Here is a 113683-nt window from a genome sequence, read left to right on the forward strand (position 1 = left end):
GGACGTCCAGCTCCGACTCCGGTTCCGGTCCCGTCTGGTGCTCGGGCTCGGGCTCGGGGCGTTCGGGACGCTCCGAGCGCTGTTCGAACAGTTCGCGCTCCCTGCGGACCCGTTCCTCGGCCTCGACGACGGCAGCGGGCGGTTCGAGGAGCCGGGCGAAGGGCAGCGCGATGACCCGGGCGCCCCCCGGGCCGACGTCCGTACGCCGCTGAGGGCGGCGGATTCCACGCGCGTCACCCTGGCCCTGTGCGTAGGCGTCGGCGACACGCTTCTCGTACTCGCGGCGTATGCGCGGGAGTTCGTCCGACACCGCCTCGGCCCAGCCGGAGGTGAAGGCGGACGTCTCCCGCCGGTCGACCTCGGCCCTGGGGATCACGACGAGTTCCTCGCTGGCGTATCCGTGGACGTGGACGAGCTCAGAGAGGCGTGCGAAGAGATGGGGCAGATCGGGCTGGGAAGCGAACCAGTCGACGACCCGCTCCCGCCGGTTGGTGCCCGGCTCCGTGTCCATGCGTCAGTGCTGCCTTCCAGCCCCCAGGGTCCCCCCGCGCACCCCCGCGCGCCCCTCGCTCCCCGAAGCGGTCGGATCCAGGGAGCGCGTCCTCCAGATTACCCCGGTCGAACACAAGCTCCCGTTCCGGAGCCAACCTCGCCTGGGAGTGGGACAGAAGACACGCCGTCAGACGTTTCCCGCTCGACAAACTCGAACAGGTGTTCCACACTTTGTTCGCACAGCAGTTCGAACGTGGTGCCCCCGCCTTCACTCCGCGGCGCCGCCACGCACGCACGGGCAAGCAACCGGAAGGCAGGCGTCCATGACCCAGCAGGCCGAGGCACCGCGACCGCACATCCCGCTCCAAGACCGCCTGGGCCGGCTTCTCGACGGACCCGTCGCCCTCGACAAGAGAGCGCTGCTCGGCAGCCTGTACGCCGAGGTCAGCCGCTGCGAGACCCTCGCGTACGCGGCGGGCTGGCACGACGCCCTCGCGACGGTCCGACGCGGCTCCCGCCGGGACGACGACGCCTGACCCGACCACCGCCCGCCTCTCCCCTACGCACAAGCCCCTGCCGAGGCTCTTCGCCGGCAGGGGCTTTTCAGTGCTTGGCCGTCACCGGCCGGAAGCGGAGTAATCCATGGCAGAACCAACGAACAAGGAGATCTTCGACAAGGTCGCCGATCTCCGGTCCTACCTCACGAAGGTGGACGAACACAAGCTGGTCACGGACGGGCATCTGAAGGCACAGCTGCCGAAGGACTTCATCGCGAAGTTCGACGAGATGCACCAGGAGCTCAAGAAAGAGCCGTGGACGGAGTACCTCGAGGGCATGGGGCTGGACGGCTTCGCCGCGGCACTCGAAAAGCGCTTCGAGAAAAACGCTGACTGGATGAACTGGCTCGCAGCGGCCGTCGTGGGCCTCGCCGTCCCCGCGATCGGGGTCATGCTGGCTGCCCAACTGGTGAACATCTCGCGGAAGTTGCAGACGCTCGGCAACCCCGACCGCCCCGTCATCACCGGAAACGGGAGCGGCGGGTTCATGCGGCAGCACATCGACGACATCAACGCGCGTGAGGACCGGGTCTTCAATGGCGGCAGCGGGATCGCCGACATCCCCAGGGACGCGAACTTCGATCCCCTGCGCGAACAGATCGAACGACTGACCCCGAAGCTGGCGGCGTTCAACGAGGCCGCCGGCCCGTTCAACACCAACTTCCGCAATCTGCCGAAGGAAAGCCAGCTCAACAAGGCCGCCGCCGGCATCGAGAAGGTGAGCAAGGCCGCGTCGGAGGCCAAGCCCACCGACATCAAGGCCGTCGCCAGAGCGACGAACAAACTCGCCAACGCCCAGCGGAACTTCGACCCGAAAAAGCTGCCCAAGGCCCGGGGCCTGGCGTCGTCCGCCGCGGCCGCCGAGCGGCTCGCCAAGGCGGGCGACGACGTCGCGACGGCGTTCACCAACCTCAAGAACAAGGCCGAGGAGACCGCCCGGGTCCTGGCCGCCGGCTGATCCCCACCCCACCACGAAAGGAGGTACACCCATGAGTCTCGTCAGTTCCATGAAGAAGGCGTCCGACTCCCTGCGCACCCTCAAGACGCAGGCATCCGGCGCCGCGACCTCGGTCAAGAAGGTCGGCGACTCCGGCAAGTCGGCGTCCGGACAGCTCAAGAACCTCAAGAGCAACGCCCAGGGCTCCAGCAGCCGGCTCAAGAACCTCAAGACCGCCTCGGACCAGGCCGAGCGGGCCATGAAGAAGGCCGGAAGCACCGCTCAGTCGGCCGGCGGCAAGCTCGCCAAGTACGAGTCGGGCGCGGGCAAGGCCGCCAAGGGCCAGGACAAGCTCAATACGTCCATGAAGGGCAACATCCTCGCCCGTCTGCTCGAACTCTTCATGCCGCTCATCGAGACGATCGTCGAGATGGCGGCTCGCTCGAAGACGATGCAGACGGTCATGAAGAAGGCGTTCAGCGCCATCAAGACCGTGATCAGCTCCGTCATGAAGGCCGTCGGGCCGATCATGAAGAAGGCCGGCTCCCTGATCAAGACAGTCTGGAACGGCATCAAGAAGGCCATCTCCACCGTCGTCAAGGCCGTCGCCACCATCATCAAGACCTACGTGAAGATCTGGAAGACGGTCATCACCACGGTCATGAAGGCGATCAAGACCGTCATCAGCGCGGTCTGGAAGGGCATCAAGGCCGTCATCACCCCGGTGGTCAACTGGATCAAGTCCGCGATCCCGAACGCCTTCCGGGCCGTCAAGGACAAGATGTCGTCCATCTGGAACGGCCTCAAGGACATCGCGTCCCGGGCGTTCAACGGCATCAAGGACGGCGTGAAGTCCCCGATCAACGCGGTCATCAGCCTGATCAACCGGATGATCGGCGCCCTGAACAGGGTCAAGGTCAGCGTCCCCGGCTGGGTGCCGATCGTCGGCGGCAAGACCTTCGGCGTCAACCTGCCCACCATCCCCATGCTCGCCACCGGTGGTGTCGTCATGCCCCGCGCCGGCGGTGTCCCGGCGATCCTCGCCGAGGCCGGCGAGGCCGAGGCCGTCCTCCCGCTCTCCAAGCTGGACCGGCTGCTCGCCCTCACCGCCCGCCGGGCCCGTATGGCCCAGGCCGCCCAGGGCGTCGGCGGCCACGGCGCCGGGCTGCACATCGAGCACTACCACGCGGCCAAGGGCAGTGATCCGCACTCGACCGCGAAGGCCCTCATGTACCTGGTGAAGGCGCGCGGATGAGTGCCGTAGCCGCCATGCCGAACCCCTTCGCCGGGGTCGCCCCCGTGATGACCTCCCTGAAGCAGGGCCTCGGTCAGGCGGGCGACTCGCTGCGACGGTTCGGGCAGGACGTCCGGCGGGCGGCCGTCGGCGTCGACAGGTTCGCCGCCGGCCTGCGTACCGCGGGCACCACCGTACGGAGCCTCGGCCAGGGCGCCGCCGGGGCGGCGGCCTCCGTCGGCAGGATCCGCCGGTCCACCGCGCCCACGGGCATCCGGCGGATCGGCACCGCGGCGGGCAGGGCCCGAACGGCCACCGCCAGGATCGCCACCGGAGCCGGGGCGATCCTCGGCATCCTCCTGCCGCTGCTGCCCGTCTCCGATGTCGTCGCCGGTCTGATGGGCACCTTCGGCACCGTCATGACCATCGCCTCCATCGCCATGACAGGCGTCAACGTCGCCATGCGGGCCAACCCGCTCGGCTTCCTCGTCGGCCTGATCGTGCCCATCGCGGCGTACCTGATCGAGCTGGCCGTCAACTCCAGGACCGGGCAGCGGATCATCAAGCAGGTCTTCGCCCAGGTGCTCAAGGGCTTCCAGGCGGTCTGGACGTTCCTCCAGCCGATCATGAAGCTCCTCGGCAAGGCCGTGGGCACCTACGTCACGGCGTATCTGACCCTGTTCAGGACCGCGCTCAGGATCGTCGGCTCCGCGATCGGCGGGATCTCGAAGATCCGCTCCGCCGTCTCGTCCGCGTCGAACGCGCTGCGCGGCATCGCCTCCCGCACCATCGGCGGCATCAAGGGCGCCGTCAAGCCGGTCATCCGCTGGGTCACCGACAAGGTGCCCGGGTTCTTCCGCACCGCCAAGGACGCGGTGGGCAGGGCCCTGCGCGGCATCGGCAACCTCGTCAAGGGCGGGCTGAGCACCGTGCTCGGTGTCGTCAAGGGACCGATCAACGGTCTGATCGCCTTCGCCAACTGGATCATCGACGGTCTCAACGAACTCAGCTTCGAGATCCCGCTCACCGGCAAGAAGTTCGGCGTCGACCTCGACAAGATCCCGATGCTCGCCGAGGGCGGCATCGTCTTCCCCGGCTCCGCGGACGACTACCGCATCGACTCGCTCGCCCAGCTGGAGAACCGCCGCGTCCCGGCCCTCACCGAGGCGCCCCGACGGCCGCACCGCATACGGGACTTCCACGAGACGCCCGGCGCCGGACCCCGGTCGACCGCCGAGGACCTGCTCTTCCTGGCGACCGCCCACTCCTGACACCCATCCGAAGTGAGGTGACGGCCCCATGGCCGAGACCACGACCGCATACGCCGGAAACACCTACACCGCCGACCTCGCGCCCGGCTCGCTGATCACCCAGGACGGGCAGATCCAGTGGGCCGGGCTCCTCATCGGTCCCGACACCCCGTTCACCGTCGACCGGTCCGGCCTGACGGGCTGGGAGGACCTGCCGGAGTACGACTCCTCCGACGCCGAACGCCCCACCTCGCACGGTGCCTGGCCGGGTTCCCGGTACGCCAAGCCGCGCAAGGTCGGCGGGACGATCGTGCTGGCGCCGGAGTACAAGGCGGCGCCCGAGGCCATCCGCGCCCTGCGGCAGGCCCTCGCCCTGCTCGACGAGGAGCGCTGGCTGACCGTCCAGCTCCACGGAGAGCTGCTCGCCGTACGCGCGCGCATCGCCCAGCGCGTGGTCCCCGCCGACCAGGGCTTCGCCACCCAGGGCACGTCCAAGATGTCCATCCAGTGGCTTGCGGCCGATCCGCGCCGCTACGTCGTCAACGAGCAGGTCGTCACCACCACTCCCCCGCAGCCCGAGTCCGGTCTCACCTGGCCGCTGACCTGGCCGCTCAACTGGGGCCGGGCGACGAGCACCGGCGACGCCGTCGCCGAGAACACCGGCTCGGCGCCGACCCATCCGGTGATCGTCTTCCGCGGCCCGTGCTCCATGCCGACCGTCACGGAGCGGGTCAGCCGGCGCCGGCTGCGCTACGCGATCGACCTGGCCGCCGGCGACGAGCTCACCGTCGACACCGCGGCCGGCACGGTCACGCTCAACAACACCGCCTCCCGCCGGCACACGGCCATGGCGGACTCCACTCCGGAGGAGCTCTTCGTCCTGGAACCGGGCCGCACCGAGCTGTCCTTCCGGCCGGACGGGGCGAGCGCCGACGCGCTGATGACAGTCCGCTGGCGCAGCGCCGAATGGTGATCCGCACGACACCGGCGCCCCCACCGATGCCCACGAACCCACTGAAGAGGTGACCCATGACCGTACGTGCCGCATGGCTGCAACCCACCGGCCAGACCCGCGAGGACACCCGCCTCACCCTCGCCGCCCTGCTCACCCCCAGCGGCCAGACCCCCGAGGAGACGCCGCTGCGCTCCCGGCCGGGCATCGTGCCGGGCGGCTTCGTCCTGACCGGGACCTCGCCCATGCAGTGCACGATCGGCACCGGTCGCGCGATCGTGCAGGGCAAGGACACCGACCAGGGCGCCTACCTTGTCGCCGTCACGACACCGGAGACGCTCACCGTCCCCGACGGCGACCCGCAGTACGGCCGGATCGACCTGGTCGAACTGGCCGTCGTCGACAACGACTACGACAACACCGGCGTCACGGAGGCCGTCGTACGCCTGGTCAAGGGCACCCCCTCGGCCACCCCCGCCGCCCCGCCGAGCGGCCCGGGCAGCACGATCCCGCTGTACACGGTCTCGGTGCCGGCCGGCACCTCGGCCGGCACGGGCGGCATCCTGTGGACCACCTCCGCCGTCACCTCCCAGCACTGGCCGGTCGTCGCCCTCGGCGGCATCATGCCGACCAGCGGCTTCAAGGGCGCGTACGTCGGCCAGTACCGGGACGCCTCCGGGCTGCTCCAGCGCTGGGACGGCACGACCTGGGTCTCCTACCCGAAGCCGATCGGCGGCATCGCTCCCAACGGCACGCTGGCGACGGGGAGTTACACCGGCCAGTACCGGGACAACGCCGGAGTCCTGCAGCGCTGGGACGGCACGGCCTGGCAGTACGTCGAAGGCAGGGCGACGGTCCTGTTCAGCGTCTCGCAGACGAGCCAGCAGAGCATCGGCACCAACACATGGACCACGCTCACCTTCCAGAGCATCGACGTCGACGACGCGGCGGGCTGGAACGGCTCCACCACCTACACCGCGCCCCGCGCCGGCTGGTACCGGATCTCCGGCCACTGCGTCTTCTCCGGCGAGTCGGCGGCCGGCATGCGCGGCGCACGGGTCCTGGTCAACGGCGTCGGCGTACCGCGCTGCACCTGGCTGACCCCGGCCGGCGACGGCGCGGTGGTGGTCGGCGGCCAGGGCCTGATCAAGCTCACCGCGGGCAGCACCGTCCAACTCGCGGCCTACAACACCCACACCGCGGCGGTGAAGACCCTCGGCGGCTCGGGCTACGCCGGCAACCTCTCCGCCGAGTGGATCAAGTCCTGACCCCCAACTCCCCAACTTCGATCGGAGAAACCCCATGAACCTGCGGAGCAGCTGGGTCGCCGAGACCGGCCAGACCCGTGAGAACACCCGCCTCAACCAGGTCGGCGCGACCACCCCGGTCAACCCCGTCCAGGTCCGCTCCGGCATCCTGCCGGGCTCCTACGACGGCCGGTACCGGCTCTCCGGCTTCTGGATGTTCGGCTCCGCCGCCATGTCGGCGACCGTCTCCGAGGGCCGGGCCCTCATCCAGGGCGAGATCTCCCAGGGCGTGTACCCGGTGGCGCTGCCCGCCGCCGAGACGATCACCTTCGCCGCGGGCGACGCCCAGTACGGCCGTGTCGACCTGGTCGTCGCCAAGGTCTACGACAACCTGTACGACTCCTCGGGGCGCAACGAGGCGAAGATCGAGATCATCCAGGGCGTCCCCGGCCCGACCCCCAAGGCCCCGGCCATCCCGCCGCGGAGCCTGGCGCTGTACGAGGTGACGGTGGTCGCGGGCGCCAGCGCGGGCAACGGCGGCATCAACTGGAACACCTCCCTGAAGGACCTGCGCATCCCGGTCGTCTCCCTCGGCGGCATCCTCCCCGTCGAGGGAGCGGTCTTCCCCGGTGCGTACCCGGGCCAGTACCAGGACTCCGGCGGCGCGCTCCAGCGCTGGGACGGCGGCGCGTGGGTGCCGTACCCGTCGGCGCTCGGCGGCATCATCCCGAACAGCGCGTCCACGCTGCCTGCCACGTACACGGGCCAGTACCGGGACTCCACGGGCGGCCAGCTCCAGCGCTGGAACGGCTCGGCGTGGGTCCCCGCGGTGCCCGGCCCGTTCTTCACCGGCTCCAACGACTCCGGGTGGACGCAGTCGACCACGTACACGGCAGCGTTGACGGACACGACGAGCACCCCGCTCGACGTGGACTTCGTCGCCGGTCCGTCGGGGGCCGTGCTGATCACCTACGGCGCGCGGATGCATGCCGAGTCCGCCACTCCGACCACGGTCGCCATGAGCTTCCGGCTGACCAAGGGCACCGCGCCGGCCATGGAACCGAACGACGAGATGGCCGTGCTCTGCACCGGCTCCACTCCGGCGTCGATGTCGTCCACGACGCGCATCTACGGCATGACGCCCGGAGCCACCTACACGCTGACGGCCATGTTCAAGGTCGGCAACAGCGCCGTGAAGGGCCACTTCGACAACACCTTCCTCCGCGTCGACAACCAGGCCTGACCACCCCCCAGGAGACTTCCCATGGTTCTTCGCAACGGCTGGCTCGCCCCCGCCGGGCAGACCCGCCTCGACACGCGCCACACCGCCCTCGGCGCCACCACCCCCGCCGGCCCGTTCGCCTCCCGGTCGGGCATCCTCCCCGGCACGTACGACGGCAAGTACCGCGTCGGCGGCCTGTGGATGAGCTCCAACGGACCGATGTCGGCCACGGTCTACCACGGCCGGGCCGTCATCCAGGGCCCGGAGGCCCAGGGCGCGTATCCCGTCGCTCTCGACGCGGACACCGTCATCACCTTCGCCGACGGCGACCCGCTCAACCCGCGTGTCGACCTCGTCGTGCTGCGGGTGTACGACGACCAGTTCGACGGCTCGACCAGGAGCGAAGCCGCCCTGGAGATCGTCCGGGGCACCCCTGCCGCCACTCCGGTGGCGCCGAACGCACCCGCGCTCTCGCTGACGCTGTTCTCGGTCCGCGTCCCGGCCGGAACCTCCGCGGGCACGGGCGGCATCCCCTGGACCACCACCGGAACGGTCACCGACCTGCGCGTCACGGTCGCCGGTGTCGGCGGCATCCTGCCCGTCTACAACAACGGCGCCGAGCCCGGCGCGTACCCGGGCCAGTACCAGGACAACGACAACGCGCACTTCCTCCAGCGCTGGAACGGCACGGCCTGGGTCGCGTACCCGAAGGAGATCGGCGGCATCGCCCCCAGCGGCTCGCTGTCCACCGGCAGCTACGCGGGACAGTTCCGCGAGAACAACGGGGTCCTCCAGCGCTGGAACGGCACCACGTGGACGGCCTACCAGCCGCCGGTCGAGGTGGAGAGCGCCGCCGGCGGGTTGACCGCGCCGGCCGGCTGGTCGGTGTCGCAATTCGCCGGCCGCAAGACGAAGGGCGGTCTGTGCACCATCACGGCCGTCGTCACTCGCAGCGGTGGCACCCTCACCTCGGACTCTCAGGGCAACATCCCCGACGAGCCGCTGTGCACTCTCCCCGTCGGCTGGCGCCCGGCCATCACCGTCGAGGCCCCGGCCTCCGACGGGTACGCCTCCGGCGGTGCCGTCATCAGCTACAACGGGCAGATCGACCTGCGTACCTGGTTCCCCAACGCGCAGCTGATCGCAGGCCGCAGCGTCCGCGTCAGCGCCACCTACATTCTTCTGTGAGGCCCTCGATGGCACTCGACACGCCCTACCGGGCGATCTTCTGCGACCTGCTGACCGACCAGACCATCGACATCCTGCCGCTGCAGGACGTCCAGTTCGACGACTACATCGGCAGGGCCGGCTCGCTGTCCGGCACCGTACCCATCCCGGACAAGGCCATCGCCGAGCGCGTCCGCCAGGTCGAGGAGGGCCGCACCGCGGTCTACCTCGAGCGCGGCGGGGACCTGTGGTGGGGCGGCATCATCTGGACGAGCACCCTGCAGAGCAGCGAGCGCGGGGTGCTGACCCTGGCCCTCCAGGCCGCCACCTTCGACTCGTACGCGACCCGGCGCCGCATCCGCGAAGCGATCAGGTTCACGACGCCGACCGACCAGCTGGAGATCGCCCGCACTCTCTGGAACCACCTCCAGAAGACCGACGACGGCAACATCCGGGTCAAGGTCGGCGAGGAGACCTCGTCCGTCAAGCGGACCGCGGCCTGGCGCGACGGCGACGAGACCGTCTACTCGGAGGCGCTCGCACAGCTCGCCACCCTGGAGAACGGATTCGAGCAGCAGATCATGGTCTTCCGGGACCCCGTCACCGGCGAGCGCGTCCGGCAGCTGCGGCTCGGCTCCCCCAAGATCCGTACCGGTGCCACCGATCTCGTCTTCGACCGTCCCGGCACCATCCTGTCGTACTCCTTCCCGCGCGACGCGACCCGCGGCGGCACCACCTCCGTGGCCCGCGGCGCGTCCGTCAACAACAACGCCGCCGCAGAGTCCCGGCCGCTGTACTCCAAGCCCCCGGCCGTCGCCCAGGACCTGCTCGACGGGGGCTGGCCGCGGATCGACCTCTCCTCGGACCACAACGAGATCACCAGCGAGGCGGCGCTGAACTCGCTGGCCGCCGCGAACCTCGCCCAGGTGCGCGGCGCCGTGGTGATCCCGGAGATAAGGATCCGCCTCGGCGAGGTCGTCCCGCCGGCGCTCCTGGGCCGCTCCGCACGGATCCGGATCACCGACGAGTGGCACCCCCAGGGCCTCGACGCCCGCTACCGGATCATCGGCGTCAAGGTCACTCCGCCGCAGCGGGGCCGCCCCGACACCGCAGAGCTCTACCTAGAGGAGGCCTGATGCCTCAGCTGCCCGAGGACATCATCGACCGGCTGACCCAGATGGAACGCCGGATCCAGGCGCTGTCCACCGCGGTCAACACCCGTCCCGCGCTCAACGAGATCACCAACGGCGCGCTCACCGTGAAGCTGCCCAACGAGACCGCCGTCCTCCAGGTCGGCAAGTGGGGCACGGGCGAGAACGACAAGGAGTACGGGCTCACGATCCGCCGCCAGACCGGCGAGCGGGCCCTGGCCCTGTACAACGGCAACGGCTCCGACACCGCCAAACAGGTGCTGCGCCTGTTCGACGCCTACGAGCACGAGCTCTTCTCGGACGACATCGTCTCCGGCGGCCTCGCCCGGCCCTGGCTCCCGATGCTGCCGCCGCAGGACCTGGGCTCGATCAACTGGTCGCAGACCACGTCCACGACGTGGAGCACCATCGCCCGGTCACTCAACCCGATCTGGCAGCCGCTGATGCGGCTGGGCGTGTACACACGCTTCTCCTCCGGGGCCACCGGACAGGTGAAGGTCCTGGTCGACGGCGCCCAGTGGGGTCCGACCGTCAACGCGGGCACGACCTTCGACCACACGGCCCCGATCGTCTCCGACATCCAGACCCGCTTCGGCACCAGCGTGACCGTGGAGATCCAGGCCATCGTCACCAGTGCGAGCGGCACCGTGTACGCCCAGCCGTACGTCATGTACGGCCGGCAGAGCTGAGCCGCGGCCCCCCGCGGCACCGCAGACCCGCATCGCCCCCGCACCACCCCCGACGCCCGCCCCGCGCGGGCCTTTTTTCATGCCCCGCAAGCCTGGAGGTCACCCATGGCCACTCCCCTCACCGCCGACCGGCTCCTCGCCGCGCTCCGCGCCGAAGGCGTCAAGGTCGTCGAGCACGACGGCTGGCGCACCCACCACCGCAACCGGGCAGGAGCCTGGGGCCCCGTCGTCGGCGTGATGATCCACCACACCGTCTCCAGCGGCACCGCCTCGTCCGTCGAGCTCTGCTACAACGGCTACGCCGGGCTGCCGGGCCCGCTCTGCCACGGCGTGATCGCCAAGGACGGCACGGTCCATCTCGTCGCCAGCGGACGCGCCAACCACGCGGGAGGCGGCGATCCCTCGGTCCTCCAGGCAGTGATCACCGAGACCTACGGGACCCGGCCTCCCACCCCTCGCGAGCACCAGGGCAGCTCCGGCGCCGTCGACGGCAACTCCCGCTTCTACGGCTTCGAGTGCATCAACCTCGGCAACGGCACCGACCCCTGGCCGGCGGCCCAGCTCGACGCCGTCGAGCGGACCTCGGCCGCGCTGTGCCGGGCCCACGGCTGGGGCGCCAAGTCCGTCATCGGCCACCTGGAGTGGTCCGACTGGAAGAGCGACCCGCGCGGCTTCGCGATGCCCGGCATGCGCGACCGGGTCCAGAAGAGGCTCGCCGCCGCCCCGTCGAAGCAGCCCCCTGCCCCGCCGAAGCCGGCCGCCCCGCGCTACCAGCGCTTCCCCGGCACGTCGTTCTTCAAGGCCGGCCCCAGCTCCCCGATCGTCACCGCAATGGGCCGTCGGCTGGTCGCCGAGGGCTGTGGCCGCTACGAGATCGGCCCGAGCCCCCGCTGGTCCGAGTCCGACCGCCGGTCGTACGCGGCCTGGCAGCGCAAGCTCGGCTTCCGCGGCGCCGACGCCGACGGCTGGCCCGGCGCCACCTCCTGGAATGCGCTCAAAGTCCCCCACACCCTCTGAGGAGCCTCCATGGCACTGTCCGAGAACACCAAGCGGACCGCCCGCACCGTCCTGCAGACCGCGGTCGGCATCGCCGTCGTGCTGCCCGCGATCGTGGAAGCCGCCGGCGTCCCGGCGACCCTCCCCCGGGTCGCCGGGGCTCTCGTCGTCGCCGGCGCACTCTCCCGGGTGATGGCCCTCCCGGCCGTCCAGCGCCTGCTCCCCGGCTGGCTGCGCACCACCTCGGGGGCGGCCGATGACCGAGTCTGATCCGAACGACCCGGTGGCGGTGGCGCTGGAACTGGAACGGCTGCGCGGCACGCTGGAGGCGGGGTTCGCCCGGGTCGACGGCTCACTCGCGCTGCTCGTCCAGCGCAGCGACCAGACCGACAAGCAGCTCGCCGATCACGAGGCCCGGCTCGACGCGCTGGAACGCGCCCGATGGCCGCTGGCCTCGATCGCCGCGCTCACCGCCGCTTCCGGACTCGCCCTCGCCCTGTGGGAGTTGGCGAGCCGGTGAAAGACCGAAGGGCGGTCACCCCGTACGGGTGACCGCCCTTCGTTCGCCCTGCTTACTGGTTGTACGGACCGTAGTCGTAGTCCTCCAGCGGAACGGCCTGGCCGGAGCCCGTGCCGAACGGCGAGTAGTCGATGTCGTCGTAGCCGACGGCCGAGTACATCGCGGCCTTGGCCTCCTCGGTCGGCTCGACCCGGATGTTGCGGTAGCGGGACAGGCCCGTACCGGCCGGGATGAGCTTACCGATGATGACGTTCTCCTTGAGGCCGATCAGGGAGTCCGACTTGGCGTTGATCGCCGCGTCGGTCAGGACCCTGGTCGTCTCCTGGAAGGACGCCGCCGACAGCCACGACTCGGTCGCCAGCGAGGCCTTGGTGATACCCATCAGCTGCGGACGGCCGGAGGCGGGGTGACCGCCCTCGGTGACCACACGACGGTTCTCGGTCTCGAACTTCGAGCGCTCGACCAGCTCGCCCGGCAGCAGCTCCGCGTCGCCGGACTCGATGATCGTCACCCGGCGCAGCATCTGCCGGATGATGATCTCGATGTGCTTGTCGTGGATCGACACACCCTGCGAGTTGTAGACCTTCTGGACCTCGCCGACCAGGTGGACCTGGACCGCGCGCTGGCCGAGGATGCGCAGCACGTCGTGCGGGTTGGTGGCACCCACGGTGAGCTTCTGGCCCACCTCGACGTGGTCGCCCTCGCCGACCAGCAGACGGGCACGCTTCGAGATCGGGTAGGCGGTCTCGTCGCTGCCGTCGTCCGGGGTGACGACGAGCTTCTTGGTCTTCTCGGTCTCCTCGATACGGACGCGGCCGGCCGCCTCCGAGATCGGGGCGACACCCTTGGGCGTACGAGCCTCGAAGAGCTCGACGACACGGGGCAGACCCTGGGTGATGTCGTCACCGGCCACACCACCGGTGTGGAAGGTACGCATCGTCAGCTGGGTACCGGGCTCACCGATGGACTGGGCGGCGATGATGCCGACCGCCTCACCGATGTCGACCAGCTTGCCGGTCGCGAGCGAACGGCCGTAGCAGTACGCACAGGTACCGACAGCGGACTCACAGGTCAGGACCGAGCGGGTCTTGACCTCCTCCACACCGGCCGCGACGAGCGCGTCGATGAGCACGTCACCGAGGTCGACGTTGGCAGGCGCGATGACCTTGCCGTCGACGACGACGTCCTCGGCGAGCATGCGCGCGTACACGGAGGTCTCGACGTCCTCCGCCTTGCGCAGCACGCCGTCGGCGCCCTTCGCGGCGATCCGCAGCTTGAGGCCGCGGTCGGTGCCGCAGTCCTCCTCGCGGATGATGACGTCCTGCGAGACGTCCACCAGACGACGGGTCAGGTAACCCGAGTCGGCGGTACGCAGGGCGGTGTCCGCCAGACCCTTACGGGCACCGTGCGTGGAGATGAAGTACTCCAGCACCGACAGGCCCTCACGGAAGGACGCCTTGATCGGACGCGGGATGGTCTCGTTCTTGGCGTTGGACACCAGACCACGCATACCGGCGATCTGACGCATCTGCATCATGTTTCCACGAGCACCCGAGTTGACCATCATGAAGATGGGGTTGGTCTTCGGGAAGTTCTCGTTCATGGCCTCGGCGACCTCGTTGGTCGCCTTGGTCCAGATCGCGATGAGCTCCTGCGTGCGCTCGTCCTTGGTGATCAGACCGCGCTCGTACTGCTTCTGGACCTTCTCGTCCTGCGCCTCGTAGCCCGCGACGATCTCCTTCTTCGCCTCGGGAACGACGACGTCGGAGATGGCCACGGTGACACCGGAACGGGTCGCCCAGTAGAAGCCGGCCGCCTTCAGGTTGTCGAGCGTCGCCGCCACGATGACCTTGGGGTAGCGCTCGGCGAGGTCGTTGACGATCTCGGAGAGCTGCTTCTTGCCCACCGAGTAGTCGACGAACGGGTAGTCCTCGGGCAGCAGCTCGTTGAAGAGCGCACGGCCGAGCGTGGTCTTCAGACGGAAGCTGTCACCCTGCTGCCACGTCCCTGCCTCGACGCCCTCATCCCCTTCTTCGACCGGAGGCGTCCAGCCGCGCGGCGGGATGGTGCCGACCGGGAAGCGGATGTCGACCTTCGCCTGGAGCGAGAGCTCCCGGGCGTCGAAGGCCATGATCGCCTCGGCGGTGGAGTTGAACGCACGGCCCTCGCCGCGCACCTCGCGCTCCTCCTCGTCCGTGGTGAGGAAGAAGAGGCCCAGCACCATGTCCTGGGTCGGCATGGTGACGGGACGGCCGTCGGCCGGCTTGAGGATGTTGTTCGAGGACAGCATCAGGATGCGGGCCTCGGCCTGCGCCTCCGCGGACAGCGGCAGGTGCACGGCCATCTGGTCACCGTCGAAGTCCGCGTTGAACGCGGTGCAGACGAGCGGGTGGATCTGGATGGCCTTGCCCTCGACCAGCTGCGGCTCGAAGGCCTGGATGCCGAGGCGGTGCAGCGTGGGCGCACGGTTCAGCAGCACCGGGTGCTCGGCGATGACCTCTTCGAGGACGTCGTACACGACGGTGCGGCCGCGCTCGACCATGCGCTTGGCCGACTTGATGTTCTGCGCGTGGTTCAGGTCGACCAGGCGCTTCATCACGAACGGCTTGAAGAGCTCCAGCGCCATGGCCTTGGGCAGACCGCACTGGTGCAGCTTCAGCTGCGGGCCGACGACGATGACGGAACGCGCCGAGTAGTCGACTCGCTTGCCGAGCAGGTTCTGACGGAAACGACCCTGCTTGCCCTTCAGCATGTCGCTGAGGGACTTCAGCGGGCGGTTGCCGGGACCGGTGACCGGGCGGCCACGACGGCCGTTGTCGAACAGCGCGTCGACGGCCTCCTGGAGCATGCGCTTCTCGTTGTTCACGATGATCTCGGGCGCACCGAGGTCGAGAAGGCGCTTCAGTCGGTTGTTCCGGTTGATCACACGGCGGTACAGGTCGTTCAGGTCGGAGGTCGCGAAGCGGCCACCGTCCAGCTGCACCATCGGACGCAGGTCCGGCGGGATGACCGGCACGCAGTCGAGCACCATGCCCTTGGGGCTGTTGGACGTCTGCAGGAACGCGGAGACGACCTTGAGGCGCTTGAGCGCGCGGGTCTTCTTCTGGCCCTTGCCGGTGCGGATGATCTCGCGGAGACGCTCGGCCTCCTCCTCGAGGTCGAAGGACTCCAGGCGCTTCTGCAGCGCCGCGGCACCCATCGAGCCGTCGAAGTACGTGCCGAAGCGGTCACGCAGCTCGCGGTAGAGCAGCTCGTCGCCCTCGAGGTCCTGGACCTTGAGGTTCTTGAAGCGGTTCCACACCTCGTCGAGACGGTCGATCTCGCGCTGGGCGCGGTCGCGCAGCTGCTTCATCTCACGCTCGGCGCCCTCGCGCACCTTGCGGCGCACGTCGGCCTTGGCACCCTCGGCCTCGAGCTCGGCCAGGTCGGTCTCGAGCTTCTTGGCGCGGGCCTCGAGGTCGGCGTCGCGGCGGTTCTCGATCTGCTGGCGCTCGACGGAGACGTGGGCCTCCAGCGACGGCAGGTCGCGCGTGCGGCGCTCCTCGTCCACGAACGTGATCATGTACGCGGCGAAGTAGATGACCTTCTCGAGGTCCTTCGGCGCCAGGTCCAGCAGGTAGCCCAGACGCGACGGGACGCCCTTGAAGTACCAGATGTGGGTGACGGGGGCGGCCAGCTCGATGTGGCCCATCCGCTCACGGCGCACCTTGGCGCGCGTGACCTCGACGCCACAGCGCTCACAGATGATGCCCTTGAAGCGGACACGCTTGTACTTGCCGCAGTAGCACTCCCAGTCCCGGGTCGGACCGAAGATCTTCTCGCAGAAGAGTCCGTCCTTCTCGGGCTTCAGGGTGCGGTAGTTGATGGTCTCCGGCTTCTTGACCTCGCCGTGGGACCAGGTCCGGATGTCGTCCGCGGTGGCGAGGCCGATCCGCAGCTCGTCGAAGAAGTTGACGTCGAGCACTTTTTCGTCAATCCCTCTTTCGGGGTTGTGCCCTCCGCGTCAGCGGAAAACGGGCTCTGTATCAGTGGTCTGTACGGTCCCGGGGACGGCCGGGGCTCCCTCGCGAGAGCCCCGGCCGGGCCCGTCAGACCTCTTCGACGCTGCTCGGCTCGCGCCGGGACAGGTCGATACCGAGCTCCTCCGCAGCGCGGAAGACGTCCTCGTCCGTGTCGCGCATCTCGATGGACATGCCGTCCGAGGACAGCACCTCCACGTTGAGGCAGAGCGACTGCATTTCCTTGATGAGCACCTTGAAGGACTCGGGAATGCCGGGCTCGGGGATGTTCTCGCCCTTGACGATGGCCTCGTAGACCTTCACTCGGCCGGTCACGTCGTCGGACTTGATCGTCAGCAGCTCCTGGAGCGCGTAGGCGGCGCCGTACGCCTCCAGCGCCCACACCTCCATCTCACCGAATCGCTGGCCACCGAACTGGGCCTTACCACCCAGCGGCTGCTGGGTGATCATCGAGTACGGACCGGTCGACCGGGCGTGGAGCTTGTCGTCGACCAGGTGGTGGAGCTTGAGGATGTACATGTACCCGACGGAGATCGGGTCCGGGAACGGCTCGCCGGAGCGGCCGTCGAACAGGCGCGCCTTACCGGTCGGGAGCACCATGCGCTCGCCGTCGCGGTTCGGGATGGTGTGCTGCAGCAGGCCGGCCAGCTCGTCCTCGCGGGCACCGTCGAAGACCGGGGTCGCGACGTTGGTGCCGGGCGCGACGTCGTCGGCGCCGATGGCCTGCAGGCGCTGGGCCCACTCCTCGCTCAGGCCGGAGACGTCCCAGCCGCGGCTGGCGAGCCAGCCGAGGTGGATCTCCAGGACCTGTCCCGGGTTCATTCGGGACGGGACACCCAGCGGGTTGAGGATGATGTCGACCGGGGTGCCGTCCTCCAGGAACGGCATGTCCTCGATCGGCAGGATCTTCGAGATGACGCCCTTGTTGCCGTGGCGGCCGGCGAGCTTGTCACCGTCGGTGATCTTGCGCTTCTGGGCGACGTAGACGCGGACCAGCTGGTTCACGCCCGGGGGAAGCTCGTCGCCCTCCTCGCGGTCGAAGACGCGCACGCCGATGACCTTGCCGGTCTCACCGTGCGGCACCTTCAGCGAGGTGTCACGGACCTCACGGGCCTTCTCTCCGAAGATCGCGCGGAGCAGGCGCTCCTCCGGCGTCAGCTCGGTCTCACCCTTGGGCGTGACCTTGCCGACCAGGATGTCGCCGGCGACGACCTCGGCGCCGATACGGATGATGCCGCGCTCGTCGAGGTCGGCGAGGACCTCCTCGGAGACGTTCGGGATGTCCCGGGTGATCTCCTCGGGGCCGAGCTTGGTGTCACGGGCGTCGACCTCGTGCTCCTCGATGTGGATCGAGGAGAGGACGTCGTCCTGCACGAGGCGCTGCGACAGGATGATCGCGTCCTCGTAGTTGTGACCCTCCCACGGCATGAACGCCACGAGCAGGTTCTTGCCGAGCGCCATCTCGCCGTTCTCCGTGGCGGGACCGTCGGCGAGGACCTGGCCCTCGATGACGCGGTCGCCCTCGGAGACGATGACCTTCTGGTTGACCGAGGTGCCCTGGTTGGAGCGGGAGAACTTCGCGACGCGGTACGTGGTGTACGTGCCGTCGTCGTTCGCCACGGTGATGTAGTCGGCCGAGACCTCCTGGATCACACCGTCCTTCTCGGCCTTGATGACGTCGCCGGCGTCGGTGGCACAGCGGTACTCCATGCCGGTGCCGACGAGCGGGGCCTCCGCCTTGATGAGCGGAACGGCCTGGCGCATCATGTTCGCGCCCATGAGGGCACGGTTGGCGTCGTCGTGCTCGAGGAAGGGGATCATGGCCGTCGCGACCGACACCATCTGGCGCGGCGAGACGTCCATGTAGTCGACCTCGGCCGGCGGGACGTAGTCGACCTCGCCGCCACGACGGCGGACCAGAATGCGGGACTCGGTGAAGCGCAGGTCCTCGGAGAGGGTCGCGTTCGCCTGGGCGATGACGAAGCGGTCCTCCTCGTCGGCGGTCAGGTAGTCGACCTCGTCGGTGACCTGGCCCTCGACGACCTTGCGGTACGGCGTCTCGACGAAGCCGAACGCGTTGACGCGGCCGTAGGAGGCGAGCGAGCCGATCAGACCGATGTTCGGGCCTTCGGGGGTCTCGATCGGGCACATGCGGCCGTAGTGCGAGGGGTGCACGTCACGGACCTCGAAGCCGGCCCGCTCACGGGAGAGACCACCCGGGCCAAGAGCCGACAGACGGCGCTTGTGGGTGAGACCCGACAGCGGGTTGTTCTGGTCCATGAACTGCGACAGCTGGCTGGTGCCGAAGAACTCCTTGATGGAGGCGACGACCGGCCGGATGTTGATCAGGGTCTGCGGCGTGATCGCCTCGACGTCCTGCGTGGTCATGCGCTCGCGCACGACGCGCTCCATACGAGCCAGACCCGTGCGGACCTGGTTCTGGATGAGCTCGCCGACGTTGCGCAGACGACGGTTGCCGAAGTGGTCGATGTCGTCGGTCTCGACGACGATCTGCGTGCCGTTCTCGCCGACCGTCTCGGTCTCGCCGGCGTGCAGCTTGACCAGGTACTTGATCGTGGCGATGACGTCGTCGGTGGTCAGGACACCGGCGTCCAGCGGCTCGTCGGCGCCGAGCTTCTTGTTCACCTTGTAGCGGCCGACCTTCGCGAGGTCGTAGCGCTTCGGGTTGAAGTAGAGGTTCTCGAGCAGCGTCTGAGCGGCCTCACGGGTCGGCGGCTCGCCCGGGCGCAGCTTGCGGTAGATGTCGAGCAGCGCGTCGTCCTGGCCCTGGGTGTGGTCCTTCTCCAGGGTGGCGCGCATGGACTCGTACTCGCCGAACTCCTCGAGGATCTGCTCGGTCGTCCAGCCGAGCGCCTTGAGCAGGACGGTGACGGACTGCTTGCGCTTGCGGTCGATACGGACACCGACCATGTCGCGCTTGTCGATCTCCATCTCCAGCCAGGCACCCCGGGAGGGGATGATCTTGGCGGTGAAGATGTCCTTGTCGGACGTCTTGTCGATGGAGGAGTCGAAGTACACACCCGGCGAGCGCACGAGCTGCGACACGACGACACGCTCGGTGCCGTTGATGACGAAGGTGCCCTTGTTGGTCATGAGCGGGAAGTCGCCCATGAAGACCGTCTGGGACTTGATCTCGCCGGTCTCGTTGTTCGTGAACTCGGCGGTGACGAAGAGCGGGGCGGCGTACGTGAAGTCGCGCTCCTTGCACTCGTCGATCGAGTTCTTCGGAGGCTCGAAGCGGTGGTCGCGGAAGGTCAGCGACATCGACCCGGAGAAGTCCTCGATCGGGGAGATCTCCTCGAAGATCTCCTCCAGACCGGACTTGGTGGGGACGTCCTGTCCGCTTTCGAGAGCCGCCTCGACACGAGCCTTCCACGCCGCATTGCCGAGCAGCCAGTCAAAGCTCTCGGTCTGCAGCGCGAGGAGGTTCGGAACCTCGAGGGGCTCCTTGATCTTTGCAAAGGAAATGCGCAGCGGGGCAGTGCTTGCGCCGTTGTTCGTATTCGCGGTCGAGGCGTTGCGCGAGGCGGCCAAGAGGGGGTCCTTCCGAGGGCTCGGACTCACTACGCGCGTACCGGTCCCATGCTGTGCACGGAGAGAGAAAGTCCAGGTCGGGACGGATCTTCAACCGATGCTCAGGTATGGGCATGCCCCTGGTGACGGGCAGGGGGCAGCTAACAGGCAGCGCAAAGGGTCAGTGTAGCCACTTGGCACACTGATGTCCAGTGCGGGTTTTCGAGACCCTCGAGACCCTCGTTGTTCTCATCTCCGCGAACCCCATGCGCCGTGAGGCGCACATCGATACTGCCCGTTCGGTCGTCGATCCATGCCTCGGATACGGATCGGTGTGACGACGCGTCCTGAGAATTGCGCGCTGCGTGCGGTTCGTCAAGGCCCCCGCCCCGGAGCCGCTGCTCCGGGATCCTCACAGGCCGTTGTGAACGCACGGCGAAGATCACCATACTCGCCGGGACCGCAAGAGCAAGACAGCCGTCCCGCGCATGCCGAAGGGCGACCACCCGGTTGGGTGATCGCCCTTCAGTGTGCGTGCGTTACACGCGAGGAGTCAGGAGACTCGCAAGGTCACTTGACCTCGACGGAGGCACCGGCGCCCTTGAGGGCCTCGGCGGCCTTGTCGGCGGCGTCCTTGGCGACCTTCTCGAGGACCGGCTTCGGGGTGCCGTCGACGAGGTCCTTGGCCTCCTTCAGGCCCAGGGAGGTCAGCTCACGCACGACCTTGATGACCTGGATCTTCTTCTCGCCGGCGCCGGTGAGGATGACGTCGAACTCGTCCTTCTCCTCAGCAGCCTCGACCGGGGCGCCCGGGGCACCCGGGGCGGCAACGGCGGCGACGGCCGCGGCGGCGGTGACGTCGAACTTCTCCTCGAACGCCTTCACGAACTCGGAGAGCTCGATGAGGGTCATCTCCTCGAACTGCGCGAGCAGGTCTTCCTGGCTGAGCTTCGCCATGATGGCGGTCCTTCCACTAATTCGGCTGGTGCCGGATGTACATGTGAGGCGGGCGTACGTTCGGCCCGCTGCGACCCGCAGCGCCTAGGCGGCGGCACGGATCATTGCGCGAGCCGAATTACTCGGCACCGCCCTGCTCGGCCTGCTTGGCGCGCAGCGCGTCCACGGTGCGGACGAGCTTCGACGGCAGCGCCTGGAAGAGCGAGGCAGTCTGGGACTGCTTGCCCTTGAAGGCACCGGCCAGCTTGCTGAGCAGAACCTCGCGGGACTCGAGGTCCGCAAGCTTCTTGATCTCATCGGCGGACAGCGCCTTGCCATCAAGGACACCGCCCTTGATGATCAGGTTCGGGTTGTCCTTGGCGAAGTCACGAAGACCCTTCGCCGACTCCACCGGGTCACCGGTGATGAAGGCAACCGCCGTCGGACCGTTGAACTGGTCGTCGAGCGTGTCGATCCCGGCCTCGTTGGCCGCAATCTTGGTCAGCGTGTTCTTCACCACGGCGTACTGGGCGTTCTCACCGAGCGAACGGCGCAGCTGCTTGAGCTGGGCCACGGTGAGACCCCGGTACTCGGTCAGCACGGCGGCGTTCGAGCTGCGGAACTGCTCCGCGAGCTCGGCTACCGCGGCAGCCTTGTCGGGCCTTGCCATAGAGCGTCGGCCTCCTTCCGGGTGATGAGGACCGCTCAGAAGGGGCTGAACAAAACGAAACGCCCCGGCGCAGGCGCACGGGGCGTAGCTCGACCTGAACGGAATCCGATCGGGGAGCTTTCCACTGTCACCTGCGCGGGTCGTCCGCTGCTGAGCGGATCCTTCGGCCACCGGACCCTCGGAAGGAGAGCACGGCAACGACCAGCGGTCTTTGGCTTCCGTGGAAGGGTACGGGAACGGATCGCCGTCAGGCAAATCGGGTCATCGGCGCTCGCCGGGCGACCTACGAGGCGGCGGACTCCGGCTGGGTGTCGCCGGCCTCGTCGGCGCCCTCGCCCATCTCCGTGAACATCTCCATCAGGTCGACCGTCCGGTCCGCCGGAGGCGCCTCCACGGACGCCTTGGCACCGTAGTCCGAGTACCTGGTCACCACCTCGACGGTGCCCTGGGGGTTCTCCATGGCGATGTCCATCCGGGCCGGATAGCCGTCCTCGTTGACCCAGACCTCGATGTCATAGCCCTCGACGCCGGACTTCTCGATGGTGTCCAGCAGGTCCTTGCGCTCCTCGTCGCCGAGCACGTCCAGGGACTTGTTGGAGTCCATCACCTCGGCGACCGTGAGCGAGCCCTTGTAGTGCTGGGTCTCGACCCCGTCGGTCTTCTCCGCGCCGACGTGCTTCAGGTTCGGCGACTCCAGGAGGATGGCCAGCTGCTCGGCCGGGTCCTGGTTCATGTTCTCCAGGCCGCCGGTCATCTGCTTCTGGAGGGCCTTGTCGCCGGACGCCTCGGCCATCGCGGCGAGGTCCATCTTCATCCAGCGCTTGCCGTCCATCTCCGCGGCGGCCTTCGCACCGACGTCCATGTACATGACGTCGTCGAGCCACACCATGCGCATCCGCTCGGGCGCGCCCGCGTCCGCGAGCATGCCGCCCGTGACCGTCAGGTCCATGACCGTGGGGTCCCAGCCCATGACGCCCGACACCTCGACGTCGCCCCCGCCTTCGATCCCTGCGGGCATCGACATGGTCGTGCGGACCTTCGCCGACTTGGCCCCGGCCGTCTTCTCGTACGCCGCCGTCAGCACCTGTGCGACGTCCGACCGGGAGTCCGTCCTCGGCGCGTCCCCGGCCTTCGGCTCCCCGCCCTGGCAGCCGGAGACACCGGCGACCACCGCGAGAACCGTCAACGGGACGCTCGCGCGCCTGATGGCCGACATGCTCATACCCCACCCCTGAAGTCGTGTGCGAACGTTCGAACCGTAATGCACACGACTGACAGGCCGCCCGTGAAAAAACCGGCCCCCGCCGCTCCGAGGAGCGGCGGGGGCCGGCTTCGTACGCGAGACCCGCGACTGCCGTCAGATTCAGACGGCGGCCGGGTCCTCCTCGACGAGGAGGTTGCGGGTGCGGTTCGGGTCCAGCGGGATGCCGGGGCCCATGGTGGTGGTCAGGGTCGCCTTCTTGATGTAGCGGCCCTTCGCGGCGGACGGCTTCAGACGGAGGATCTCCTCCAGAGCCGCGGCGTAGTTCTCGACCAGCTTCGTCTCGTCGAAGGAGACCTTGCCGATGATGAAGTGCAGGTTCGAGTGCTTGTCGACGCGGAACTCGATCTTGCCGCCCTTGATCTCGTTGACGGCCTTGGCGACGTCCATCGTCACGGTGCCGGTCTTCGGGTTCGGCATCAGACCACGCGGACCGAGCACGCGGCCGAGGCGGCCGACCTTGCCCATGAGGTCCGGGGTGGCGACGACGGCGTCGAACTCGTTCAGGCGGTTGCCCTTGGAGATCTCGTCGATGAGCTCGTCGGAGCCGACGATGTCGGCGCCCGCGGCACGCGCGGCCTCGGCACGGTCACCGGTCGCGAAGACCAGGACCCGGGCGGTCTTACCGGTGCCGTGCGGAAGGTTCACGGTGCCACGGACCATCTGGTCGGCCTTGCGCGGGTCAACGCCCAGACGGAAGGCGACCTCGACAGTGCCGTCGAACTTGGTGGCGGCGGTGTCCTTGGCGAGACGGACGGCCTCGAGCGGGGCGTAGTTGCGCTCCCGGTCGACCTTGGCGTCCGCAGCGCGGAGAGTCTTGCTGCGCTTCACTTCTGCTCCTGATGTGTTGAGCGTGGAGTTGTGGTGCGGGCCAGCGCTTGGCCCTGCCACAGAGGTCAGACGGGGACTGTCAGCCCTCGACCGTGATGCCCATGGAACGGGCGGTGCCGGCGATGATCTTCTCGGCGGCGTCCAGGTCGTTGGCGTTCAGGTCGGGCATCTTGGTGCTGGCGATGTCACGGACCTGGTCGCGCGTGAGCTTGGCGACCTTGGTCTTGTGCGGCTCGCCGGAGCCCTTGTCCACACCCGCGGCCTTGAGGATCAGCTTGGCGGCCGGCGGAGTCTTGGTGACGAAGGTGAAGGAACGGTCCTCGTAGACCGTGATCTCCACCGGCACGACCATGCCACGCTGCGACTCGGTCGCGGCGTTGTAGGCCTTGCAGAACTCCATGATGTTGACGCCGTGCTGACCCAGGGCGGGGCCGACCGGCGGAGCCGGGTTGGCCGCACCGGCCTGGATCTGGAGCTTGATAAGCCCCGTGACCTTCTTCTTCTTGGGAGGCATTGCTCTCTCCGGGTCCTAGTGAGAGTTTTCAGCGCTCCAGCCGATCATCCGGATGGAGGCATACCGCACAACGATAACGGGTATCCATGCGCGGCCAAAAACCGAGCAGGTCAGACAACCTGCGAGAGGCGGTCTGACCTGTTCGGAAGCGCTGCGTCCAGAAAAGCGTCAGTTCTTCTGGATCTGGTCGAAGCTCAGCTCGACCGGGGTCTCGCGGCCGAAGATCTCGACGAGGCCCTTGACCTTCTTCGAGTCGGCGTTGATCTCGTTGATCGTCGCCTGCAGCGTCGCGAACGGGCCGTCGGTGACGGTGACCGAGTCGCCGACCTCGAAGTCCAGCACCTGGACCTCGACCTTGCGGGCGGGAGCCGGCTTGCCCTCGGCCTCGGCGGCCTCGCGGGCGGCCTTCTCCTCGGCCTCCGGGGCGAGCATCTTGACGATCTCGTCCAGGGTCAGCGGGTACGGGTCGTAGGCGTTGCCCACGAAGCCGGTGACACCCGGGGTGTTGCGCACGACGCCCCAGGACTCGTTCGTCAGGTCCATGCGGACGAGCACGTAGCCGGGCAGCTTGTTCTGCCGGACGTTCTTGCGCTCGCCGTTCTTGATCTGGACGATCTCTTCCTCGGGGACCTCGGCCTGGTAGATGAAGTCCTCGACGTTCAGCGAGACGGCACGCTGCTCCAGGTTGGCCTTCACGCGCTTCTCGTAGCCCGCGTAGGTGTGGATCACGTACCACTCGCCGGGCAGACCGCGCAGCTCGTCACGCAGAGCGGCGATGGGGTCGACGGGAGCCTCCGGCTCGGCCTCGGCCTCCTCGGCGGACTCGGCGCCCTCGGTCGCGACCTCGTCCGCAGCCTCGGCGTCGGTCTCGTCCTCCACGTGCAGCGCGGCATCCTCGGCCGGCTCGCCGGCGGCGTCGTCGGCAGCTTCGGCCTGGTCCGGGTCCGCACCGTCTGCCGCCTCGACGATGTCGAGCTCGTCCTCGACGGACTCGAAGCTCTCGCCGGACGTGGCGGAGTCGTTCAGGTTCGGGTCAGACACGGTGGCTGCTTCTTCCTGGATACAGATGGGGTGGAACAATGCGAAAGGGGCGCCGAGCCCGGCGCCCTCCGCTGGATCAGCCGAAGACGTACTTGACTGCTTCCTGGAAGCCCAAGTCAATCACGGTCACGAGGCCGATCATGATGACGACGAAGACGATCACCACGGTGGTGTAGGTCGTCAGCTGGTTGCGCGTGGGCCAGACGACCTTGCGCAGCTCAGCGATGATCTGGCGATAGAAAAGCCCGAGACGGCCCAGCGGGCCCTTCTTGCCGCGCTTTCCGCCCTTGCGGGACTTCTTCTTCGACTCCGGCGACTCGTCCTCGGCATCAGGCATGTCGATGGAGCCCACGGCGTCCGTCACGATCTCTCACCTGATTCCGGGTCGTGGCCGTGCCGCGCCCGGTGGAGCCGCACGGCGGTGCATAGATGTACGTACATGCGCACACAGCCTGGCGAAGGTGTGTGTAGCAGGGCCGGAGGGACTTGAACCCCCAACCGCTGGTTTTGGAGACCAGTGCTCTACCAATTGAGCTACGACCCTTTGTGGTTCCCCCAACCTACCGCATCCGGCCGGATGCACTAAGTGCCCGGTGTGGATGTGGCTGATGGGGGCCAACGACCAGTGAGTGTACGTGTTCCCAGGCCCGGCGTCGAACACGATGTCCTCGGGTCCGCTTCTGACCACTGTTGTCCGCTCTTCGAAACCTGTGTGCCGGCTCCGTTCGCCGTCTGCGAGCATGGGCGGCATGAGCGCTGCAACCCCTCCCACCGAGCGCCGGGTCTCCGCCCGCATCGGCGCGATCTCCGAGTCCGCGACCCTCGCCGTCGACGCCAAGGCCAAGGCCCTCAAGGCCGCCGGGCGTCCGGTGATCGGCTTCGGCGCGGGTGAGCCCGACTTCCCGACGCCCGACTACGTCGTCGAGGCCGCAGTCGAGGCCTGCCGCAACCCGAAGTACCACCGCTACACGCCGGCCGGCGGTCTGCCCGAGCTGAAGAAGGCCATCGCCGAGAAGACGCTGCGCGACTCCGGTTACGAGGTCGACCCCGCCCAGATCCTGGTGACCAACGGCGGCAAGCAGGCCATCTACGAGGCGTTCGCCGCGATCCTCGACCCGGGCGACGAGGTCATCGTCCCGGCTCCGTACTGGACCACGTACCCCGAGTCGATCCGTCTCGCGGGCGGTGTCCCGGTCGAGGTCGTCGCCGACGAGACCACCGGCTACCGCGTCTCGGTCGAGCAGCTGGAGGCCGCGCGCACGGAGAAGACCAAGGTCGTCCTCTTCGTCTCGCCGTCCAACCCCACCGGTGCCGTCTACAGCGAGGCCGACGCCCGCGCGATCGGCGAGTGGGCCGCGGAGCACGGCCTGTGGGTGCTGACCGACGAGATCTACGAGCACCTGGTCTACGGGGACGCGACCTTCACCTCACTGCCCCAGCTCGTGCCGGCGCTGCGCGAGAAGTGCATCGTCGTCAACGGCGTGGCCAAGACGTACGCCATGACCGGCTGGCGCGTCGGGTGGATCGTCGGCCCGAAGGACGTCGTCAAGGCGGCGACCAACCTGCAGTCGCACGCCACCTCCAACGTCTCCAACGTGGCCCAGGTGGCCGCCCTCGCCGCCGTCTCCGGTGATCTGGACGCCGTCGCGGAGATGCGCAAGGCCTTCGACCGCCGCCGCCAGACCATCGTGCGCATGCTCAACGAGATCGACGGCGTGGTCTGCCCGACCCCCGAGGGCGCGTTCTACGCGTACCCGTCGGTCAAGGGTCTGCTGGGCAAGGAGATCCGGGGTCGTCGTCCGCAGTCCTCGGTCGAGCTCGCCGCCCTGATCCTCGACGAGGTCGAGGTCGCCGTCGTCCCCGGTGAGGCCTTCGGCACCCCCGGCTACCTGCGTCTTTCGTACGCGCTGGGCGACGAGGACCTGGTCGAGGGCGTGTCCCGGATCCAGAAGCTGCTGGCCGAGGCCCGCGACTGACGCGTTCGCCGTCGCGCACGGGCTCCCGGCTCCGGCCGGGAGCCCGTTTCTGCGTTCGAGCAAGAACCCGATCGGGGAAAAGGGCTGCCCAGGACGTCTTCCGTGCGGCAGGATCCCCGAATGGAGCACGTACGAGACGTCAGCCTGCTGCCCAAGGCCCATCTGCACCTGCACTTCACCGGGTCGATGCGGCCCGCCACCCTTCTCGAACTCGCCGACAAGTACGGCGTGCACCTGCCCGACGCGCTGACCGGCGGCGAGCCGCCCAAGCTGCGGGCCACCGACGAGCGGGGCTGGTTCCGCTTCCAGCGGCTGTACGACATGGCCCGCTCGTGCCTGCGCGAACCGGAGGACATCCAGCGCCTGGTGCGCGAGGCGGCCGAGGAGGACATCAGGGACGGCTCGGGCTGGCTGGAGATCCAGGTCGACCCGACCTCGTACGCGCCCCGGCTGGGCGGGCTGATCCCGGCCCTGGAGATCATCCTCGACGCGGTGGACACCGCGTCGCGCGAGACCGGTCTGGGCATGCGGGTCCTGGTCGCGGCGAACCGGATGAAGCACCCGCTGGACGCCCGGACCCTCGCGCGGCTCGCCGTGCGCTACGCGGACCGGGGCATCGTCGGCTTCGGCCTCTCGAACGACGAGCGCCGGGGCCTGGCCCGCGACTTCGACCGGGCCTTCGCCATCGCCCGCGAGGGCGGCCTGCTGGCGGCCCCGCACGGCGGCGAGCTGACGGGCCCGGCCTCCGTGCGCGACTGCCTCGACGACCTGCACGCGGCCCGCATCGGTCACGGCGTGCGTGCCGCGGAGGACCCGCGGCTGCTGCGCAAGCTGGCCGAGCGCCAGGTCACCTGCGAGGTGTGCCCGGCGTCGAACGTGGCGCTGGGCGTGTACGAGAAGCCTGAGGACGTGCCGCTGCGGACGCTGTACGAGGCCGGGGTCCCGATGGCGCTGGGCGCGGACGACCCCCTGCTGTTCGGCTCCCGGCTGGCGGCGCAGTACGAGCTGGCCCGCCGCCACCACGGCTTCACGGACCAGGAGCTCGCGGAACTCGCCCGCCAGTCGGTGCGCGGCTCGGCGGCACCGGCGGAGGTCAAGGAGAAGCTGCTGGCCGGCGTCGACGACTGGCTGGGCGGCCCGGGGGCCTGAAGTGGCGGTGGGGCGGGTACGCCTGGAAACCGACGCCGATCTCGGTACGACACCAGCCGCGCTCCGGTTCGAGGTGGTGGGTGAGCGAGCCCATCAGGACGTCGTACCCCTTGCCGGCCTGCTTCTCGCGGGGCCCGAAGCCCGCCGCGTACGAGAGGACCGTGGAGGCGTCCGCGAACACGTCGCGGCTGCTGAGGAGGAACAGGGTGCCCGCGTGGACGGCCGGGCGCAGCCAGTCGCGGGCGTCCCCGTGCTCGCTGTGCTCACGCCAGACGGCCGCGTGGGCGGCGGTGCGCCTCTCGTCGGTGCGGACGGTGAGCGGAGTGCCGGTCCCCGTCCTGCGGCGCAGCTCCGGCCAGGCGGAGACCCGCAGACCGAGCGAGTGGTGGGCCAGTACGAGGTCGACGGGCTCCCCCGGAGCGAACGTCCGGGGCACGCTCCGCCGCAGCGGCAGGTGCACGATCGTGTGCTGGGAGAAGGCGGCGAAGGAGAAGAAGGCGGCCAGCCGGGCCAGGCCGTCGTGGTCGCCGAGGAGGTAGCCGCAGTCCGGGAGCGGATCGTTGAGGGTGATGTGGCGCAGCGGCTGCCGTGGCTGGACGATCCGGTACGTGTACGGGCCCGTGCGCGGTCGGAACTCGCGTGCTCTCAGGCGCATGCGGGCCTGTGGCCGGTGACGGTCATCGGCCCAGCGTGGCGCTCAGTGAGGGCCGTCCGCAACGGAGATCCCGCGCAGCAGGGTGCGGGCGAGGCCCGCGGCGAACTCGTCCAGCGGCTGCGGGGGCCTGCGGTCGGGGGTCGCCTCGTAGGCGAACGCGCGCTGGGCGCAGGCACCGAGGAGCAGTGAGGCGGCGGCGTAGGGGTCGGCGTCGGAGCTGATGCGGCCCGCCTGCTGCTCGGCCCTCAGGTAGGCGGCGAGGCCCTCGATCGGCTTGTGCGGACCGGTGCGCATCTCGCGCATGGCGTCCTCGTGGCGGCGCTTGAGCTGGGGCTCCGCGTACAGCGAGGCGGCCATGGGGAAGGTCTGCTCGTAGAAGAGGGCCGCCTGACGTGCGATGTCGGTCAGGTTCTCCTCGACGCCCGCCCGGCCGGGGTCGCCGGCCAGGGTGCTCAGCAGGGCGCCGAGCTTCGGCAGCCGTTCGTTGAGCACGGTCACGAAGAGCTCCTCCTTGCTGGAGAAGTGCTTGTAGAGCGCCGCTTCGGAGCAGCCCGCGGCCTTGGCGATCTCCTTGGTGGTCGTGCGCGCCAGGCCGAGGGAGAGCATCAGCTCACGCGCGGCGTCGACGATGCGGACGCGGGTCGGCTTCTGCTCCATGCGTGCTCCTGCCGGGCTTGACGGGTGGGTGAGTGCACACTCACTCTCGTGGTGAGTGAATACTTACCCACCGCCCGAGGAGGGTGTGCACGATGAGGCTCACAGTTTTCGGCGCCACCGGTGGCATCGGCCGGGAGATCGTCCGGCAGGCTCTCGCCGCGGGACACCAGGTCACCGCCGTGGTGCGCGATCCGGCCCGCTTCACCGTGACCGGTGACGGCCTCGACGTCTTCCGTGCCGACCTCCGGGACCCGGAGGCGCTGCGCCCGGCCGTCTCCGGGCGGGACGCGGTCCTGTCCGGGCTCGGTGCCCGCAGGAAGGCCGACGTCGGCGTCGCCGCCCGGCTGACCCGGTCGGTACTGGCGGCGATGGCGGCCGAGGACACCCGGCGGCTGCTGGTGGTCAGCGCGGCCCCGCTGGGCGCCCCTGCGGAGCGGGAGCCGCTGCTGGACCGCGCCCTGATGTCCCTGGTCGGCTCGGTCCTGAAGGACATCTACGCGGACCTGCGGGTCATGGAGGACGAGCTCGCGCGCAGCGCCACGGACTGGACGGCCGTCCGGCCGCCCCGGCTGCTCGACAGGCCGCTGACCGGCCGCTACCGCGCGGTCGTCGGCGGCAATCCGCCCAGCGCCCGGACGATCGGCCGCGCGGACGTTGCCCATGCGATGCTCGCGATGACAGGGGACCGCGCGACGGTGGGACAGGGCGTCGGCGTCGCCTACTGAGGGCCCCGGCCGCGCGTCACCCCGTGAGGGCTGCGGCCGGAGCGTCGCGGACCGACGTGCTCAGAGGCTGACGCCGACCGTCACCGGCTCGTTGACGAGGGTCACGCCGAAGGCGTCCCGCACCCCGGCCACCACCTCCCGGGCCAGCGCCAGCAGGTCCTCGGTGGTGGCCTCGCCCCGGTTGGTGAGCGCGAGGGCGTGCTTGGTGGAGATCCGCGCCGGGCCGGAGCCGTAGCCCTTGGTGAAACCCGCCCGGTCGATCAGCCAGGCGGCGGAGGTCTTGATGTGGCCGTCGCCCGCCGGGTAGGCGGGCGGGGCGACGCCGTCGCCGAGCCGGTCGCGCACGCGGCCGAGGAACGTCTCGTACTCGGCCGCGGTGAGGATCGGGTTGGTGAAGAACGACCCGGCCGACCAGGTGTCGTGGTCCTCGGCGTCCAGAACCATGCCCTTGCCGGCGCGCAGCCGCAGCACGGTGTCCCGTGCTGCGGCGGCCGGGACCCGGTCGCCGACCTCGACGCCGAGGGCCTTGGCGGTCTCCGCGTACTTCACGGGGGCGGACAGGCCGCCGGCGTCCTCCAGCGCGAACCGCACGCGCAGCACGACGTAGCGCTCGGGGTGCTGCTTGAAACGGCTGTGCCGGTAGGAGAAGGCGCACTCCTCGTTGGACAGCGTCACGGTCTCGCCCCTGGCGCGGTCGTAGGCGACGACCTCGGTGATCGTGCCGGAGACCTCCTGGCCGTAGGCGCCGACGTTCTGGATCGGGGTGGCGCCCGCCGAGCCGGGGATGCCGGCCAGGCACTCGACGCCGGCCAGGCCGGCATCGACCGTGCGGGCCACCGCGTCGGTCCAGACCTCGCCCGCGGCGAGCTCCAGCCGTGTCCCGTCGAGCGCGAAGCCGCGGGTGGCGATGCGCAGGGCGGTGCCGTCGAAGCCCTTGTCGCCGATGACCAGGTTGCTTCCGCCGCCGATGATCAGCAGCGGGGTGCCGGCGTCGTCCGCCTCGCGGACGGCGGCGATCACCTCGTCGTCGGTGGTGGCCACGACGAGACGCGTCGCGGGGCCGCCGAGGCGGAAGGTGGTCAGGGGGGCGAGGGGAGCGTCGTGAAGTTCCTGCACGGGGACAAGGGTACGGTCCGCGGCCGCGCCGCTCGGGCGGGGCCGCGGACCGGGGCGGTACGGGCGGACCGCGGTCAGACGGCGATCCGCTCGGGCTCGGCGGCGGGGGCGCTCCGCACCGGGCCGTCGTCCTCGGGCTCGTCGGGCGTGGTCCTGCCGCCCGGGATCATCAGGGCCACCAGGGCGGCGACGGCCACCACGGCCGCCCCGATCCACAGCGCGGGCACGGTGCCGTCGGTGAACGCCCATGCCGATTCGTACCCTCCCTGAGCTGCGAAGACCGCTCCGAGCACGGCGACACCGAGAGCTCCCCCGACCTCGCGCAGGGCGTTGTTCGCTCCGGAGGCGACGCCCTGTTCCGCGGGCCGGACGCTGGACATCACGACGCTGGCGGCGGGGGCGAAGTACAGGGCCATGCCGACGCCGCCGAGGATCAGCGCGGGCAGCTGGGCCGCGTACGACACCCCTGGTTCGAGGACCAGGGCGAACAGCCCGAGACCGACCGCCTGGAGCGCGAGTCCGGCGGCGACGACAGGACGGCCGCCGATCCGGTCGGAGAGGTAGCCGGCGACTGGTGCGACAAGCAGCGGCATCCCGGTCCAGGGCAGCATCCGCAGGCCGGCCTCGGTGGGCGAGTAGCCGGCGACGCCCTGCAGGAACTGGCTGAGCAGGAAGATCGAGCCGAACATGCCGAGGAACATGAGCAGGCTCGCGATGTTGATCCCGAAGAAGGCGCGGTTGCGGAACAGCCGCATCGGCAGCATCGGCTTCGCGGCGACGTGACCGTGCCACACGAAGGAGACCAGCAGCACGGTGCCCGCGATCAGACCCAGCAGCACGCGGGTGCCGGTCCAGCCGTGCGCGTTCCCGTTGACGAGACCGTAGACGACGCCGAAGAGACCGCCGCTGACGAGCAGCGTGCCCGGGACGTCCAGACGGGCGTCGGGGGCGTACGACTCGGCGAGGCGCAGGCGGGCGAGGGGCAGCAGGGCGAGGCCGATCGGCACGTTCAGCCAGAAGATCCACTGCCAGGACATGTGCTCGGTGAGACTGCCGCCGATCAGCGGCCCGCTGGCGACGGCGAGGCCGGTGACGGCGCCGAAGATCCCGAGCGCCGCGCCCCGGCGCGCGGCGGGTACGGCGGCGGTGAGCAGCGTCAGCGTCAGCGGCATCATGATCGCGGCGCCCACCCCCTGGACCGCTCGGGCGGCGACGAGGGCGTCGATCCCCGAGGCGAGCGCGGCGGCGGCGGAGGCGCCGGTGAAGATCGTCAGGCCCACGACGAAGAGTCTGCGCCGTCCGAATCTGTCTCCGAGGGCCGCTCCCAGCATCAGGAGGACGGCGAAGGTGAGCGTGTACGCGTTCACCGTCCACTCCAGGTCTTCGAGCGCGCCGCCGAGGTCCTCGCGTATGGAGGGAAGCGCGGTGGTGACGACGAGATTGTCGAGGGCCGCCATGAAGCCGGCGACGCTGGTGATCACGAGGGCCCAGGCGGCACTGCCACGAGGCGCCTGCTGTTGCTGGTTCACTGCTCCCCCAGGGGTTAGTTATTGATGACTAACTTTCACGGGCAGAGAAGAGCGCCGGTCGCGCTCGCGCCGGATCACTCCCCGGCCGGTCGTGCGGCGAGGTAGAAGCCGGACCAGATGCGGTGGCCGGCCGGGAAACCCATGGACACCAGGACGTTGATCAGCATCCCGTAGGCCAGGAACGTGGTCGTCTCGTTCACGTCCGCGCCGAGGTGCAGATGGACCGCGTCCCACAGCTCCAGCCACCCCGCCCGCACCTGCTCGCCGAACGCGTGGTCACCGGCGGCCTCGGCCGCCGCCACCGCGACGTACGTCTGCATCTGCATCAGCAGCTTGTCGGGGTCGTCGGCGATCAGGCGCTGGTAGGCGGTCGCCATGGCGCCGAGCGCCTCCTCCCCCGCGAGGCCCTCGGCGGCCTCGTCGAACACCCTGCGCGTGTCGGCCAGACACCGCGCGGAGGCGGCGAGGAAGATGGCCTGCTTGTTGGGGAAGAGACGGAACAGGTACGGCTGGGAGACACCGACCCGCTTGGCGATGGCCTCGGTCGACGTCCCCTGGTATCCGGCGCGGGCGAACTCGGTGATCGCCGCACGCACGACGCTCTCGCGCCGCTCCTCCGCACTCATCCTGACCATGCGACTAAGTTAGTGACCAATTACTAATTTCGTCAACCCACGGGTGAACGCGTGAGGGGCGCCTCCGGAAGAGAGGCGCCCCCGACATGACGCACCGCTCAGGCGAGCTGGACCACCGCGCGGGACATGCCCAGCACCTTCTGCCCGCCACTCGTGGCCGTGAGGTCCACCCGCACCCGCTTGTCGTCCAGGAGCGCGGCGACCTTGCCGCTGACCTCGATGACCGCACCCTTGTCGTCGTTCGGAACGACGACCGGCTTGGTGAAGCGCACGCCGTACTCGACCACCGCGCCCGGGTCGCCCAGCCAGTCCGTCACGACACGGGCCGCCTCGGCCATGGTGAACATGCCGTGCGCGATCACGTCCGGGAGGCCGACCTCGACGGCGAACTTCTCGTTCCAGTGGATCGGGTTGAAGTCGCCGGAGGCGCCCGCGTACTGGACGAGCGTGGCACGCGTCACGGGAAAGCTCTGCGCCGGCAGTTCGGTGCCGACCTCGACGTCCGCGTAAGCGATCTTCGCTGCCATCACGCCTCCTCGGCGGCACGCGCCACCAGCTTGGTCCATGCGGTCACGACGTGCTCGCCCGCCTCGTCGTGCACCTCGCCGCGGATGTCGAGCACGTCGTTGCCCGCGAGGGACTTGATCGACTCGATGGTCGAGGTGACCGTCAGCCGGTCCCCCGCCCGCACCGGGCGCCGGTAGGCGAACTTCTGGTCGCCGTGCACCACTCGGCTGTAGTCGAGCCCGAGCTGCGGGTCCTGCACGACCTCGCCCGCCGCCTTGAAGGTGATGGCGAACACGAAGGTCGGCGGAGCGATCACATCGGGGTGACCGAGCGCCGCGGCCGCCTCCCGGTCGGTGTACGCGGGATTCGCGTCACCGACCGCCTCGGCGAACTCACGGATCTTCTCCCGGCCCACCTCGTACGGCGGGGTGGGCGGATACGTCCGCCCGACGAACGACTGGTCGAGCGCCATGGACTGGCTCCCTCCTGCTTGATGCCCCAGCGGGGGCTGATCCCGGAGTGTGCGGACCGGCCCCGAAGCGGGACCCGTCCCGGACTGACGGCGAGAAACGACACGAGGCCGCCCCCAAGGGGGCGGCCTCGTGTACGAGCCTGGTTCAGCGCGTTTCGCGGTGCGCCGTGTGCGAGTTGCAGCGCGGGCAGTGCTTCTTCATCTCAAGACGGTCCGGGTTGTTGCGCCGGTTCTTCTTGGTGATGTAGTTCCGCTCCTTGCACTCCACGCAGGCCAGCGTGATCTTCGGGCGGACGTCGGTGGCAGCCACGTGAGTGCTCCTTGACGGACGGATGGACGGATGAACGCAGAAAAGAGTAGCCGATCGAAGGACCGACCCCACAATCGGCTACTGTGTGTAGCGGTGACCGGACTTGAACCGGTGACACAGCGATTATGAGCCGCTTGCTCTACCGACTGAGCTACACCGCTTTGATACGGATCCCCTCACCCGGAGGTGAGGGTTACCGCACCAGAGCCCCAATACGGAATCGAACCGTAGACCTTCTCCTTACCATGGAGACGCTCTGCCGACTGAGCTATTGGGGCGAGCGATGAAGACATTACACGGTCGCGCGCCGATCGCCCAAATCCGTTTCCCGGCCCTCTGTCCGGCCTGTGCCGGGCGGCTGTCGACGGCCCGCGCTCCCGCCCCGGGCGCCACCTGGAGCCCCACGCGTCACCCCACCGCCATGGCCCCGTTGCCCGGCTTTCTTCTCGGATGCCCCGGACGCCCCGTACGCCACGTGCGACCCCACCGGTACGACTATTGCGCTCTTCCTCGAAGCCCATGACGAGCCGCCCTAGGCTCGACTCACGCTGCGTGATCCTCTCCGGTTCCTCCGGCCCTCCGGACCTTCCGGACTGCCGGTTTCCACCGGTCCTACGCCCCGAGCCCGACCGCCCCCACAGGAGCGCGATGTCCGACAGCCAGCCGCAGCCGCCCGACGGCGCGACCGCGGACTCCACAGCGCTGCTGCTCTGCGGCGCGCGGCTGACGGACGGCCGCACCGTCGACGTACGGCTCGGCGGCGGCCGCATCGAGGCGGTCGGCACGGCCGGCAGTCTGCCCCGGCACGCCGCACGGCTCGATCTGACCGGCTTCCTGCTGCTGCCCGCCCCCGCCGAGCCGCACACCCACGGGGACACGGCGCTCAGCGCGGAGACGCCCGGCCCCCTCTCGTACGAACCCGACGACATCCAGCGGCGCGCCACCGAGGCCGCGCTGCTGCAACTGGGCCACGGGGCGACCGCGCTGCGTTCCCATGTGCGCATCGGCGATGTGCAGGGGCTCGGCGCCCTGGAGGCGGTGCTCCAGGCCCGGCGGTCGCTGCGCGACCTCGCCGACCTGACCGCGGTGGCCGTGCCGCGGCTGCTGACGGGAGCCGCGGGTGCCGAAGGGGTGGCGCTCCTGCGCGACGCGATGAAGATGGGCGCCGGCGTGGTCGGCGGCTGCCCGGACGCCGATCCCGATCCCACCGGCTACGTGGAGACGGTCCTGGAGCTCGCCGCCGAGCACGGCTGCCCGGTCGACCTGCACACCCACGGCGACGACCCGGCCCGCCTCGCCCGGCTGGCCGCCATGGCCGGCGGCCTGCGTCCGGGAGTGACGATCGGTCCCTGCGCCGGGCTCGCGAGGCTGCCGCGGGACGTCGCCGCCCGCGCCGCCGACCAGCTGGCCGCCGCCGGCGTCACGGTGGTCTCCCTGCCGCAGGGCGGGTGCGCGGGCGTCGAACAGCGCGGTAACGCGCCCGTGCGGCTGCTGCGGGCCGCCGGTGTGACGGTCGCCGCGGGCAGTGGCGCCCTGCGCGACGTCGTCGCCAATCCGGTGGGCCGGGGGGACCCGCTGGAGGCGGCCTACCTGCTGGCCTCGCAGGCCGGGATGCGGCCGTCGGACGCCTACGACCGCGTGGCCGGCACCGCGCGCCAAGTGATGGGCCTGCCCGAGGTGCGGGTCGAGGCCGGTTTCCCCGCGGAGCTGCTCGCCGTGCGCGGGGAACGGATCTCGGGCGTGCTCTCCCTCGCGTACAGCCGGATCGTCATCCACCGCGGGCGCGTCGTGGCACGCACCAGCGCCGTGCGCGAGTACTGCGACTCGGCGGCGGCCGTCGCGCTCGAACTGCCGCGCCAGGGGCGGCCGGACGGCTGTCCCTGAGCGCCCGCCCCGTTTCGGACGTACGGTCGTAGACATGCGCATTGTCATCGCTGGTGGACACGGTCAGATCGCGCGCCGACTGGAGCGGCTGCTCTCGGCGGGCGGACACGAGGTCGCGGGCATCATCCGCAACCGGGCGCAGGGCGACGACCTGCGCGAGGCCGGAGCCGAACCGGTGCTGATGGATCTGGAGTCGGCGTCCGTCGAGGAGGTCGCCGCGGTGCTGCAGGGCGCGGACGTGGCCGTCTTCGCGGCCGGCGCGGGCCCGGGCAGCGGCGCCCCGCGCAAGGAGACGGTGGACCGCGGCGCGGCGGTGCTCTTCGCCGACGCGGCGGAACGGGTGGGCGTACGGCGGTACATCGCCGTCTCGACCATGGGCGCGGACGCCCGGCACGAGGGCGACGACGTGTTCGACGTCTACCTGCGGGCCAAGGGCGAGGCGGACGACCACGTACGCGCCAAGTCCGGCCTCGACTGGACGATCCTGCGGCCCGGCACGCTCACCAACGACGCCGGCAAGGGCCTGGTGCGGCTGGAGGCGACCACGGGTCGCGGCTCGGTGCCGCGCGACGACGTGGCGGCGGTGCTCGCCGAGATGGTGGAGACACCGGCGACGGCGGGGCTGACCCTGGAGCTCGTCTCCGGCTCGGTCCCGGTGACGGTGGCCGTGAAGGACATCGCCGGGAACTGAACGTCGCAGAGAACCGAACGCATCGCCGCTCCACCGCCCGGCCGATGAATTCCCCTCGCCCGCAAGGTCCTTGAGGTCATGAGCAAGCAGACACCCGAGATCAGCCCCGCGATCGTCGAACGCGCGGAGCAGCTCTACGCCTACATCCGCGGTTCCGTACGGATGAACGACTTCGCCGTGATCGCCGACCGCCTGCCCGAACTGATCGGCTGGCTGGACGCCCGCGGAGCGATCTTCGCGGGCCCGCCGTTCTTCCGCTTCAACACCGTCGCCACGGACGCGGAGTCGGTGGTCGAGGCGGGCATGCCGGTCACGTCGATGCCGGAGCCGGAGGGCGACATCGGCATGGCCCTGCTGCCCGCGGGCCGCTACGCGACGGTCCACCACCACGGCCACCCCGACCAGCTCCTCGACGTCGTGACGGCGCTGCGCGGGTGGGCGGCGCGGGAGGGTCTGGCCTGGGACATGACCGAGGTCGACGGCGTGGAGCACTGGGCCTGCCGCCTGGAGTCGTACCTGACGGATCCGCGGGTGGAGCCGGACCCGTCGCGGTGGGAGATCGAACTGGCCCTCCGCCTGGCGGACTGACGCAAGGGCTCGGGCACTCCCCGCACGCGGCCCATCGCGCTCTTCAGCGGCGGGCCGGCGCTCCGGGCGGCCGGTCTCGTGCCCGGGCATCGATGCGGTCTCGTGCCCGGCGTCGATTCTCGTGCCCCGGGCGTCGATGCGGTCCCGTGCCCGGCGTCGATTCTCGTGCCCCGGGCGTCGATGCGGTCCCGTGCTGATGCGGAGGCGTGGCCGCGGACGTACGCGGGCAGGGCGGTCGGCGGGGTCTCCTCCAGCGCTCGGCGCTCTCGAACCGCCAGGCGTCCGCTGCTCCGGCCGGCACAAGGCGGACACGGTGGAGAGGACGCTGTGGGATGGTGGTCGCGTGACGCTGGAAGACCTCGTCCGGCTGCGCCGGGCCCGTGACGCGATGGACCGCGACTACGCGCAGCCGCTCGACGTTCCGGCACTGGCGCGCGTCGCCCTGATGTCGCCGGGCCATTTCTCCCGCAGCTTCCGCGCCGCCTTCGGGGAGACGCCGTACAGCTACCTGATGACGCGCAGGATCGAGCGCGCCAAGGCCCTGCTGCGGCGAGGTGACCTGTCGGTGACGGAGGTCTGCTTCGCGGTCGGCTGCACCTCGCTGGGATCGTTCAGCTCGCGCTTCACCGAGCTGGTCGGCGAGAGCCCGAGCGCGTACCGGGCCCGCAGCCATGACGACGGGGCGGCCGTCCCGGCCTGCATCGCGAAGATCCACACGCGACCGGTCAGGAACGGAGAAGCGAAAGCCGCCCCCCGCCCGTAGCGTGAAGCGCATGGACATCACGCTTTCGCAGTGCTTCATCGCCGTCGACGACCATGACAAGGCGCTCGCCTTCTACCGGGACGTCCTCGGCATGGAGGTGCGCAACGACGTCGGGTTCGAGGGCATGCGCTGGGTCACCGTCGGTTCGCCGTCGCAGCCCGATGTGGACATCGTCCTCGAACCGCCCCTCGCCGATCCGAACGCCTCACCCGCCGACAAGCAGGCCATGGCGGAACTGCTGGCGAAGGGCCTGCTGCGCGGTGTCATCTTCCGGACCGACGACTGCGACGCCACCTTCGAGCGCATCCGCGCCGCGGGCGGTGAGGTGCTGCAGGAGCCGGTCGACCAGCCGTACGGCGTCCGCGACTGCGCCTTCCGCGATCCCTCCGGCAACATGCTGCGCTTCACCCAGCCCCGCACGTCCTGAACTCGGGTCTGACGAAACCGATCTCCGGTCCCGCGAACCGGCGTTACTCTGCCGACGACCCCCGCCCGCCCGAGTCTCGGCGCGAGGTGAACGAGATGTCCGCCGCGAAGTGGCGCGTGACAGCCGCTGGTTGGTCCGACGCCTCGCCGCGGCAGGCCGTGTGGCCGCGGGCCGGAACCCCGAGCCCGGAGCCGCCGCGGGCCGAAGCGGCGTGGACTCCTCGTTGCCACGCCGAGCGCGACGCCGACGACGGCCGCCGGTGCGGCCCCACCCCACAGATGGAGACAGGATGAGCCGGGCCACGACGGACACGCAGCCGACTGCGCTGCCCGTTGCCGACAGCCACGATCTGATCCGCGTGCACGGTGCGCGCGAGAACAACCTCAAGGACGTCAGCATCGAGATCCCCAAGCGCCGGCTGACGGTGTTCACCGGGGTCTCCGGCTCGGGCAAGAGCTCGCTGGTGTTCGACACGATCGCCGCGGAGTCGCAGCGGCTGATCAACGAGACCTACAGCGCCTTCGTCCAGGGCTTCATGCCGACGGTGGCGCGGCCCGAGGTCGACGTCCTCGACGGGCTGACCACGGCGATCAGCGTCGACCAGCAGCGGATGGGCGGCGATCCCCGCTCCACGGTCGGCACCGCCACCGACGCCAACGCGATGCTGCGCATCCTCTTCAGCCGGCTCGGCACGCCGCACATCGGCCCGCCCAGCGCGTACTCCTTCAACACCGCCTCGGTCCGGGCGAGCGGTGCGATCACCGTCGAGCGCGGCGCCAAGAAGGCGGTGAAGGCGACCTACTCCCGCACGGGCGGCATGTGCACCCGCTGCGAGGGCCGGGGCACGGTGTCCGACATCGACCTGAGCCAGCTCTACGACGACTCCAAGTCCATCTCCGAGGGCGCGTTCACCATTCCCGGCTGGAAGTCGGACAGCTTCTGGACCGTGCGGGTCTATGCCGAGTCGGGTTTCCTCGACCCGGACAAGCCGATCCGCGAGTTCACCGAGAAGGAGATGCAGGACTTCCTTCACCGGGAGCCGGTCAAGGTGAAGGTCGAGGGGGTGACCCTCACCTACGAGGGGCTGATCCCCAAGATCCAGAAGTCGTTCCTGTCCAAGGACAAGGAGGCGATGCAGCCGCACATCCGGGCGTTCGTGGAGCGGGCGGTCACCTTCACCACCTGCCCCGAGTGCGACGGCACCCGGCTCAACGAAGGCGCCCGGTCGTCGAAGATCGGGAAGATCAGCATCGCCGACGCCTGCGCGATGGAGATCAGGGACCTGGCCGCATGGGTCCGCGGCCTCGACGAGCCGTCGGTGGCGCCGCTGCTCACGGCGCTGCAGCAGACCCTCGACTCGTTCGTGGAGATCGGCCTCGGCTACCTCGCGCTGGACCGGCCGGCGGGCACGCTGTCGGGTGGCGAGGCGCAGCGCGTCAAGATGATCCGTCATCTCGGTTCCTCGCTCACGGACGTCACCTATGTCTTCGACGAGCCGACCACGGGCCTGCATCCCCATGACATCAGCCGGATGAACGACCTGCTGCTGCGGCTGCGGGACAAGGGCAACACGGTGCTCGTCGTGGAGCACAAGCCGCAGACGATCGCGATCGCCGATCACGTCGTCGACCTCGGCCCCGGCGCCGGTACGGCGGGCGGCACCGTCTGCTTCGAGGGGACCGTGGAAGGGCTGCGGGCCAGCGACACGGTCACCGGCCGCCACCTCGACGACCGGGCCGCCCTCAAGAAGACGGTGCGCGAGCCCACCGGGGCGCTGGAGATCCGTGGCGCGACGGCGCACAACCTGCGCGATGTCGACGTCGACATCCCGCTCGGCGTGCTGACCGTCGTGACCGGCGTCGCCGGCTCCGGCAAGAGTTCGCTCGTGCACGGGTCGGTCCCGGTGGGCGCGGGTGTGGTGTCCGTCGACCAGGGTCCGATCCGCGGCTCCAGGCGGAGCAACCCGGCCACCTACACCGGGCTGCTCGACCCGATCCGCAAGGCGTTCGCGAAGGCCAACGGCGTGAAGCCGGCGCTGTTCAGCGCCAATTCAGAGGGCGCCTGCCCCACGTGCAACGGCGCCGGCGTCATCTACACCGACCTGGCGATGATGGCCGGTGTCGCCACGCCCTGCGAGGAGTGCGAGGGCAAGAGGTTCCAGGCCGAGGTGCTCGAGTACACCTTCGGCGGCAAGGACATCAGCGAGGTGCTCGCGATGTCGGTGAGCGAGGCCGAGGAGTTCTTCGGCTCCGGCGAGGCGCACACGCCGGCCGCGCACCGCATCCTCGACCGGCTCGCCGACGTCGGGCTCGGTTACCTCAGCCTCGGCCAGCCGCTCACCACGCTGTCCGGCGGCGAGCGGCAGCGGCTCAAGCTGGCGACGCACATGGCGGAGAAGGGCGGCGTCTACGTCCTCGACGAGCCGACCACCGGCCTGCACCTCGCCGACGTCGAGCAGTTGCTCGCCCTGCTCGACCGGCTCGTCGACTCAGGGAAGTCGGTGATCGTCGTCGAACACCACCCGGCGGTCATGGCGCACGCCGACTGGATCATCGACCTCGGCCCCGGCGCGGGCCACGACGGCGGCCGGATCGTCTTCGAGGGCACCCCCGCCGACCTGGTCGCCGCCCGCTCCACCCTCACCGGCGAACACCTCGCGGACTACGTGGGCGGCTGAGCGGGGCCTCGCGGGCACGTGGGCCGTCGCGCCACATCCCGCGCGGCACATCCGGGGAAGGCCGGCCCTTCTGCAGCGCCCGGCAGCGGGGCGGGCCGCTTCGCGGCGGTAGTTCTCAGAGTCCGGCGCAAGCCTCCGAGATCGAGATTCCGATGCGGTACTTTGCCGGGCAAGTCCGCAGACTGCCCGACGCCGGAAGGGGGGTGATCACTTGCGCCCCGCTTGCAGTAGCTGGTCCACTGTCTGCCCTCTCCACAACTCAAGGGTCTTCATGCCGTACGGCTCTTGCTCCGAATCAGTCAGCTGCTGCTCGGCCTGGGGATCCCTGGAGATGCTGACTTTCATATAGGGGTCCGTATCACCTTCGGCCCAGCCAACTCCCTCATGCCATTTGGGTGCCACCCACCAGGCACTCGCATAGTCAGATGAGCGGGTCATTTCCAGGATCTTACTGCTTCGGTAGATCCTTGATGCGTAGCGAAAAAATTCATCGCCCGAATCGGCAACCCACTTGGGCGCATCCCATGTATGCCGCTTGTCGTTGGACTTCGTATCCCATGAAAATTTAAAGGAGTCTTTATAGTCATTGCCGAGCTTGCACCTGTCCGCCCGTATGTAGGACAAGAGCGACTGTATTTCCACTCTACCCATTCCGGAATCCATCGGCACCTTGACCGTGACGTCCGTGGAGAAGTCGTCACCCGGATCGAGCCAGGAACCTCCCCAGACGATTTCTCCAGCCCCGAGCAATCGAGAAGGGCCGAGATCGTCATGCCGCAGGATGGGGCGACCGGCCAGCATGTCATCCTTCCACTCGTTGAGGCCAGTACCCGCCTTCAAGTAATCGCCCGGAAGGCCTCTGACCTTCCACAGGGTCCCGACTACGTAAATACGGACAGAGCCGCTATTTTTCAACACTATATGGGCAGGCACATGCAGGACCTTTTTTCCGGAATCCAGAACCGGTCTGCCGAACGAAGAGGAGAAGTCGATGATGGCTGGCGTCGAGTATGGAACATACATTTGCGAGTATGTCATACCTGCCGCACCGATCACTGTTGATACAGCAACTCCGACCGCAAATCGCTGCGGATGAGGAATTCGTTGCCAAACATTCTGCCCGTTCAGGACCCAGAGCGCCCAAGCCGCCCAGGTGAGAAGGCCGATCCATAGCCACAGCCAGGGGGTGTAGTCGCCACCCTCTATCTGCATCACCAAGCAGACGAGGTTTGTCATCAACACGGCAAGGACGCCGAGGAGGACGAACTCCCCAGAGTATCTAAGGGATCTCTTCCTCCAATAGTCAATGAGCCCCAGCATCCCTATCGCCTCTACCAGTGACGCGACCATGAAGGCCACTCCAACGAGGCGCCCACCCCACGTCAGAGCACGAAAGGCATCCTTTGACCCAACTATGAACAGAAAGGTAGCTGACACAAGAAGACCCAGCCCCATAAAGCAGGCTTTAGCGCGCCTTCTCCAAGGCCGATCCGGCCACAAATCCTTTCCCCCCACCCAATGAACCCGCCCTCGATCGTCGAGATTTATATCCGCAGGAAGACCTGCACGGCGCATAATCCTGCGCAGGTCTCGAACTGACAGTGCTTTGCCGATCGTTTTTCCCTGGACGGTAACCGTACGGAGGCCACGTTCGTCCGGAGCGTGAATCACAATGTGTGGCAGATCTCGCATGGCGTCAGAGTCACAGCACATCGACAAGAGCGCATGTGGATCTTGCTCCTCGTTCCAACTCCGGTGGCAGTTGGGGACACGTCCGGGCTCGAGTCCTTGCTGACTTCCGGCCTCTCCGATAGGCCGTCGCATGCAGCTCATCACTGCCTCGCGAACGGGTGATCCGTTCAACTGGGCGAGCGGGCTGGACGACGCGAAGGCCGCCCGCGTTCCGGTCGAACCGAAATCCGTCCCTTCCTCGGCCCTCTCAGATCGGCTACTCGTCCGCAGGGTTCTGGACGCATGCGCTCGGCGGCTCGACGGCAAGGCCACGGCAGGCGCTGTCATTGCCGGGAGGGGAGCGAACCGACTGTGACGCCGAGCTCCTCGCGGAGAATCCGCTGCCGTCGGTCCGATGGAAAGCGAGCATGCTGAGGGAACCAGGACCAGGCAGGTCCACACCGTTTGTCCTGGTAGCCCTGCAGAGAGCGGCCGACCTCGCGAATCCTCTCTGGCTTGGTAACGCCAGCGTGGGGGAACAAGGCAGCGAGAGGAACGTCTGCCAAGGGTCCGGTGCGTCCGATCATGCGCAGGATGCTGGCTGAGGTGCGAGCCGGCCACAAGGCCCCGCCGGCCTCGCAAGACGCGCAGAATCCCGTCCACGTCTCGTCCACAACAGCTGGTTGAGAGTGTGTGACAACGAGACGGAGTGAGACAGTCGGCCACCGCGGTCACACCTACACAGAACGGCCCCTGATCGCGTTTCCGCAGATCAGGGGCCGTCTCTATCGCGTGGCGGCGCCAGGATTCGAACCTGGGTAGGCTAAGCCGACGGATTTACAGTCCGCTCCCATTGGCCACTCGGGCACACCGCCATGGGACGTCGCCCGGACACTCCGCTGTGGGGCGGTGCTCCGTGGCAACGACGTAAACGATACCTGATGCACAGGGGTGCTCCGCCACCGGATTGATCAGCGCTCGGGGCGGGTGCGGGTGGCTAGGCTTGGCGGAGCGGTCCGGGCGGTCCGGACACGCTCCACGCACCCGATTCAAGGAGCCACAGGACATGGCCGACTCCAGTTTCGACATCGTCTCGAAGGTCGAGCGGCAGGAGGTCGACAACGCCCTCAACCAGGCCGCCAAGGAGATCTCGCAGCGCTACGACTTCAAGAACGTCGGCGCCTCGATCGCCTGGTCCGGCGAGAAGATCCTGATGCAGGCGAACTCCGAGGACCGCGTCAACGCGATCCTGGACGTCTTCCAGACGAAGCTGGTCAAGCGGGGGATCTCGCTCAAGGCGCTGGAGGCGGGTGAGCCGCAGCTCTCCGGCAAGGAGTACAAGATCTTCGCCTCCATCCAGGAGGGCATCTCCCAGGAGAACGCCAAGAAGGTGGCGAAGATCATCCGTGACGAGGGCCCGAAGGGCGTCAAGGCGCAGGTCCAGGGCGACGAACTGCGCGTCAGCTCCAAGAGCCGGGACGACCTCCAGGCCGTGCAGGCGCTGCTCAAGGGACAGGACTTCGACTTCGCGCTGCAGTTCGTGAACTACCGGTGAGGTAGGACGCCCACCCGGGGCGTACGGGGGCGGAGCGGCGCGGGCCGTTCCGCCCCCGCCCCGTCGGGGGGCGCGCGGGGCGCGTGCTGCCTCGCAGGGGCCATGTCCGATTTCCGCCAGCGCCGGGTGCGTCCGGGGCGCAGACTCGTGGACGAGGGGGCGTGGAGCCCCGCGGGGCGTCCGCCGAAGCCCCCCGCACCGAGATCCCGCAAGGAGGGACGCGCGTCATGACCACCCTGTACGACGTCGTCGACAGCCCGCTGGGCGAACTGCTGCTGGTCGGCGAGGTCCCCGCGAAGGGCGGCACGGCGCTCGCGTCGCTCTCGCTGCCCGGGCAGAAGGGCGGCGCCGTCGTCCAGGACGGCTGGCGCCGCGACCCGGCGGCCTTCGAGGAGATCGGCGGCCAGCTGTCGGCGTACTTCGCGGGCCGGCTGACCCGCTTCGAGATCGAGTACACCGACGGCGGTACTGCCTTCCAGCGACGGGTGTGGCGCGCGCTGGAGGACGTCCCGTACGGACGGACCACGACCTACAAGGAGATCGCCGAACGGGTCGGCACCTCGGCGGTCGGCGTGCGCGCCGTCGGGACGGCGATCGGGCGCAATCCGCTGCTCGTCGTCCGGCCGTGCCATCGCGTGATCGGCGCCGACGGCGCGCTGCGGGGGTACGCCGGCGGGCTCGAGTCCAAGCGACGGCTCCTCGGGCTCGAGGGCGCGCTCGCGCCGTGAACGACACGCTCTTCCCGAGGGAGCGGGCCGTCATCGCCCCCGGCGCGGTCCATGTGCCCGGCTGGCTGCCGCCCGACCGGCAGCGGGAACTCGTCGAGGCATGCCGGTCCTGGGCCCGCGGCCCGGTGCCGCTGCGGCACACCGCGCTGCCGGGCGGAGGCGTGATGTCGGTGCGGACGGTGTGCGTGGGCTGGCACTGGCAGCCGTACCGCTACTCCCGCACCGCGGACGACGTGAACGGCGAACGGGTCGCCGCGTTCCCGCGGTGGCTGGTCGACCTGGGCCGTGAGGCGCTGGCCGAGGCGTACGGGGACGACCGGACGTACGGCGATCCCTTCGCGTACACCCCGGACACGGCGCTGATCAACTTCTACGACGGCGCGGCGCGGATGGGCATGCACCAGGACAAGGAGGAGCGCTCCGGCGCTCCCGTGGTGTCGCTGAGCATCGGCGACACCTGCCTGTTCCGCTTCGGGAACACCGAGAACCGGGGGCGGCCCTACACGGATGTGGAGCTGATGTCCGGAGACCTGTTCGTCTTCGGCGGTCCTTCCCGTTTCGCGTACCACGGTGTGCCGAAGGTCTACGCGGGCACCGCCGATCCGGCGGCCGGGACGGCCGCGGGGCGGCTGAACATCACCCTGCGGGAGACGGGCCTGTAGCCGGGCGGGCGCTCACAGGCCCCGGCACGGGCGACGGGCCGTACAGGGCGGTCAGCGCGAACGGGAGTGGCCGAACAGGATCCGGTAGACGATCAGCAGGACGAGCGATCCGCCGACGGCCGCGGCCCAGGTCGCGCCGTCGTAGAACTCGTTCGCTATCGGCCGGTCCAGATAGCGGGCCGACAGCCATCCGCCGGTGAAGGCGCCCGCGATGCCGATGAGCGTGGTGCCGATCAGCCCGCCCGGGTCCCGGCCGGGCAGCAGGATCTTGGCTATCGCCCCCGCGAGCAGCCCGAGGACGATCCAGCTGATGACGCTCATGCCGTGAACCTGCCTTTCGAACGGTGTCGTGTCCGAGGACGACGGGGAGACCGGGCGCGGTTGCGCGGTCAGTAGGGTGCGACGCATGACACGGGAGTTGAGGCGCTCGCTCGGGCTGTTCGACGCGGTGGTGATCGGTCTGGGATCGATGATCGGCGCGGGGGTTTTCGCGGCGATGGCTCCCGCCGCGCGCGCGGCCGGTACGGGACTGCTGATCGGTCTGGCGCTGGCCGCCGCGGTCGCCTACTGCAACGCCATGTCGTCGGCCCGGCTCGCCGCGCTGTACCCGGCGTCGGGCGGCACCTATGTGTACGGGCGGGAGCGACTGGGCGACTTCTGGGGCTACTTGGCGGGATGGGCGTTCGTCGTCGGCAAGACCGCCTCGTGCGCCGCGATGGCGCTCACCGTCGGGGCGTATGCGTGGCCGGAGCAGGCGCATGCCGTCGCGGTCGCCGCGGTGGTGGCGCTGACTGCCGTGAACTACGCGGGTGTTCAGAAGTCGGCGCTGCTGACCCGGGTGATCGTGGCGGTGGTGCTGGCTGTGCTCGTGGCGGTGGTCGTCTCCTGTCTGGGGTCGAGTGCTGCAGACACGGGTCGGCTGGAGATCGGCGGCGACGTCTCGGCCGACGGCGTGGTGGAGGCCGCCGGCCTGTTGTTCTTCGCATTCGCGGGGTACGCCCGGATCGCGACGCTGGGCGAGGAGGTGCGTGATCCGGCCCGTACGATCCCCCGGGCCGTGCCGCTGGCCCTCGGCATCACGCTCGTCGCCTATGTGTGTGTGGCCGTCGCCGTCCTTTCCGTCCTGGGCGCGGGTGACTTGGGCAGGGCGACGGCTCCGCTGGCCGACGCCGTGGAGGCGGCGGGGGCCGGCGGGCTCGGGCCCGTGGTGCGGGCGGGCGCCGTCGTGGCGGCACTCGGGTCGCTGCTCGCGCTGATTCTCGGCGTCTCGCGCACGACGCTGGCGATGGCCCGGGACGGTCATCTGCCGGGAGCACTGGCCGCTGTCCATCCGCGGTTCCAGGTGCCGCACCGCGCGGAGCTGGCCGTGGGGACCGTCGTCGCGGTGGTGGCGGCGACGGTGGACCTGCGCGGGGCGATCGGCTTCTCGTCGTTCGCAGTGCTGGTGTACTACGCCATTGCCAACGTCTCGGCATGGACGCTGAGTTCCCGGTCGGCACAGATCACCGCCGCCTGCGGTCTGGCGGGGTGCGTCGTCCTCGCACTGTCGCTGCCCGCCGTGTCGGCCATCGCGGGGCTGGGCGTCCTGGCCGTCGGGGCCGTGCTCTACGCGCTGCGCCGGCCCGGGAGGGACGGGTCCGCGGACCGCTGAGCGCCGCACACGGCCGCCCGCCGGGGGGCGGCCGACGGCTCCGGCGCCGGCCGCCCCGGACGGGCCTCAGCGGCTCGCGAAGGGGCGGTCCGTGGGGACGATCTCGCGGCCGAGCGGCATCAGCGACACCGGGATCAGCTTGAAGTTCGCCACGCCGAACGGGATGCCGATGATCGTCAGGCACAGCGCGATGCCTGTGACGATGTGGCCGAGCGCGAGCCACCATCCGGCCAGGATCACCCACAGCACGTTGCCGATGAGCGAGGGCGCCCCGGCGTCGCGGCGGTCGACGGTCGTGTGACCGAAGGGCCAGAGGGCGTAGACGCCGATACGGAACGACGCGAGGCCGAACGGGATGCCGATGATCGTGACGCAGAGGATGACGCCGGCGGCCAGGTATCCGAGGAAGAGCCAGAAGCCGCTCAGGATCAGCCATATGACGTTCAGAATTGTCTTCACGGGCGATGACCTGCCATCTGCTCGAGCCTGGCGATTCGTTCCGCCATGGGCGGGTGGGTGGAGAACATCTTGGAGAAGCCCCTGCCGGGCCCGAAGGGGTTCGCGATCATCATGTGGCTCGCCGTCTCCAGGCGGGGCTCCGGCGGCAGCGGCAGCTGCTTCGTGCCGGCGTCGAGCTTGCGCAGGGCGCTCGCCAGGGCCAGCGGGTCGCCGGTGAGCTGGGCGCCCGACGCGTCCGCCTCGTACTCACGCGAGCGGCTGACGGCGAGCTGGATCACCGAGGCCGCCAGCGGTCCCAGGATCATGATCAGCAGCATGCCGACGAGGCCGGGACCGTCGTCGTCGTCCGAGCGGCCGACGGGAATGAGCCAGGCGAAGTTGACCAGGAACATCACGACCGAGGCCAGGGCTCCGGCGACGGACGAGATGAGGATGTCGCGGTTGTAGACGTGGCTGAGCTCGTGGCCGATGACACCGCGCAGCTCGCGCTCGTCGAGGATCCGCATGATCCCCTCGGTGCAGCACACGGCCGCGTTGCGCGGGTTGCGGCCGGTGGCGAAGGCGTTGGGCGCCTGGGTCGGCGAGATGTAGAGGCGGGGCATGGGCTGGCGGGCGGCGGTGGAGAGCTCGCGGACCGTCCGGTACAGCGCGGGCGCCTCGAACTCGCTGACCGGACGCGCGCGCATGGCGCGCAGCGCCAGCTTGTCGCTGTTCCAGTACGCGTAGGCGTTCGTACCGAGGGCGACGACGAGCGCGACGAGCAGCCCCGTCCGGCCGAAGAAGCTGCCGATGACGAGGATGAGTGCGGACAGTCCCCCGAGGAGTACGGCGGTCTTCAGCCCGTTGTGCCGGCGGTGCACGGTACGCCCTCCAAGCGGTGCGGCAGGGGAACCCTTTGCGTGGGGTGCTCCACTCTCCAGTGGACCCTTCTGTACTGGTCAACGCCAGGCGAAGGACGCTGGTTCCCCTTGTGCTCCCGGGCCCTGGGCGTGGGCCGTTCGGGTGATGGTCAGAACAGCGTGTCCGCGGCGAAGCGCAGCACCAGCTGGGGATAGCCGGAGAGCACGACACCGACGACCGCCGTCAGCACGATGGCCACGGTCACCGGCGCCGGCGTGCGCCGGCGCACCGGCTCGGCCTCCGCGCCGCTCACAGCGCCTCGGGGGGCACGGAAGAGGAGCGCTGTCCACTGGAGGTAGTAGTAGAGGGCGATCACGACGTTGACGCCCATGACGACCGCGAGCCAGCCCAGGCCCGCGTCGACGGCCGACGAGAACACGGTGACCTTGGCGAACAGCCCGATGATGCCCGGCGGCAGTCCGGCCAGGCAGAGCAGGAAGAAACCCATCGCCAGGGCGGCCGCGGGGCGGGCCGCGTACAGGCCCCGGTAGTCCGCGATCCGGTTCTGCGGGTGGCTCCGGGCGACGAGCGCGGCGACCGCGAACGCCCCGAGGTTCACGACGGCGTACATCAGGGCGTAGGCGACGGTGGCGCCGATCTGGTCGTCGCTGGAGTACGCGGCGGCCGCGATCGGCACCAGGAGGTAACCGGCCTGCCCGACGGAGGACCAGGCCAGAAGCCGTACCGCGCTCCACGCGCGCGTGGCCGACTGGCGAAGGGCCGCCACGTTGCCCGCGGTCATGGTGAGTGCGGCCAGGACGGCGAGCGCGGGCCCCCAGATGTCGGCGTACGCGGGGAAGGCGACGACCGTCACCAGGATGAGGCCGGTGAATCCGACGGCCTTGCCGACGACGGAGAGGTAGCCGGCGACGGGGAGGGGCGCGCCCACATAGGTGTCGGGGACCCAGAAGTGGAAGGGAACGGCTGCGGTCTTGAACGCGAAGCCGACGAGGGTCAGGGCGACGCCCGCCTTGGCCAGCGTGTCCAGCTGGCCGGGAACGTTCTCGAGGCCGGCGGCGACCTGGGTGAGGTGCAGCGTGCCGGTCGCGGCGTAGACGAAGCTGACGCCGAGCAGCGTGACGGCCGTCGCGGTCACGGAGGAGAGGAAGAACTTCAGGGCGGCTTCGCTGGAGAGCCGGTCGCCGCGCCTGAGACCCACGAGGGCGAAGGCGGGCAGCGACGCGACTTCGAGGGCGACCACGAGAGTGGCGAGGTCGCGGGAGGCGGGCAGCAGCGCCGCGCCGGCCGCCGAGGAGAGCAGCAGGAACCAGAACTCTCCGGCGGGCAGGTCCTTGCGGGTGTCCGTGAGCGAGAGCACCGCGGTCAGCAGCGCGCCGCCGAGGACCAGGAACTGGATGGCCAGGGTGAAGTGGTCGGCGGTGTAGCTGCACGCCTGCGTGCCGTTGGTCAGGCAGAACGTCGAGCGGTCGCCCTCGCGCAGCGGGAGCAGGGCCGCCATCGCGGCGATCAGGCCCGCGATGGCGACGACACCGAGCAGCGGCTTGCGACGCTCCTCGACGAAGAGGTCCGCGACGAGGACGACCAGTCCGACGACGGCCGTGATGGTCGGCGGCGCGATCGTGAGCCAGTCGACCGACTGGACCAGGCTGGGGACGCTGTCGGCTGCCATGGTCACGACTTGCCTCCTGCGAGGAGCTGCTGCACTGCCGGGTCGGTGAGGCCGAGGAGGACCGCGGGCCACAGTCCGGCGATGACGGTGAGGGCCACGAGCGGAGTCCAGGCGGCGAACTCGTATCCGCGGACGTCGGTCAGCGGCGCGAACGCCGGGCCGTCCGCCGCGCTCGGGACGCCCTGGGGCGGCGCTCCCATGCAGACCCGGCGCACGACGACCAGCAGGTACGCCGCGGTCAGGAGCGTGCCGAAAGCGGCGATCGCCATGAAGACGAGGAACGCGGGGCGGCTGAGCCCGTCGGCCGGGTCGAAGGCCCCGAACAGGGCGAGCATCTCTCCCCAGAACCCGGCCAGGCCCGGCAGTCCGAGGGACGCGACGGCCGCGAAGGCGAGCAGACCGCCGAGGCGGGGAGCGCGTCCGTACAGCGCGGCGCCGGTGGCTCCGGCGAGGGTGTCGAGATCCGCGGTGCCGTAGCGGTCCTTCACCGCGCCGACCAGGAAGAACAGGAGGCCGGTGATGAGGCCGTGGGCGATGTTGGCGAAGAGCGCGCCGTTGATGCCGGCGGGCGTCATGCTCGCGATGCCGAGGAGGACGAAGCCCATGTGGCCCACGGACGAGTAGGCGATGAGACGCTTCAGGTCGCCGCCCGCGCCCTTGCGCGCCAGGGCGAGACAGGCGAGCGATCCGTAGATGATCCCGGCGACGGCGAAGGCGGCGAGGTACGGGGCGAACGTCTGCATGCCGTCGGGCGTGATCGGCAGGACGATGCGGACGAATCCGTACGTACCCATCTTGAGCAGGACACCGGCGAGCAGGACCGAGCCGATGGTCGGGGCCGCGGTGTGCGCGTCCGGCAGCCAGCTGTGCAGAGGCCACATCGGGGTCTTGACCGCGAGCCCGATCCCGATCGCCAGAACGGCGATGACCTGCACGGATGTGGTGAGGTCGCGGCCGTTGTCAGTGGCGAGTGCCACCATGTCGAATGTGCCGGCCTTCAGCCCGACGAGCAGGAGGCCGAGCAGCATGACGACCGAGCCGAGCAATGTGTAGAGGATGAACTTCCAGGCGGCGGGCTGCCGTCCTTCACCGCCCCAGCGGGCGATGAGGAAGTACATCGGGATGAGCACCATCTCGAAGGCCAGGAAGAACAGCACCAGGTCGAGGACCGCGAAGGTCGCGAGAGTGCCGGATTCGAGGACGAGCAGCAGCGCGACGAATGCCTTCGGCGACGGGCCGGCGGGCATCTTGAAGTAGCCGTGGAGCGCGCAGAGGAAGGTCAGCAACGCCGTCAGCACGAGAAGGGGGAGCGAAATGCCGTCGACACCGAGGTGGATCCGCACGTCGAGTGCCGGGATCCAGCTGATGTCCGTCGTGGCCTGCATCCGCGACGGCCGGTCGTGGTCGAAGCCGAGCGCCAGCACCACGGCGGCGGCCAGGACCGCGCCGGTGACGGTCACACCGTGCCGCAGGACCGCCTGGTCCGGGCCGGAGCCGCGCAGGCCGGGCGGGGCGGGCAGGAGTGCCGCGGCGGAGCCCAGGAGCGGGCCGACGACGATGAACGCGAGAAGGAACTGCATCACGGACTCGCTGATATCGATCACGGCTCACGACCCCGCGTTGACGTTGGACAGGACGACGGCGGCGACGGCCAGGACGACGGAGCCCGCGAGCAGCGCTCCGAGGTAGGTCTGCACGTTGCCGGTCTGGGCGCGGCGCACGGCGCTGCCCAGCAGGCGGGCGCCGGTGCCCGATCCGCTGACGTAGGTGTCGACGACCTCGCGGTCGAGGAAGCGGACGAGCTGCGCGGCGGCGCGTACCGGGCGGACGAACAGCGCGGAGTAGACGGCGTCGACGTGGAATCCCGCGGCGGCGTGGCGGTGGAGCGGGCCGAGCAGCAGACGGGCGGGGTCTGCCGGGTCGGCAGCCGTCGCGATCGATCCATAGGCCGGGGTGTGGGCCGCGATCGCCTCGGCCTCGGAAACGGCCGGTTCGGCGCCGGGGTGAGCGGCCACGGCGCCGATGGGGGGACGTGCGGCGGCCGCCGTGGCGTGCCGCCACGCCCCGTAGGTGACCAGTCCGCCGACCAGAGCGACGCCGGTGCCGAGGACGGCGGTGGTGAGGGTGGGGGTGAGGGCGTGGCCGTCGAACCAGCCGGGCAGCCGGTCGAAGGTCAGGCCGAAGGCGAGTGACGGCACGGCGAGGAACCAGAGCACCGTGGTCATGGCGACCGGCTCCCGGCCGTGGTCGGGTGCCTCGGCACCGCGGCCGCGGAAGGCGAGCAGCCACAGCCGCATGGCGTAGGCGGCGGTGAGGACGGCGGTCAGCAGACCGGCGACCAGCACGGTCCAGCCGGCGCCGGTGGGGGCGACGGCGGAATCGCCGAGCGCGGTGTGCTCGGCGGCGACCAGGACGGCTTCCTTGGAGAAGAAGCCGGCGAAGGGAGGGATCGCGGCGAGCGCGAGCAGTGCGACGGTCATCGTCCAGTAGGCGTCGGGCACGCGCTTGGCCAGGCCGCTCATCCGGGACATGGCGGCGAGCGAGTTCGTGCCGGCGGCATGGATGATCACGCCGGCGGCGAGGAAGAGCAGCGCCTTGAACGCACCGTGGGACAGGAGGTGGAAGACGGCGGCACCGCGGTCGCCGACGGCCAGCGCCCCCGACATGTAGCCGAGCTGGCCGATGGTCGAGTAGGCGAGGACACGCTTGATGTCGTCCTGGGCGAGCGCGGCGAGCGCCGAGCCGACCATCGTGATCGCCGCCATGACGGCGAGGACGGTCATGGCCGCGGCGGACGCGGCGAAGAGGGGAAGGAGGCGTGCCACGAAGTAGACACCGGCCGCGACCATCGTCGCGGCGTGGATGAGCGCGGAGACGGGCGTGGGGCCCGCCATCGCGTCGGGGAGCCAGGTGTGCAGCGGGAACTGCGCCGACTTGCCCGCCACGCCCGCGAGCAGCAGGAGTGCCACCAGGGTGGGGTGGTCGATGGTGCCGGCGGCGACGGCGCCGAGGATGCCGCTGATGCGGAAGGTGCCCGCGTCGGCGGCGAGCGCGAACAGACCGATCAGGAAGGGGACATCACCGAGCTTGGTGACCAGGAACGCCTTGAGGGAGGCGGCACGCGCCTCGGACGTCTCCCAGAAGTGGCCGACGAGGAAGTACGAGCAGATGCCCATGATCTCCCAGCCGACCAGCAGCACCATCAGGTCGCCGGAGTAGACGACGAGCAGCATGGCCGACGTGAACAGGGAGACGAGCGCCGCGTACGACGGGTAGCGCGGATCGTCGCGCAGATAGGCCGTCGAGTAGATCTGCACACAGGACGCGACGATCCCGACCAGGACGGCGACGAGCGCCGCGAAGCCGTCGATGTGCAGGGCCAGGTCGATGGGGACCGAGCCGGTGGGCGTGAGCTCGGTGGAGGCGGTGATGGTCCGTCCGCCGTCCTGGCGGGCCGCGACGAGGACGGCGAGAGCGGCGGCGGCGAGCGTGGGCAGGACGGCCAGGGGGCGGACGAATCCGGGGGCGGTGCGGCCGAGGAGGAGTCCGGCGGCGGCGCCGAGGAACGGAAGAAGGGGGACGAGAACGGCGAGGGTCGTCGTGGTCACGCGGTGGCCTCGGCCTTCTCCTCGCGGTCTGCGGGTGTGTCGCTGTCGTCGGGTGTGCCGCCGGCGTCGGGGCCGGTCGCCTCCGCCGTGTCACGGAGGCGGTCGACGTCCGAGCTGCCGCGGTTGCGGTAGACCATCAGCACGATCGCCAGGCCGATCCCGATCTCGGCGGCGGCGACGGCGATGACGAACAAGGTGAGTGCCTGACCGGCGTGAAGCGTGTCGCGCAGCCACACGTCGAAGGCGACGAGGTTCAGGTTGACCGCGTTGAGCATCAGCTCGACGGACATCAGAACCAGGATGGCGTTGCGGCGTGCGAGGACGCCGTACAGCCCGACGCTGAAGAGGAGGACGGCGAGCACGGCGGGATAGGCGAGATGCATCAGCTCTTCTCCTCTCGGGCCGTACGGTCGGCCGCACCGTCGCGGCCCGTGGGGACGGCCCCGTCCGGCGGGGTGGCACCGGTCTCGGCGGGCGGTTCCTGGTCACGGCGGGACAGCACGATCGCGCCGACGAGGGCGGCGAGCAGGAGGACGGAGAGCGCTTCGAACGGCAGGACCCAGTGCCGGAAGAGGATCTCGCCGGACACCTTGGTGGATCCCTGGACGGGTCCGTCGAGGTCGATCCAGGTGGTACGGAAGGCGTCCACGACGACCCACACCAGGGCCGCCCCGGCGGCGGCGGCCACCGGGAGGGCCACCCACCGGTTGCCCGAATCGGCATCCGGGGAGCGGCCGATGGGGGCCTTGGTGAGCATCAGCCCGAAGAGAAGGAGGACGACCACGGACCCGACGTAGATCAGGACCTGCACCCACGCGATGAACTCGGCGGTGAGCAGGAGGTACTCGACGGCGAGGCCGCCGAGCGTCACCACCAGCCAGAGCGCGGCATGCACCAGCTGCCTGGTGGTGACGGTGACGAGCGCCGCGCCGAGCGTGGCGAGGCCGACGAGAAGGAAGGCGATCTCGACACCGGTCGGCGAGAGGAAGCCCTGGGGCGCGGCGGCGGCGAGCGTCATGCGGGGCCTCCCTGTCCCGGCTCGGCGCCGGGTCCGGTGCCCGATTCGGCGCCCGGTTCGGTGCCGGGACCGGCGCCGGGTTCGGTGCCGGCGTGGGCCTGGGCCGCTGCCGCCTCCTCGGCGGCCGCGAGCTTCTCGGCGGCCTTGCGGGCAGCCGCGATCTCCTTCGGCTCCTCGGCACCCGGGTCGAGTGCGGGCGGCGCGGGCACCGTCCACATCCACTCGCGGAGCTTGTCGCGCTCATGGGTGAGGTCGTGGATGTCGGTCTCGGCGTACTCGAACTCGGGCGACCAGAACAGCGCGTCGAAAGGACACACCTCGATGCAGATACCGCAGTACATGCAGAGCGAGAAGTCGATGGCGAACCGGTCGAGGACGTTCCGGCTGCGCTCACGGCCTCCGGGGGCGGCCGCGGGGACCGTCTCCTTGTGGGAGTCGATGTAGATGCACCAGTCGGGGCACTCACGGGCGCAGAGCATGCAGACCGTGCAGTTCTCCTCGAACAGGCCGATCACGCCACGGCTGCGCGGCGGGAGTTCGGGCAGGACGTCCGGGTACTGCGCGGTGACGTGCTTCTTCGTCATCGTCCGCAGGGTGACGGCAAGGCCCTTGGCGAGGCCGCTGCCGGGGATCGGGGGCATTACTGGATCACCACCTTGACGATGCCGGTGAGGGCGATCTGGGCGAGAGCGAGGGGGACGAGGGCCGTCCAGGCGAGCTTCTGCAGCTGGTCCTCGCGCAGCCGCGGATAGCTCACACGCAGCCAGATGACGAGGAACGCCAGCAGTGCGGTCTTGAGGAGGGTCCACACCCAGCCGAGCCCGTCTGCACCGAACGGACCGTGCCAGCCGCCGAGGAAGAGGACGGTGGTCAGGCCGCACAGGACGACGATGCCCGCGTATTCGGCGAGCAGGAACAGGGCGAAACGGAGGCCGGTGTACTCGGTGTACGCACCGAAGATGATCTCGGAGTCGGCGACCGGCATGTCGAAGGGAGGACGCTGCAGTTCGGCGAGACCGGCGACGAAGAAGACGACGGCGCCCACGATCTGCCAGGGCAGCCACCACCACTCGAAAGCGTTCAGGATGCCGGGCAGCGAGACGGTGCCGGCCGCCATGGCGACGGACGCGGCGGTGAGCAGCATCGGCAGTTCGTACGCCAGCAGCTGAGCGGCGGTACGCAGGCCGCCGAGGAGGGAGAACTTGTTGGCCGACGCCCAGCCCGCCATGAGCGACCCGAGCACGCCGACGCCCATGACGGCGAGAACGAAGAAGACGCCGGCGTCGACGATCTGGCCGACCGCGCTCTCGCTGGGACCGATGGGGATCGCGATCAGGACCAGGAGGTAGGGCAGCAGGGCGACGGCGGGCGCGAGTTGGAAGATGCGGCGGTCGGCGTCCGCCGGGACCACGTCCTCCTTCTGCGCGAACTTCACGCCGTCCGCCACGAGCTGGGCCCAGCCGTGGAAGCCGCCGGCGTACATGGGGCCGAGGCGTCCCTGCATGTGGGCCATGACCTTGTGCTCGGTCTGCCCGATGATCAGCGGGAGGACCATGAACACGGCGAAGACGACGATGAGCCGGAAGGCGACGTCGAGGGCGTCGTTCACGCGGGGTCGCCTCCGGCGGGTCGGTTCGGCTCGTCGGCCTCGGGTTCGGGTGCAGGTTCCGGTTCGGGCTCGGCGCGCGGCGCGGGCTCGGGCTCGGCGCGCGGCGCGGGCTCGGCGCGCGGCGCGGGCTCGGGCGTCGCCGTGGGGGCTTCTCCTGGCGGCCGCGCCCCCTCGGGGGCCGTGCCGGGCGCGCTCGCCGGCGGTTGCTGATCGTCGAAGGCTGGGCGGGCGTGGTGCCAGGGGGCGTCGGAACTGCGGGTGCGCGGGGTGGCCGGGGTCTCCGCCGGTTCCTGGGCGCCGCCGTCCGGCCGGCGCGGACCGGCCGAGTCCCCGGCGGCGCTGCGGGAGCGCCGCTCAGGACGGGCCTCGCCCGCATCCCCCGCAGCCGCGGCAGCCTGGGACACCGAGCCCTCACTCGCACTGCGCGTACGCCGAGCCGGACGAGCCTCCCCCGCATCCCCCGCAGCCGCGGCAGCCTGGGACACCGAGCCCTCACTCGCACTGCGCGTACGCCGAGCCGGACGAGCCTCCCCCGCATCCTCCGGAGCGGCGGCGGCCTGCGACGCCGAGCCCTCGCCCGCCGTGCGGGTGCGGCGCGGCGGGCGGTCGGCCGCCGCGCCGGCGACGGCCGCACGCGGGGTGCGGGCCGGCCGGGCCGGTGCGGGTGGGAGCTGGCCCTTCAGCGGGCCCCACTCGTTCGGGTCGGGGACACCGGGCGGCAGCATCTGGCGTCGCTTGGGCCCGCCGTGCTCGGACTCCCCCGGCTCCTTGGCACCCGGCCATGCCTTGGCCACCCGGGCGGCAAGGACGAAGTCCTTGCGCAGCGGGTGCCCTTCGAAGCCCTCGGGAAGGAGCAGGGGGTCGAGATGCGGATGCCCGGTGAAGTCGACGCCGAACATCTCGTGCGTCTCGCGCTCGTGCCAGCTCGCTCCCGCGTAGACGTCGACGGCGGTCGGCAGCGACGGGGCGCTGTGCGGGACGGTGGTGCGGACGAGCAGCCGGCGGACCGCGCGGCCCTCCAGGGAGACGACGTGCGCGCACACGCGGAAGCCGACGCCCGGTTCGTCGACCGCGCTCAGCCAGTCGAAATAGGTGCAGCCCAGCCTGTCGCGGGCGGTCTCCAGCGCCGCGATCCAGGTGCCGGCGGGGACGTCGACGGTGAGAAGGTCGTAGGCGCGCTCGGCGGTGGCCTCTTCGCCGAAGATCTCGGTGACGGCGTCCGGGAGGCTGTCGTACGGGTTCACCTTCACCGCTCGCCCTCCGATCCGGCGTCGGAGGCCGCGCCGGCGGCCGGGGGCGGGCTCACGAGACCGCTGCGCAGCGCCGCGGTGGACGGGCGGGCTCCCCCGCCGTGCCCGTAGCGCTCGCCGAGCGACTCGCGGGCGATCTTCTCCTGCAGCTTGAGGATGCCCTGGAGCAGCGCCTCCGGACGCGGCGGGCAGCCGGGCACGTAAACGTCGACGGGGATGATCTGGTCGACGCCCTTGGTGACGGAGTACGAGTCCCAGTAGGGGCCCCCGCAGTTGGAGCAGGCGCCGAAGGAGATGACGTACTTGGGCTCGGGCATCTGCTCGTACAGACGCTTCACGGCAGGGGCCATCTTGTCCGTCACCGTGCCGGAGACGATCATGAGGTCGGCCTGGCGCGGACCCGGCGCGAAGGGGATCACGCCGAGGCGGATGAAGTCGTGCCGGGCCATGGAGGCCGCGATGAACTCGATGGCGCAGCAGGCGAGCCCGAAGTTGAAGACCCACAGGCTGTAGCGGCGGCCCCAGTTGAGGACGACCTTCATCGGCTCGGGGGCGAGGCGCGCCAGCGCGCCGAGCCGCCGGGGCTCGGGAAGGTCCACGGGAGTCACGCCCATGTCAGGACGCCCTTCTTGTACGCGTAGAGCAGTCCCACGGCCAGGAAGCCGAGGAAGATGAACATTTCGACGAGCGTCGTCGCGCCGTAGCCCCCGGCGGCGAAGACGGTCGCCCACGGGAAGAGGAAGATCGAGTCGACGGCGAAGATCACGTACAGGAAGGCGTAGACGTAGTACCGGACCTGGGTGTGGGCCCAGCCCTCGCCGACGGGGTCGACACCGCACTCGTAGGTGAGCAGCTTCTCCGGGGTCGGCACCACCGGCCGCAGCAGCCGCCCGGCGCCGAAGGCCACGGCGACGAACAGCACGCCGATCACCGCGAGCAGTCCGACGACCGAGTAGCTCTGGAAGTAGTCCGCCGCGGTGACGACCACGGTCGTTTCCGGCACGTCCGCCCTCGCTCCCTGACCTCGTTGACCTCGTCGGGGCCGTGTTCGACGGCGTTCGACGTCGTTGGTCCCTACGCACCGGAGTCTAGGCCCTGCTAAAGGGAGCGTAAGCAGTCGCGTCGGGGTTCAGGTGGGGTTGTCCCCACCCGACCCCACCCAGGAACCCCATGGCGTCCGCAGTTCCCGCCCGGCAGGCTGGCCCTCATGACCGCGAGCAACCCCACTCCGGACAACGGAGGACCGCCGCCCGTGCGCTTCGCTTTCCACCGCCGCACCTGGAAGGAGGTCGCGCACCTGCTGGGGGATTTCCCCGCCTCGCTGCTCTCCTTCGTCTACGTCGCGGTCACCGTGGTCGTCGGCGTGGGCCTGTCGGTCACCGTGATCGGCCTGCCCCTGCTGGCCCTCGCTCTCGCGGGAGCCCGCAGGATCGGGCGGGCGGAACGGGCCAGGGCCCGCGCGCTGCTCGGCGTGGAGGTCGACGAGCCCAGCCCGCTCGGCCGTCCCCGGGGCGGCGGCCTGGTCCCCTGGGTCTGGTCGCGGCTGAAGGACCCGGTGGCCTGGCGGACGGTGCTGTACTCGTTCGTCCGGCTGCCGTGGGGCGTGCTGACGTTCACCGTCACGCTGGTGGGGCTGATCGTGCTCTGGCCGGTGCTGCCGTTCCTGACGCACGCCATGGCGGGCGCGGACCGTGCGATGGTGCGCGGCCTGCTGTCGCCGTCGGACGAACTGGAGCGGCGCATCGCGGAGTTGGAGTCCGACCGGGGCGTCGTCGTCGACACGGCCGCGGCCGACCTGCGCCGTATCGAACGCGATCTCCACGACGGCGCCCAGGCGCGGCTGGTCGCCCTCGCGATGGGGCTCGGCCTCGCCAAGGAGAAGCTCCTGGACGATCCCGCCGCCGCGGCGGCGATGGTCGACGAGGCGCACGGCGAGGTGAAGCTCGCACTCCAGGAGCTGCGCGACCTCGCCCGCGGCATCCACCCCGCCGTGCTCACCGACCGCGGCCTGGACGCCGCCCTGTCCGCGATCGCGTCCCGCTGCACGGCCCCGGTGACGGTGACGGTGGATCTGACCGAACGGCCGGCGGAGGCGATCGAGGGCATCGCGTACTTCACGGTCTCGGAGCTCCTGCAGAACGTGAGCAAGCACGCGCAGGCGACCCGTGCCTCGGTGGACGTGTGGCGGGTGGACGAGCGGCTGCTCATCCAGGTCGTGGACGACGGCAGGGGTGGGGCGCGGCTGGACGCCGGGACCGGGATGGCGGGCCTGGCCGAGCGGCTCGACGCGGTGGACGGCCTCTTCGCGCTGCACTCGCCGGCGGGCGGACCGACCACGGTCACGGCCGAGCTGCCCTGGCGCGCGCGGACGGAGCACGGCGGGCGCTGAGCCACCGGGCCCGCGGCTGCTCCAGGCGACCGGCGCCGAGAAACCGGGGCCGCGGCCGGCTCCAGGCGGGCGCTGCGAAAACGGGCCGCGGTCGGCTCCAGCCGCTGAGGCCCAGAGCCGGAGCCAGGTCCAGGCACTGAGGACCAGAGCCAGGGCCGGCTCCCGGGCGGCCGGCGCTGAGGAGCAGAGCCGGAGCCGGAGTCCGGTCCGCCGCGCTGGGAACCGGGACCGCCGGCCTTGAGGAAGACGCGGGTCGCCCGCCGCAGGAGGGCGGTGACTCCGGGCCGCCGGCCGGCTCCCGTGGTGGGGGAAACCCCCCGCGCGAACGGATACCGCCCTCATGGTGCACGTCCCGCCCCGCCAGCAGGCTTGTGGACATGACAGCCAGCAGCGCAGAACGAGACCTCTTCGCGGAACGGACCACGCCGACGGCCATGGATGACCGATACGCCGCAGTGCCCAGGGCCCGCACGCACTTCCTGCCTCCCGTACTGCGTGCGCCGCTCGAGGGCAGGACCTGGCGCGAGTTCGGATGGATCCTGCTCAGCCTGCCCCTGAGCGTGCTCCTCTTCGCCCTCGCCGTCTCCCTGACCGCCGCGAGCGCCGGACTGCTCGTCACGTTCCTCGGTGTGCCGCTGCTCGCGGTGTCGTTCGCCGTGCTGCGCGGGTTCGGCGCGGTGGAGCGGGTCCGCGCCAGGGCCCTGCTGGGCGTGGACGTCGCCGCGCCCGGGCCGGTCCGCGTCCGGAGGAGCGGCGCCGCCGGCTGGATCGGGGGCGTCGTCAAGAGCGGGGCCTCCTGGCGGCACCTGCTGTACGCGGTCCTCCACTTCCCGTGGGCCGTCTTCGGCTTCTGCCTCGCGGTGCCCCTGTGGACGACGGGCTGGGCGCTGCTCCTCTACCCGCTGTGGCAGTCGGTCTTCCCCGTGTACGCGGGCGTCGACGGGCTGCAGCTCTACGGCGACGGAACTCACGAGTTCTCCCTCGACTCCCCCTTCGAGGTCGCCGTCACCAGCCTCGTCGGCCTGCTGCTCACCCTGGCCACGCCCTGGGTCGTCCGCGCGCTGACCGGCGTCGACCGGCTGATGGTGGCCGGGCTGCTCGGCCCCTCCCGGCTGGCGAGCCGCGTCGTCGAGCTGGAGTCGGACCGGGGCGCGGTCGTCGACACGGCCGCGGCCGACCTGCGCCGTATCGAACGCGATCTCCACGACGGCGCCCAGGCGCGGCTGGTCGCCCTGGCCATGGACCTCGGGCTCGCCAAGGAGAAGCTGTCGGAGGACCCGCACGCGGCGGCCCGCATGGTCGACGAGGCGCACGGCGAGGTCAAGGTGGCGCTGCGGGAGCTGCGCGACCTCGCCCGCGGCATCCACCCCGCCGTGCTCACCGACCGCGGCCTGGACGCCGCACTGTCCGCCGTCGCCTCGCGCTGCGCGGTGCCGGTGACGCTCGATGTCGACCTGGACCGCAGGCCGGCGGCGGCGATCGAGGGCATCGCGTACTTCACGGTCTCGGAGCTCCTGCGGAACGTGAGCAGGCACGCCCGGGCGACCCGCGCCTCGGTCGACGTCTGGCGCTCGCAGGACCGGCTGATGCTCCAGGTCACGGACGACGGCAGAGGCGGCGCGGACCAGGCGGCGGGCAGCGGTCTGGCCGGGCTCGCGGAACGGCTGGGCGCGGTGGACGGCGTCCTCGCCGTCGATTCCCCGGAGGGCGGCCCGACCACCGTCACGGCCGAGCTGCCCTGGCGCGGCTGATCCCCGCGCCCTGGCCCACCGGTCCGGACCCCGCCCCTGCGACCGCCGGGAAACCCGGCCACGCCGCACGGGCCGTCGGCGCCCTCGTCACTCCTCAACCCCTTCGCTCCCCGCTGCGTCCCCCCGGGCGGCGGCCCGGACGGGCGGCCCCGGTCCTGCGCGTGCGGCCGTACCTCCGCGGGGCCCCGGCAATACATCAGCCTGGACCCGATTTCGAGACGAAGCTGGAATGCTGGGCGGCGCAGGCCCGGAAGGTTCATCGCACAGGGGGGACGCAAGGCTGTGGAGGACAGGGTGCGGGTGGTCATCGCCGAGGATTCGGTCCTGCTGCGGGAGGGGCTGACCCGGCTGCTGACCGACCGCGGGCACGACGTCGTGGCGGGCGTCGGCGACGCGCAGGCGTTGATCAAGACCGTTGCCGAGCTGGCGGACCAGGACGCGCTGCCGGACGTCGTGGTCGCCGACGTGCGGATGCCGCCCACCCATACGGACGAGGGCGTCCGGGCCGCGGTGCAGCTGCGCCGCGAGCACCCCGCGGTCGGCGTGCTGGTCCTGTCCCAGTACGTGGAGGAGCAGTACGCGACCGAACTGCTCGCGGGCAGCACCCGCGGCGTGGGCTATCTGCTGAAGGACCGGGTAGCCGAGGTACGAGAGTTCGTGGACGCCGTCGTGCGCGTGGCCCGCGGCGGCACCGCCCTGGATCCGGAGGTGGTGGCGCAACTGCTCGGCCGGAGCCGCAAGCAGGACGTCCTCGCCGGGCTCACCCCCCGGGAACGGGAGGTCCTCGGTCTGATGGCCGAGGGCCGGACGAACTCGGCGATCGCCAAGCAGCTCGTCGTGAGCGACGGCGCGGTGGAGAAGCACGTGAGCAACATCTTCCTCAAGCTCGGTCTTGCCCCCAGCGTGGGCGACCACCGGCGCGTGCTGGCCGTGCTGACGTACCTGAATTCCTGATCTTCCGCCCGCCGCATCCGGCGGCGGCGCCGACACCCGGGACCCAGGACCGACGAATGACGAGGGGAAGAGGTACGGGAGAGGATCCTGGGACGGATGAAGCGTGACAAAGCAGGGCGACACGACGTCTCATAGGGGCGTCCGACATATGAGCGGTCCAGGGAAGGCGACCCTTACCGTCGTAGGGTTGCCAGTGGGACGGTCGGTTGGCCGGCCGCCCCGAGGAACCGCCTCGAGGGAGGTCCAGTTCAGTGACCAGCCAGGTCAGTAGGCCGGCCGAGCAGGCCGACGAGGCCAACGGTGGCCGTGAGGCCGTCGTCGGCGAGCAGCGCAGGCACGTGGGCGACAAGGAGATCCGCCGACTGGACCGGGTGATCATCCGCTTCGCGGGTGACTCCGGTGACGGCATGCAGCTGACGGGTGACAGGTTCACCTCCGAGACGGCGTCGTTCGGCAACGACCTGTCCACGCTGCCGAACTTCCCCGCCGAGATCCGGGCCCCCGCCGGCACCCTGCCGGGTGTCTCCAGCTTCCAGCTGCACTTCGCCGACCACGACATCCTCACACCCGGCGACGCGCCGAACGTGCTGGTCGCGATGAATCCGGCGGCGCTCAAGGCCAACATCGGCGACGTGCCGCGCGGCGGCGAGATCATCGTCAACACGGACGAGTTCGCCAAGCGGGCGATGGCCAAGGTCGGCTACGACGTCTCTCCGCTGGAGGACGGCTCGCTGGACGCGTACCACGTCCACCCCGTGCCGCTGACGACGCTGACGATCGAGGCGCTCAAGGACCTCGGCCTCTCCCGCAAGGAGGCCGAGCGCAGCAAGAACATGTTCGCTCTGGGGCTGCTCAGCTGGATGTACCACCGGCCGACCGAGGGCACGGAGTCCTTCCTGCGGACGAAGTTCGCGAAGAAGCCGGCCATCGCCGAGGCGAACATCGCCGCCTTCCGCGCCGGCTGGAACTTCGGCGAGACGACCGAGGACTTCGCGGTCTCCTACGAGGTCGCCCCGGCCACCAGCGCCTTCCCCACGGGCACGTACCGCAACATCTCCGGCAACCTGGCCCTGTCCTACGGGCTGATCGCCGCCAGCAAGCAGGCCGATCTCCCGCTGTACCTGGGCTCGTACCCGATCACCCCCGCCTCGGACATCCTGCACGAGCTGTCCAAGCACAAGAACTTCGGCGTGCGCACCTTCCAGGCCGAGGACGAGATCGCCGGGATCGGCGCTGCGCTGGGCGCGGCGTTCGGCGGTTCTCTGGCGGTGACCACCACCTCCGGTCCGGGTGTGGCGCTGAAGTCGGAGACGATCGGGCTCGCCGTGTCGCTGGAGCTGCCGCTGCTGGTGGTGGACATCCAGCGCGGCGGCCCCTCCACCGGTCTGCCGACCAAGACCGAGCAGGCCGACCTGCTGCAGGCCATGTACGGGCGCAACGGCGAGGCACCGGTGCCGGTCGTCGCCCCCCGCACCCCGGCCGACTGTTTCGACGCGGCCATCGAGGCGGCCCGGATCGCGCTGACGTACCGGACCCCGGTCTTCCTGCTGTCCGACGGGTACCTCGCCAACGGCTCCGAGCCCTGGCGCATCCCGGACCTCGACGACCTGCCCGACCTGCGCGTCCAGTTCGCCACCGGGCCGAACCACACGCTGGACGACGGCACCGAGGTGTTCTGGCCCTACAAGCGCGACCCGCAGACGCTGGCCCGCCCCTGGGCGCTGCCCGGCACGCCCGGCCTGGAGCACCGCATCGGCGGCATCGAGAAGCAGGACGGCAGCGGCAACATCTCGTACGACCCGGCCAACCACGACTTCATGGTCCGCACCCGTCAGGCCAAGATCGACGGAATCCAGGTGCCCGACGTCGAGGTCGACGACCCGGACGGCGCCCGGACCCTGGTGCTCGGATGGGGCTCGACGTACGGCCCGATCACGGCCGCCGTACGGCGCCTGCGGGCCGCGGGCCTGCCCATCGCGCAGGTCCATCTGCGCCACCTCAACCCCTTCCCGGGGAATCTCGGGGACGTCCTCGGGCGTTACCGCAAGGTAGTGGTACCGGAGATGAACCTCGGCCAGCTCACCGCCCTGATCCGGGCGAAGTACCTGGTCGACGCGCAGAGCCACACCCAGGTGAACGGGATGCCGTTCAAGGCGGAGCAGCTCGCAGAAGCTCTCAAGGAGGCCATCAATGACTGAGGCGCTCTCGCTGGTGCCCAAGGCCGAGGCCAAGCAGTCCATGAAGGACTTCAAGTCCGATCAGGAAGTGCGCTGGTGCCCCGGTTGCGGTGACTACGCGATCCTCGCCGCCGTGCAGGGCTTCATGCCCGAGCTCGGCCTGGCGAAGGAGAACATCGTGTTCGTCTCCGGCATCGGCTGCTCCTCGCGCTTCCCGTACTACATGAACACCTACGGGATGCACTCCATCCACGGCCGCGCCCCCGCCATCGCGACCGGCCTCGCCTCCTCCCGCCGCGACCTGTCCGTCTGGGTCGTCACCGGGGACGGCGACGCGCTGTCCATCGGCGGCAACCACCTGATCCACGCCCTGCGCCGCAATGTGAACCTCAAGATCCTGCTGTTCAACAACCGGATCTACGGCCTCACCAAGGGCCAGTACAGCCCGACGTCCGAGCTCGGCAAGATCACCAAGTCGACGCCGATGGGGTCGCTGGACGCCCCGTTCAACCCGGTCTCCCTGGCTCTGGGGGCCGAGGCGTCGTTCGTCGCGCGCTCCGTCGACTCCGACCGCAAGCACCTCACCGAGGTGCTGCGGCAGGCCGCCGACCACCAGGGCACCGCGCTCGTCGAGATCTACCAGAACTGCAACATCTTCAACGACGGCGCCTTCGAGATCCTCAAGGACAAGGAGCAGGCGGATGACGCCGTGATCCGGCTGGAACACGGCAAGCCGATCCGGTTCGGCCCCGAGCTCTCCAAGGGCGTGGTCCGCGACGAGCGGACCGGTGACCTCACGGTGGTGCAGGTGACGGCGGAGAACGAGTCCAGGGTCCTCGTCCACGACGCGCACAACCCCAGTCCGACCACGGCCTTCGCGCTGTCCCGGCTCGCGGACAACGACACGCTGCACCACACGCCCATCGGCGTGCTGCGCAGCGTGGAGCGGCCGGTCTACGACACGCTCATGGCCGACCAGCTCGAAACGGCCGTGGAGCAGAACGGCAAGGGCGATCTCGCGGCGCTCCTCGCCGGCAACGACACCTGGACGGTCGTCGGCTGAGGCCGCCTCATTCGGGAAAGGGCCGGGAGCGGTGCTCCCGGCCCTTTCCCCTGCGCGTCGGCGGGCGAGGCGGGGGCGCCCGGTCAGGCGGTCTCCGCCGCGCGGGCCTTCCCCTCGTCGTACACGGCCCGGGCCGCCTGCACGTCGGCCACCCGCCGCTCCGTCCAGCGCGCGAGGTCCCACACCTGCCGGGCGGCCTCCCTGCCCAGCCCGGTGAGCGAGTAGTCGACGCGCGGCGGGATGACGGGCTTGGCGTCGCGGTGCACGAAGCCGTCCCTCTCCAGCGTCTGGAGGGTCTGGGCCAGCATCTTCTCGCTGACGCCGCCGACGTGCCGACGCAGCTCGCTGAAGCGGTACGAGCGCTCCAGCAGGGCGGCGAGCACGAGCACGCCCCAGCGGCTGGTCACGTGCTCGAGGATCAGCCGGGACGGGCACATCTCGCGGTTCACGTCCGGGGCGCCGGCCCCCTTGCTGCTTACGGCCATGCAAGTACCTTACTTCAAAGTGGGTACTTTCGAATCGTTAGCGCTCTCCCTAGGGTGGCTTTACAGGCGGACGACCGCCCTGGAAGCAAGCGAACGGAGAAACCACCCATGAGCATCGTTGTCACCGGAGCCACCGGAGCCCTCGGCCGTCTCGTCGTCGACGAGCTGCTCGCCACCGTCCCGGCCGACCGGATCGCCGCCGTGGTCCGTGACAAGGAGAAGGCGGCGGACCTCGCGGCGCGCGGCGTCGAGCTGCGGATCGCCGACTACAGCGAGCCGGCCACCCTCGACGGGGCCTTCCGCGCCGGGGACCGGGTCCTGCTGATCTCCGGCAGCGAGGTCGGCCGACGCGTCGCGCAGCACACCGCCGTGATCGAGGCGGCGAAGGCCGCGGGCGTCGCACAGCTCGCGTACACCGGCGTACTGGGCGGGCCCGACGCCGACTTCGACCTGGCGGCCGAGCACAAGGTGACCGAGCGGCTGATCCTCGACTCCGGGCTGCCGCACACCTTCCTGCGCAACGGCTGGTACACCGAGAACTACACGGGCAACCTCGGCCCCGTGCTGGAGCACGGCACCGTCGTCGGGAGCGCCGGCGACGGCCGGATCGCCTCGGCGGCCCGCGCCGACTACGCGGCCGCCGCGGCCGCCGTGCTGACGGGCGAGGGCCATCTGGGCGCGGCCTACGAGCTCAGCGGCGACGTCGCGTGGTCCCTCGCCGAGTACGCCGCCGAGCTGTCGCGGCAGACCGGCCGGACCATCACGTACACCGAGGTCCCGGGCGAGACGCACCTCGGCGTCCTCACCGGCGCGGGCGTTCCGGAGCCGTTCGCGCGCATCCTCGTCGACGTCGACCGGGCCATCGGCCGCGGGCTGCTGGCCCGCACCACCGGCGATCTGGCGCGGCTGGCCGGGCGGCCCACGACGCCGCTCGCCGAGACGGTCGCGGCGGCGCTGGCCACCGCCTGACCTCACCCCCGGCCGCGCCGCCCCGCCGGTGCCGCTCGCGCCCCCTCGGCCGCGCCGCCCCGCCCGTGTCGGTCACTCCCCCCTCGGCCGTGCCGCCCCGCCCGCGCGTCAAGATCCGTCATGACTGTATGGCGATACGGACATGACATCCCGCCCTCGCGCGCGTACCTTCTTCTGGGAACGCGCGCGCAGGGGCAGGAGGGTCAGTGAAGTCGCAGAACGAACAGCGGGCAGGACTGCTGTACGGGATCGGCGCCTACGGCATGTGGGGTCTGGTCCCCCTTTTCTGGCCGCTGCTCAAGCCGTCCGGGGCGATGGAGATCCTGGCCCACCGGATGGTGTGGTCCCTGGCGATCGTGGCGGTCGCCCTGCTCGTGATGAAGCAGTGGGGCTGGGTGCGCGAACTGGTGCGGCAGCCGCGCAAGCTGGGCCTGATATCCCTCGCCGCGACGGTGATCACCGTCAACTGGGGCGTCTACATCTGGGCCGTGAACTTGGGCCATGTCGTCGAGGCCTCGCTGGGCTACTTCATCAACCCCCTGGTCACCATCGCCATGGGCGTCCTGCTGCTGAAGGAGCGTCTGAGGCCCGCGCAGTGGGCGGCCGTGGGCATCGGCTTCGGCGCCGTATTGGTCCTCGCGATCGGCTACGGCAGGCCGCCGTGGATCTCGCTGACGCTCGCGTTCTCCTTCGCCACCTACGGCCTGGTGAAGAAGAAGGTCAACATCGGCGGCCTGGAGTCGCTGGCGGCCGAGACGGCGATCCAGTTCCTGCCGGCGCTCGGCTTCCTGCTGTGGCTGGGCGCGAACGGCTCGTCGACCTTCGGCTTCCACGGCGCCGGCCACGCGGCGCTGCTGGCCGCGACGGGAGTGGTGACGGCCGCGCCGCTCGTCTGCTTCGGCGCCGCGGCCATCCGGGTGCCGCTGTCGACGCTGGGGCTGCTCCAGTACCTGGCGCCGGTGTTCCAGTTCCTGCTGGGCATCCTGTACTTCCACGAGGCGATGCCCGCCGAGCGGTGGGCCGGGTTCGCGCTGGTGTGGCTGGCGCTGACGTGCCTGACGTGGGACGCGCTGCGGACGGCCCGCCGGAACAAGGCACAGGCGGTGCGTCTCGCGGCGGATGCCGCCCTGATGACGGCGCAGCCCGGGACCGCCCCCGTGCCCGAGGCGACCGCGACGGCCCCGGCACCCGCCGCCCAGCCGGACCGCACCGCCTGACCCGCGGCCCGTCCCGACGGGCCGGGCCGGTCGGGGCGTCCCCCCGCGCGGGGGCGCCCTGCCGCGGGCGGCCCCGTACGCCCTCACCCGCCCCGCCTCCAGGCGGCGCGCCCAACAGGGACACCATCTCCGCCTGCCAGCGCGGCCGCGCGCACGCCGCCGCCGGGCAGCCGCAGCACCGGCATGGGCGGCGGTCAGGAGTGGGGACGGGACGAGGACACGCCGCCCGGAACGGGCACCGGCCGCGACCCGATGTGACACCCGAGGCTGCGCGGTCGGCACCGGAGACACACGGGCAGGGGCCCGGTCGACGGCCGTCGGCCGGGCCCCTGCCGGTGCGCCGCGTCAGGCGGCGCCGAGCGGATCGTGTTCGCGGATCAGCCAGCAGACCGCCGTGAGCCGCAGGGTGGCGAAGTCGTAGCCGACCGGCTCCGACCACTCGATCTCCGACAGCCAGTCGGTGAACCCCAGTACGCAGTCCGCGAGATCCTCGCGGCGCACCACGTCGCCCGGCTCCGCGTGCCCCGGGGATCCGGACCGGCGCTGCCCCGGCACCAGCGGCACCAGCGCGTCGCGGACGGCGGCCGCGTGCTGGTCGACGGCTGCGACGAGCCCCGGCTCGAAGGCGAACTCAGAGAGCCGGGGCATGTACGCGGCGGCCACGCCGACCACCGGACAGCCGGGCGGCCCGCCGAGGGGCGATGCGTCGATCTCCACTCGTTGGACCGGGAACAGACCGCTCAAGACGTGACGTCGGCCGCAAAGCGCCCGTCCGGGCGGCCGGTCACTCCCGGCCCCGGTCGGCTCCCAGCGCCCGCTCCACCTCCGCGGCCACAGCCTTCCAGTGCGCCCTGCGGCGCTCGCGCTCCTGCGCGTCCGCCAGGCGCTCCTGGTGGAACCGGAGCACGGCCCCGGCGCCGGAGCGGGCGGCGGAGACAGTCACCTGCACGGTGCTCGTGCCGTACGTCAGGCGGACGCGGTCGCCGGGACGGCAGGAACGGATCTCGCCCCTGACGCCGTCGGCCGTCTCGTACGTCTCCCCCTTCACCGTGGGCAGCCGGACGCCCTCGCCCAGCCACAACTCCACCCCCTCGGGGCTCATGAGGAAGTCCCACACGGCCGCGGGCGGCAGTGGCAGGGTCCTGGACACGCCGATCTCCCAGCCCGCGTCCCTGGTCAGTCCGGTGGTCATGATCCGTCTCCCTCGGCCCGGCGGGCGCGGTGCGCCCGGACCTTGCTGCGGTTGCCGCAGTGCTCCATCGCGCACCAGCGACGACGGCCCGGCCGCGAGGTGTCGACGAAGATCAAGCGGCAGTCGTGTGCGGCGCACTCGCGGATGCGGTGCGCGTACGGGCCCGTGAAGAGCTCCACGGCGTCGCGCGCGACGGTGGACAGCAGCGCGGAGACCTCGGCCCGCTCGGGCATCCACTGCCGCGATCCGTCCTCCGCGATGCCGAAGGCGAGGGGCGGCTCGGCGGCGGCAGCGTTCACCGTCGCCACGTCCGCGGGGTCGAGGTCGCGGGCGTGCACGCGGGCGCCGGCCATCCGCCACAGGGCGTCCCTCACTCGGCGCACCGCCGCCGGCGAGGCGTCGTCGACGTCCAGCCGCAGGCCTTTGGGCAGCCGGCCGGCCGCCACCCAGCGCAGCAGGCCGGCCGGCTCGTCCAGCACCTCGTAGCGAGCGAACTCGCCCGGTCCGCCCGTCGTCAGCAGCTCCAGACAGAGCGCCCCCGCGTCGAAGCGGTAGGGGCGCCCTTCCCGTGTCCGCAGCTCCAGTCCCGGCGATTCCGTTGCCGTCCCACCCATGTAACCACTATAACCGGTTGCCATGACACTGCACTGGAAGCTCGTTGTCGACGCCGCCGACCCGCACACCCAGGCGGACTTCTGGGCCGAGGCCCTCGGCTACCTCGTCGAGGACAACAGCCGGATCGTCGAGCAGGTACTCGCCCACGGCGGCGTGCCGGTCGAAGCCACCGTGGAATCGCACGGCCGGCGCGCATGGCGCGATCTGGCCGCCGTCCGCCATCCGGACGACCCCTACGACGAGAACACCGGCGGAGGACTCGGGCGGCGCATCCTCTTCCAGCGCGTCCCGGAAGCGAAGACCGGAAAGAACCGCCTCCACATCGACGTGCACGCCGCGCCCGGTGGGAGGGACGCGGAGACGGAGCGGCTGCTGCGGCTGGGGGCGACGGTCGTGCGGCACGTGAAGGAGGCCGGCGGGGAGTGGGTGGTGATGGCGGACCCGGAGGGCAACGAATTCTGCGTCCAGTGACAAGCGTTCGAACGTCCGGCATACGAACACCGCTGTCCGGATCCCGCTCTTGACGGTACGTCAACATCTCACTGAACATTCAGCACGCACAGCGCACGTCAAGCTCCAGCGCCCCGGGCCCCGCCGGCCCGGGGCGTCACGCACGTTCCGTTCCATCCCCGTACGGAATCCGGAGCCCCCACATGAACCTCTCCGTTCCCAGACGCACGCTCGCGGCTGCCGCCTTCGCCCTCGCCGGGCTGCTCGCGGCCGGCGCGCCGGCGGCCGGCGCCGCACCCGGTGCACCGAGCACCCCGGCGGCCGCGCTCGCCGCACCCGACATACCCCTCGCAGGCGTCAAGGCGCACCTCACCGAGTTCCAGTCCATCGCGACGGCCAACGGCGGCAACCGGGCGCACGGCAGGCCCGGCTACAAGGCGTCCCTCGACTACGTGAAGGCGAAGCTGGACGCGGCCGGATTCACCACCTCGGTCCAGCCGTTCACGTACAACGGCACGACCGGCTACAACCTGATCGCCGACTGGCCGGGCGGTGACGCCAACCAGACCGTCATGGCCGGCGCCCACCTCGACTCGGTCTCCTCCGGCGCCGGCATCAACGACAACGGCTCGGGTTCGGCCGCCGTGCTGGAGACCGCGCTGGCCGTCTCCCGCGCGCAGCTGAAGCCCGCCAAGCACCTGCGCTTCGGCTGGTGGGGCGCGGAGGAGCTGGGCCTGGTCGGCTCGCGGCACTACGTGAACAGCCTGCCGGCCACGGAGCGGTCGAAGATCTCCGGTTACCTGAACTTCGACATGATCGGCTCACCGAACCCCGGCTACTTCGTCTACGACGACGACCCGGCGATCGAGCAGACCTTCAAGGACTACTTCGCCACGCTCGGCGTCCCGACGGAGATCGAGACCGAGGGCGACGGGCGCTCGGACCACGCGTCGTTCAAGAACGTCGGCATACCCGTCGGCGGACTGTTCACCGGTGCCAGCCGCACCAAGACGAGCGCACAGGCGCAGAAGTGGGGCGGCACGGCCGGCCAGGCCTTCGACCGCTGCTACCACTCCTCGTGCGACACGACGTCGAACATCAACGACACGGCGCTGGACCGCAACAGCGACGCCGTCGCCCACGCGATCTGGACCCTGTCGGCCGGCACCACCGTCCCGCCCGGCGACGTCTACGAGAACGCCGCCGACGTCGCCGTACCGGACGCCGGGGCAGCCGTCACCTCGACCGTGACCGTCTCGGGGCGCACGGGCAACGCCCCGGCCGCCCTCAGGGTCGGGGTGGACATCAAGCACACCTGGCGGGGCGACCTGGTGGTCGACCTCGTCGCGCCGGACGGGACCGCGTACCGGCTGAAGAACTCCAGCGGCAGCGACTCGGCGGACAACGTCATCACGACCTACACGGTGGACGCCTCGACCGAGACGGCCAACGGCGCCTGGAATCTGCGGGTGCAGGACGTGGCCCGGTACGACACCGGCTACATCGACAGCTGGAGGCTCACCTTCTGACGGCTCCGGTTCCGGCCCTCGGGCCCCGGCGGGGCCGAGACGCCTCCGCCGCGGGCCCACCGCCCCAGGTCGTCCGGCGCCCCGTCCCACGAGCGCGCCCCGCCGTACGCGGCGTACGGCGGGGCGGGCGGGGCGGCAGGGTGTGATGGCGCGGCGTGACCGGCACGGCCGGGCCGGCCGCGGCTGCTACTTGTCCGCGTTGGCCGCCTCGATCAGGGCGTCCTTCGTCACGGCGCCGACGTAGACCGTGCCGTCGTCCGTCATCAGGGCGTTGACCAGGCGCGTCGAGAAGACCGTGCCCTGGCCGAACGCGCCGGTGACCTTGTCCCCGAAGGCGTCCAGGAACTGCTGCGCCTCGGCCGGGACGTCGCCCTTGTCCGGAGCCTCGGCGCCCGCTCCGCCGGGCGCCTCGATCCTGGCGACGGACGTCCAGCCCTCGCCGATGACGTCCGGTCCGGCGATGTCCGCCAGGCCGCCCTCGAACTCCTCGCGGGCGTGCTTCTCCCCCTCCAGCCTGTCGGCCTCCGTCACCTTCGCCCCCTTGGGCGGGGTGAAGTCGAAGGTCGAGGCGGCGGGCCGGGAGAAGTCGACCTTGGTGAAGCCCGCGTCGACGACGGCCTTGCCGCCGCTGCTCGGCGTGAGCGTGAACTTCAGCGGCGTGCCGGTCTCCGCGTCCACCGCGATGGTGACCGAACCGACCGTCGAGCCCTTCTGCTCGGGCTTCACGACCAGCTGGTACGCGTCCCGGCCGGCCACCTTGGCCGTGCCGCCGACGGTGATCGACGTCGTGCCCTCGGAGGCCTTCAGCACCTCGTCCGCGAGCTCCTTCGGCGTGGCCGGCAGGTCCTCGCCCCGCTTCCCGGCGGAACCGTGGCCGCCCTCGCCGCTGCCGTCCCCCTCGGCGTGGAAGACCTCGTTGGAGGCGCTGTCGTAGCCCCACATCTCGTCGCCGTTGTGGATCAGGCTGTACTCGTCCGAGTCCCGCAGGATCGAGATCTTCTGGCGGTCGGGCCCGTCGGCCGCGATCCGCAGCGTGTGCGTACCCGAGGCGAGCTCGGTCAACTGCGCCTGCGGGTCGGCGGAGGAGCCCTCGGCGCCCTCGCCGGCCGCCCCCGCGAGCGAGCCGGCCAGACCGTCGAGTGCGGGCAGCCCCAGGTCGGTGGTGATCTTGACGGTGCCGGAGAGCTGCTCGGTGTCGGACGCGGCGATCTTCTCGATCAGCTGCTGTGCGGTGATCTTCGGCAGATCGGGGTCACCGGAGGCGGCGAGCGCCGGGACGAGCCCGATGGTCCCCGCCGCCACCCCGGCCACCGCGAGGGGGACGAGATAGCGGGAGGCCTTGCGGCGCCCCGCCGCGAGGCCGTCGGCCGCCTCGGTGGAGTGTGCGCTGTCGTTCGGTGCCATGGTGTGCCCTACCTCCGTGGTTGGTCAGGGGTGGTGTTCACCATCTGACCAAAACGGTGGAAGGGAAGCGTCAGCCCGCGGGCGCAACATCGCGTACCCCTCTGGGATGACACCGCACGTCCCCAAGTCCCCCGTCCCGTAGGGGAGAGCAGCCGGGGCGGGCAGCTGCCGAGGGCTCAGCCCGCGCGGTGGACCACCGCGTCGCACAGCTCCTCCAGTGCCGCCTTCGCGAAGCAGTCGGGCAGCGGGGCGAGCATCGCCCGCGCCTCCTCCGCGAAGCGGACGGAGTCCTGCCGGGCCTGCTCCAGCGCCGGGTGCTCGCGCAGCCGGCGCAGCGCCTCCGCGTGCCGCTCGTCGTCGCTGAGGTCGCCGTCCAGCAGGGCGACGAGGTCCAGGTCCTCGGGGCGGCCGTGCGCCTCGGCAGCGGCGCGCAGGTGCAGCACCGGCAGCGTCGGGATGCCCTCGCGCAGGTCGGTGCCCGGCGACTTGCCCGACTCGTGCGAGTCGGAGGCGATGTCGAGGACGTCGTCGGCGAGCTGGAAGGCGACGCCGAGCCGCTCCCCGTACTGCGTGAGGACCTCGACGACCCGCTCCTCGGCGCCGGACATCATCGCGCCGAAGCGGCAGGACACGGCGACCAGCGAACCCGTCTTGCCGGCCAGCACGTCGAGGTAGTGCTCCACCGGGTCGCGGCCGTCGCGCGGGCCCGCCGTCTCCAGGATCTGTCCGGTGACCAGCCGCTCGAACGCCTCCGCCTGGATGCGTACGGCCTCCGGACCGAGGTCGGCCAGGATGTGCGAGGCACGGGCGAACAGGAAGTCGCCGGTGAGGACGGCCACGGAGTTGCCCCAGCGGGTGTTCGCGCTGGGCACGCCGCGCCGCACGTCCGCCTCGTCCATCACGTCGTCGTGGTACAGCGTCGCGAGGTGCGTGAGCTCGACGACGACGGCCGAGGGCACGACGCCCGGCGCGTGCGGGTCGCCGAATTGGGCGGCCAGCATCACGAGCAGCGGGCGGAATCGCTTCCCCCCGGCCCGTACGAGGTGCTGTGCGGCCTCCGTGATGAACGGGACCTCGCTCTTGGTGGCGTCGAGCAGGCCCGCCTCGACAGCCGACAATCCGGTCTGGACATCGGCCTCAAGAGCCTGGTCCCGCACGCTCAGCCCGAACGGCCCGACGACGGTCACGAGGGGGTCTCCTGTCTGCTGACGATCACACGGATTGTCGATGTGTCGCTGGATTCACTCAAGTCAGCGTATCCGGTCGCCTTTCGATCACCATGAGCGCCTTCCCGCCACCCCCGGTATGTTCGTGATCAGCCGCAATGACCTGGAACAGGGGCTTTTGCCCCTACCAGTGATGGTCCCCGCCGCCCCTCGGCGGGGCCCTGCCACCGAGGTTCAGCCATGCGTATCCGCACAGACTTTCCGTACGAGACGGCTCACGAGGACCTGCGCATTCGCCTGCCCGACGGCATCGCCCTGTACGCGCGCCTGTGGCGGCCGCTGACGGACGAGCCCGTGCCCGCTCTGCTCGAGTACGCACCGGACCGGCTCACCGACGCGACGGCGGTACGCGACGGGGAGCGCCACCCCTGGTACGCGGGCCACGGCTACGCGTGCCTCCGCGTCGACGTGCGCGGGCACGGCAACAGCGAGGGCGTGCCCGGCGCCGAGGGCGGTGCGGCCGAGCTCGCGGACGGCGTCGCGGTCGTCGAGTGGCTGGCACGGCAGCCGTGGAGCACCGGCCGGGTCGGCATGATCGGCATCGGCGCGGCCGGCCGGAGCGCCCTGCTGATCGCGGCGCTCGCGCCGCAGCCCCTGTCGGCCGTGGTCGCGGTGTGCGCGAGCGACGACCCGTACGACACCGACGGGCCCTATCTCGGCGGCGCGGTCACCGGTGAGGCGCTGCACTCCATGGCCGCCGCCCGGCTCGCGCAGGAGGCCCGGCCGCCGGACCCGCTGCACGCGGGCGACGCGTGGCGCGCGATGTGGCTGCGGCGGCTGGAGGCCGTCGAGCCCGTCGTGCCCGCGTGGCTGGCGCACCCGCTGCGCGACGAGTTCTGGCGGAGCGCCGGGATCAGCGACGACACGGACGCCGTGCGGGCGGCCGTCCTCGCGGTGAGCGGCCTGCACGACCCCGCCCGCGACACCGTGCTGCGGCTCGTGGAGCGGCTGCCGGCGGACCGGGTGCGCGGGCTGATCGGCCCATGGCCGCGCCAGTACCCGGACCGCGACCCCGAACGGGGGATCGGCTTCCTCCAGGAGACGCTGCGCTGGTGGGACCAGTGGCTGAAGGACCGGGACACGGGGGTGCTGTCCGAGCCGCTGCTGCGCTGCCGGCTCGGGCCGTGCGCGCCCGGCCGCGGCCGCTGGACCGGCGAGGACGCCTGGCCGTCGCCGCACGTCACCGTCGTCCCCTACGCGCTCGGCGCCGCCCCGGGCGCCCCGGTACCCGTGTCCTCGCCGCAGCACACCGGGACGGACGCGGGCCGCACCCGGCCCGTGGGCCACGCCGGCGACCTGCCGCCGGACCAGCGGGAGGAGGACGCGCGGTCGGTCTGCTTCGAGTTTCCCGTCGGCACGGCGCCCCTCGTCGTCCTCGGACGGCCCCGGGTGACCCTGCGGCTGCGCCTGGACGCGCCGCGCGGACAGGCGGTGGCCCGGCTCTGCGACGTCGCACCGGACGGCGCCTCCACGCTCGTCACGCGCGGCGCCCTCGACATGGCGGCGCGTGCGGGCCGGGAGCGGGCGCTCGCCTGGGAGCCCGGCACCACGGAGGACGTGTCGTTCGACCTGTCCCTGGCCGCGCACACCTTCACGCCGGGACACCGCGTCCGGCTCGCGGTCTCCTCCGCGTACTGGCCCTGGCTCTGGCCGCATCCGGACGCGGCGGGCTTCACCCTGGACCCCGCGGGCTCGCGGCTCGACCTGCCGGTCCGCGAACCGGCCGGGCCCGGCGGCGCGTTCGCGGAGCCCGAGCACGCGAAGCCGCCCGCCGTCGCGGTCCCCCAGACCCTCGACGGGGACCGACCGCGCCTGCTGCTGACGCGGGACGTGGCGGACGGCCTGTGGACCCTGGAGACGACGCCCCACCGAGGGGGCACGCATGTCCACCCGGACGGCCTGGAGCACACCGAGGAGGCCCGCGAGACGTACGCGATCTTGCAGGACGACCCGCTCTCCGCACAGGCCCGCACCACCTGGACGATCCGCTTCCACCGGCCGGAACTGGGCTGGGACGTCCGCGTCGAGACCCGCTCCGCCCTCACCCGCGACGCGTCCGGCCTCCTCGCCTCCGACGAGATGGTGTGCCGCGACGGCGACGAGATCGTGTTCCACCGCACCTGGGAGAAGCACGTGCCCCGCACGACGCGCTGACGGGAGCACCGCCTGCGCCGGAGCACTCCCGGTGTGATCCATTGGGCCCTGCCGCAGCGGTCGGGGAGGCACGTAACGTGTCACCCACACCCGTGGAAAGCGAGGCAGGCACCGATGTCCGAGCAGAGCCCGCTCGATCTGGCCGAGGGCGATCCCTTCGGCCCGCACAACCTTCCGTACGGCGTCTTCACCACGGCCGACGAGCCGGAGCGCCGCAGGCTCGGCGTCCGGATCGGCGGCCATGTGCTCGATGTCGGAGCCGCCGCCCTCGCGCTCGGCTCCCCGTACGCCGGGGTGCTGGCGCAGCCGAGCCTCAACCCGCTGCTCGCCGCCGGGCGCACGGCCTGGCGCGACGTGCGGCGCGCCCTGACCGCCTGGGTCACGGTGCCCGCGCACCGGCCCGACATAGAGCCGCTGCTGCACCCGCTCGACGCGGTGACGATGCACCTGCCGTACGAGGTCGCGGACTACGTCGACTTCTACGCGAGCGAGCACCACGCCACCAACGTCGGAAGGATCTTCCGCCCCGACGGTGACGCGCTCACCCCCAACTGGAAGCACCTGCCGATCGGTTACCACGGCCGGTCGGGCACGGTCGTCGTGTCCGGTACGGACGTCGTCAGGCCGAGCGGGCAGCGCAAGGCGCCCGCCGACCCGGCCCCCGTCTTCGGCCCGTCCGTGAAGCTCGACATCGAGGCCGAGGTCGGCTTCCTCGTCGGCACCCCGTCCCAGCAGGGCAGGCCCGTCCCGCTCGCGGACTTCCGCGAGCACGTCTTCGGGCTCTTCCTGCTCAACGACTGGTCGGCGCGCGACATCCAGGCCTGGGAGTACGTGCCGCTCGGCCCGTTCCTCGGCAAGTCCTTCGCCACCTCGGTGGCCGCCTGGGTCACCCCCCTGGAGGCGCTGGAGGCCGCACGGACCGCGCCGCCGGCGCGGGACTTCGCTCTGCAGCCGTATCTCGACGACACGGCCGAGGAGGAGCCCGGCGGCTTCGACCTGCGCATCTCGGTCGCGCTCAACGGTCATGTGGTGGCCGAGCCGCCGTTCGCCAGCATGTACTGGACGGCCGCGCAGCAGCTCGCGCACATGACGGTCAACGGCGCGTCGCTGCGCACGGGCGACCTGTTCGGCTCGGGCACGGTCAGCGGTCCCGAGGTGAACCAGCGCGGCTCCCTCCTCGAACTCACCTGGAACGGCCGCGACGCCCTCGAACTGCCCGACGGCAAGCGCACGTTCCTGGAGGACGGCGACGAGGTGACGCTCACCGCCTGGGCCCCCGGCCCCGACGGCGTCCGCGTGGGCCTCGGCGAGGTCACGGGCCGCATCGTGCCCTCCGCCTGACGCCGCCCACCACCGCGGCGAGGGCCCGGTACCCCCGACGGGGTACCGGGCTGTGCGGCCCCCGCACGACCGGTCGGGTCAACACGACGGATTCGTTCACACGTGCGTGGGGCGTTGATCCCTTTCCGCCCGATACGCTGGACAGACCCGCGAGACTCCGTCCCATGGGAGCACTGATGAGCGTGGAACCGACGGCAAGGAAGGCCGACTGGCCGGTCCCGCCCGTGGGCGGCTGGATCGCCGACGACCTGGACAGGCTTCCCAACCTGCCTCCGCACACGGAGCTGATCGACGGGAGCCTCGTCTTCGTGAGTCCGCAGACGCTTTTCCACTCGCGCGCGGTGAGCTTCTTCGAGTGGCAGCTGCAGTCGCTGGCGCCCGATGCCTTCGAGGTGGTCCGCGAGTTCACCATCGACGTCGACCGGCAGAACCGCCCGGAGCCCGATGTGATCGTCGTGCCCGAGCACGTGATCCAGGACCCGGGGCAGACCCGGTTCCCGGCGGAGACCGTGCGGCTCGCCATCGAGGTCGTCTCGGAGGAGTCGGTGTCCCGGGACCGGGAGACCAAGCCGCTGAAGTACGCACGCGCGGGCATTCCCGCCTACTGGCGCGTGGAGAACGACAACGGCCGTGCCGTCGTCTACGTCTTCGAGCTGGAGCCGAACACCGGCCGCTACACCCCCACCGGGATCTTCCGCGACCGGCTCAAAGCGGACGTCCCGTTCCCCGTCGACCTGGACCTGACCGCGATCACCGCGAAGCGCTCCCGGCCACGCCCGGAGTGAGTGCCGCCCAGGACGAAGGTCCGGCCCCTCCCCCGAGGAGGCGCCGGACCTTCGTCGTCCGCGCGGTGTCCACCGCGCGGCGGCGGGCTACCGCACGAACACGCTCGCCTGACCGGCCAGATCCAGGAAGTACTGCGGCGCGAGGCCCAGCGCCAGCGTGACCGCCACGCCGACGCCGATCGTCGTGATCGTCAACGGGGACGGCACGGCCACCGTCGGGCCCTCCGGCTTCGGCTCGCTGAAGAACATGAGCACGATGACCCGGATGTAGAAGAACGCCGCGATCGCCGACGAGATCACGCCCACCACGACCAGCGCTCCCGCGCCGCCCTCCGCCGCCGCCTTGAACACCGCGAACTTGCCGGCGAAGCCGGACGTCAGCGGGATGCCGGCGAAGGCGAGCAGGAACACCGCGAAGACCGCCGCCACGAGCGGCGAACGCCGCCCGAGACCCGCCCACTTGGACAGGTGCGTCGCCTCGCCGCCCGCGTCGCGGACCAGGGTGACGACCGCGAACGCGCCGATCGTCACGAAGGAGTACGCGAGCAGGTAGAAGAGGACGGACGAGATGCCCTCGGGCGTCGTGGCGATCACACCGGCGAGGATGAAGCCGGCGTGGGCGATCGACGAGTACGCCAGGAGCCGCTTGATGTCGGTCTGGGTGATCGCGACGATCGCGCCGCCGAGCATCGTGACGATGGCGACCGCCCACATGACCGGACGCCAGTCCCAGGTCAGGCCCGGCAGCACCACGTACAGCAGCCGCAGGAGCGCGCCGAAGGCGGCGACCTTGGTGGCCGCGGCCATGAAGCCGGTCACCGGGGTCGGCGCGCCCTGGTAGACGTCGGGCGTCCACATGTGGAACGGCACCGCGCCGACCTTGAACAGCAGGCCCATGAGGATCATCGCGCCGCCGATCAGCAGCAGCGCGTCGTTGCCCATCGTGTCGGCGAGCGCCGGGTCGATGGTGCGGATGCTGCCGTCGACGACCTCGGCGATCCGCGCGTACGACACCGAGCCCGCGTAACCGTAGAGGAGCGCGATGCCGAAGAGCAGGAACGCGGAGGAGAACGCGCCCAGCAGGAAGTACTTCACGGCCGCTTCCTGCGACATGAGCCGCTTGCGGCGGGCCAGCGCGCACAGGAGGTACAGCGGCAGCGAGAAGACCTCCAGCGCGATGAACAGCGTCAGCAGGTCGTTGGCGGCCGGGAAGACCAGCATGCCGGTGATCGCGAACAGGACGATCGGGAACACCTCGGTGGTGGTGAACCCCGCCTTCACCGCGGCCTTCTCGTGCTCGCCGCCCGGGACCGCGGCGGCCTCTGCCGCGAACGAGTCGACGCGCTTGCCGTGCGCCGCCGGGTCGAGGCGGCGCTCGGCGAACGTGAAGACGGCGACCAGCGAGGCCAGCAGGATCGTGCCCTGCAGGAACAGCGCCGGCCCGTCGACCGCGATCGCGCCCATGGCGGCGATCTGCGCCTTGGTGGTGCCGTACCCGCCGGCTGCGAGCCCCACGACCGCGGCGAAGGAGGCCGCGAGTGCGACGACGGTCAGGAAGACCTGGGTGTGGTACCGGGCCCTGCGCGGGACGAGTGCCTCCACGAGCACCCCCAGCACGGCCGCGCCGACGACGATCAGCACGGGTGCCAGCTGGGCGTACTCGATGTGGGGCGCGGGGATCTTGCCGAGGGGCTCGACCTCCGCGGCCGTCGTCCACAGGCTGTGGACAGCTGTAGCGCTCACTTGGCCGCCTCCACATCGGGCCGGGGGTCCTGCTTCTGTACGTCGGACATCGTGTGCTCCACGGCCGGGTTGACGATGTCCGTCAGCGGCTTCGGGAACACGCCGAGGAAGAGCAGCAGCGCGATCAGCGGTGCGACCACCGCCAGTTCACGTGCCTTGAGGTCGGGCATCGCGCTGACCTCCGCCTTCACCGGGCCGGTCATCGTGCGCTGGTAGAGCACGAGGGTGTAGAGCGCGGCGAGGACGATGCCGGAGGTCGCGATGATCCCGGCCACCGGATAGGCGGCGAACGTGCCGACCAGGACCAGGAACTCGCTGACGAACGGCGCGAGTCCGGGCAGCGAGAGGGTCGCGAGGCCGCCGATCAGGAACGTGCCGGCGAGCACCGGGGCGACCTTCTGCACACCGCCGTAGTCGGCGATGAGCCGCGAGCCGCGCCGCGAGATCAGGAAGCCGGCGACCAGCATCAGCGCGGCGGTCGAGATGCCGTGGTTGACCATGTACAGCGTCGCGCCCGACTGGCCCTGGCTGGTCATCGCGAAGATGCCCAGGATGATGAAGCCGAAGTGGGAGATCGACGCGTACGCGACCAGACGCTTGATGTCCCGCTGCCCCACCGCGAGCAGGGCGCCGTAGACGATGCTGATCAGCGCCAGCGTGATGACGACCGGCGTCGCCCACTTCGAGGCCTCCGGGAAGAGCTGGAGGCAGAAGCGCAGCATCGCGAAGGTGCCGACCTTGTCGACGACCGCCGTGATCAGCACGGCGACCGGGGCGGTCGCCTCGCCCATCGCGTTCGGCAGCCAGGTGTGCAGCGGCCACAGCGGGGCCTTGACCGCGAAGGCGAAGAAGAAGCCGAGGAACAGCAGCCGCTCGGTGGTGGCCGCCATCTCCAGTTGGCCGCTCGCCCTGGCCTCGGCGATCTCGGAGAGCGAGAAGCTGCCCGCGACGACGTACAGACCGATGACGGCGGCCAGCATGATCAGACCGCCGACCAGGTTGTACAGCAGGAACTTCACCGCCGCGTACGACCGCTGGGCCGCCGCGTTCTCGTCCGTGCCCGCATGGGCGCGGTCGCCGAAGCCGCCGATGAGGAAGTACATCGGGATGAGCATGGCTTCGAACAGGATGTAGAAGAGGAAGACGTCGGTGGCCTCGAAGGAGAGGATCACCATCGCCTCGACCATCAGGATCAGCGCGAAGAAGCCCTGGGTGGGCCGCCACCGCTTGCTGCCGGTCTCCTGCGGGTCGGCGTCGTTCCAGCCGGCGAGGATCACGAACGGGATCAGCAGGGCGGTCAGCGCGATGAGCGCGACCCCGATGCCGTCGACACCCAGCTCGTACCGCACCCCGAAGTCCTTGATCCAGGCGTGGGATTCGGCGAGCTGGTACCGGTCGCCGCCCGGCTCGAACCGTACGAGCACGATCGCGGCGAGCACCAGCGTCCCCAGCGAGACCAGCAGGGCCAGCCACTTGGCGACCGTCCGGCGCGCGGCGGGCACGGCCGCGGTGGCGATGGCACCGACCGCCGGGAGCACGGCCGTTGCCGTCAGCAGAGGAAAGCCTGCGTTCACTACTTCGGACATACCGATCAGACCGCCCTCATCAGCAGGGTCGCGGCGATCAGGATCGCCGTACCGCCGAACATCGAGACCGCGTAGCTGCGGGCGTAGCCGTTCTGCAGCTTGCGCAGCCGGCCGGAGAGCCCGCCGAACGTGGCCGCCGTGCCGTTGACCACTCCGTCGACCAGGGTGTGGTCGACGTAGACCAGCGAGCGCGTGAGGTGCTCGCCGCCGCGGACCAGGACCACGTGGTTGAAGTCGTCCTGGAGCAGGTCGCGGCGGGCGGCGCGGGTGAGCAGCGAGCCGCGCGGCGCCGTGACCGGCACCGGACGCCGCCCGTACATCAGGTACGCGAGCCCCGCGCCGAGCAGCAGGACGACGATCGTCGAGGCCGTGATCGCCGGGACGGCGATGACCGGGTGCGGGTGCTCGAACTGCGTGACCGGCTCCAGCCAGTGGACGAAGGACTCGTTCAGGCTGAAGAGACCGCCCGCGAAGACCGACCCGAAGGCGAGCACGATCATCGGGATCGTCATCGACTTGGGCGACTCGTGCGGGTGCGGCATCTCCCCGGGCTGCACCTCGATGCCGGGCTCGACGCTGGGCGCCGTGTCCGGGTCGGGCGCGGGCTGCCAGCGCTTCTCGCCGAAGAACGTCATGATCATCACGCGGGTCATGTAGAACGCGGTGATGCCGGCGCCCAGCAGGGCCACGCCGCCGAAGATCCAGCCGCGGATGCCGTCGTCGTACGCGAAGGCCGCCTCGATGATCTTGTCCTTGGACCAGAAGCCGGACAGGCCCGGGAAGCCGATGATCGCGAGGTAGCCGAGGCCGAAGGTGACGAACGTGACCGGCATGTACGTGCGCAGGCCCCCGTACTTGCGCATGTCGACCTCGTCGTTCATGCCGTGCATGACCGAGCCCGCGCCGAGGAACAGCCCGGCCTTGAAGAAGCCGTGCGTCACCAGGTGCATGATCGCGAAGGCGTATCCGATGGGGCCGAGACCGGCCGCAAGGATCATGTAGCCGATCTGCGACATGGTCGAGCCGGCCAGCGCCTTCTTGATGTCGTCCTTGGCGCAACCGACGATCGCACCGAAGAGGAGCGTGACCGCGCCGACGACGACGACCGCCAGCTGGGCGTCCGGCGCGGCGTTGAAGATCGCGCCGGAGCGGACGATCAGGTAGACGCCGGCGGTGACCATGGTGGCCGCGTGGATCAGGGCCGAGACCGGGGTCGGGCCCTCCATCGCGTCCCCGAGCCAGGACTGGAGCGGCACCTGGGCCGACTTGCCGCACGCGGCGAGCAGCAGCATCAGGCCGATGGCCGTCAGCATGCCCTCGCTCGTCTCCCCCGTGGACTCCAGCACCGGCCCGAAGGCGAAGGTCCCGAAGGTGGTGAACATCAGCATGATCGCGATCGACAGGCCCATGTCGCCGACGCGGTTGACCAGGAAGGCCTTCTTCGCCGCGGTGGCGGCGCTGGGCTTGTGCTGCCAGAAGCCGATGAGCAGGTACGAGGCGAGGCCGACGCCCTCCCAGCCGACGTACAGCAGCAGGTAGTTGTCGGCGAGCACCAGCAGCAGCATGGCCGCGAGGAACAGGTTGAGGTAACCGAAGAAGCGGCGGCGCCGCTCGTCGTGCTCCATGTAGCCGACGGAGTAGAGGTGGATCAGCGTGCCGACGCCCGTGATCAGCAGGACGAACGTCATCGACAGCTGGTCGAGCCGGAAGGCGACGTCCGCCTGGAACCCCTCGACGGGGATCCAGCTGAACAGCGTGCTGTGCAGGGCGCGTTCCTCCGCGCCCTTGCCGAGCATGTCGGCGAAGAGCACGGCGCCGATGACGAAGGAAGCGGCCGCGAGCAGGGTGCCCAGCCAGTGGCCGGTGCGGTCGAGCCGGCGGCCGCCGCAGAGCAGCACCGCCGCTCCGAGCAGGGGCGCCGCGACGAGCAGCGCAATCAGGTTCTCCACGATTCGTCCGTCCCCTTACAGCTTCATCAGGCTGGCGTCGTCGACCGAGGCCGAGTGGCGGGAACGGAACAGCGACACGATGATCGCGAGTCCGACCACGACCTCCGCGGCGGCGACCACCATCGTGAAGAACGCGATGATCTGGCCGTCGAGATTGCCGTGCATCCGGGAGAACGCGACGAGCGTGAGGTTGCACGCGTTGAGCATCAGCTCCACGCACATGAAGACCACGATCGCGTTCCGCCGGATCAGCACGCCGGCCGCACCGATGGTGAACAACAGGGCAGCGAGATACAGGTAGTTGACCGGATTCACCGCGTGGCCTCCTGTCCGTCCCGGTCGTGCTCGTCCCGGTCGCGTCCGAGGCGCTCCTCGGAGCGCTGCTCGAGCGCCTTGAGTTCGCCCAGCGCTTCCTTCGACACATCGCGGATCTGCCCGCGCTCACGCAGCGTCTTGCTGACCGTGAGCTCGGACGGGGTGCCGTCGGGGAGCAGACCGGCGATGTCCACGGCGTTGTGCCGGGCGTAGACACCGGGCGCGGGGAGCGGCGGCAGGTGCTTGCCTTCGCGTACGCGCTGCTCGGACAGCTCCCGCTGGGTCCTGGCCCGCTCGGTGCGCTCGCGGTGCGTGAGCACCATCGCGCCGACCGCGGCCGTGATCAGCAGGGCGCCGGTGATCTCGAAGGCGAAGACGTACTTGGTGAAGAGCAGGCGGGCGAGGCCCTCGACGTTGCCGCCGTTCGCGGTGTTGGCGACGCCGAGCCCGTTGAAGTTCTTCAACGAGGCATGGCTGATACCGGCGATCAGCAGGATGCCGAAGCCGAGCCCGCAGGCGGCGGCCCACCAGCGCTGGCCCTTCAGCGTCTCCTTCAGCGAGTCGGCGGCGGTGACGCCGACCAGCATGACGACGAAGAGGAACAGCATCATGATCGCGCCGGTGTAGACGACGATCTGGACGACGCCCAGGAAGTAGGCGCCGTTGGCCAGGTAGAACACCGCCAGGATGATCATGGTGCCGGCCAGGCACAGGGCGCTGTGGACGGCCCGCTTCATCAGGATCGTGCAGAGCGCCCCGATGACGGCGATCGGGCCGAGCACCCAGAACTGGACGGCCTCCGGGGTCGACGCGGCGGCGGCGAGCGTGTTCATGCGCCGATCACCTTCTTCGACGCGGGCTCGTTCTCACCGAAGGTGGACTCGGCCTCCTGCACCTGCTCGCCCTTGGAGTGGGCGACCTGCCGGACCGTGCCGGGAGCGGCCTCGGTGACCAGCCCCCGGTAGTAGTCCTGCTCGTCCATGCCGGGGTAGATGGCGTGCGGCGTGTCGACCATGCCCTCGTCCAGACCGGCGAGCAGCTGCTCCTTGGTGTAGATGAGGTTCTCCCGGCTGCTGTCGGCCAGTTCGAACTCGTTCGTCATGGTCAGCGCGCGCGTCGGGCAGGCCTCGATGCACAGGCCGCACAGGATGCAGCGGGCGTAGTTGATCTGGTAGACGCGGCCGTAGCGCTCACCCGGGGAGTAGCGCTCCTCGTCGGTGTTGTCCGCGCCCTCCACATAGATGGCGTCGGCCGGACAGGCCCAGGCGCACAGCTCGCACCCGACGCACTTCTCCAGCCCGTCCGGATGGCGGTTGAGCTGGTGCCGGCCGTGGAAGCGCGGCGCCGTGACCTTCTGCTGCTCCGGATACTGCTCGGTCAGCCGCTTCTTGAACATGGCCTTGAAGGTCACGCCGAAGCCGGCGACCGGGTTCTGGAACGTGCTCTCGGATCCCTCAGACACCGTCAGCCTCCTTTCCGTCCCGAGGACCATCACTGTCGGTTTGCGATCCGCCGCTGACGATCAGTTCGCGGTCGCGGCGCGGGCGCCTGCGCGGCACCGGCGGCAACTCCTGGCCGGGCAGCGGCGGTACGGGGAATCCGCCCGCCATCGGGTCGAACGGGCCGTGCGGCACCGGCTTCGCGGCCTCGGCCTCCTTCTCCTTCTTGCCGCGGAAGACGTCGGCGACGAAGGACAGGAGCAGTACGGCGATGACGGCACCCGCGACGTACAGCACGATCTGCTGGAAGTCGTAGTTCTCGTTCCGCAGCGCCCGCACGGTCGCGACCAGCATCAGCCAGACGACGGAGACCGGGATCAGCACCTTCCAGCCGAGCTTCATCAGCTGGTCGTAGCGCACCCGGGGCAGCGTGCCGCGCAGCCAGATGAAGAAGAACAGCAGCAGCTGGACCTTGAGGACGAACCAGAGCATCGGCCACCAGCCGTGGTTCGCGCCCTCCCAGAAGGCGGAGATCGGGTACGGCGCCCGCCAGCCGCCCAGGAACAGGGTGACCGACACGGCCGAGACGGTGACCATGTTGACGTACTCGGCCAGCATGAACATCGCGAACTTGATGGAGCTGTACTCGGTGTTGAAGCCGCCGACGAGGTCACCCTCGGACTCCGGCATGTCGAACGGCGCCCGGTTGGTCTCACCGACCATCGTGACGACGTAGATGATGAAGGAGACCGGCAGCAGCAGGATGTACCAGCGGTCGGCCTGCGCCTCCACGATCGCCGACGTCGACATCGACCCGGAGTAGAGGAAGACGGAGGCGAACGCCGCGCCCATCGCGATCTCGTACGAGATCATCTGCGCGCACGAGCGCAGTCCGCCGAGCAGCGGGTACGTCGAGCCGGACGACCAGCCCGCGAGCACGATGCCGTAGATGCCGACCGAGGCGACCGCGAGGATGTAGAGCATCGCGATCGGCAGGTCGGTCAGCTGCATCGTGGTGCGGTGGCCGAGGATCGAGATCTCGTTGCCGGCCGGACCGAACGGGATCACGGCGATCGCCATGAAGGCCGGGATCGCGGCGACGATCGGGGCAAGGATGTAGACCACCTTGTCCGCGCGCTTGACGATCACGTCTTCCTTGAGCATCAGCTTGACGCCGTCGGCGAGCGACTGGAGCAGACCCCAGGGGCCGTGCCGGTTGGGGCCGATGCGCAGCTGCATCCAGGCGACGACCTTGCGCTCCCACACGATGGAGAAGAGCACCGTCACCATCAGGAAGGCGAAGCAGAACACGGCCTTGATGACGACGAGCCACCAGGGGTCGCGCCCGAACATCGACAGGTCCTCGAGAGCCAGGACGCTGCGCTGTGCCTCGGCGACATGGGCCAGCGTGGTCATGCGTGCACCTCCGTTGCGGGGGTGGCCGGGGCTGCGCCCGGCAGGCCGGCGAGGGTCAGGGGCCCGGACGGCCGTACGGTGCCGCCAGGCGCCGGCCGGGGGGTGACTCGGGCGGTCATGAGCGCACCTCCGGTGTCGTCTCGGCGGCACCCGTCACGGCCGCGATGCGGACCAGTTCGCCCGGACGGGCACCGGTGTCCGCCGTCACGCCGCCGCCGGCCGAGTTCATCGGCAGCCACACCACGCGGTCGGGCATCTCGCTGACCAGGAGCGGCAGCCGCACGGACCCGGCCGGGCCCGAGACCTGCAGTTCGTCGCCGTCCTCGACCCCGGTCTCGGCCGCGGTCGCAGCCGACAGCCGGGCCACGGCGGCGTGCCGGGTCGCGGCCAGCGCCTCGTCGCCCTGCTGGAGCAGGCCCTGGTCGAGCAGGAGCCGGTGACCGGCCAGGACGGCCTCGCCCTCGCCCGGCCGCGGCAGCGGGCTCGCCGACTCGGCGGGTTCGCCGGCGCGGGGACCGTCCCAGCGGCCGAGCCGGTCCATCTCGGCGCGTACGGACTTGAGGTCCGGCAGGCCGAAGGGGACGTCGAGCGCGTCCGCGAGCATGTGCAGCACCCGCGCGTCGGCCGGCGGGAGGGGCCGGGTCATCTGCTCGGGCTTGAGCGCCGCCTCGAACATCCGCACCCTGCCCTCCCAGTTGAGGAAGGTGCCGGGCTTCTCGGCGACGGCCGCGACCGGGAAGACGACGTCCGCCCGGTCGGTGACCTCGCTGGGCCGCAGCTCCAGCGAGACCAGGAAGCCGACGGCGTCGAGCGCCTCCCGCGCGCGGGCCACGTCGGGCAGGTCGGCCACCTCGACACCGGCGACGACCAGCGCGGCCAGTTCGCCCGTGGCCGCGGCCTCGACGATCTGGCCGGTGTCCCGGCCGTAGCGGTGCGGGAGTTCGCGTACGCGCCAGACCTCGGCGGTCTCCTCGCGGGCCCGCGGGTCGGTGGCCGGGCGGCCGCCCGGCAGCAGCGACGGCAGCGCGCCCGCCTCGACCGCGCCCCGCTCACCGGCCCGGCGCGGGATCCACACCAGGCGGGCACCGGTGGCGGTCGCCGTGCGCAGGGCGGCGGTGAGACCGCCGGGCACGGCCGCGAGCCGCTCGCCCACCACGATCACCGCGCCCTCGGCGCGCAGCGCCTCGGCCGCCTTCGCGCCGTCCTCGTCCAGGCCGGTGCCGGAGGCGAGGGCGTTCAGCCACTCGGTCTCGGTGCCGGGCGCGGCCGGCAGCAGCGTGCCGCCCGCCTTGGCCAGGCCCCGGGTGACGTGGGTGGCCAGGGAGAACGTGCGCTGGCCGTGCTTGCGGTGGGCCTTGCGCAGCCGCAGGAAGACGCCGGGCGCCTCTTCCTCCGACTCGAACCCGGCGAGCAGGACCGCCGGCGCCTTCTCCAGCGAGGTGTAGGTGACTCCGGTGCCGGACAGGTCCCGGCCCTGTCCGGCGACCGCTGCCGCGAGGAAGTCGGCCTCCTCGGCGGAGTGGACACGCACGCGGAAGTCGATGTCGTTGGTGTCCAGGGCGACCCGCGCGAACTTGGCGTACGCGTAGGAGTCCTCGACGGTCAGCCGGCCGCCGGTGAGCACGCCGACCCGGCCGCGTGCGGCACGCAGCCCCTCCGCCGCCGCCTCCAGCGCCTCCGGCCAGCTCGCCGGCTCCAGCTCACCGGTGTCCTTGCTGCGCACCAGCGGGGTGGTGAGGCGGTCGCGCTGCTGGGCGTAGCGGAAGGCGAACCGCCCCTTGTCGCACAGCCACTCCTCGTTGACCTCCGGGTCCTCGGCGGCCAGACGGCGCATGACCTTGCCGCGCCGGTGGTCGGTGCGGGTGGCGCAGCCGCCCGCACAGTGCTCGCACACGCTCGGCGAGGAGACCAGGTCGAAGGGGCGGGAGCGGAACCGGTACGCGGCCGAGGTGAGCGCGCCCACCGGGCAGATCTGGATGGTGTTGCCGGAGAAGTACGACTCGAACGGATCGCCCTCGCCGGTGCCCACCTGCTGGAGCGCGCCCCGCTCGATCAGCTCGATCATCGGGTCGCCCGCGACCTGGTTGGAGAAGCGGGTGCAGCGCGCGCACAGCACGCAGCGCTCGCGGTCGAGGAGCACCTGTGCCGAGATGGGCACCGGCTTCTCGTAGGTGCGCTTGCGCCCCTCGAAGCGGGACTCCGCCTGCCCGTGCGAGACCGCCTGGTTCTGCAGGGGGCACTCGCCGCCCTTGTCGCAGACCGGGCAGTCCAGCGGGTGGTTGATCAGCAGCAGCTCCATCACGCCCTTCTGCGCCTTCTCGGCGACGGGCGAGGTGAGCTGCGTCCTGACGACCATGCCGTCGGTGCAGGTGATGGTGCAGGAGGCCATCGGCTTGCGCTGGCCCTCCACCTCGACGATGCACTGGCGGCAGGCGCCGGCGGGGTCGAGGAGCGGGTGGTCGCAAAAGCGCGGGATCTCGATGCCGAGGAGTTCGGCGGCGCGGATCACCAGCGTCCCCTTGGGGACGGAGAGCTCGACGCCGTCGATGGTCAGCGAGACGAGGTCCTGCGGCGGCTGGGCAGCCGCTCCGCCGGCGGAGGCGGAGGACGTGGTGACGGTCATGCGTCCACCTCCGGGTGAGACGAGTGGAAGCCGCGGCCGGTGCCGGGCGCGTGCGCCGGACTCATGCGGACACCTCCGTGATGTGTCGGTCGGCCCAGGCCGTGGACCTGGCGGGGTCGAAGGGGCAGCCCCGGCCCGTGATGTGCTGCTCGTACTCGTCGCGGAAGTACTTGAGCGAGGAGAAGATCGGCGATGCGGCACCGTCGCCGAGCGCGCAGAACGACTTGCCGTTGATGTTGTCGGCGATGTCGTTCAGCTTGTCGAGGTCGCTCATGACGCCCTTGCCGGCCTCGATGTCGCGGAGCAACTGGACGAGCCAGTAGGTTCCTTCGCGGCACGGTGTGCACTTGCCGCACGACTCGTGGGCGTAGAACTCGGTCCACCGGGTCACGGCCCGCACCACACAGGTGGTCTCGTCGAAGCACTGGAGCGCCTTGGTGCCGAGCATCGACCCGGCCGCGCCCACACCCTCGTAGTCCAGCGGGACGTCGAGGTGCTCGTCGGTGAACATCGGGGTCGAGGAGCCGCCCGGCGTCCAGAACTTGAGCCGGTGGCCCGGCCGCATGCCGCCGCTCATGTCGAGCAGCTGGCGCAGCGTGATGCCGAGCGGGGCCTCGTACTGGCCGGGGCTCGCGACATGGCCGCTGAGGGAGTACAGCGTGAAGCCCGGGGACTTCTCGCTGCCCATCGACCTGAACCAGTCCTTGCCCTTGTTCAGGATGGCGGGAACGGACGCGATGGACTCGACGTTGTTCACCACAGTGGGGCACGCGTACAGACCGGCGACCGCGGGGAAGGGGGGCCTGAGCCGGGGCTGGCCGCGGCGGCCTTCCAGGGAGTCCAGCAGCGCGGTCTCCTCACCGCAGATGTACGCGCCGGCGCCCGCGTGCACGGTGACCTCGAGGTCGAGCCCGCTGCCCAGGATGTCCTTGCCGAGGAAGCCCGCTTCGTACGCCTCGCGGACGGCCTCGTGCAGCCGCCGCAGCACGGGGACGACTTCGCCGCGCAGGTAGATGAAGGCGTGGTTGGACCGGATCGCGTAGCAGGCGATCACGATGCCTTCGATCAGGGAGTGCGGGTTGGCGAAGAGGAGCGGGATGTCCTTGCAGGTGCCCGGCTCCGACTCGTCGGCGTTGACCACGAGGTAGTGGGGCTTTCCGTCGCCCTGCGGGATGAACTGCCACTTCATCCCGGTGGGGAAGCCGGCGCCGCCGCGGCCGCGCAGGCCCGAGTCCTTGACGTAGGCGATGAGGTCGTCGGGCGACATCTCCAGCGCCTTGCGCAGGCCCTCGTAGCCCTCATGGCTGCGGTAGGTCGCGAGGGTCCAGGACTCCGGCTCGTCCCAGAAGGCGGAGAGCACCGGGGCCAGCAGCTTCTCCGGGCTGGCCTCGCCGCCGGTCTCGGGCCGGGAGCTGCCCCCGTATTCGGTGGACACGGTCATCACTCCCCCTCCTCGCTGACAGGTCCGGCCGGGTGCTCCGGGTCGGACGCCGATGTCTGCTGCGGCGCATCATGAGAGCTGAGGTGCTCGGCGCCCGGCTGCGGCCGCTCCTGGGGCGCCTCGCCGCGCGGGTGGACCACGCGCGTGGCCGGGGCGGCCTCGCCCTTGGCCAGGCGGAGCCCGATCAGGGACGCGGGTCCGGCGCCACCGCCCGCCTCGACCGCGCCGGGACGCTCGTCGGGGAAGCCGGCCAGGATGCGGGCGGTCTCCTTGTAGGTGCACAGGGGCGCGCCGCGGGTGGGGGTGACCTCGCGGCCCGCCCGCAGGTCGTCGACGAGCTGCTTCGCCGACTGCGGCGTCTGGTTGTCGAAGAACTCCCAGTTGACCATCACGACGGGCGCGAAGTCGCAGGCGGCGTTGCACTCGATGTGCTCGAGGGTGACCTTGCCGTCCTCGGTCGTCTCGTTGTTGCCGACGCCGAGGTGCTCCTTGAGCTCCTCGAAGATCGCGTCGCCGCCCATCACCGCGCACAGGGTGTTGGTGCAGACGCCCACCTGGTAGTCGCCCGACGGCTTGCGCCGGTACATGGTGTAGAAGGTGGCGACCGCGGTGACCTCCGCGGTGGTGAGCCCGAGCATGTCCGCGCAGAACCGCATGCCCGTACGGGTCACATGGCCCTCCTCCGACTGCACGAGGTGCAGCAGCGGGAGCAGCGCGGAGCGCGAGTCCGGGTAGCGGGCGATGACCTCTTTCGCGTCCGCCTCGAGCCGGGCGCGCACATCGGCCGGGTAGTCGGGCGCGGGCAGTTGCGGCATGCCCAGCGATACGTCCGTCATCGGTCGACGCCTCCCATCACGGGGTCGATGGACGCGACGGCGACGATGACGTCGGCGACCTGGCCGCCTTCGCACATGGCCGCCATGGCCTGCAGGTTGGTGAAGGAGGGGTCGCGGAAGTGGACCCGGAAGGGACGGGTGCCGCCGTCGGAGACGACATGGACGCCGAGTTCGCCCTTGGGCGACTCGACGGCGGCGTACGCCTGCCCGGCCGGTACGCGGAAGCCTTCGGTCACCAGCTTGAAGTGGTGGATCAGGGCCTCCATGGAGGTGCCCATGATGTTCTTGATGTGGTCGAGGGAGTTGCCGAGTCCGTCAGGGCCCAGGGCGAGCTGCGCGGGCCAGGCGATCTTCTTGTCGGCGACCATGACCGGCCCCGGCTCGAGGCGGTCCAGGCACTGCTCGACGATCCGCAGCGACTGGCGCATCTCCTCGAGGCGGATGAGGAAGCGGCCGTAGGCGTCGCAGGTGTCGGCGGTCGGCACGTCGAAGTCGTACGTCTCGTAGCCGCAGTACGGGTCGGTCTTGCGCAGGTCGTGGGCGAGACCCGCGGAGCGCAGGATCGGTCCGGTGGCGCCGAGCGCCATGCAGCCCGTGAGATCGAGGTACCCGATGTCCTGCATACGGGCCTTGAAGATCGGGTTGCCGGTGGCGAGCTTGTCGTACTCCGGCAGGTTCCTCTTCATCGTCTTCACGAACTCGCGCATCTGGTCCACCGCGCCGGGCGGCAGGTCCTGGGCGAGCCCGCCGGGCCTGATGTACGCGTGGTTCATGCGCAGGCCGGTGATCAGCTCGTAGATGTCGAGGATCATTTCGCGGTCGCGGAAGCCGTAGATCATGATCGTCGTGGCGCCGAGCTCCATGCCGCCGGTGGCGATGCACACCAGGTGCGAGGAGAGCCGGTTGAGCTCCATCAGCAGCACGCGGATGATCGTCGCCCGGTCGGGGATCCGGTCCTCGATGCCGAGCAGCCGCTCCACACCGAGGCAGTACGCCGTCTCGTTGAAGAACGGCGTCAGGTAATCCATGCGCGTGACGAACGTGGTGCCCTGCGTCCACGTCCGGTACTCGAGGTTCTTCTCGATACCGGTGTGCAGGTAGCCGATGCCGCAGCGGGCCTCGGTCACCGTCTCGCCGTCGATCTCCAGGATCAGGCGCAGGACGCCGTGCGTGGAGGGGTGCTGCGGACCCATGTTGACCACGATGCGCTGGTCGTCGGCCTTGGCGGCGGACTGGACGATCTCGTCCCAGTCGCCGCCGGTGACCGTGTAGACGGTGCCTTCCGTGGTCTCGCGCGCCGAAGCGGCCGAGGCGGCTGCGTCGGATGCGGATGCGTGCGACGTGCTCATGAGTACGACCTCCGCTGGTCCGGAGCCGGGATCTGGGCGCCCTTGTACTCGACGGCGATGCCGCCGAGCGGATAGTCCTTGCGCTGCGGGAAGCCCTGCCAGTCGTCCGGCATCATGATCCGGGTGAGGGCGGGGTGGCCGTCGAAGACGAGCCCGAAGAAGTCGTACGTCTCGCGCTCGTGCCAGTCGTTGGTCGGGTAGACCGGGACCAGCGACGGGACGTGCGGGTCGCTGTCCGGCGCCGCGACCTCCAGCCGGATCAGCCGGCCGTGGGTGAGCGAACGCAGGTGGTAGACGGCGTGCAGTTCGCGGCCCTTGTCATGCAGGTAGTGCACCCCGCTCACGCCGGTGCACAGCTCGAAGCGCAGCGCCGGGTCGTCGCGCAGGGTCCTCGCCACCTGGACCAGGTGCTCGCGCGCGATGTGGAAGGTGAGTTCGCCGCGGTCGACGACCGTCTTCTCGATGGCGTTCTCCGGGAGGAGGCCCTGCTCCTCCAGAGCGCCTTCGAGTTCGTCGGCGACCTCGTCGAAGTACCCCCCGTAGGGGCGGGCGGCCGGTCCCGGGAGCCGTACGGAGCGTACGAGCCCACCGTAACCGGACGTATCCCCTCCGTTATTGGCCCCGAACATGCCGCGCTGGACGCGGATCTCCTCGCCGTGCTCACCGCGCTGCCCGGGAAGGTTCTGCCCGGAGAGCTCCTTCTCCGGGTTCGGCTGGTCCGTCACCGCAGCAGCCCCTTCATCTCGATCGTCGGGAGCGCCTTCAGGGCCGCTTCCTCCGCCTCGCGGGCCGCTTCCTCCGCGTTCACGCCGAGCTTGGAGCTCTGGATCTTCTGATGGAGCTTGAGGATCGCGTCCATCAGCATCTCCGGGCGCGGCGGGCAGCCGGGCAAATAGATGTCGACAGGGACAATGTGATCAACACCCTGCACAATCGCGTAATTGTTGAACATTCCGCCCGATGAGGCGCAAACACCCATGGAGATCACCCACTTGGGGCTGGGCATCTGGTCGTAGACCTGGCGCAGGACGGGCGCCATCTTCTGGCTCACCCGGCCGGCCACGATCATCAGGTCGGCCTGACGCGGCGAGCCGCGGAAGACCTCCATGCCGAACCGGGCCAGGTCGTACCGCCCGGCGCCCGTCGTCATCATCTCGATGGCACAGCACGCCAGGCCGAAGGTCGCCGGGAACACGGACGACTTGCGCACCCAGCCCGCGGCCTGTTCGACGGTGGTCAGCAGAAAGCCGCTCGGCAGCTTCTCTTCGAGTCCCATAGGAGTGCCCCTTCGCCCCTCAGTCCCATTCCAGGCCGCCGCGCCGCCACACGTACGCGTAGGCGACGAAGACGGTGAGCACGAAGAGCAGCATCTCCACGAGCCCGAAGATCCCCAGCGCGTCGAAGGTGACGGCCCAGGGATAGAGGAAGACGATCTCGATATCGAAAATGATGAAGAGCATCGCCGTCAGGTAGTACTTGATCGGAAAGCGGCCGCCACCGGCCGGCGTCGGCGTCGGCTCGATGCCGCACTCGTACGCTTCAAGCTTCGCCCGGTTGTACCGCTTTGGGCCGATAAGCGTGGCCATGACCACGGAGAAGATCGCAAACCCTGCCCCGAGGGCGCCGAGCACAAGGATGGGCGCGTAAGCATTCACCCTCCTCGCTCCTTCCAGTCGTCCTTGACCGTTGGACCGCACCGGGCCATCGCCTCGCCGCCTCGCGAAGATCGTGCACATGTGAGGCAGTTCACAAGCCCGACTGCTCCGCATCCTATGCCTGTCGGTCTGTGATCTGCGACACGGGGTCGGGCATCCCGTTTGTGATCTCCACCACCCGACGAACGATCATGAACGAGGGTGAGCGGTGATCTTCATACATGAAGCTCCCGAGTGATCACCAGACGTGACATCCGGTGCGGTTGTCGCTGGTCAAAGACGTGGCGCTCTATCAAGTGATGGCCCATGCAGGCAAATTGGCGATGGACCGCAATGGGTGATAGAGGACATCCGCTCACTCGACCGTGGGACGGAGTGGACGACGGTGGACGCGTGCACGCGTTCACGAGCCTCCACGGGGCCCGCACATTGACCGTTCTGTGACCTGCGCCACTCGCTCAAGACTTCAACAAAAGCAGGGCTTGGCCATCCGGGCAAGACGGTGATAGGCCGACGGCAATTCGGACCTTTTACAGAAAGCCCATGATCACAGCCGTGATCACGCATGCCCGGTTTGCCCGTTACGGCGTCAATAAAGGTCCGTGCGAGGCGGATTCAGAGGTTCCGTTCGTAACTGTGGCGCAACCCACGTTTCTTGAAGGGAACCGGCGGGCCCTGATAGCGGTTGTACTCATGTCCCACACCGCTCACATACCCAGCCACCGGAAGCCCCGCCGCGGAGCGTCGAAAGTCGCGATCCGGACCGGAGTTGCCGGTGGCTTCCTCAGCACCATCGCGGTGGCCGGAGCCGCCGGGCCGGCGAACGCCGAGCCGGTGACCCAGACCATCGAGATGCCCGTCCTCACCTCCGCCGACCTCTCCGCCGCGGTCGCGCGGTCGGCCGAGGCCACGCAGCAGGTCGCGCTCGACCTCGAACTGCAGGCGCTGGAGGACGCCGCCGCCGAGGAGGCGGCCAAGAAGGCCCAGAAGGCGAAGGCCGAGGCGGAGCGCGAGGCCGAGGCGAAGGCCAAGGCGGAGGCCAAGGCCCGCGCCGAGGCCGAGGCGAAGGCGCGCGCCTCCCGCAGCGCCGAGCGCACCACGCTGTCCGCCCCCGCGAGCGGCTCCGCCGCCACCGTCGTCGCCTTCCTCAAGGCGCAGCTCGGCGACGCGTACATCATGGGCGCCACCGGTCCCAACGCATGGGACTGCTCCAGCCTGGTCCAGGCCGCGTACCGCCAGGTCGGCATCGAGCTGCCGCGCGTCTCGCAGGACCAGTCGGTCGCCGGCACCCAGGTCGGCACCTCCGACCTCCAGGTCGGCGACATCCTCTACTGGGGCGGCGCGGGCTCGGCGTACCACACGGGTGTGTACATCGGGAACGGCCAGTACCTCGACGCCGCGAACCCGAGCAAGGGCGTCGTGATCCAGGACCTGTCCGGCTACCCCGCGAGCGGCGCGGTCCGCGTGCTCTGAGGGCTGTCGACGTCTTCGACGGGCCGCCGCTCCGGAACGGGAGCGGCGGCCTTCGTCGTACCCGGCCCCCGGCGGTTCGGGCCCGGCCGCCCGGCGCCGCTCGCAGCTCCCCGGCGACGTGGCCCCCGGTCAGCCCCGTGCCCCCCGCTGCCGCGACCCGGCGTCCTCCCCGCGCCCCTCACGCCGCGTGCGTGACGCGGAGCTTCGACTGGCCGTGCGGCAGGCGCTCCCAGTCGTCCATGAAACGGGCGGCCAGGCCGTGGCGCGCGGCCAGGCGTACCAGGGTCTCCGTCCGGTAGTAGAAGTCCTCGCCCAGCACCTGGTGCTCGCGCGTCTCGGTGCGGTCGTAGGTGAAGTCGAAGAAGCCGCCGGGCGCGAGGATCCGTCCGACATGCGCGAGACATTCGTCGATGATCTCCAGCGGCGAGTGCGAGAAGACGCTGTGCGCGTGCACGACCGTGAACGCGTCGTCGGGAAGGAAGTCCAGGGTCAGATCCTCGACGGGCGTCAGGTACGGCAGCTTGTGCTGGAGCCCGTAGCGGACGAGTGTCTTCTTGGCCTCGATGAGGATGTCGGGCGAGATGTCGATCCCGTAGTAGTGGCCGGGCTCCAGATGGTCGATGAACAGCCGGCCCGCCCGCAGGTTTCCGCAGCCGATCTCCAGCATCCGGTCCTGCGGCCGCAGCCCGTGCTCGCGCAGGTAGTCGAACTGCATCTGCCCGATGGCGAGCCAGCGGTCGTGCGAGGGCCCGCCGCCGACCGCCGCCTCCGGGCTCCTCGCGGTGTCGGACGCCATCACCGCCCGGTAGTACGCGACGTGGCCGCCGCGGTGGCGCAGCCGCAGCCACGCGTCCCGCCCGGCCCGGCGCAGATGGGGCACGACGCGGCGGGGGTGGCGCAGGGCGTACCGCACCTTGTGGCCGAGCCGTGAGCGGTTCACCGACAGACGGGATGCGGGTCCTTGCTGCATGACGGCCTCCGTGCCATCCGTGGGCTGCCCCTTTCCGGATGCTAACCAGCGGACGCGACGACCGGCATGGGCTCACTCGTTCGGAGCGCGCATTGGTCCGACTGCCGCGCGGGTCCGGGCGGCCGGCCGCACCCGGCGGCAGCCTGGCGCCATGCGGGAAACAGGCGTGATCAACGAGGCGCTGACCGGTGCCGCGGGCGCGGTGCTGCCACGACCGCGCGCCGGCACGGCCGCCGGGAACCCCCTGCCGTGGCTCGCGGGCGTCTCCGCCGCCTTCGCGCTCGTCCACCTGGCGCTGATCGCCCCGGGGCTCGGGCTCGGCTGGGACGAGTCGGTGTACGTCAGTCAGGTGAGCCCGCAGGCGCCGGCGGCGTTCTTCAGCGCGCCGCGCGCCCGGGGCATCACCTTCCTCGTCGCCCCCGTCACGGCGCTGACCACCTCCGTCATGGCGCTGCGCGTCTACATGGCCGTGCTGGCGGGCTGCGGCCTGTTCCTCGCGCTGTGGGTGTGGCGCCGGCTGCTGCCCGCTCCCGTCCTCGGCGTCGCGGGCGTGCTCTTCGCCGGGCTGTGGATCACGATGTTCTACGCCTCGCAGGCGATGCCCAACCTGTGGGTCGCCTACGGGGCGCTCGCCGCGGTCGGCTTCTTCCTGCGGGCCGCGCGGAGCCCGGGCGACCGGTGGGCGCCCGCCGGCATGGCGGCGGGGGTGGCGTTCGCCGCGCTGATGCGGCCCACGGACGCGGTGTGGCTCGCGCTGCCGCTCGCGGTCGCGGCCGTGGTGATGCGGGCCTGGCGGTGGCCGCTGCTGCTGGTCCTGCTCGCGGCGGGCTTGGTCGTCGGCTGCGCCGAGTGGATCGTCGAGGCGTACCTCTCGTACGGGGGCCTCACCGCCCGGCTGGACCGGGCCAGCGAGATCCAGGGCCGGCTGGGCTGGTACTTCTCCGTCGACGATCACGTACGCGCCCTCAACGGCCGAATGCTGTGCCGCCCGTGCGACGTGCCCTGGCGGCACCCCGTGACCGCCCTGTGGTTCTTCGTGCTGCCGCTGCTCGTGGCGGCCGGTGTACGGGCCGCCGTGCGCGGCCGCCGCCACCGCACTCCCCTGGTGGTGGCGACGGTCGTCGGTGCCGCGCTGGCCGTTCCCTACCTGTTCACCGTCGGCTACGCGGCACCGCGCTTCCTGCTGCCCGTGTACGCGCTGCTCGCCCTGCCCGTCGCGTACGGCCTCGTCCGGGCGTGCCGGCCCCGGCCGCGCGGGCGGTGGATCGCCGCCGGGATCGTCGCGGCGGTCGTGGCGGGGCATCTGGCGATCCAGTTCCGGGTGGCCGACAGCGCGGCGGACCGGGTGCGGCGCAGCACCGCCGATCTCGAGCGCGTCGTCGCCGAACTGCGTGCCCTGGGGGTGCGCCCGCCCTGCGTGGTCAGCGGCGCGGAGGCCATCCGCATCGCGTTCCGCGCCGGCTGTGCCTCCCGCCAGCCCTGGGGCCACGACGAGAGCATCACGCCGGAGGAACTCGCGGCCGCGACGCGCCGGCGGCCGGTCGCCGTCGTGGTCGCGGACGGGGAGAGCCCCCCGGCGTACGCCCGCGGGTGGCCCGCCCATCCGCTGCCCGACCTGGGCAGCCGGACGGGCCTGCGGGTGCATGTGTCGGGCGCGGGCCGTTGAGCTGTGCCTTCAGCGTCCCGCCAGACGCCACGCTCCGTACTGCGCCCCCGTCGCCCGGCGTTCGCCGGGATGTCGGTCCTGCCGACAGGTGACGAGGCGAAGCAGCCGACCGGGAGGCGTCGACCCGACTCACGCCCCGCGGAACTGCTCGATCACTCGCGCATAGCTGTCCTGACCGTGCCCGGCCGCGATCGTCTTCGCCATCAGCTCCCGGTGCAGCTCCGGCAGGCGCGTGTCGATCCCCCGGTCGCGGGACGCCTCCAGCAGGTGGTTCACCGCGGCCAGCTGGACGTCGACCGTGGCGTCGTCCCCGGGACAACGGCCGGCGTCGATCTGGGGTGCGTACGTGTCCATGAAGCCGCCGACCGTCGTCAGCCAGCGGATCGCCAGCGGCGTGAACGCCCGCGCCGGTACGCCGTCCGCGCCGACGAGCGCCGTGGCGTGCAGCCAGCCCGCGAACACGGACCACATGAGGCCGAGCAGGCCCGTGTCGTACAGCGAGGCGAGTCCGGCGTCCTCGCCGAGGCCGACGGGGTCGCCGAGCGCCGCCAGCGTCCCGCGGTGCTCGGCGAACGCTGCGGGCGAGCCACTGCAAAGGATCATGCTCGCCGGGTGACCGACGCCCGGCGGCGTGGTCATGATGCCGCCGTCCAGGTAGGCGAAGCCGTGCCGGGCGGCCCAGGCCGCATTCTCCCGGGCCTGCTCGGGCGAGCCCGAGGTCATGTTGACGAGGGTGTGCCCCACCAGCAACCCGGCTTCGGGGTCGAGCAGTTCGCGTACGGCCACGTGGTCGAGGACGCAGACCACGACGAGCTCGCTCGCCTCGATCGCCGCGGCGACCGAGTCCGCCCGCGCCGCACCCCGCCGCACCAGAGCGTCCGCCTTGGCCTGGGTGCGGTTCCAGACCGTCGTTCGGTGGCCGGCCGTGAGGAACGCCCCGGCGAGCGCCGAACCCATCTGGCCGAGGCCGATGACGGAGACCGCGGGCAGTCCGGCGGCAGGCGAGGTGATTTCGGATGACATAGAGAGGTACTCCGCATTCGTTCCGATGGGAGTTCCAGCCTCGCAACGGGCCTTCGCGCACGACAGTGGCAGGACTGACCCCCTCCGCAAAATTCCTGCCGTAGAGTCTCGGCATGAGCCCAGGAGTCGTCGCGATCGCCGTCGTCCCCGACACCCGCCTCGGCCTCTCCCTGTGGGAGATGTACGAAATCACCATCGCCTGCACGGTGTTCGGCGTCCCGCACCCCGACCTCTTCGACCCCTGGTACGAGCTCCGGCTCTGCGGCGACGACCCGGGACCGGCCGGCGGTGTCTTCGGGATCCGTACGACCCATGGGCTCGACGGCCTCGTCGGCGCGGACACCGTGATCGTGCCCTCCGTGCCCCAGTCATGCGTCGACGGCGACGAGCCGGTGCCCGAGCGCCTCGTCGAGGCCCTGCGCTCCGCCGCCGCGGCCGGGTCCCGCATGGTCTCGCTGTGCGTGGGGGCGTTCGCGCTGGCCGCCGCCGGACTGCTCGACGGCCGGCGCGCCACCGCGCACTGGCAGCACACCCGGGAACTCGCCGCCCGCCATCCCGAGGTGATCGTCGACGACTCGGTCCTCTACACCGACGAGGGCCGGATCCTGACCAGCGCGGGCGCGACCGCCGCCCTGGACCTGTGCCTGCATCTCGTGCGCCGGGACCTCGGAGCACGCGTCGCGGGGCAGCTCGCCCGCAGGCTCGTCGTGCCCGCCCATCGCTCCGGCGGGCAGGCGCAGTTCATCGAGCATCCGGTGCCCGAGACCGACGACGACAGTCTCGGGCCGGTCCTGGAGTGGGCCTCGGAGCATCTCGACCGGCCGCTGACCGTCGACGAACTGGCGCGTCGGGCCCGGATGAGCCCCCGCACCTTCCACCGCCGCCTCGTGGCGGCGACCGGCACCACGCCCCTGCGCTGGCTGCTCGCGCAGCGGCTCGCACGGGCGCAGACACTGCTGGAGACCACCGGACTGCCCGTCGAGCAGGTCGGCGAACGCAGCGGGCTGGGCAGCGCGGCCAATCTGCGCCACCACTTCACCCGTGCGCTCGGGGTCTCCCCCAGCGACTACCGCCGGGCGTTCACGCCTTCGGGGCCACCTTCGACAGGCCGTTGATGATGCGGTCCATCGCGTCGCCGCCCGTCGGGTCCGTCAGGTTCGCCAGCATCTTCAGCGTGAACTTCATCAACAGCGGGTGCGTCAGGCCGCGCTGGGTGGCGACCTTCATGACCTTCGGGTTGCCGATCAGCTTCACGAAGGCGCGGCCCAGGGTGTAGTAGCCGCCGTAGGTGTCCTTGAGGACCTTCGGGTAGCCGTGCAGGGCGAGTTCGCGCTGGGCCGGGGTCCGGCGGGCGTGGGCCTGGACGATGACGTCGGCCGCGATCTGGCCGGACTCCATCGCGTAGGCGATGCCCTCGCCGTTGAACGGGTTGACCAGGCCGCCCGCGTCGCCGACCAGCAGCAGCCCCTTCGTGTAGTGCGGCTGGCGGTTGAACGCCATGGGGAGGGCCGCGCCGCGGATCGGGCCCGTCATGTTCTCCTCGGTGTAGCCCCAGTCCTCCGGCATCGAGGCGCACCACGCCTTGAGCACCTCGCGCCAGTCCAGCTCCTTGAAGGACGCGGAGGTGTTGAGGACGCCCAGGCCCACGTTGGAGGTTCCGTCGCCCATGCCGAAGATCCAGCCGTAGCCGGGCAGCAGCCGGTCCTCGCCCGGGCCGCGCCGGTCCCACAGCTCCAGCCAGGACTCCAGGTAGTCGTCGTCGTGGCGCGGGGAGGTGAAGTACGTACGCACCGCGACGCCCATCGGGCGGTCCTCACGGCGGTGCAGGCCCATCGCGAGGGAGATGCGCGAGGAGTTGCCGTCGGCGGCGACGACGAGCGGCGCGTGGAAGGTGACCGGCGTCTTGTCCTCGCCCAGCTTGGCGTGCACGCCCGTGATGCGGCCGGTGCGGTCGTCGACGATCGGCGCACCCACGTTGCAGCGCTCGTACAGGCGCGCGCCCGCCTTCTGCGCCTGCCGCGCCAGCTGCTCGTCGAAGTCGTCGCGCTTGCGGACGAGGCCGTAGTCCGGGTACGAGGCGAGGTCCGGCCAGTCCAGCTGGAGGCGCACGCCGCCCCCGATGATCCGCAGGCCCTTGTTGCGCAGCCAGCCGGCCTCTTCCGAGATGTCGATGCCCATCGCGACGAGCTGCTTGGTCGCGCGGGGGGTGAGGCCGTCGCCGCAGACCTTCTCGCGCGGGAACGCGGTCTTCTCCAGGAGGAGGACGTCCAGTCCGGCCTTGGCCAGGTAGTACGCGGTCGTGGAGCCGGCCGGGCCTGCCCCGACGACGATCACATCGGCAGTGTGCTCGGTAAGGGCTTCGGTCACGGCGGATTCTCCCGAAGATTCGATGCGGTTCGATCGGTTCGGTTTCGACATTGCGTACCGAACGGCACAGGACATGGGCAGTCTATGGGGGCGATCAGTTCCGCCGACCGAAGGGCTCCTCCATGAGCAGCAGGCCGCTCCCCGCCATCGAACTGCGCGTCCCGACCGACGAGGACGCCCTGGCCTGGCACCGGGTCTTCGACGACCCGGAGGTCATGGAGTTCCACGGGGGCAGGGCGGCGGAGCTGTCGGTGTACGAGGAGCTCACCGCCCGGCAGCGCAGGCACGACGCCGAACACGGCTTCTGCTTCTGGACGATCCTCGACGAGCACGGCGAGGTCGTCGGCTTCACGGGCGCGCAGCCGTGGCCGCACGAGAACTTCGGGCCGGTCGGCGAGATCGAGATCGGCTGGCGGCTCGCCCGCTCCGCCTGGGGCAGGGGCTACGCCACGGCCGCCGCCCGCACCACCCTTCAGCGGGTGCGGGCGGCGGGTGTGGAGCGCGTGGTGGCCATGGTGAACTCCCGCAACGAGCGGTCCCTCGCCGTGGTCCGGCGGCTCGGGATGGAGCTCGCCGAGACGTTCACGACCCCGGTGTCGCAGCAGATCGGCTACTGCTTCCGGCTGGAGCTGGCGGACGGCCTCAGCCGGCCCTGAACGTGGCGAGCGCCGTGAAGAACACCAGGTCCTTGTCCGGGTCCCAGCGGTCGGCGCGACCGGCGGCGAGAATCGCGTACTCGGTGCCGTCGGCGGCGACGAAGGCCTGGTCGATGACGTGGCGGACCAGGCCGCCCTCGTCGGGCTCGGGGATGTGCGTGAACTCCCAGAGCGCGCCGGGGCGGCCCTGGTAGGTGTTCTTCTCCAGGTGCAGGCGCCGGTAGTCGCTCTCGGCGTCCGCCAGGTGCTTCTTCTCCAGGCCGGTGAAGTTCTCGTACGAGTTCATCGGGGTGTTCCGGATGATGCCGATCTGGAGGTACTCGCCTCCGGTGGGCGCCTCGTAGAACACCTGGCTGCCGGCCTGGCGCCGGGTCCAGCCCTCCATGACCCCCACGCTGAACCCGGCGGGGTCCTCACGCATCGCGAAGCCGGCGGGGAGCGTGCCGTCGGGCGGGGCCGGCGGCGAAGTCGTGGCCGAGGGCGAGGCGGTGGGTGAGGCGGCGGGCGGCGGCGTCGCCTGCGGCCCGGCGTCCGGACTCTGCGCGGACGGCGCGGACCGCCGGTCCCGCGTCGGCGGCGCGTGACCCTCGTCCTGCCGGTCCTGCCAGATCAGCAGCCCGGCCGTCGCCCCGCCGCCGATGGCGAACGCGGCGGTGAGCGTCGCCGTCCACAGCAGGACCTTGCGCCTGCGGTCCCCCGTGGCTCCTCCGCCCTGTCCGGCGGGCAGCGGCACGGTGCCGGACGCCGCCGGCGCGCCGAGGTGCACGGTGTACGGGTCGTGCGGACCGCCGCCGGGCGCAGCGGCCGCCGGGGCCTGCGGACCGCCCGCCTGCGGACCACCCGCCTCCGGGCCGGGCGCGGGCGGTCCCGGTGCGTACGGCGCCGGTGCGGCCGCCGCCCCGGCCCCGTGCGGCATCCGCGGCGGGGTGTACGGCGTCGCCTGCGCCGTCGGCCGCGGTCCGGGCCGCCCGGGCAGGAACGACGCGACGAACGTCGCGCCGCCCACCCACAGCAGCCCGAACAGCAGCGTGTCCGGCACGCTCGGCGCGATCTCGACGACGCCCTGTCCGCGGAGGCCGGACAGCCCGCCCGCCATTTCGGCGAAGACTCCGCTGACCCCGGTGAACAGCAGCAGCAGCCCCAGGACGAACGCCGCCGCCAGCCACTGCTCGCGCCGGTCGGCCGAACGGCGCGCCGCCCACACACCCAGGATCAGCGCGGAGACGACGCCGAGCGCCACCGCTCCCGCCACCGCCCCGCCGCCCCACACGTCGGCGATCTCGCCCAGGCCGAAACTGCCGTGCTCGGAGCCCCAGCCGAAGAAGACGGCGTCGCCCCGGACGTGGTAGGTCACCGGCACGCCCCAGCCCAGACCGAGCACGGTGAAGCCGATGTTCGGCAGGATCGGCAGCGCCGTCAGCAGGGCCGTGCCGTCCACGTCGTCGTTGGCCGCGTACACCGCGAAGCCGGTCAGCGAGCACAGCGCGACGACTGAGGCGAGCGCGCGGACCGCCGTGCCGAAGGCGCGGACCGCGGACCGGACGGCGGGCCACTGCGCCGGCCACGCGGCGAGGGCGTCGCGCTGGAGCACCCCGGCCGTCACGGCCAGCGAGAGCACCAGCGCGCCGAGCGCCGCGAGCAGCGGTGACGAGGACACCTCGACGCCCGCGATCTCGGGCTGGGCGAACAGGCCGAGCGCGAGGACGGCCGCGGTGACCACCAGTGAGACGCGCACGGCCGCTTCGAGCCCGGCGCCGCGCGCACGGAGCATCCGCGCTCCCGCCCACAGCGCGGCGGTCCACAGCACGGTGACGGTCAGCGGGACGAGCGAGAGCGACGCGATGCCCTGAGTCACGGCGTCCGTGCCGGAGCCGGAGAAGCCCGAGCCGCCGTAACCGTCGCCGAAACCGCCCGAGGAGTCCCCCCAGCCGAAGTGCCCGCCGTCGGACTCTCCAATGCCGAACCCGCTCCCGTCGGACGCCTTCAGCTCGAACCCGCCGCCGAAGCCCTGCATCAGCAGGGCGAGGGCGATCCGCATCCGGTCGCTGAAGCCGACGACGACGTCGTCCTCCTGCCCGTACGACGGGATCGCCAGCGCGGCCGCGAGCACGAGCAGCAGACCGGTCGGCCAGAGCGCGGCCCGCACCGATGCCGCCCAGTCGCCGCGCAGAGCCCGCCGGAAGAAGGCCGCCACGGGCGAGGGCGCGGCGGGACCGGGGCCGTACGCGGGCGGGGGCGGCACGGGCGCCGGGTCCTGCACCGGCGCGGAAACGGGCACCGGCGGGGCGGTCTCGGCCGGCCGCTCCTTGCCGCATGTCATGCAGAAGCGGGCCTCGTCCGGGGACGGGGCACCACAGTGGCCGCAGTACGACGCCATGCTGGAACTCCGAAAGCAGCGTGCGGGGAGGGAAGTTGACGCTCCATGAGGAGCACGTAAGCAACGGACTCATCCTGCCGGCCGCCGGTTCCCGCCTCAGAACACGGACAGCCCCGTCAGCGTCGTGAACCTGTCCAGCGCCGCCACCCCGGCCACCGAGTTGCCCCGCGCGTCGAGACCCGGGCTCCACACGCACAGCGTGCAGCGGCCCGGCACGACGGCCACGATGCCGCCGCCGACCCCGCTCTTGCCGGGCAGACCGACGCGGTAGGCGAAGTCACCGGCCGCGTCGTACGTGCCGCAGGTGAGCATCACCGCGTTGATCTGCTTGGCCTCGCTGCGGGTCAGCAGCCGCGAGCCGTCCGCGCGCAGCCCGTGCCGGGCCAGGAAGCGGGCGGCGAGCGTCAGGTCGGCGCAGCTCATCTCGATCGAGCACTGCCAGAAGTAGTGGTCGAGGAGGGCCGGGACGGGATTCGCGATGTTGCCGTAGGAGGCCATGAAGTGGGCGAGCGCCGCGTTGCGGTCGCCGTGCGCCGACTCCGACTCGGCGACCTCGGGGTCGAAGGCGAGGTCCTTGTTCCCGCTCTCCTCCCGCAGGAATTCGAGCAGTTCGCTGCTGGCGTCGCCGGTGAGGGTCTGCAGCGCGTCGGTGACGACGAGTGCGCCGGCGTTGATGAACGGGTTGCGCGGAATGCCGTTCTCGTACTCCAGCTGCACCAGCGAGTTGAAGGGGTTGCCCGAGGGCTCGCGGCCCACCCGTTGCCACAGGGCGTCGCCGCCGGCGGCCAGCGCGAGCGCGAGCGTGAAGACCTTGGTGATCGACTGTGCCGAGAACGGGTGGCGCCAGTCACCGACCCCGTACACGTTGCCCTGCAGGTCGGCCACGGCCATGCCGAAGCGGTGCGGGTCGACCCCGGCGAGGGCCGGGATGTACTCGGCGGGCCTGCCGCTGCCGACCAGTGGGGCGACGTCCTGCGCGATCTGCTCCAGAACCGCCTGGTAGTCCACGGCGACGGACTGGTGTTCCACGCCTGCTGCCTACTGCTGCGGCTTGGTGCCGCGGTGCAGCGCGACGATGCCACCGGACAGGTTGCGCCAGGCGACCTTCGTCCAGCCGGCCTGCTGGATCCTGCGGGCGAGTGCGGGCTGGTCGGGCCAGCTGCGGATCGACTCGGCGAGGTAGACGTACGCGTCCGGGTTGGAGGACACCGCGCGGGCGACGGGCGGCAGGGCCCGCATCAGGTACTCCTCGTACACGGTGCGGAACGGCGCCCATGTCGCGTGCGAGAACTCGCAGATGACCACACGCCCGCCCGGCTTGGTGACCCGGTACAGCTCGCGCAGCGCCTGGTCGGTGTCCTGCACGTTGCGCAGTCCGAAGGAGATCGTCACGGCGTCGAAGACGTCGTCGGCGAACGGCAGCTTCGTCGCGTCGCCCGCGGTCAGCGGCAGCCACGGGTGGCGCTTCTTGCCCTCGCGGAGCATGCCGAGGGAGAAGTCGCACGGGACGACGTACGCGCCGGTGGCGGTGAACGGCAGCGAGGAGGTGCCGGTACCGGCCGCGAGGTCGAGGACCTTCTGCGCGGGCCGCGCGTCCACGGCCTTGGCGACCTCCTTGCGCCAGCGCCGGTCCTGGCCGAGCGAGAGCACGTCGTTGGTGAGGTCGTAGTTCGCCGCCACGTCGTCGAACATCGAGGCGACTTCGTGCGGCTGCTTGTCCAGGGTTGCGCGGGTCACTGGCGTTCGGCCTCGCAGATTCGGGAAGGGGCGTACTCGCCCATTCTGGCAGGCGCCCCGACGCCGTCGGCCGGGGGCTTGCCGGGCGGGCTGGAAGGCGCCGGCCGGGCCCTTGCCGTTGGCGGCGCCGGTGACGACCGGGCCCTTGGCAGTGACGGCGCCGGTGACGACCGGGCCGAGCCCTCGGCGTGCGGGCGGCCCGACGCGGCGCTTCGGGTGCGCGGCCGCCGGGCTCACTTCCGGCGGTACACCAGACGGCCGGCCAGCACCGTCGCCACGCACGTCGAGGCACCTCGCCGCACCAGCGCCGCCCGGTCCGGCACGTCGAACACGGCGAACCGTGCCGGCCCGCCCGGCACCAGGCGGGGCAGCAGAACGAGCGGCGTCGGTGAGAAGGACGCAGGGCCCGGCAGCTCCTGAGGACGCTGTCCCACGGCGAGCCCGGCCCGGCGCACCGCGTCCAGGGCGGCCCGGCCGCGCAGCTCACCGGCGACGGCCACCGTTCCGTGCGCCAGCAACCGCTGCACACCGCGGCGCGCACTGGCGCCGCGCCGCGCGGGGTCGGCGCGGAAGATCGCCCGCGCCCGCTCCCCCGTGATCGGTTCGGTCCCGAACTCCTCGGCCTCGCGGGGGTCCGGGTGATAAGCCCCTTCGAGCAGCTCGGGTCCGTACGGGTTGAGCAGTCCGGGCGTGAGGATGCCGGGCCACCGCCGCACTCGCGCCTGCGGATGCGCGGCGGCCAGCTCCTCGTAGGGGCCGACGGCCGCGACGTACGCGCCGTCGACGAGGACCGCGGTCCCGAGCGACGCCTCGGCGACGTGAATCGTCAGCACGGCCGCCTCAGTTGGCGCTGAGCAGCTTCAGCTCCGGGTGCGCCGTCCCGCCCTCGATCGCCGTGGACGAGATGTGCGAGACCACGCGCTCGTCGACCGGGTCGTCCGCCGGGTCCTCGTGCACGACGATGTGCTCGTACGTCGTCGTCCGCTGCGCCGGCACGCGGCCCGCCTTGCGGATCAGGTCGATGATCTCCATGCGGTTGGAGCGGTGCTTGGCGCCGGCCGAGGAGACGACGTTCTCCTCCAGCATGATCGAGCCGAGGTCGTCCGCGCCGTAGTGCAGCGACAACTGGCCGACCTCCTTGCCCGTGGTCAGCCAGGAGCCCTGGATGTGCGCGACGTTGTCGAGGAACAGACGCGCGATCGCGATCATGCGCAGGTACTCGAACAGGGTCGCCTGCGTGCGGCCCTTGAGGTGGTTGTTCTCGGGCTGGTACGTGTACGGGATGAAGGCGCGGAAGCCGCCCGTGCGGTCCTGCGTGTCGCGGATCATCCGCAGGTGCTCGATCCGCTCGGCGTTGGTCTCGCCCGTGCCCATCAGCATCGTGGACGTCGACTCGACGCCGAGGCCGTGCGCGATCTCCATGATCTCCAGCCACCGCTCACCGGACTCCTTGAGCGGTGCGATCGCCTTGCGGGGACGCTCCGGCAGCAGTTCGGCGCCGGCGCCCGCGAAGGAGTCGAGGCCGGCCGCGTGGATGCGGGTGATCGCCTCCTCGACGCCGACGCCGGAGATCCGCGCCATGTGCTCCACTTCGGACGCGCCGAGCGAGTGGATCACCAGCTGCGGGAACTCCTTCTTGATGGCCGCGAAGTGCTTCTCGTAGTACTCGACGCCGTAGTCGGGGTGGTGGCCGCCCTGGAACATGATCTGCGTGCCGCCGAGTTCGACGGTCTCCGCGCAGCGGCGCAGGATGTCGTCGAGGTCGCGGGTCCAGCCCTTGGCGGTGTCCTTCGGCGGGGCGTAGAAGGCGCAGAACTTGCAGGCCGTGACGCACACGTTGGTGTAATTGATGTTGCGTTCGATGATGTACGTCGCGATGTGCTCCGTACCCGCGTACCGGCGCCGGCGCACGGCGTCCGCCGCCGCGCCCAGCGCGTGCAGCGGCGCGGAGCGGTAGAGGTCGAGCGCTTCCTCGGCTGTGATCCGCCCGCCTGCGGCGGCACGGTCCAGGACGGGCTGAAGGTCGGCCTTCTCGGTCACCGGGCGTCACCCTTCGGCGGTTTTCTGTGGATCTACGGACCGATCCAGGCTACGCCACGGCCCCGGCACCCGGCCGCGGGCCTCCCCGTCCCGCGCCCGCTCAGCGGCGCACCTTCGTGAGCGTCGCGGTCGGCGTGCCCGCGGCCTCCTCGTGGGACCGGTAGCGCAGGGTGCCGTCGTCGGCGAGCGTGAACACCAACACCGCCTTCCCGCCGGTGCACTTGCCGGCCGTGCCCTCGCGCTCGGGGTCGGCGCGCTCCTCGATGCGGACCGTCCGGGAGGTGGCCGAGGTGAGCCTGCCGACGCCGTAACACTCGACGCTCACCCCCAGGACCGAGATCGCGTTGGTGCTGCGGACGACGTCCTGCCCCTTCGTCCCCTCGGTGAACGTGACGGTCACGGTGCCGTGCGGCAGACCGGACCGTTCGGTCGCGGGCCCCGACCAGGTGCCGAGGAACGCCGCCGGGACCTCGTCGCCCTTGCTCGGGGAGGGGGACGCGGACGCGGCGGGCGGCGGCTGGGCCGCGTCGTTCCCGCCCTGTTCGCCGCCGCCGCGGCCCGGCCACAGGTCGAGGAGGAAGCCGCTGCCGACGGTGACGGCCGCGAGCGCGCCGGCCACGGTGAGGGCGAGCGTGCAGCTGACCCCGCGGCCCTTGCGGCCGCCGCTCGCCGAGAGGGAGACGCCGCCGCCGTCGGCCGGGCGGGACGTGCCCGAGGCCGTGGCGGCCTCGTGATCGGCGGCCGGCGCCGGCCTGCCCCACGGTGCGGCGGCCGCGTCCGGCTCGACCGGCGGGCCGAAGACGCCGAGGGCCGGGCTGGAGAACGCGACCGGGCCGGAGGCCGCCGGGTCCGGGAGCGCGGGTGCGACGGGCCCCGCGGGGAAGGACTCCAGATGCAGCAGGTCCACCGCCGCGCGGCTGATCTCCTCCACCACCGGGCCGGGCAGCCAGCCCGCCCCGTCGCCGTCGCCGAGTTCTTCCGCGACCTCGGCGGGGGTCGGCCTCGCCGCCGGGTCCTTGGCCAGGCAGGCGCTCACCAGATCCCGTATGCCGTCGTCCAGTGCGCCGAGTTCGGGCTCCTCGTGCACCACCTTGTAGAGCAGCGCGGCGGAGGAGTCGCCGGGGAAGGGTGCCTCACCGGTCGCCGCGTACACCAGGACCGCGCCCAGCGAGAACACGTCGGCCGCGCCCGTGACGCCCCTGCCGAGGATCTGCTCGGGGGACATGTAGCCCGGCGAGCCGACCGAGACGCCGGTGGAGGTGAGCGACGCCGTGCCTTCGGTGACGCGCGCGATCCCGAAGTCGATCAGCCGCGGGCCCTCCAGGGCGAGCAGCACGTTCGACGGCTTCACGTCCCGGTGCACCAGGTCGAGCGCGTGCACGGCGGACAGCGCCCTCGCGAGCCCGGCGCCCAGCACGCGCACCGAGGGCGTGGGCAGCGGCCCGTGGTCGGCGATCGTCCGGGACAGGGCGGGGCCGGCGACGTAACCGGTCGCGACCCAGGGCACGGGCGCGTCGGGGTCGGCGTCCAGGACGGGCGCGGTCCACTCCCCGCCCACCCGGCGCGCGGCCTCGACCTCGCGCCGGAACCGCGCCCGGAACTCGTCGTCGAGCGCGAAGTGCGGATGGACGACCTTCACCGCGACCGTGCGGCCGCCCGCGCTGCGCCCCAGATAGACGCGGCCCATCCCGCCCGCACCGAGTCTGCCGAGCAGCCGGTACGCACCGATGACGCGCGGCTCACCCGGATCCAGCGGCTGCATCTCAACTCCCCCGTCAGCCCTGGCGCCAAGGCCCTGGCACAGACCGTCCGGTCGACAGACTGCCCACAGCCTAGGGGGTGGGGTGTCAGCGGTGGCCGTCGAGCAGCTGCACGTTCACATCGGCCGGGAAGCCGGTGGTCGGCCCCGTCCTGCGCGCGAACTCCCGTACGCCCGCGAGCTGCTCGGGCCCGAAGCGGAAGTCCAGCGTGGTGAAGTAGCGCTCCAGCAGCTCCGCGTCGAAGCTCTCCCAGCGCGCCGCCTGCTCGGCGACCTTGCCGACCTCCTCCAGGGAGAGGTCGCGCGAGGCGAGGAACGCCTCGTGCACCTGGTGCACGACGACCGGCTCACGGGCCAGGTAGTCCTTGCGCGCGGCCCAGACGGCGAAGACGAAGGGCAGCCCGGTCCAGTCCTTCCACATCTGCCCGAGGTCGTGGACCCGCAGGCCGAGGCGGGGCGCGTCGTGCAGGGAGGCGCGCAGCGCGGCGTCCCCGATGAGGACGGCGGCCTCCGCCTCCTGCATCATCACGCCCAGGTCCGGCGGGCAGGTGAAGTAGTCGGGCGCCACCCGGTACTGCTCGGCGAGCAGCAGCTGCGCGAGGCGCACGGAGGTGCGGGAGGTCGACCCGAGCGCGACGCGCGCTCCGTCCAGCTGCTCCAGCGGCAGCTGGGAGACGATCACGCAGGACATCACGGGGCCGTCGCAGCCGACGGCGAGGTCGGGGAATGCGACGAGGTCGTCGGCATTGCGAAGGAATTCCACGAGGGTGATCGGCGCGATGTCGAGTTCGCCGTGCACCAGGCGCTCACTGAGCTTCTCGGGGGTGTCCTTCGTCAGTT

The 113683-nt window shown here is 70.8% G+C and carries 104 protein-coding genes and 4 tRNA genes (2 of these 108 running past the window's edge); 42 read left to right on the plus strand and 66 right to left on the minus strand.

What is annotated here, in order from left to right:
• Positions 1–511 carry the 5' portion of a hypothetical protein gene (locus AB0K02_RS07370; RefSeq protein WP_365991365.1) on the minus strand. Its footprint begins 260 nt before the window's first position, so the window shows 511 of its 771 coding nt (coding positions 1–511); its start codon is at positions 509–511; its stop codon lies beyond the left edge, outside the window.
• Positions 512–815: 304 nt separating this feature from the next.
• Here AB0K02_RS07370 and AB0K02_RS07375 point away from each other — a divergent pair, with 304 nt between their 5' ends.
• From AB0K02_RS07375 to AB0K02_RS07435, 13 genes are all read left to right on the plus strand, one after another.
• Positions 816–1028, plus strand: a complete 213-nt coding sequence (locus tag AB0K02_RS07375) for a hypothetical protein (protein WP_365991366.1) — start codon at positions 816–818, stop codon at positions 1026–1028.
• A gap of 106 nt (positions 1029–1134) precedes the next feature.
• Positions 1135–2007 (plus strand): hypothetical protein, encoded by an 873-nt coding sequence (locus tag AB0K02_RS07380; protein WP_365991367.1) that lies wholly within the window; start codon positions 1135–1137, stop codon positions 2005–2007.
• Between the two features lie 31 nt (positions 2008–2038).
• Positions 2039–3241 carry a phage tail protein gene (locus AB0K02_RS07385; RefSeq protein ID WP_365991368.1) on the plus strand — a complete coding sequence of 401 codons (1203 nt, stop codon included), beginning with the start codon at positions 2039–2041 and terminating at the stop codon, positions 3239–3241.
• Positions 3238–4491 carry a tape-measure protein gene (locus tag AB0K02_RS07390; protein ID WP_365991369.1) on the plus strand — a complete coding sequence of 418 codons (1254 nt, stop codon included), beginning with the start codon at positions 3238–3240 and terminating at the stop codon, positions 4489–4491. Before AB0K02_RS07385 ends, AB0K02_RS07390 begins: the two co-directional genes overlap by 4 nt.
• A gap of 28 nt (positions 4492–4519) precedes the next feature.
• A complete protein-coding gene (locus tag AB0K02_RS07395; protein ID WP_365991370.1) occupies positions 4520–5443 on the plus strand; it encodes a phage tail protein in 924 nt (307 codons plus the stop codon).
• Positions 5444–5499: 56 nt separating this feature from the next.
• Positions 5500–6690 carry a hypothetical protein gene (locus AB0K02_RS07400; protein ID WP_365991371.1) on the plus strand — a complete coding sequence of 397 codons (1191 nt, stop codon included), beginning with the start codon at positions 5500–5502 and terminating at the stop codon, positions 6688–6690.
• Positions 6691–6724: 34 nt separating this feature from the next.
• Entirely contained in the window at positions 6725–7912 is a 1188-nt protein-coding gene (locus AB0K02_RS07405) for a hypothetical protein (RefSeq protein ID WP_365991372.1), read from the plus strand.
• Between the two features lie 21 nt (positions 7913–7933).
• Positions 7934–9079: a hypothetical protein gene (locus tag AB0K02_RS07410; protein WP_365991373.1), complete on the plus strand. Its 1146-nt coding sequence runs from the start codon at positions 7934–7936 to the stop codon at positions 9077–9079.
• An 8-nt stretch (positions 9080–9087) separates the two neighbouring features.
• Positions 9088–10194, plus strand: a complete 1107-nt coding sequence (locus AB0K02_RS07415; RefSeq protein WP_365991374.1) for a hypothetical protein — start codon at positions 9088–9090, stop codon at positions 10192–10194.
• Positions 10194–10898 (plus strand): hypothetical protein, encoded by a 705-nt coding sequence (locus tag AB0K02_RS07420; protein WP_365991375.1) that lies wholly within the window; start codon positions 10194–10196, stop codon positions 10896–10898. The genes AB0K02_RS07415 and AB0K02_RS07420 overlap by 1 nt, the downstream gene beginning before the upstream one ends.
• 105 nt (positions 10899–11003) lie before the next feature.
• Complete coding sequence (locus AB0K02_RS07425) at positions 11004–11915, plus strand: peptidoglycan-binding protein (RefSeq protein ID WP_365991376.1); 912 nt, start codon at positions 11004–11006, stop codon at positions 11913–11915.
• Between the two features lie 15 nt (positions 11916–11930).
• The gene (locus AB0K02_RS07430) at positions 11931–12164 is read left to right on the plus strand and encodes a hypothetical protein (protein ID WP_365991508.1); all 234 of its coding nucleotides are present in this window, start codon (positions 11931–11933) and stop codon (positions 12162–12164) included.
• Complete coding sequence (locus AB0K02_RS07435) at positions 12151–12414, plus strand: hypothetical protein (RefSeq protein ID WP_365991377.1); 264 nt, start codon at positions 12151–12153, stop codon at positions 12412–12414. Before AB0K02_RS07430 ends, AB0K02_RS07435 begins: the two co-directional genes overlap by 14 nt.
• A gap of 52 nt (positions 12415–12466) precedes the next feature.
• Here AB0K02_RS07435 and AB0K02_RS07440 read toward each other — a convergent pair whose 3' ends face one another.
• The 10 genes from AB0K02_RS07440 to AB0K02_RS07485 all read right to left on the minus strand — a co-directional run bounded on the left by AB0K02_RS07440 (position 12467) and on the right by AB0K02_RS07485 (position 25764).
• Positions 12467–16378 carry a DNA-directed RNA polymerase subunit beta' gene (locus AB0K02_RS07440; RefSeq protein ID WP_365991378.1) on the minus strand — a complete coding sequence of 1304 codons (3912 nt, stop codon included), beginning with the start codon at positions 16376–16378 and terminating at the stop codon, positions 12467–12469.
• A gap of 124 nt (positions 16379–16502) precedes the next feature.
• Positions 16503–19988 (minus strand): DNA-directed RNA polymerase subunit beta, encoded by a 3486-nt coding sequence (gene rpoB, locus AB0K02_RS07445; protein ID WP_365991379.1) that lies wholly within the window; start codon positions 19986–19988, stop codon positions 16503–16505.
• Between the two features lie 549 nt (positions 19989–20537).
• Complete coding sequence (rplL, locus tag AB0K02_RS07450) at positions 20538–20924, minus strand: 50S ribosomal protein L7/L12 (RefSeq protein ID WP_365991380.1); 387 nt, start codon at positions 20922–20924, stop codon at positions 20538–20540.
• 118 nt (positions 20925–21042) lie between these two features.
• Positions 21043–21573, minus strand: a complete 531-nt coding sequence (rplJ, locus tag AB0K02_RS07455) for a 50S ribosomal protein L10 (protein WP_365991381.1) — start codon at positions 21571–21573, stop codon at positions 21043–21045.
• A 283-nt stretch (positions 21574–21856) separates the two neighbouring features.
• Positions 21857–22795 carry a hypothetical protein gene (locus AB0K02_RS07460; RefSeq protein ID WP_365991382.1) on the minus strand — a complete coding sequence of 313 codons (939 nt, stop codon included), beginning with the start codon at positions 22793–22795 and terminating at the stop codon, positions 21857–21859.
• 141 nt (positions 22796–22936) lie between these two features.
• Positions 22937–23665, minus strand: coding sequence for a 50S ribosomal protein L1 (rplA, locus tag AB0K02_RS07465; protein ID WP_365991383.1), 729 nt, complete (start codon positions 23663–23665; stop codon positions 22937–22939).
• 79 nt (positions 23666–23744) lie between these two features.
• Positions 23745–24179 (minus strand): 50S ribosomal protein L11, encoded by a 435-nt coding sequence (gene rplK / locus AB0K02_RS07470; RefSeq protein WP_177148603.1) that lies wholly within the window; start codon positions 24177–24179, stop codon positions 23745–23747.
• 168 nt (positions 24180–24347) lie between these two features.
• Positions 24348–25220, minus strand: coding sequence for a transcription termination/antitermination protein NusG (gene nusG, locus AB0K02_RS07475; protein ID WP_365991384.1), 873 nt, complete (start codon positions 25218–25220; stop codon positions 24348–24350).
• A gap of 76 nt (positions 25221–25296) precedes the next feature.
• Complete coding sequence (gene secE, locus AB0K02_RS07480; RefSeq protein ID WP_177148601.1) at positions 25297–25584, minus strand: preprotein translocase subunit SecE; 288 nt, start codon at positions 25582–25584, stop codon at positions 25297–25299.
• Positions 25585–25691: 107 nt separating this feature from the next.
• Positions 25692–25764: transfer RNA gene (locus tag AB0K02_RS07485), tRNA-Trp, on the minus strand.
• A gap of 205 nt (positions 25765–25969) precedes the next feature.
• Between AB0K02_RS07485 and AB0K02_RS07490 the strand changes: the two genes are divergently transcribed.
• Positions 25970–27196 carry a pyridoxal phosphate-dependent aminotransferase gene (locus tag AB0K02_RS07490; RefSeq protein ID WP_365991385.1) on the plus strand — a complete coding sequence of 409 codons (1227 nt, stop codon included), beginning with the start codon at positions 25970–25972 and terminating at the stop codon, positions 27194–27196.
• 120 nt (positions 27197–27316) lie between these two features.
• Positions 27317–28345 carry an adenosine deaminase gene (locus tag AB0K02_RS07495; protein WP_365991386.1) on the plus strand — a complete coding sequence of 343 codons (1029 nt, stop codon included), beginning with the start codon at positions 27317–27319 and terminating at the stop codon, positions 28343–28345.
• On the opposite strand, the gene AB0K02_RS07500 is transcribed toward AB0K02_RS07495, so the two are convergent.
• On the minus strand, positions 28290–29000 hold the full coding sequence (locus AB0K02_RS07500; RefSeq protein WP_365991387.1) for a hypothetical protein: 711 nt from the start codon (positions 28998–29000) through the stop codon (positions 28290–28292). The two genes, AB0K02_RS07495 and AB0K02_RS07500, sit on opposite strands and share 56 nt — an antisense overlap.
• A gap of 42 nt (positions 29001–29042) precedes the next feature.
• On the minus strand, positions 29043–29657 hold the full coding sequence (locus AB0K02_RS07505; RefSeq protein WP_365991388.1) for a TetR/AcrR family transcriptional regulator: 615 nt from the start codon (positions 29655–29657) through the stop codon (positions 29043–29045).
• Positions 29658–29749: 92 nt separating this feature from the next.
• Between AB0K02_RS07505 and AB0K02_RS07510 the strand changes: the two genes are divergently transcribed.
• Entirely contained in the window at positions 29750–30382 is a 633-nt protein-coding gene (locus AB0K02_RS07510; RefSeq protein ID WP_365991389.1) for an NAD(P)H-binding protein, read from the plus strand.
• 60 nt (positions 30383–30442) lie between these two features.
• Here the strand turns inward: AB0K02_RS07510 and AB0K02_RS07515 are convergent, their stop codons facing one another.
• The 8 genes from AB0K02_RS07515 to AB0K02_RS07550 form a co-directional block, all read right to left on the minus strand.
• Positions 30443–31576: a UDP-N-acetylmuramate dehydrogenase gene (locus AB0K02_RS07515; RefSeq protein ID WP_365991509.1), complete on the minus strand. Its 1134-nt coding sequence runs from the start codon at positions 31574–31576 to the stop codon at positions 30443–30445.
• Positions 31573–33027 carry an MFS transporter gene (locus AB0K02_RS07520; protein WP_365991390.1) on the minus strand — a complete coding sequence of 485 codons (1455 nt, stop codon included), beginning with the start codon at positions 33025–33027 and terminating at the stop codon, positions 31573–31575. The genes AB0K02_RS07515 and AB0K02_RS07520 overlap by 4 nt, the downstream gene beginning before the upstream one ends.
• Before the next feature lie 74 nt (positions 33028–33101).
• Positions 33102–33662: a helix-turn-helix domain-containing protein gene (locus AB0K02_RS07525; protein ID WP_365991391.1), complete on the minus strand. Its 561-nt coding sequence runs from the start codon at positions 33660–33662 to the stop codon at positions 33102–33104.
• A gap of 98 nt (positions 33663–33760) precedes the next feature.
• Positions 33761–34189 carry a MaoC family dehydratase gene (locus tag AB0K02_RS07530; RefSeq protein WP_365991392.1) on the minus strand — a complete coding sequence of 143 codons (429 nt, stop codon included), beginning with the start codon at positions 34187–34189 and terminating at the stop codon, positions 33761–33763.
• The gene (locus tag AB0K02_RS07535; RefSeq protein ID WP_365991393.1) at positions 34189–34641 is read right to left on the minus strand and encodes a MaoC family dehydratase N-terminal domain-containing protein; all 453 of its coding nucleotides are present in this window, start codon (positions 34639–34641) and stop codon (positions 34189–34191) included. The genes AB0K02_RS07530 and AB0K02_RS07535 overlap by 1 nt, the downstream gene beginning before the upstream one ends.
• 145 nt (positions 34642–34786) lie before the next feature.
• Positions 34787–34951 (minus strand): 50S ribosomal protein L33, encoded by a 165-nt coding sequence (gene rpmG / locus AB0K02_RS07540; protein WP_003956487.1) that lies wholly within the window; start codon positions 34949–34951, stop codon positions 34787–34789.
• 88 nt (positions 34952–35039) lie between these two features.
• Positions 35040–35112, minus strand: a tRNA-Met gene (locus AB0K02_RS07545).
• A gap of 44 nt (positions 35113–35156) precedes the next feature.
• Positions 35157–35229, minus strand: a tRNA-Thr gene (locus AB0K02_RS07550).
• 370 nt (positions 35230–35599) lie between these two features.
• On the opposite strand from AB0K02_RS07550, the gene AB0K02_RS07555 reads away from it, so the two are divergent.
• The 6 genes from AB0K02_RS07555 to AB0K02_RS07580 all read left to right on the plus strand — a co-directional run bounded on the left by AB0K02_RS07555 (position 35600) and on the right by AB0K02_RS07580 (position 41981).
• Positions 35600–36835, plus strand: coding sequence for an amidohydrolase family protein (locus tag AB0K02_RS07555; RefSeq protein ID WP_365991394.1), 1236 nt, complete (start codon positions 35600–35602; stop codon positions 36833–36835).
• 34 nt (positions 36836–36869) lie between these two features.
• The gene (locus AB0K02_RS07560) at positions 36870–37526 is read left to right on the plus strand and encodes an SDR family oxidoreductase (RefSeq protein WP_365991395.1); all 657 of its coding nucleotides are present in this window, start codon (positions 36870–36872) and stop codon (positions 37524–37526) included.
• A gap of 78 nt (positions 37527–37604) precedes the next feature.
• Positions 37605–38114, plus strand: a complete 510-nt coding sequence (locus AB0K02_RS07565) for a GyrI-like domain-containing protein (protein ID WP_365991396.1) — start codon at positions 37605–37607, stop codon at positions 38112–38114.
• 343 nt (positions 38115–38457) lie between these two features.
• Positions 38458–38877, plus strand: coding sequence for a helix-turn-helix transcriptional regulator (locus AB0K02_RS07570; protein ID WP_365991397.1), 420 nt, complete (start codon positions 38458–38460; stop codon positions 38875–38877).
• A 10-nt stretch (positions 38878–38887) separates the two neighbouring features.
• Positions 38888–39304: a VOC family protein gene (locus AB0K02_RS07575; protein WP_365991398.1), complete on the plus strand. Its 417-nt coding sequence runs from the start codon at positions 38888–38890 to the stop codon at positions 39302–39304.
• 289 nt (positions 39305–39593) lie between these two features.
• The gene (locus AB0K02_RS07580; RefSeq protein ID WP_365991399.1) at positions 39594–41981 is read left to right on the plus strand and encodes an excinuclease ABC subunit UvrA; all 2388 of its coding nucleotides are present in this window, start codon (positions 39594–39596) and stop codon (positions 41979–41981) included.
• A gap of 207 nt (positions 41982–42188) precedes the next feature.
• Here AB0K02_RS07580 and AB0K02_RS07585 read toward each other — a convergent pair whose 3' ends face one another.
• Positions 42189–43331 carry a hypothetical protein gene (locus AB0K02_RS07585; RefSeq protein ID WP_365991400.1) on the minus strand — a complete coding sequence of 381 codons (1143 nt, stop codon included), beginning with the start codon at positions 43329–43331 and terminating at the stop codon, positions 42189–42191.
• A 1114-nt stretch (positions 43332–44445) separates the two neighbouring features.
• Positions 44446–44527, minus strand: a tRNA-Tyr gene (locus AB0K02_RS07590).
• 191 nt (positions 44528–44718) lie between these two features.
• On the opposite strand from AB0K02_RS07590, the gene AB0K02_RS07595 reads away from it, so the two are divergent.
• From AB0K02_RS07595 to AB0K02_RS07605, 3 genes are all read left to right on the plus strand, one after another.
• Positions 44719–45207, plus strand: coding sequence for a YajQ family cyclic di-GMP-binding protein (locus tag AB0K02_RS07595; protein WP_365991401.1), 489 nt, complete (start codon positions 44719–44721; stop codon positions 45205–45207).
• A gap of 227 nt (positions 45208–45434) precedes the next feature.
• Positions 45435–45935, plus strand: coding sequence for a methylated-DNA--[protein]-cysteine S-methyltransferase (locus tag AB0K02_RS07600; protein WP_365991402.1), 501 nt, complete (start codon positions 45435–45437; stop codon positions 45933–45935).
• A complete protein-coding gene (locus AB0K02_RS07605; protein WP_365991403.1) occupies positions 45932–46597 on the plus strand; it encodes an alpha-ketoglutarate-dependent dioxygenase AlkB in 666 nt (221 codons plus the stop codon). Before AB0K02_RS07600 ends, AB0K02_RS07605 begins: the two co-directional genes overlap by 4 nt.
• A 51-nt stretch (positions 46598–46648) precedes the next feature.
• Here the strand turns inward: AB0K02_RS07605 and AB0K02_RS07610 are convergent, their stop codons facing one another.
• Positions 46649–46918: a GlsB/YeaQ/YmgE family stress response membrane protein gene (locus AB0K02_RS07610; RefSeq protein WP_365991404.1), complete on the minus strand. Its 270-nt coding sequence runs from the start codon at positions 46916–46918 to the stop codon at positions 46649–46651.
• Between the two features lie 85 nt (positions 46919–47003).
• On the opposite strand from AB0K02_RS07610, the gene AB0K02_RS07615 reads away from it, so the two are divergent.
• Complete coding sequence (locus AB0K02_RS07615; RefSeq protein WP_365991405.1) at positions 47004–48248, plus strand: amino acid permease; 1245 nt, start codon at positions 47004–47006, stop codon at positions 48246–48248.
• A gap of 66 nt (positions 48249–48314) precedes the next feature.
• Here the strand turns inward: AB0K02_RS07615 and AB0K02_RS07620 are convergent, their stop codons facing one another.
• The 12 genes from AB0K02_RS07620 to AB0K02_RS07675 form a co-directional block, all read right to left on the minus strand.
• Positions 48315–48707 carry a YccF domain-containing protein gene (locus AB0K02_RS07620; RefSeq protein WP_365991406.1) on the minus strand — a complete coding sequence of 131 codons (393 nt, stop codon included), beginning with the start codon at positions 48705–48707 and terminating at the stop codon, positions 48315–48317.
• Positions 48704–49567, minus strand: coding sequence for a zinc metalloprotease HtpX (gene htpX, locus AB0K02_RS07625; protein ID WP_365991407.1), 864 nt, complete (start codon positions 49565–49567; stop codon positions 48704–48706). The genes AB0K02_RS07620 and htpX overlap by 4 nt, the downstream gene beginning before the upstream one ends.
• A 149-nt stretch (positions 49568–49716) precedes the next feature.
• Complete coding sequence (locus AB0K02_RS07630; RefSeq protein ID WP_365991510.1) at positions 49717–51237, minus strand: NADH-quinone oxidoreductase subunit N; 1521 nt, start codon at positions 51235–51237, stop codon at positions 49717–49719.
• A 2-nt stretch (positions 51238–51239) separates the two neighbouring features.
• Entirely contained in the window at positions 51240–52841 is a 1602-nt protein-coding gene (locus tag AB0K02_RS07635; protein ID WP_365991408.1) for an NADH-quinone oxidoreductase subunit M, read from the minus strand.
• Between the two features lie 3 nt (positions 52842–52844).
• Positions 52845–54845, minus strand: coding sequence for an NADH-quinone oxidoreductase subunit L (locus AB0K02_RS07640; RefSeq protein ID WP_365991409.1), 2001 nt, complete (start codon positions 54843–54845; stop codon positions 52845–52847).
• Positions 54842–55228 (minus strand): NADH-quinone oxidoreductase subunit NuoK, encoded by a 387-nt coding sequence (gene nuoK, locus AB0K02_RS07645; protein WP_365991410.1) that lies wholly within the window; start codon positions 55226–55228, stop codon positions 54842–54844. Before nuoK (AB0K02_RS07645) ends, AB0K02_RS07640 begins: the two co-directional genes overlap by 4 nt.
• Positions 55228–55863, minus strand: a complete 636-nt coding sequence (locus AB0K02_RS07650; RefSeq protein WP_365991411.1) for an NADH-quinone oxidoreductase subunit J — start codon at positions 55861–55863, stop codon at positions 55228–55230. Before AB0K02_RS07650 ends, nuoK (AB0K02_RS07645) begins: the two co-directional genes overlap by 1 nt.
• The gene (locus AB0K02_RS07655) at positions 55860–56504 is read right to left on the minus strand and encodes an NADH-quinone oxidoreductase subunit I (RefSeq protein ID WP_365991412.1); all 645 of its coding nucleotides are present in this window, start codon (positions 56502–56504) and stop codon (positions 55860–55862) included. Before AB0K02_RS07655 ends, AB0K02_RS07650 begins: the two co-directional genes overlap by 4 nt.
• On the minus strand, positions 56504–57472 hold the full coding sequence (locus AB0K02_RS07660; protein WP_365991413.1) for a complex I subunit 1 family protein: 969 nt from the start codon (positions 57470–57472) through the stop codon (positions 56504–56506). The genes AB0K02_RS07655 and AB0K02_RS07660 overlap by 1 nt, the downstream gene beginning before the upstream one ends.
• Positions 57469–58716 carry an NADH-quinone oxidoreductase subunit C gene (locus AB0K02_RS07665; protein ID WP_365991511.1) on the minus strand — a complete coding sequence of 416 codons (1248 nt, stop codon included), beginning with the start codon at positions 58714–58716 and terminating at the stop codon, positions 57469–57471. The genes AB0K02_RS07660 and AB0K02_RS07665 overlap by 4 nt, the downstream gene beginning before the upstream one ends.
• Before the next feature lie 2 nt (positions 58717–58718).
• Positions 58719–59336: an NADH-quinone oxidoreductase subunit B family protein gene (locus AB0K02_RS07670; protein ID WP_365991414.1), complete on the minus strand. Its 618-nt coding sequence runs from the start codon at positions 59334–59336 to the stop codon at positions 58719–58721.
• Positions 59327–59725 (minus strand): NADH-quinone oxidoreductase subunit A, encoded by a 399-nt coding sequence (locus AB0K02_RS07675; protein ID WP_177148552.1) that lies wholly within the window; start codon positions 59723–59725, stop codon positions 59327–59329. The genes AB0K02_RS07670 and AB0K02_RS07675 overlap by 10 nt, the downstream gene beginning before the upstream one ends.
• Positions 59726–59929: 204 nt before the next feature.
• Here AB0K02_RS07675 and AB0K02_RS07680 point away from each other — a divergent pair, with 204 nt between their 5' ends.
• The 5 genes from AB0K02_RS07680 to AB0K02_RS07700 all read left to right on the plus strand — a co-directional run bounded on the left by AB0K02_RS07680 (position 59930) and on the right by AB0K02_RS07700 (position 67056).
• Positions 59930–61111 (plus strand): sensor domain-containing protein, encoded by a 1182-nt coding sequence (locus AB0K02_RS07680; RefSeq protein WP_365991415.1) that lies wholly within the window; start codon positions 59930–59932, stop codon positions 61109–61111.
• 434 nt (positions 61112–61545) lie between these two features.
• Entirely contained in the window at positions 61546–62862 is a 1317-nt protein-coding gene (locus AB0K02_RS07685) for a sensor domain-containing protein (RefSeq protein WP_365991512.1), read from the plus strand.
• Positions 62863–63156: 294 nt separating this feature from the next.
• A complete protein-coding gene (locus AB0K02_RS07690) occupies positions 63157–63816 on the plus strand; it encodes a response regulator transcription factor (RefSeq protein WP_365991513.1) in 660 nt (219 codons plus the stop codon).
• 251 nt (positions 63817–64067) lie between these two features.
• Complete coding sequence (locus tag AB0K02_RS07695) at positions 64068–66014, plus strand: 2-oxoacid:acceptor oxidoreductase subunit alpha (protein ID WP_365991416.1); 1947 nt, start codon at positions 64068–64070, stop codon at positions 66012–66014.
• Positions 66007–67056, plus strand: coding sequence for a 2-oxoacid:ferredoxin oxidoreductase subunit beta (locus AB0K02_RS07700; protein ID WP_365991417.1), 1050 nt, complete (start codon positions 66007–66009; stop codon positions 67054–67056). Before AB0K02_RS07695 ends, AB0K02_RS07700 begins: the two co-directional genes overlap by 8 nt.
• Before the next feature lie 83 nt (positions 67057–67139).
• Here the strand turns inward: AB0K02_RS07700 and AB0K02_RS07705 are convergent, their stop codons facing one another.
• Entirely contained in the window at positions 67140–67541 is a 402-nt protein-coding gene (locus AB0K02_RS07705; protein WP_365991419.1) for a helix-turn-helix domain-containing protein, read from the minus strand.
• 108 nt (positions 67542–67649) lie between these two features.
• Between AB0K02_RS07705 and AB0K02_RS07710 the strand changes: the two genes are divergently transcribed.
• The gene (locus tag AB0K02_RS07710) at positions 67650–68510 is read left to right on the plus strand and encodes an SDR family oxidoreductase (RefSeq protein ID WP_365991420.1); all 861 of its coding nucleotides are present in this window, start codon (positions 67650–67652) and stop codon (positions 68508–68510) included.
• A gap of 206 nt (positions 68511–68716) precedes the next feature.
• Positions 68717–69727, plus strand: a complete 1011-nt coding sequence (gene rarD, locus AB0K02_RS07715; protein WP_365991421.1) for an EamA family transporter RarD — start codon at positions 68717–68719, stop codon at positions 69725–69727.
• 345 nt (positions 69728–70072) lie between these two features.
• Here rarD and AB0K02_RS07720 read toward each other — a convergent pair whose 3' ends face one another.
• The 3 genes from AB0K02_RS07720 to AB0K02_RS07730 all read right to left on the minus strand — a co-directional run bounded on the left by AB0K02_RS07720 (position 70073) and on the right by AB0K02_RS07730 (position 71533).
• Positions 70073–70438 carry a DUF6401 family natural product biosynthesis protein gene (locus AB0K02_RS07720; protein ID WP_365991514.1) on the minus strand — a complete coding sequence of 122 codons (366 nt, stop codon included), beginning with the start codon at positions 70436–70438 and terminating at the stop codon, positions 70073–70075.
• A 73-nt stretch (positions 70439–70511) separates the two neighbouring features.
• The gene (locus AB0K02_RS07725; RefSeq protein ID WP_365991422.1) at positions 70512–70919 is read right to left on the minus strand and encodes an SRPBCC domain-containing protein; all 408 of its coding nucleotides are present in this window, start codon (positions 70917–70919) and stop codon (positions 70512–70514) included.
• Positions 70916–71533 carry a CGNR zinc finger domain-containing protein gene (locus AB0K02_RS07730; protein WP_365991423.1) on the minus strand — a complete coding sequence of 206 codons (618 nt, stop codon included), beginning with the start codon at positions 71531–71533 and terminating at the stop codon, positions 70916–70918. The genes AB0K02_RS07725 and AB0K02_RS07730 overlap by 4 nt, the downstream gene beginning before the upstream one ends.
• Before the next feature lie 22 nt (positions 71534–71555).
• On the opposite strand from AB0K02_RS07730, the gene AB0K02_RS07735 reads away from it, so the two are divergent.
• Positions 71556–72005 (plus strand): VOC family protein, encoded by a 450-nt coding sequence (locus tag AB0K02_RS07735; protein ID WP_365991424.1) that lies wholly within the window; start codon positions 71556–71558, stop codon positions 72003–72005.
• A 182-nt stretch (positions 72006–72187) separates the two neighbouring features.
• Positions 72188–73513, plus strand: coding sequence for a M28 family metallopeptidase (locus tag AB0K02_RS07740; RefSeq protein WP_365991425.1), 1326 nt, complete (start codon positions 72188–72190; stop codon positions 73511–73513).
• A gap of 186 nt (positions 73514–73699) precedes the next feature.
• On the opposite strand, the gene AB0K02_RS07745 is transcribed toward AB0K02_RS07740, so the two are convergent.
• On the minus strand, positions 73700–74917 hold the full coding sequence (locus tag AB0K02_RS07745; protein ID WP_365991426.1) for a DUF2092 domain-containing protein: 1218 nt from the start codon (positions 74915–74917) through the stop codon (positions 73700–73702).
• A 176-nt stretch (positions 74918–75093) separates the two neighbouring features.
• Entirely contained in the window at positions 75094–76104 is a 1011-nt protein-coding gene (locus tag AB0K02_RS07750; protein ID WP_365991427.1) for a polyprenyl synthetase family protein, read from the minus strand.
• Between the two features lie 219 nt (positions 76105–76323).
• Here AB0K02_RS07750 and AB0K02_RS07755 point away from each other — a divergent pair, with 219 nt between their 5' ends.
• From AB0K02_RS07755 to AB0K02_RS07765, 3 genes are all read left to right on the plus strand, one after another.
• Positions 76324–78297 carry a CocE/NonD family hydrolase gene (locus AB0K02_RS07755; RefSeq protein WP_365991428.1) on the plus strand — a complete coding sequence of 658 codons (1974 nt, stop codon included), beginning with the start codon at positions 76324–76326 and terminating at the stop codon, positions 78295–78297.
• Between the two features lie 114 nt (positions 78298–78411).
• Positions 78412–79638, plus strand: coding sequence for a fumarylacetoacetase (gene fahA / locus AB0K02_RS07760; protein WP_365991429.1), 1227 nt, complete (start codon positions 78412–78414; stop codon positions 79636–79638).
• Positions 79639–79814: 176 nt separating this feature from the next.
• The gene (locus AB0K02_RS07765) at positions 79815–80423 is read left to right on the plus strand and encodes a Uma2 family endonuclease (RefSeq protein ID WP_365991515.1); all 609 of its coding nucleotides are present in this window, start codon (positions 79815–79817) and stop codon (positions 80421–80423) included.
• 87 nt (positions 80424–80510) lie between these two features.
• Here AB0K02_RS07765 and nuoN read toward each other — a convergent pair whose 3' ends face one another.
• The 14 genes from nuoN to AB0K02_RS07835 all read right to left on the minus strand — a co-directional run bounded on the left by nuoN (position 80511) and on the right by AB0K02_RS07835 (position 96775).
• Positions 80511–82166: an NADH-quinone oxidoreductase subunit NuoN gene (gene nuoN, locus AB0K02_RS07770; protein ID WP_365991430.1), complete on the minus strand. Its 1656-nt coding sequence runs from the start codon at positions 82164–82166 to the stop codon at positions 80511–80513.
• Positions 82163–83752: an NADH-quinone oxidoreductase subunit M gene (locus AB0K02_RS07775; protein ID WP_365991431.1), complete on the minus strand. Its 1590-nt coding sequence runs from the start codon at positions 83750–83752 to the stop codon at positions 82163–82165. The genes nuoN and AB0K02_RS07775 overlap by 4 nt, the downstream gene beginning before the upstream one ends.
• A 5-nt stretch (positions 83753–83757) precedes the next feature.
• Complete coding sequence (gene nuoL / locus AB0K02_RS07780; RefSeq protein WP_365991432.1) at positions 83758–85701, minus strand: NADH-quinone oxidoreductase subunit L; 1944 nt, start codon at positions 85699–85701, stop codon at positions 83758–83760.
• A 15-nt stretch (positions 85702–85716) separates the two neighbouring features.
• A complete protein-coding gene (gene nuoK, locus AB0K02_RS07785) occupies positions 85717–86016 on the minus strand; it encodes an NADH-quinone oxidoreductase subunit NuoK (protein WP_073753348.1) in 300 nt (99 codons plus the stop codon).
• Positions 86013–86849 carry an NADH-quinone oxidoreductase subunit J gene (locus AB0K02_RS07790; protein ID WP_365991433.1) on the minus strand — a complete coding sequence of 279 codons (837 nt, stop codon included), beginning with the start codon at positions 86847–86849 and terminating at the stop codon, positions 86013–86015. The genes nuoK (AB0K02_RS07785) and AB0K02_RS07790 overlap by 4 nt, the downstream gene beginning before the upstream one ends.
• A complete protein-coding gene (gene nuoI, locus AB0K02_RS07795; protein WP_365991434.1) occupies positions 86846–87508 on the minus strand; it encodes an NADH-quinone oxidoreductase subunit NuoI in 663 nt (220 codons plus the stop codon). Before nuoI ends, AB0K02_RS07790 begins: the two co-directional genes overlap by 4 nt.
• Positions 87471–88871, minus strand: a complete 1401-nt coding sequence (gene nuoH, locus AB0K02_RS07800) for an NADH-quinone oxidoreductase subunit NuoH (RefSeq protein ID WP_365991435.1) — start codon at positions 88869–88871, stop codon at positions 87471–87473. Before nuoH ends, nuoI begins: the two co-directional genes overlap by 38 nt.
• A gap of 115 nt (positions 88872–88986) precedes the next feature.
• Positions 88987–91494 carry an NADH-quinone oxidoreductase subunit G gene (locus tag AB0K02_RS07805; RefSeq protein WP_365991436.1) on the minus strand — a complete coding sequence of 836 codons (2508 nt, stop codon included), beginning with the start codon at positions 91492–91494 and terminating at the stop codon, positions 88987–88989.
• Positions 91495–91555: 61 nt separating this feature from the next.
• Positions 91556–92935, minus strand: a complete 1380-nt coding sequence (gene nuoF / locus AB0K02_RS07810; protein ID WP_365991437.1) for an NADH-quinone oxidoreductase subunit NuoF — start codon at positions 92933–92935, stop codon at positions 91556–91558.
• Entirely contained in the window at positions 92935–93771 is an 837-nt protein-coding gene (gene nuoE, locus AB0K02_RS07815; RefSeq protein ID WP_365991438.1) for an NADH-quinone oxidoreductase subunit NuoE, read from the minus strand. The genes nuoF and nuoE overlap by 1 nt, the downstream gene beginning before the upstream one ends.
• Complete coding sequence (locus AB0K02_RS07820; protein ID WP_365991439.1) at positions 93768–95120, minus strand: NADH-quinone oxidoreductase subunit D; 1353 nt, start codon at positions 95118–95120, stop codon at positions 93768–93770. Before AB0K02_RS07820 ends, nuoE begins: the two co-directional genes overlap by 4 nt.
• Positions 95117–95845 carry an NADH-quinone oxidoreductase subunit C gene (locus tag AB0K02_RS07825; protein ID WP_365991440.1) on the minus strand — a complete coding sequence of 243 codons (729 nt, stop codon included), beginning with the start codon at positions 95843–95845 and terminating at the stop codon, positions 95117–95119. Before AB0K02_RS07825 ends, AB0K02_RS07820 begins: the two co-directional genes overlap by 4 nt.
• Positions 95842–96396: an NADH-quinone oxidoreductase subunit B family protein gene (locus AB0K02_RS07830; protein WP_177148523.1), complete on the minus strand. Its 555-nt coding sequence runs from the start codon at positions 96394–96396 to the stop codon at positions 95842–95844. The genes AB0K02_RS07825 and AB0K02_RS07830 overlap by 4 nt, the downstream gene beginning before the upstream one ends.
• Before the next feature lie 19 nt (positions 96397–96415).
• Positions 96416–96775, minus strand: a complete 360-nt coding sequence (locus AB0K02_RS07835; protein WP_003974383.1) for an NADH-quinone oxidoreductase subunit A — start codon at positions 96773–96775, stop codon at positions 96416–96418.
• Positions 96776–97468: 693 nt separating this feature from the next.
• Between AB0K02_RS07835 and AB0K02_RS07840 the strand changes: the two genes are divergently transcribed.
• On the plus strand, positions 97469–98248 hold the full coding sequence (locus tag AB0K02_RS07840) for a C40 family peptidase (RefSeq protein ID WP_365991441.1): 780 nt from the start codon (positions 97469–97471) through the stop codon (positions 98246–98248).
• Between the two features lie 178 nt (positions 98249–98426).
• On the opposite strand, the gene AB0K02_RS07845 is transcribed toward AB0K02_RS07840, so the two are convergent.
• Positions 98427–99218 carry a class I SAM-dependent methyltransferase gene (locus AB0K02_RS07845; RefSeq protein ID WP_365991442.1) on the minus strand — a complete coding sequence of 264 codons (792 nt, stop codon included), beginning with the start codon at positions 99216–99218 and terminating at the stop codon, positions 98427–98429.
• A 151-nt stretch (positions 99219–99369) separates the two neighbouring features.
• On the opposite strand from AB0K02_RS07845, the gene AB0K02_RS07850 reads away from it, so the two are divergent.
• Positions 99370–100884, plus strand: a complete 1515-nt coding sequence (locus AB0K02_RS07850; RefSeq protein WP_365991443.1) for a hypothetical protein — start codon at positions 99370–99372, stop codon at positions 100882–100884.
• 129 nt (positions 100885–101013) lie between these two features.
• Here the strand turns inward: AB0K02_RS07850 and AB0K02_RS07855 are convergent, their stop codons facing one another.
• Entirely contained in the window at positions 101014–101907 is an 894-nt protein-coding gene (locus tag AB0K02_RS07855) for an NAD(P)-binding domain-containing protein (RefSeq protein WP_365991444.1), read from the minus strand.
• Between the two features lie 113 nt (positions 101908–102020).
• On the opposite strand from AB0K02_RS07855, the gene AB0K02_RS07860 reads away from it, so the two are divergent.
• On the plus strand, positions 102021–103022 hold the full coding sequence (locus tag AB0K02_RS07860; RefSeq protein ID WP_365991445.1) for a helix-turn-helix domain-containing protein: 1002 nt from the start codon (positions 102021–102023) through the stop codon (positions 103020–103022).
• Here the strand turns inward: AB0K02_RS07860 and AB0K02_RS07865 are convergent.
• Positions 102988–104274: a geranylgeranyl reductase family protein gene (locus AB0K02_RS07865; RefSeq protein ID WP_365991446.1), complete on the minus strand. Its 1287-nt coding sequence runs from the start codon at positions 104272–104274 to the stop codon at positions 102988–102990. The genes AB0K02_RS07860 and AB0K02_RS07865 overlap by 35 nt on opposite strands.
• A 122-nt stretch (positions 104275–104396) precedes the next feature.
• Between AB0K02_RS07865 and AB0K02_RS07870 the strand changes: the two genes are divergently transcribed.
• The gene (locus AB0K02_RS07870) at positions 104397–104930 is read left to right on the plus strand and encodes a GNAT family N-acetyltransferase (protein WP_365991447.1); all 534 of its coding nucleotides are present in this window, start codon (positions 104397–104399) and stop codon (positions 104928–104930) included.
• Here AB0K02_RS07870 and AB0K02_RS07875 read toward each other — a convergent pair.
• The 7 genes from AB0K02_RS07875 to AB0K02_RS07905 all read right to left on the minus strand — a co-directional run.
• Complete coding sequence (locus AB0K02_RS07875) at positions 104917–107307, minus strand: hypothetical protein (protein WP_365991448.1); 2391 nt, start codon at positions 107305–107307, stop codon at positions 104917–104919. The two genes, AB0K02_RS07870 and AB0K02_RS07875, sit on opposite strands and share 14 nt — an antisense overlap.
• A 96-nt stretch (positions 107308–107403) precedes the next feature.
• Positions 107404–108315 (minus strand): glutaminase, encoded by a 912-nt coding sequence (locus tag AB0K02_RS07880; protein WP_365991516.1) that lies wholly within the window; start codon positions 108313–108315, stop codon positions 107404–107406.
• Between the two features lie 30 nt (positions 108316–108345).
• Positions 108346–109044 (minus strand): demethylmenaquinone methyltransferase, encoded by a 699-nt coding sequence (locus AB0K02_RS07885; protein ID WP_365991449.1) that lies wholly within the window; start codon positions 109042–109044, stop codon positions 108346–108348.
• A gap of 233 nt (positions 109045–109277) precedes the next feature.
• Entirely contained in the window at positions 109278–109877 is a 600-nt protein-coding gene (locus tag AB0K02_RS07890) for a hypothetical protein (RefSeq protein ID WP_365991450.1), read from the minus strand.
• Positions 109878–109884: 7 nt separating this feature from the next.
• The gene (gene mqnC, locus AB0K02_RS07895) at positions 109885–111084 is read right to left on the minus strand and encodes a cyclic dehypoxanthinyl futalosine synthase (protein WP_365991451.1); all 1200 of its coding nucleotides are present in this window, start codon (positions 111082–111084) and stop codon (positions 109885–109887) included.
• A gap of 100 nt (positions 111085–111184) precedes the next feature.
• Entirely contained in the window at positions 111185–112846 is a 1662-nt protein-coding gene (locus tag AB0K02_RS07900) for a serine/threonine-protein kinase (RefSeq protein ID WP_365991452.1), read from the minus strand.
• An 85-nt stretch (positions 112847–112931) separates the two neighbouring features.
• Positions 112932–113683: the 3' portion of a menaquinone biosynthesis protein gene (locus AB0K02_RS07905; protein WP_365991453.1), read on the minus strand. It continues 130 nt past the right edge of the window; only the last 752 of its 882 coding nucleotides appear in the window; its start codon lies off the right edge, out of view; the stop codon is at positions 112932–112934.

This window comes from Streptomyces sp. NPDC049597, assembly GCF_040675505.1.
Lineage (GTDB): Bacteria > Actinomycetota > Actinomycetes > Streptomycetales > Streptomycetaceae > Streptomyces.

Coding starts and splice junctions, on each gene's coding strand:
- AB0K02_RS07375 (WP_365991366.1), top strand. CDS start 816: ATGACCCAGCAGGCCGAGGCACCGCGACCGCACATCCCGCTCCAAGAC.
- AB0K02_RS07380 (WP_365991367.1), top strand. CDS start 1,135: ATGGCAGAACCAACGAACAAGGAGATCTTCGACAAGGTCGCCGATCTC.
- AB0K02_RS07385 (WP_365991368.1), top strand. CDS start 2,039: ATGAGTCTCGTCAGTTCCATGAAGAAGGCGTCCGACTCCCTGCGCACC.
- AB0K02_RS07390 (WP_365991369.1), top strand. CDS start 3,238: ATGAGTGCCGTAGCCGCCATGCCGAACCCCTTCGCCGGGGTCGCCCCC.
- AB0K02_RS07395 (WP_365991370.1), top strand. CDS start 4,520: ATGGCCGAGACCACGACCGCATACGCCGGAAACACCTACACCGCCGAC.
- AB0K02_RS07400 (WP_365991371.1), top strand. CDS start 5,500: ATGACCGTACGTGCCGCATGGCTGCAACCCACCGGCCAGACCCGCGAG.
- AB0K02_RS07405 (WP_365991372.1), top strand. CDS start 6,725: ATGAACCTGCGGAGCAGCTGGGTCGCCGAGACCGGCCAGACCCGTGAG.
- AB0K02_RS07410 (WP_365991373.1), top strand. CDS start 7,934: ATGGTTCTTCGCAACGGCTGGCTCGCCCCCGCCGGGCAGACCCGCCTC.
- AB0K02_RS07415 (WP_365991374.1), top strand. CDS start 9,088: ATGGCACTCGACACGCCCTACCGGGCGATCTTCTGCGACCTGCTGACC.
- AB0K02_RS07420 (WP_365991375.1), top strand. CDS start 10,194: ATGCCTCAGCTGCCCGAGGACATCATCGACCGGCTGACCCAGATGGAA.
- AB0K02_RS07425 (WP_365991376.1), top strand. CDS start 11,004: ATGGCCACTCCCCTCACCGCCGACCGGCTCCTCGCCGCGCTCCGCGCC.
- AB0K02_RS07435 (WP_365991377.1), top strand. CDS start 12,151: ATGACCGAGTCTGATCCGAACGACCCGGTGGCGGTGGCGCTGGAACTG.
- rplL (WP_365991380.1), bottom strand. CDS start 20,924: ATGGCGAAGCTCAGCCAGGAAGACCTGCTCGCGCAGTTCGAGGAGATG.
- rplJ (WP_365991381.1), bottom strand. CDS start 21,573: ATGGCAAGGCCCGACAAGGCTGCCGCGGTAGCCGAGCTCGCGGAGCAG.
- AB0K02_RS07460 (WP_365991382.1), bottom strand. CDS start 22,795: ATGAGCATGTCGGCCATCAGGCGCGCGAGCGTCCCGTTGACGGTTCTC.
- rplK (WP_177148603.1), bottom strand. CDS start 24,179: ATGCCTCCCAAGAAGAAGAAGGTCACGGGGCTTATCAAGCTCCAGATC.
- AB0K02_RS07490 (WP_365991385.1), top strand. CDS start 25,970: ATGAGCGCTGCAACCCCTCCCACCGAGCGCCGGGTCTCCGCCCGCATC.
- AB0K02_RS07495 (WP_365991386.1), top strand. CDS start 27,317: ATGGAGCACGTACGAGACGTCAGCCTGCTGCCCAAGGCCCATCTGCAC.
- AB0K02_RS07500 (WP_365991387.1), bottom strand. CDS start 29,000: ATGCGCCTGAGAGCACGCGAGTTCCGACCGCGCACGGGCCCGTACACG.
- AB0K02_RS07505 (WP_365991388.1), bottom strand. CDS start 29,657: ATGGAGCAGAAGCCGACCCGCGTCCGCATCGTCGACGCCGCGCGTGAG.
- AB0K02_RS07510 (WP_365991389.1), top strand. CDS start 29,750: ATGAGGCTCACAGTTTTCGGCGCCACCGGTGGCATCGGCCGGGAGATC.
- AB0K02_RS07525 (WP_365991391.1), bottom strand. CDS start 33,662: ATGGTCAGGATGAGTGCGGAGGAGCGGCGCGAGAGCGTCGTGCGTGCG.
- AB0K02_RS07530 (WP_365991392.1), bottom strand. CDS start 34,189: ATGGCAGCGAAGATCGCTTACGCGGACGTCGAGGTCGGCACCGAACTG.
- AB0K02_RS07535 (WP_365991393.1), bottom strand. CDS start 34,641: ATGGCGCTCGACCAGTCGTTCGTCGGGCGGACGTATCCGCCCACCCCG.
- AB0K02_RS07555 (WP_365991394.1), top strand. CDS start 35,600: ATGTCCGACAGCCAGCCGCAGCCGCCCGACGGCGCGACCGCGGACTCC.
- AB0K02_RS07560 (WP_365991395.1), top strand. CDS start 36,870: ATGCGCATTGTCATCGCTGGTGGACACGGTCAGATCGCGCGCCGACTG.
- AB0K02_RS07565 (WP_365991396.1), top strand. CDS start 37,605: ATGAGCAAGCAGACACCCGAGATCAGCCCCGCGATCGTCGAACGCGCG.
- AB0K02_RS07575 (WP_365991398.1), top strand. CDS start 38,888: ATGGACATCACGCTTTCGCAGTGCTTCATCGCCGTCGACGACCATGAC.
- AB0K02_RS07580 (WP_365991399.1), top strand. CDS start 39,594: ATGAGCCGGGCCACGACGGACACGCAGCCGACTGCGCTGCCCGTTGCC.
- AB0K02_RS07585 (WP_365991400.1), bottom strand. CDS start 43,331: ATGGTCGCGTCACTGGTAGAGGCGATAGGGATGCTGGGGCTCATTGAC.
- AB0K02_RS07595 (WP_365991401.1), top strand. CDS start 44,719: ATGGCCGACTCCAGTTTCGACATCGTCTCGAAGGTCGAGCGGCAGGAG.
- AB0K02_RS07600 (WP_365991402.1), top strand. CDS start 45,435: ATGACCACCCTGTACGACGTCGTCGACAGCCCGCTGGGCGAACTGCTG.
- AB0K02_RS07610 (WP_365991404.1), bottom strand. CDS start 46,918: ATGAGCGTCATCAGCTGGATCGTCCTCGGGCTGCTCGCGGGGGCGATA.
- AB0K02_RS07615 (WP_365991405.1), top strand. CDS start 47,004: ATGACACGGGAGTTGAGGCGCTCGCTCGGGCTGTTCGACGCGGTGGTG.
- AB0K02_RS07630 (WP_365991510.1), bottom strand. CDS start 51,237: ATGGCAGCCGACAGCGTCCCCAGCCTGGTCCAGTCGGTCGACTGGCTC.
- nuoK (WP_365991410.1), bottom strand. CDS start 55,228: ATGCATCTCGCCTATCCCGCCGTGCTCGCCGTCCTCCTCTTCAGCGTC.
- AB0K02_RS07650 (WP_365991411.1), bottom strand. CDS start 55,863: ATGACGCTCGCCGCCGCCGCGCCCCAGGGCTTCCTCTCGCCGACCGGT.
- AB0K02_RS07655 (WP_365991412.1), bottom strand. CDS start 56,504: ATGCCCCCGATCCCCGGCAGCGGCCTCGCCAAGGGCCTTGCCGTCACC.
- AB0K02_RS07670 (WP_365991414.1), bottom strand. CDS start 59,336: ATGGGCGTGACTCCCGTGGACCTTCCCGAGCCCCGGCGGCTCGGCGCG.
- AB0K02_RS07680 (WP_365991415.1), top strand. CDS start 59,930: ATGACCGCGAGCAACCCCACTCCGGACAACGGAGGACCGCCGCCCGTG.
- AB0K02_RS07685 (WP_365991512.1), top strand. CDS start 61,546: ATGGATGACCGATACGCCGCAGTGCCCAGGGCCCGCACGCACTTCCTG.
- AB0K02_RS07700 (WP_365991417.1), top strand. CDS start 66,007: ATGACTGAGGCGCTCTCGCTGGTGCCCAAGGCCGAGGCCAAGCAGTCC.
- AB0K02_RS07705 (WP_365991419.1), bottom strand. CDS start 67,541: ATGGCCGTAAGCAGCAAGGGGGCCGGCGCCCCGGACGTGAACCGCGAG.
- AB0K02_RS07710 (WP_365991420.1), top strand. CDS start 67,650: ATGAGCATCGTTGTCACCGGAGCCACCGGAGCCCTCGGCCGTCTCGTC.
- AB0K02_RS07725 (WP_365991422.1), bottom strand. CDS start 70,919: ATGACCACCGGACTGACCAGGGACGCGGGCTGGGAGATCGGCGTGTCC.
- AB0K02_RS07730 (WP_365991423.1), bottom strand. CDS start 71,533: ATGGGTGGGACGGCAACGGAATCGCCGGGACTGGAGCTGCGGACACGG.
- AB0K02_RS07735 (WP_365991424.1), top strand. CDS start 71,556: ATGACACTGCACTGGAAGCTCGTTGTCGACGCCGCCGACCCGCACACC.
- AB0K02_RS07740 (WP_365991425.1), top strand. CDS start 72,188: ATGAACCTCTCCGTTCCCAGACGCACGCTCGCGGCTGCCGCCTTCGCC.
- AB0K02_RS07745 (WP_365991426.1), bottom strand. CDS start 74,917: ATGGCACCGAACGACAGCGCACACTCCACCGAGGCGGCCGACGGCCTC.
- AB0K02_RS07755 (WP_365991428.1), top strand. CDS start 76,324: ATGCGTATCCGCACAGACTTTCCGTACGAGACGGCTCACGAGGACCTG.
- fahA (WP_365991429.1), top strand. CDS start 78,412: ATGTCCGAGCAGAGCCCGCTCGATCTGGCCGAGGGCGATCCCTTCGGC.
- AB0K02_RS07765 (WP_365991515.1), top strand. CDS start 79,815: ATGAGCGTGGAACCGACGGCAAGGAAGGCCGACTGGCCGGTCCCGCCC.
- AB0K02_RS07775 (WP_365991431.1), bottom strand. CDS start 83,752: ATGTCCGAAGTAGTGAACGCAGGCTTTCCTCTGCTGACGGCAACGGCC.
- AB0K02_RS07790 (WP_365991433.1), bottom strand. CDS start 86,849: ATGAACACGCTCGCCGCCGCCGCGTCGACCCCGGAGGCCGTCCAGTTC.
- nuoI (WP_365991434.1), bottom strand. CDS start 87,508: ATGGTCCTCGGGACGGAAAGGAGGCTGACGGTGTCTGAGGGATCCGAG.
- nuoH (WP_365991435.1), bottom strand. CDS start 88,871: ATGACCACGCTGGCCCATGTCGCCGAGGCACAGCGCAGCGTCCTGGCT.
- AB0K02_RS07805 (WP_365991436.1), bottom strand. CDS start 91,494: ATGACCGTCACCACGTCCTCCGCCTCCGCCGGCGGAGCGGCTGCCCAG.
- nuoF (WP_365991437.1), bottom strand. CDS start 92,935: ATGACCGTGTCCACCGAATACGGGGGCAGCTCCCGGCCCGAGACCGGC.
- nuoE (WP_365991438.1), bottom strand. CDS start 93,771: ATGACGGACGTATCGCTGGGCATGCCGCAACTGCCCGCGCCCGACTAC.
- AB0K02_RS07820 (WP_365991439.1), bottom strand. CDS start 95,120: ATGAGCACGTCGCACGCATCCGCATCCGACGCAGCCGCCTCGGCCGCT.
- AB0K02_RS07830 (WP_177148523.1), bottom strand. CDS start 96,396: ATGGGACTCGAAGAGAAGCTGCCGAGCGGCTTTCTGCTGACCACCGTC.
- AB0K02_RS07840 (WP_365991441.1), top strand. CDS start 97,469: ATGTCCCACACCGCTCACATACCCAGCCACCGGAAGCCCCGCCGCGGA.
- AB0K02_RS07845 (WP_365991442.1), bottom strand. CDS start 99,218: ATGCAGCAAGGACCCGCATCCCGTCTGTCGGTGAACCGCTCACGGCTC.
- AB0K02_RS07850 (WP_365991443.1), top strand. CDS start 99,370: ATGCGGGAAACAGGCGTGATCAACGAGGCGCTGACCGGTGCCGCGGGC.
- AB0K02_RS07855 (WP_365991444.1), bottom strand. CDS start 101,907: ATGTCATCCGAAATCACCTCGCCTGCCGCCGGACTGCCCGCGGTCTCC.
- AB0K02_RS07860 (WP_365991445.1), top strand. CDS start 102,021: ATGAGCCCAGGAGTCGTCGCGATCGCCGTCGTCCCCGACACCCGCCTC.
- AB0K02_RS07870 (WP_365991447.1), top strand. CDS start 104,397: ATGAGCAGCAGGCCGCTCCCCGCCATCGAACTGCGCGTCCCGACCGAC.
- AB0K02_RS07875 (WP_365991448.1), bottom strand. CDS start 107,307: ATGGCGTCGTACTGCGGCCACTGTGGTGCCCCGTCCCCGGACGAGGCC.
- AB0K02_RS07900 (WP_365991452.1), bottom strand. CDS start 112,846: ATGCAGCCGCTGGATCCGGGTGAGCCGCGCGTCATCGGTGCGTACCGG.